Genomic DNA, 115,343 nt, shown 5'->3' on the forward strand with positions numbered 1-115,343 from the left:
CGCCACCCTGCAGCGCATGGGCGTGCTCGCCGTGGAAATGGAGGCCGCCGGCCTCTACGGCGTGGCGGCGGAACTCGGCAAGCAGGCGCTGACCCTGCTGACCGTCAGCGACCACATCCTCACCGGCGAGCGGCTGACCGCGCAGCAACGCCAGGAGGATTTCCACGACATGCTGCGCCTGGCCCTGGATGCCCTCTGCGTGCCTCACCAAGGAGATGGACGATGAAACGACTGAATTGGCTGGGCCATATGGCCCTGATCGGGACCCTCGCCTGGGCCGGCGAAGCCGCCGCCTGGGGAGAGCGCGGCACCGCGCTGGTCGGCGCCCTGGCGCAGCGCCAGCTGACCCCCGAGGCCGCCGCCGAGGCCAAGCGCCTGCTGGGGATGATCAAGCAGGACGATTTCGCGGTGGTCGCCAACTGGGCCGGCAATCTCGGGCAGAACCCGCAGACCCAGGCGCTGTGGGAAAAGACCAAGAACGAGCGACGGGTGATCTACAAGGGCGATGACTGCCAGTACCAGCCGCCGGAGGAGTGCCCCGATGGCGTCTGTACGGTGGCCGCCATCGAGCGCAACCGCGCCGCGCTGAGCGACCCCAAGGCACCCAACCAGGCTCGGGTCATGGCGTTGCTGTTCCTCATCCACCATGTCGCCGATGCCCACTCGCCGCTGAACAACAGCTTCAAGGACGACAAGGGCGGTTACGACTACAAGGTCACCGCTGGCGGCAAGACCTACAACCTGCGCCAGGTATGGGACGATTTCCTGCTCAGCGCCGCCCAGCTCGACACCCAGGCCTATGCCGACAAGCTGCAGAAGGGCCTGCCAGCGGCCGGCGACATGAGTCCGGTGTCCTGGTCCGAGGAGTCCTGCAGGATCGTCCGTGACGACGACATCTATCCGCGCGCCGTGGCTGCCCGCAAGATGCCGCGCAAGCCGTTCGACGATGACGACGACGGCGGCATCGACTATGCGGCCAAGGAGCTGGAGTACAACCGCAGCGGCTACACCTACAGCCGTGGCGACAAGCTGATGAACCAGGACAGCGGCGATCGCAACAGCATCAACGCCGCCTACATGAGCCACTTCGTGCCGCTTGCCGAGCAGCGCGTGCAACTGGCCTCCGTGCGTCTGGCCAAGCTGCTCGACGAGGCCCTGGTGGCCGGGCGGCCGGCCCAATGAAGCGCTCCCTGGCCCTGATCGCCCTGAGCCTGGCGGCCGCGCTCGCCGGCTGCAGCGGCAGCCACGCGGCGGACCCGGCGCAAACGCGCGTATCGCTGATGACCTGGAACGTCGAGAACCTCTTCGACACCACCCACGACGCCGGCAAGGAAGACATCGCCTACCTGCCGCTGGCGGAAAAGCGCGCGCATCCCGAGTACATGGCCGTGTGCGAGCGGATCCGCGTGGAGGCCTGGCGCCGCGAGTGCGAGGAGCTGGACTGGACACCGAAGCTGCTCGACGAGAAGCTCGAACGCCTGGCGGCGGTCATCGAGCAGATCGATAACGGCCGCGGCCCGGACGTGCTGATTCTCGAGGAAGTAGAGAACAAGGCGGTGCTCGAGCAGCTCAATGCGCGCCTGAGCAAGGCCGGCTACGGCACCCGCGTGCTGCTCGAAGGCTGGGACGAGCGGGGTATCGATACCGCCGTGCTCAGCCGTCTGCCGCAATGGGATGCGCCGATCCTGCACCGGGTGCCCTACCAGGCGCAGGGTGATCGCTCCCAGTCCGGCGTCGAGAAGACCCGAGGCATGCTGGAAGTGCGCCTGACCCTGCCGGGTGGGCAGAAGGCCTCGGTGTTCGCCGTGCATCTGCCCTCCGGCGGCTCGCCCGGCTACCTGCGCCAGCAGGCGGTCGCGCAACTGGCGACGCTGAAGGCGCAACTGCCGGCGGACGTGTTGCCGATCGTCGGGGGCGACTTCAACATCAACGCGGGCGAAGAGGCCAAGGCGCACTACATCGGCCATGACCTGGCCTCGACCTGGGTCGTTTCGCACCTGATCGGCTGCCAGGATTGCAAGGGCAGCTACTACTACCACAGCGCCCGCCAGTGGTCGTTCTTCGACATCCTGCTGTTTCCCAAGGAGCTCACCCGCGCAGCCGGCTTCGCAGGCTGGAAGCTGGACCCGGCGAGCATCCGCCTGGCCAATGACAGCCGCTACCAGACCAACCTCTGGGGAACGCCGTCGCGCTTCTCCATGGCGCAATACGACGACGGTGTCTCCGACCACTGGCCGATGTACGCCGAGATCTACCACAGTCCCGTGGAGGCCCAATGACCCTGAAACCCTTCGACCTGTTGCTGCTTCCCGAGTGGATCGTCCCGGTGGAACCCGCCGGGGTGGTGCTCGAAGGCCATGGCCTGGCGGTGCGCGACGGGCGCATCGCCGCCCTGGCGCCGCGCGATGAACTGCTCGCCCAGGGCGCTCTCGACGTTCGCGAGTTGCCCGGGCAGTTGCTCGCGCCCGGACTGGTGAACACCCACGGCCATGCGGCGATGAGCCTGTTCCGTGGCTTGGCCGACGACCTGCCGCTGATGGACTGGTTGCAGAACCACATCTGGCCGGCGGAAAAGCGCTGGGTCGACGCCGAGTTCGTCCGCGATGGCACCGCGTTGGCCGCCGCCGAGCAACTGAGCGGCGGCGTGACCTGCTTCTCCGACATGTACTTCTACCCCGAGGTCGCCGTCGAGGTCGTCGAGGCCTTCGGCATGCGCGCGCAGATCTGCATTCCGGTGCTGGACTTCCCGGTGCCCGGCGCGGTCGACGTGCATGCCGCGCTGGATGCGGGCCTGGCGCTCTATGAACGCCTCAGCGGGCACCCCAGGGTGAGCGTCGCCTTCGGCCCGCATGCGCCATACACCGTCGGCGACGATAGCCTGGGCAAGGTGCGCGAGCTGGCCGAGCGCTGCGCCGCGCGTATCCAGATGCATGTTCACGAGACCGCAGGCGAAGTCAGCGATGGCCTGGCCGCGACCGGAGAGCGCCCGCTGGCGCGGCTCGCGCGCCTGGGACTGCTGGGGCCGCATTTCCAGGCGGTGCACATGACGCAGATCGACGATGCCGACATCGCCGCGCTGAGTGCCAGCGGCGCCCACGTGCTGCATTGCCCGGAGTCCAACCTCAAGCTCGCCAGCGGCTTCTGCCCGGTGCAGAAACTGCTCGAAGCCGGCGTCAACGTGGCCCTGGGCACCGACGGCGCGGCCAGTAACAACGACCTGGACCTGCTCGGCGAAGCGCGTACCGCCGCGTTGCTGGCCAAGGCGGTGTCCGCCTCGGCGACCGCGCTGGATGCCCACGCGGCGCTGCGCATGGCAACCCTGGGCGGTGCCCGGGCGCTCGGCCTGGAGTCACGGATCGGTTCCCTGGAAGTGGGCAAGTGCGCCGACATGGTCGCCTTCGACCTCTCTGCGCTGGCCCAGCAGCCGGTTTATCACCCGGTCTCGCAGTTGATCTATTGCGCCGGCCGCGAGCGTGTCAGCCAGGTCTGGGTGGACGGCCAGGCGCGCGTGCGCGATGGTCGCCTGCTGGTCGGCGACGAGGACGCTCTGCTGGCGACGGCGCGGGCCTGGGGACAGCGTATCCGCCAGTCGGATGCGGCGGTCGCCACAGGCTCTGCGGTATGATGCAACAGCATTCGACAACCGCTGAGCATCGCGCTGTTGGCCGTGCAAGGGACGTACGACCACGAACTCGAGAAGGCCTGGAATGACCAACCACAAGATCGGTATTCGTCGAAAGAACGTCGAAAAGATCCTCCTCGCCGCCGAGCGGGTCTTCGCCGAGCAGGGCTACGCGGGCACCGCCATGGCGGACATCGCCAAGAGCGCCGGGCTGCCGCGCTCCAACCTGCATTACTACTTCACCACCAAGGAGGACCTGTACCGCGAGGTGCTGGTCAACCTGCTCGGGCTGTGGGAACAGGAGGGTGCCTGCTTCGAGTTCTTCGACGATCCCAAGGTGGTGCTGACCAGCTACATCCGCGAGAAGATGAGCCACTCGCGCAACCGCCCGCACGGTTCGCGACTGTGGGCCAACGAGATCATGCATGGCGCGCCCTTGCTGCGCGACAAGCTCGACGAGAACCTCGTCGCCGGCGCCAAGACCAAGGAAGCGAAGATCCGCCAGTGGGTGCAGGAGAAACGCATCCGCCCGGTGGAGCCCTCGGCGCTGCTCTACATGATCTGGGCCTCGACCCAGCACTACGCCGACTTCGAGCACCAGGTGAACGCCCTCAACGGCGACCAGCCGCTCTCCGATCAGCAATTCGAACAGGCCGTGCAGACCGTCACGGCGGTGATCCTGCGTGGCGTGGGACTGGAGACCTGAGGGCTCGTCTCCAGCGCGAGAGGTCTCGGGGGGCAACCACCGTCGTGATTGCAGGGTGGAAAGCGCGCTTAGCGATTTTTCATTCGTTGTTGGTCTGTGAGGGCGCGGCCGCAGCTGGATGCGTATGAGCGTGGCGCTTTCCTCGGGTGGGACTACAGGTTTCGCCTTGCACGGCGAGTCACTTTCTCTTGGGGTGGCCAAGAGAAAGTAACCAAAGAGAAGGCCACCCCAGCATCCGGGTCAGTTCGCTGTGCGAACGGACTTCCCTCGCTCCGGCATTGCTCCGGGGGCCGGCCCGTACGGTCCATCCCTGGACCGCACAGGCCTCTCGCCGCCGTCCTGGCGGCTCACTCCCCTGCGCAACACCTCCACTCGGCCTCCTGAAGGGGCCCCGGGTGCAAGCCGTGTCATCGGTGGCCGCCTTGTTTTGGCTCGGCCCCATCCTGCTACCCGAACTGGCAGACGGCGCCGAAGCGTCCCGTTGGTCCGGGTGAACGGAATCGTCGCGCAGGGGGGTGAGCGGCCAGGACGGCCGCGAAAGCCGCGAAGGGGCAGGACGCCCCTTGGCGGCGACCCCCGGAGCGGCGATGAAGTGAACGAACCCCGTCCGCGTCAGCGGGCGGGGCCGGATCGCCGAGGCAACGGTTTTGCGTCCTTTTGCCAAGACAAAAGGACGTCGCCCAGAAGGGCGAAACAGGGAGGTTCGGTTAATGGCCGAAAATCGTCTTTTGGCACCGAAGGCCTGGAGCACTGGAGACGCGGAGCGTCTCGGGAGGCGTGCCCACGCAGGAGCGTGGGCACGATCAATCCTGAGCTGCTGCTACCGGTACTGGTGTTTGCGGTTTTCTGCTTGGCTGCGGGAGCAGCCCGCGTGGTGGATCGGTGAAGCGTGATCCACCCTACGACTCGGCTGCTGCCGAGAGGATGCGGGTCCGGCTCAGTCCTGCATGTCGCGGTAGCGCTCGTCCTGCGGATACAACAGCGGCTGGGCAAAGCCCGGGACCTTGACCCCCTGGCGGTCGATCTCGATCTTGCTCTCGTCGATCAGGCCCTGGCCGAAGTTGTAGATCACCTCGTACTGGCCCTGGCCGGCGCGGACGTCGTAGGCGCTGGCGGCCGCGCGGGTGTCCTCGCGGCGTGCGTGCCAGGCGTCCACCGCGGCGGCACCATGGCGCTTGGCGAGCATGCGCTCGACGCGCTGCGGGGCGATGACGAAGGCGCTGGCGTTGTTGCCGCCGAAGCCCTTGGAGTTGATGAACGCCAGTTCGCGCTGGCCGGGTTCCTCGACGCGATCCGCGGTGAGGATGTCCAGGCGCTCGTGGTGGACGTCGTCGGCGACCTTGTCGATGGTCTTGATGCCCGGAACGATGCCGTAGCGGAAGCTGCCCAGGGCGGCGATCAACTGGTCGCCGCTGGCCGGTGCCAGGGAGTGGCCGACGTAGGCCTTGACCGCGGTGACCGGCCAGGACTCGATGCCGAAGGCGTCGGCGACGCGGTCGAGCAGCTCGGACTCGGTGACGCGGTTGGCCGGGGTGCTGGAGCCGTGGGCGTGCACGAAGCTGCGGTGGCGCACGGCATCCTCGCCGAGCAACTGGCAGGCGGCGGCGACGGCGCGGGCCATGGTCAGGTAGTTGCCCGGGCCGGGCGCGGAGATGGACTTCTTGAAGCCATCGGCGTTGATGAACACGTCGGTCACCGCGCCGTGGATGTCGGCGCCCAGTTGCAGCGCCAGTTCGTCGTCCATCAGCACCACGTACTGGCTGGACTCGGCGAGGGTGAAACCGCAGTTGTCACCGAACGGGCGGCTGGCGCGGCGGAAGTCGACGTGCTCGCAGCCGTCCAGGGTACGCAGGTTCTCTTCGCTGGCCAGCGCACCCATGGCGGCATAGCCCTCGATGCACTCGGGGAGGATCGGCGCCTCGCTGTTGCCGACCACCACCACGCGGGCACGGCCAGCGGCGATGGCGTCGACGCCCTTCTGCAGATTGTAGAGGAAGGTGGCGCAGGCGCCGGTGAGGGTGCCCGTCTCGCCGACGCTGCCGAGCACGTAGGCGTTGATGAAATCGGTGGGCATGCTGTTGAAGCCCAGCGGCAGTTGCTTGGCACTCACCCGATGACCTCGCAGGCGCGACTGCAGCAGGCCGCCGTTGCCGTATTCGTCCATCTGCGTCATCAGGCTGCCGGCGTAGACGGCGATCTGCTCGGGGGCGACGTGCTCGACGATGCGGGCCCAGTCGATGCCGGTGGAGTGCAGGGCATCGGCGACGCCGGCCATCGCCAGTTGCAGACCGCGCGGGTGGAAGCGCGAGTTGTACAGCTCGCCCGGGGCGAAGCCGGAGGGCAACTGGCCGGCGGACTTCACCGGCAGCGGACGGTAGCTGTCGACCTTGACCTCGAAGTTGCCGAGCAGAGTGACGCGCACCTGGCCATCGTCCAACGCCTCCACCTGCCAGCTCTGCGGCAGCGGTTCGGGCAGTTGCTTGGCCTGGGTGACGAATTGCATCGGGGCATCGCCGGTGCCGAGTTCGACGACCTTGTGCCAGTGGCTGGAGTCGACGTCCAGGTAGCTGTGCTCGATGCGGCGGATCAGCGTGCCCTGGCGGATCTCCTCGCCGAAGCGCGCTTCGATGCCCGCCACGTCGAGAATTTCCCCGGCAGTGTCCCGGTACTGACCGTCCAGCACCGTCACCCGCTTCATCATCACCGCCAGCCCGGCGAGGGTCTCCTGGCGCGCCTGGGCGGGCAGGGCGTCGAGCACCATGCGTCGGAAACCGTGGTGGAAGGAGCTGCGTCCGGCGGCGTTGTAGCCTCCGAAGCCGACGATGACGGGTAGGCGAGACATGACTCGAGAGACTCCTTACGCACGGATGGCGAAGGCCGCTGCCGCGGCGTTTTTCTGAGTTGCTGTGGGCGCCGCCAGGGCTGGCGCATACCACAGGCTATCGATTCGGGACGGACGGATGAAGGTTTCATGGCACAGCTATGCTGACGCGATGCCCGACCGTCAAGTCACGAAGCGACCTATACATTGATCCGAACGACTTGTTCTAGCGGGTGTTCTGGGGGCATCCTGCAACTGAAAAACCGCTCTGTAGTGGGCCTTGCGTGCCTGCCGCGGAGCCTGCATCGGATTCGAGGGTCCCCATGTCGTTGCCTTCCGCCAAGCTGCATATTTCCCGTCTGCCCCGCGCCGAATCGCCTGGTTTCGATGTCGTCCTCGGGTATCGCATCGAGCACGGTGGCGGCAGCGAACCGCGTGCCTGTTTCGAGTTGCGGGGACATGTCGACGAGCAGCCGCTGGATGAGCGTTTCGAGCTCGGCCGTGATCGCGCCGACAATTTTCTCCACTATGCCTCGCGCTGTCTGCACCAGCGCGGCGTGATCCCGCGGCACGCGGCCTTGTTTCGCCTGCATCCGCAGTACGACCAACTGTTCGAGGAAGTGCGTTCCGGGCTCGGTTGCAAACCCGGCGACCCGGTGGACCTGGGGCGCCTGCTGCGCGACGGCTAGCGGTTCTTCTGCAAATTCGCTCGACGCTCGCCATCCGGGCGGGGTTGACGCTGGGCGGGGGTGTAGATGCCGTCGTGTCCATGGGCGGGCATCGCGCGGTTGCTGCGCAGGGCGATCATCTGTTCGATGTCGATCCATTCCACGCCCTGCTCGGCGAGCTTCGGCAGGCGCCGCTCCAGTACCGCCAGGGTGCTGGGGTAGGGATGGCCGATGACCACCGCTGAGCCCTCCCGGCGCGCCAGTTCCAGGGCCTTGTCGAGCTGGCCGTCGATGGCCCGCTCGCTGGGGTCGTTGTCGAGGAACACGTCGCGCGACAGGCTCGCCAGGCCGATACGCTGCGCCTGGGCGGCACCCTGGGTGGCCGCGCTGGTTCGACTGTCGAGGAAGAACAGGCCGCGGCGCTGCAGATCCTCCATCAGCCAGGCCATGGCCTCGCCGTCCGCAGTCATTCGGCTGCCCATGTGGTTGTTCACGCCGCTGACATAGGGAACCGCCTCCAGGGCGGCCTGCAGGCGTTGTTCGAGGGTTTCCCGGGGCATCCCGGGGTGCCAGGCGAACGGGCCGGTGGCGGGGTCCATGGGCAGGTGCAGGAGCAGAGTGCGGCCCGCGCGATGGGCGGTGCGGGCCAGGCTCGCGGCGTGCGGTGTGTCCGGCATGATCGCCATGCCGATCGGTCCCGGCAGGGCCATCACCCGTGCATCCAGTGCCGTGTGCTGGCCGAGGTCGTCGATCACCACGGCCAGGCGCGCCGGCGTGGCGGCCTGGGTGGTCAGAGAAAGCAGCAGGCAGAACAGCAGGGCCGGTAACGTCGCCAGCCGCCGGCGCAGCGCGAGCGTCACCTTAACGCTCGCGGGTGATGCTCAGCCCCTTGAGCAGGTTAAGCGCCTGGTTCAGCTGGAAGTCGTCGTCCTGCGGGCGCGGCTGGCGTTCGCTGCGGCTGCCGCTGGGACGATCCGCACCACCGTTGCCATTGCCCAGGTGACCGGCCAAGTCGGCTTCGCGGAACACTTCGCCGTCGTCCTTCTCGCGGGTCACCTTGGCGCGTGCCACCTCGACGTCGGGGACGATGCCCTGGGCCTGGATGGAACGCCCGTTGGGCGTGTAGTACAGCGCGGTGGTGAGTTTCAGGGCGCGATCGTTGTTCAGCGGCAGCACGGTCTGCACCGAGCCCTTGCCGAAGCTCTCGGTGCCCATCAGCACGCCACGCTTCTGGTCCTGCAGGGCACCGGCGACGATCTCCGCCGCCGAGGCGCTGCCGCCGTTGATCAGCACCACCAGCGGTACGCCTTCGCTGGCGTCGTCCGGGTTGGCGCTGAAGCTGAGCTCGGAGTTGGGGATGCGCCCCTTGGTGTAGACGATGCGGCCGCTGGTGAGGAAGTGGTCGGCCGTCTCCACCGCGGCCTGCAGGACGCCGCCGGGGTTGTTGCGCAGGTCCAGCACCAGGCCGTCGAGCTTGCCGCCGTTCTCCTTGTGCAACTTGGCCAGCGCCTTGCCGACTTCCTCGCCGGTGTTGATCTGGAACTGGGTGATGCGCAGGTAGCCGTAGCCTTTCTCGAGCAACTGGCTCTTCACGCTCTGCACCTTGATCACCGCGCGTTCGAGCTTGACGTCGAACGGCTGGCCGCCCTCGCGCACCAGCGTCAGGACGATGGGGCTGCCGGGCTTGCCGCGCATCTTGTCCACCGCCTCGTTGATCGACAACCCTTTGGTGGGCTGGCCGTCGATCTTGACGATCAGGTCGCCGGCTTCGATCCCGGCCTTGGAGGCCGGGGTGTCGTCGATGGGCGAGACTACGCGGATGAAACCGTCCTCGATACCGACCTCGATGCCCAGGCCGCCGAATTCACCGCTGGTGCTCTCCTGCAGCTCGGCGAATTCCTGCGGGTCGAGGTAGGCCGAGTGGGGATCGAGGTTGCTGAGCATGCCCTTGATGGCATTCTCCAGCAGCGTCTTGTCGTCCACCGGCTCGACATAGGCGGCCTTGATGCGGTCGAGCACCTCGGCGAAGGTGCGCAATTCATCCAGCGGCAGGGGAGCCTTGCTGTTCTCCTGGGTGACCGGGATCGGCGCGAGCGAGGCGGGAGGCTGCTGCTGCGCCTGCACGGCATTGCCGGCCGCACCCAGCGCCAGGGCGAGGGCAAGCGAGGAGGGGCGAAGGAAGTGGCGCAGCTGCGGCATGTCGAACTCCGGTTCAGGTCGATTGAGTGCGCGCTAGCCTTGCGCGCGGCACCATTGTGAAGGGTCTGTGGGACGCCCTTGCTGACGAATCGCAAAATACAGCGCGGGGCTTTGCTGGCCGCCGCTGCGGCCGACGGTAGCTACGGTATCACCGGCCTTGACCAGTTCGCCGGCTTTCTTCAGCAGGCTCTGGTTATGGCCGTAGAGCGTCAGGTAACCGCCGCCGTGATCGATGATCACCAGCAGCCCGGCACCGCGCAACCAATCGGCGAACACCACGCGGCCGCCGTGGACGGCGTGGACTGCGGCGCCATCGCTGGCGCCGATCAGTACGCCGTCCCAGGTGCTGCGGCTGTCCTCGCCGCGCTGGGTGCCGAAGCGCGCGACGATGTGCCCGTTCACCGGCCAGGGCAGCTTGCCGCGGGCCTTGGCGAAGGGGCCTCCGAAACCGGTGGAGGCGCTGCTGACCAGGGCCTGGTCGGCGCCTCCGGAGCGAGGGGCCTCGCTGGAGCGGCGACGGGCTTCGGCCAGCGCGCGTGCGCGCGCTTCCTCGGCTTCGCGCGCCTGCCGGGCGAGCGTCTGCTCGATGGTGCGCAGCACCTCGGCGAGCTGCTCACGATCCTTCTCGCGGGCTTCGAGGCGGCGGTTGCGCGTGCTGTATTCGCGTTCCAGCTTGGCCAGGGCCTGCTGACGCTGTTCGCGGGCCTCGCCCAGCGCCTGGCGGCGTTCGTCGAGCGCGCTGCTGCGCTCGGCCAGCTGCGCCTGCTCGGCGTCGATGTCCCGTTGCACCGCAGCGAGCTGGCGCAGGGTCTCGTCGAACTGCTGCAACTGCCGGGTACGCGCCTGGCTCAGGTAGTCGTAGTAGGTCAGTACCCGGTCGAACTGCTCGGGGTTCTGCTGGTTGAGCAGTAGCTTCAGGTACTCCTGGCGGGCGCCGCTCTGGTAGGCGGCGCGTGCCTGGATGGCGATCAGTCGCTGTTGTTCGACACGGGCACCTTCGAGGGTGGTCTTTTCCTCGTCGAGCCGCTGCAGCTCCTTCTGGTTCTGCTCGATCTGCCGTTGCAGGCCGTCGATCTGCTTTTGCAGGTCGCCGATGTCCTTTTCCGTGCCGCGCAGCTGTTTCTCGACGCTGCCCTTTTCATCCTGCAGCTTGCCGAGCACCTGCTTGAGCTCGGCGATATCGCGGCGCGCGGCCTCCAGTTCCTTCTGGGTATTGGCCTTCTCGTCGGCCTGGGCACTGCCGAACAGGCAGGCCAGCAGCAGCACAGTGAGCACTCGACGCATCGGGGGGTAGCAACCTCGGCGGCTGGGGCGGTGGGCGAATTCGATGGCCTGGCGATTGCCAGGCCCATGTCGCGCGGCATGCGGCGCTCTAGTATGCCTAAAAAGCAGACGGGGCGCTCGACGCTGCGCTGGCGGTCAGTCGAACTCCACCAGCGACTTGCCGGTCATCTCGCCGGGAACCGGCAGGCCGAGCAGCGTCAGCATCGTCGGGGCCACATCGGCGAGCACGCCGCCCTCGCGAATCCGCAGCGTGCGCTGGCCGACATAGATGAAGGGCACCGGCTCGGTGGTGTGCGCGGTGTGCGCCTGGCCGGTGCTTTCGTCTTCCATCTGCTCGCAGTTGCCATGGTCGGCGGTGATCAGTGCCTCGCCGCCGACCTTCTCGAGGGCGTCGACGATGCGGCCGACGCAGGTGTCCAGGCATTCCACGGCTTTCACCGCCGCGTCGAAGACGCCGGTGTGGCCGACCATGTCGCCATTCGCGTAGTTGACCACGATGACGTCGAAGCGCTGCTGCTCGATGGCCTCGACGATGCGGTCGGTGACCTCGGGGGCGCTCATTTCCGGCTGCAGGTCGTAGGTGGCGACCTTGGGCGACGGGATGAGGATGCGCTGCTCGCCCTCGAAGGGTTCTTCGCGGCCACCGGAAAAGAAGAAAGTGACGTGGGCGTACTTCTCGGTCTCGGCGATGCGCAACTGGGTCTTGCCGTTGTTCGCCAGGTATTCGCCCAGCACGTTGTGCAGCTCGGAGGGCGGGAAGGCGCAGGGGGCGGGAATGCTCGCGGCATACTGGGTGAGCATGACGAAGCTCGCCAGCTGCGGGCAGCGCGCGCGCGCGAAGCCGTCGAAGTCTTTCTCGACGAAGCAGCGACTGAGCTCGCGGGCGCGGTCGGCGCGGAAGTTCATGAACACCACGGCGTCGCCATCCTCGACACGCACGCGCTCGCCGATGGCGGTGGCCTTGACGAATTCGTCGCTCTCACCGCGCTCGTAGGCGGCCTGCAGCCCGGCGACGGCGCTTTGCGCCTGATGCTCGGCCTTGCCATCGACGATCAGCTCGTAAGCCTGCTGCACGCGCTCCCAGCGGTTGTCGCGGTCCATCGCGAAGTAACGGCCGATCAGCGTGGCGGTACGCCCCTTGCCGAGGCGGGCGAAGGTCGCGTCGAGCAGCTCCAGCGATGCCTGGGCGCTCCTGGGCGGCGTGTCGCGGCCATCGAGGAAGGCGTGCAGGTAGATCTTCTCGGCGCCACGGCGGGCCGCCATTTCGCACATCGCCACCAGGTGCTCTTCGTGGCTGTGCACGCCGCCGGGGGACAGCAGGCCGAGTACGTGAACGGCCTTGCCGGCGCCCACGGCCTGGTCGACGGCCTTGCCGATCACCGGGTTCTCGAAGAACTCGCCGTCGCGGATCGCCTTGGTCACGCGGGTGAAGTCCTGGTACACCACGCGCCCGGCACCGAGGTTCATGTGGCCGACTTCGGAGTTGCCCATCTGCCCGTCGGGCAGGCCGACGTCCATCCCGCTACCGGAGATCAGGCCATGCGGCTGACGCGCGTAAAGCGCTTCAAGGCGCGGCGTGCGCGCCGCCATGACGGCGTTGTGTTCGGGGTGATCGCTGTGGCCGAAGCCGTCCAGGATGATCAGGACCAGGGGTTTGGGCGTGGGCGTCATGGGCGGCTCGCAAGGCTTCCGATGGTCGAAAAAAGGGGCGTCATTCTACCCCCAGGGGCACAGGCCGTCACCGCAACGGTCAGGGTTCAGCCGCTTGGGGACGCTGTGTATACTGGCCGGCATTTTACCGTGCCGGAACCCCAAGATGGTCGCCAAGCTGATTGAATTCGTCTCCACCCACTATTACCTGAGCGGCGTTTTCGTGGCGCTGCTGGCGCTGCTGGCGTTCAACGAACTGCGTCGCGGTGGGCGCAGCCTGAGCAACCGCGAGCTGACGTCGATGGTCAACAGCGGTGAGGCTGTGGTGTTGGACGTGCGGACGAAGAAGGAGTTCGATGGCGGTCGTATCGTCGATTCCGTGAACATTCCCCATGACAAACTGGTCAACCGCCTCTCCGAACTGGAGAAGCACAAGGCCAAGACGCTGATCGTGGTCGACGCCGCCGGCCAGCACGCGGGCACTTGCGTCCGTGAAATGGAAAAGGCCGGCTTCAAGGCTGCCCGACTGTCCGGCGGGATTTCCGGATGGCGCGGCGACAACCTCCCCGTGGTCAAGTGACGATGTCCAGAACCCTGATCTACACCACCGCCTGGTGCCCCTACTGCATCCGTGCCAAGCAACTGTTGGCCCGCAAGGGCGTCGATTTCGAGGAGGTTCCGGTCGACGGCAACCCCTCGCTGCGTGCCGAGATGGCGCGCAAGGCCGGGCGCCAGACGGTGCCGCAGATCTGGGTCGGCGAGACCCATGTCGGGGGTTGCGACGACCTCTTCGCCCTGGAGCGGGCCGGTCGCCTGGACGCCCTGCTCGCTGCCGGAAATTCCTAACCTCAAGCAAGTCAGTAAAAGGCCAACACCCATGAGCGAACAGAACGGTGCCGCCGAAGGCGCCCAGCAACCCCAGTTCTCCCTGCAACGCATCTACGTGCGTGACCTGTCCTTCGAGGCGCCGAAAAGCCCCGAGATCTTCCGTCAGGACTGGCAGCCCAGCGTTGGCCTGGACCTGAACACCCGGCAGAAGCCGCTCGAAGGCGACTTCCACGAAGTGGTGCTGACGCTCTCCGTGACCGTGAAGAATGGCGAGGAAATCGCCTTCATCGCCGAAGTCCAGCAGGCCGGCATCTTCCTCATCAAGGGCCTCGATGCCGCTTCGATGAGCCACACCCTCGGTGCGTTCTGCCCGAATATCCTGTTCCCCTATGCCCGTGAAGCGCTGGACAACCTAGTCACTCGTGGTTCGTTCCCGGCACTGATGCTCGCCCCGGTGAACTTCGACGCCCTCTACGCGCAGGAACTGCAGCGTCAGCAAGCGGGCGAGGCCAGCGAGAGCTGAGGCCGAGGGTCTGTTGCCGCGTCATTTACGGCTCGCGAAAGACGCTGCAACAGACCCTAAACGTCGGAACCTCCGGCGCGCTCCCCCGGTCCCATGCGGGTTGACCTCACCGCAAGGAGCAATCCGCATGGACCTCATCCGCATCATCTTCGCCATCCTCCTGCCTCCGCTGGGCGTATTCCTGCAAGTGGGCCTCGGTGGCGCCTTCTGGCTGAACATCCTGCTGACGCTGCTCGGCTACATCCCCGGCATCGTGCATGCCGTGTGGGTGATCGCGCGCCGCTGAGCGGCGCGGTCCGGTGCTCGCGGCCGCGTGTGCCACTGGTTTACCATCAACGGTCCCCGTGCCGGTCAGTCACGCTGACCGGCCCATCTCGGCACAGGACGCAGAGCAGCGATGACCCGAAACGACGCCATCGACCAGGGCAACTTCAACCGGATATTGAGGCGCAATGTCGCCATGCCGCTCGGCCTGGGCCTGCTCAGCTCCTTGTTCTTCGGCGTGGTCATCTACTACCTGCTGAGCATCGGCCAGCAGATCGAACGCTCCGACCAACTGATTGGCGAGACCAACGAGACGTTCAAGCTGGTGGTCGACATGGAGACCGGCCTGCGGGGTTATCTGGTCACCAACGAACGCCTGTTCCTGGAGCCCTACCTGCGCGCCGGTGAGCGCCTGCCCGGACAACTCGAACAGTTGCAGGAAGCGCTCGCCGACGACCCGGTCCAGCTGCAGCGCTTGTCGCGCATCGCCGCCGATCACACCGAGTGGCAGCGTTATGCGGAACAGTTGATGCAATCGCGGGAGGCCGATGACGGCCGCTACGTGGAGCTCATGCGCAACCTCTCCGGCAAGCGCATGATGGACAGCATTCGCGAGCGCTTCTCCGAGTTGATCGCCCGCGAGAACCAGTTACGCCGTGAGCGCAGCGAGGCGGCGGAATCCTTCACCCTCTTCGGCGTCGGCGGCTTCATCCTGCTGACCCTGCTGATCAGCGCCTTCCTTGCGGCCATGGGGCGTCGCGAGCTGACCCGTCTGTCCGCCACCTACGATGAGGTGCTGCGCCTGCAGGGCGAGCACACCGAGCGTCTGCAGCGTCAGTCCTGGCTGCGCGCCGGGCAGAGCCAACTGGCCGAGGAGGTCATCGGGCAACTGGCGCAGAAGGCGCTCGGCGAGAGCATCCTGGCGTTTCTCGCACGTTATCTGCGAATGGTCGCCGGCACGCTCTACAGCAATCAGGAAGGCCGTCTGCGGCTGATCTCCGACTACGGCCTGGATGCCGCGCAACGCAGCACGCGGAGCGACATGGGGCTGGACGAGGGGCTGCTCGGCCGCGCCGTGCAGCAGCGTCGGACCCAGCGGCTGGACAAGCTGCCGCCGGGCTACCTGCGGGTCTCCTCTTCGCTGGGCGACAGCCCGGTGCAGTCGGCGCTGATCGTGCCGGTCCACGACAATGGCGAACTCAAGGGCGTGATCGAACTGGGTTTCCTGCGCGAGCTGGGCGACGAGGACGTCGAACTGCTGGAACTGCTGGCGGGCAATATCGGCTCGGCACTGGCCGCCGCCGATTATCGCCAGCGCCTGCAGAACGCATTGTCCGAGGCCCAGGCGCTCAACGAGGAATTGCAGGTTCAGCAGGAAGAGCTGCGCAGTGCCAACGACGAGCTGGAGGCACAGTCCTCGGCGCTGCGCGACTCCCAGGCGACCCTTGAAGCGCAGCAGGCGGAGCTCGAGCAGACCAACGAGCAGTTGGCCCAGCAGGCCCAGGCCCTGGAGCAGCACCGCGATCAACTCGGCGAGCGCAACCGCGACCTGCAGCAGGCCCAGGCGATGCTGGAGACCCGTGCCGAAGAGCTGCAGCGCGCCAGCCGCTACAAGTCCGAGTTCCTCGCCAACATGTCCCACGAGCTGCGCACGCCGCTGAACAGCTCGCTGATCCTTGCCAAGCTGCTGGGCGACAACCCCCAGGGCAACCTCAGCGAAGAGCAGGTGAAGTTCGCCAACTCCATCTATTCCGCCGGCAACGATCTGCTCAGCCTGATCAACGACATCCTCGACCTGTCCAAGGTCGAGGCGGGCAAGATGGACGTGCATCCGGAGGACACCGGCCTGGCGCGTCTGGCCGAGAACCTGCGTTCGCTGTTCCAGCCGCTGGCTGAGCAGAAGGGCGTGGACTTTGTCGTGCAGCTCGCCAGCGACCTGCCGCCGAGTGTGCACACCGACAGCCAGCGTTTGCAGCAGATCCTCAAGAACCTGCTGTCGAACGCGCTGAAGTTCACCGATCAGGGGCGCGTCATCCTTGATGTCTCCCACGTCCCCGAGGGCGTGCTGTTCCGCGTGCAGGACACCGGCATCGGCATCGCCGCCGAACAGCAGGAAGTGATCTTCGAAGCGTTCCGCCAGGCCGACGGCACCACCAACCGGCGTCACGGCGGTACCGGCCTGGGTCTGTCGATTTCCCGCGAGCTGGCACGCATGCTCGGCGCGCGGATCAGCGTCAGCAGCGAGCCGGGCAAGGGCAGCTGCTTCTCCCTGCTGTTGCCGTTGCGCTATGACGCCGAGGCGGCCGCGCCGCAGCAGACCGCGCGCGTGGAGCCGCTGCCGCCGCCCGCCGTGGTCGCGCCGAAGCCCAAGCCTGAACCGGCAGCCGCCCCCGCCCCCGCGCTGCCGACGTTTCCCGATGACCGCGAGCAGCCCGCCAGCGGCGAACGCTGCGTGCTGGTCATCGAGGACGAGCGACAGTTCGCGCAGATTCTCTACGACCTGGCCCACGAGCTGGGCTATCGCTGCCTGGTGGCCCATGGCGCCGACGAAGGCTACGAGCTGGCCCGTGAGCAACGTCCCGACGCCATCCTGCTGGACATGCGCCTGCCCGACCACTCCGGCCTCACGGTGCTCGAGCGCCTCAAGGAAACGGCCTCCACCCGTCACATCCCGGTGCACATCGTCTCCGTGGAGGATCGCAAGGAGGCCGCGCTGCACATGGGGGCCGTCGGCTACGCGACGAAACCGGTGACCCGTGAGGAGATGAAGGACGTCTTCGCCGCGCTCGAGCAGCGCCTGGAGCAGAAGGTCAAACGCGTGCTGCTGGTGGAGGACGACGACTTGCAGCGCGAGAGCGTGACCCGTCTGATCGAAGACGACGACATCGAGATCACCGCGGTCGGCCATGGCGAGCAGGCGCTGGAACTGCTGCACCAGCGTCCCTTCGACTGCATGATCATCGACCTCAAGCTGCCTGACATCGACGGCAGCGAACTGCTCGCGCGCATGGCCAATGAAGCGATCCAGGCCTTCCCGCCGGTGATCGTCTACACCGGCCGCAGCCTCACCCGCGAGGAGGAGGCCGAGCTGCTGCGTTATTCGCGCTCGATCATCATCAAGGGCGCGCGCTCGCCGGAGCGCCTGCTGGACGAGGTGACGCTATTCCTGCACAAGGTCGAGGCGGACATGCCGCCGGAACGACAGAAGATGCTCAAGAGCGTGCGCAACCGTGACAAGGCCTTCGAGGGACGCAAGATCCTGCTGGTCGATGACGACGTGCGCAATATCTTCGCCCTGAGCAGCGCGCTGGAGCAAAAGGGCGCCCTGGTGGAGATCGCCCGCAACGGTCGCGAGGCGGTGGACAAGGTGTTCGAAGGCAACGAGATCGACCTGGTGCTGATGGACATCATGATGCCGGAGATGGACGGCTTCGAGGCCACCACCCTGATCCGCAAGGATCCACGCTTCGCTCGTCTGCCGATCATCGCCGTCACTGCCAAGGCCATGAAGGACGATCAGGATCGCTGTCTGCGCGCCGGGGCCAACGACTACCTGGCCAAGCCCGTCGACCTCGACCGGCTGTTCTCGCTGATCCGCGTCTGGTTGCCCAAGCTCGAGGTGCTGTAGATGCCCGACCGTACGCTGGAAATCGAGCTGCGCTTGCTGATCGAGGCGATCTACTTGCGCTACAGCTACGATTTTCGCAACTACGCGATGGCTTCGATGAAGCGTCGCGTGGTGCAGGCGCTACGCCACTTCGAGCTGGACAGCGTGTCCCAGCTGCAGGGTGCCATCCTGCGCGATGCGGCGGCCTTCCATCGCCTGTTGCAGTACCTCACCATCCCGGTCAGCGAGATGTTTCGCGATCCGGAGTACTTCCTCGCCCTGCGCCAGCAGGTGGTGCCGTTGCTGCGCACCTACCCCTCGCTGAAGATCTGGGTGGCCGGTTGCAGTACCGGTGAAGAGGTCTACTCGCTGGCCATCCTGTTGCGCGAGGAAGGCCTGCTCGAGCGCAGCCTGATCTACGCCACCGACATCAACCCGACGTCGCTGGAGAAAGCCCGCCAGGGCGTCTACTCGCTGGAAGAGATTCGCGCCTGGACCAGCAACTACCAGCAGGCGGGCGGGCGTTGCAGCTTTGCCGACTACTACACGGCCGCATACGATGCCGCGCTGATCGATACCTCGCTGCGTGACTACGTGACCTTCGCCGACCACAGTCTGGCGACCGACAGCGTGTTCGCCGAGACGCACCTGGTGTCCTGCCGCAACGTGCTGATCTACTTCAACAAGAACCTCCAGGATCGCGCCATCGGGTTGTTCCGCGACTCCCTCTGCCACCGCGGCTTCCTCGGCCTGGGCAGCAAGGAAAGCATCGAATTCACTGCCCACGCGCAGGCCTTCGAGCCCCAGGACAAACCGGCGCGGATCTTCCGCAAGCTATGAGCGTGCAACGCCGCGGCAGGGAGCCGATCGAGGCGCTGGTGATAGGCGCCTCCGCGGGTGGGCTGGATGCGCTGTTTCGCCTGCTCGGCAACCTGCCGGCGAGCTATCGACTGCCGATCATGGTGGTGCAGCACATGCCGCCGCGCGGCCCCAGCCGACTGGTGGAAATCTTCACTCAGCGCACGGCGCTGCAGGTCTCCGAAGCGCGGGAAAAGCTGCATCCGCAACCCGGTTCGCTGTATTTCGCGCCACCGGGATACCATCTGCTGGTGGAAGAGGACCTGAGCTTTTCCCTGAGCATGGACCCACGGGTGCATTATTCGCGGCCGTCGATCGACGTGCTCTTCGAGTCTGCCGCCGATGCCTGGGGCCCGCGCCTGGCCGGGGCATTGCTCACCGGCGCGAATGCCGACGGTGCCGCCGGCCTCGCCGCCATCGCCGAGGCGGGTGGCCTGACCTTCGTGCAGGACCCTGCCGAGGCGCAGGCCGCGAGCATGCCGCGGGCCGCGTTGGCGCGGATGACGCCGGACTATATGCTGCCGCTTGCCGGCATCCACGAACTGCTGCTCGAACTAGGCACATGACCACAATGCTAGAAGACGCCGAACCCGCGAAACTGCTGATCGTCGACGACCTCCCGGAGAATCTCCTGGCACTCGAGGCGCTGATTCGCAGCGAGGTTGCCCAGGTGTACACCGCCGGTTCCGCCGAGCAGGCGCTGGAACTGCTGCTGCGTCACGAGTTCGCGCTGGCCATCCTCGATGTGCAGATGCCCGGTCTCGACGGCTTCCAACTCGCCGAGATGATGCGTGGCGCCGAGCGTACCCGGCACATACCGATCGTCTTCGTCAGTGCCGCCGGGCATGAGGCCAACTATGCCTTCAAGGGCTACGAGAGTGGCGCGGTCGACTTCCTGCACAAGCCCTTGGACGCCCATGCGGTCCGTAGCAAGGTCGCGGTGTTCGTCGAGTTGTACCGCCAGCGCAAGGCGTTGCGCGTGCAGTTGGGCGCCTTGGAACGTGCCCGTCAGGAGCAGGAGCAATTGCTGTGCGAGCTGCGCCAGGCGCAGGGCGAGTTGCAGCGAGCGATCCGCATGCGCGACGACTTCATGTCGGTGGTTTCCCACGAGCTGAAGACCCCGCTGAATACCCTGATCCTGGAAGTGCAACTGCGCCGCCTCTACCTCGAACGCGACAACCTCAGCGCCTTCACGCCCGACAAGCTGGCAGGCATGGTGGAGAAGGACGAAACGCAGATCCGCAAGCTGATTCGCCTGATCGACGACATGCTCGACGTCAGTCGCATCCGCACCGGCCATCTGTCGATCCGCCCGGCGCCGATGGACCTCAGCGAACTGGTCGGGCGGGTGCTGGAGGCTTTTCATCCCCAGCTGACCCAGGCGGGCTACGTGTTGCACAGTGAGCTGTGCGGGCCATTACCGGGCGAGTGGGACGAATTCCGTATCGAGCAGGTGCTGGCCAACCTGCTGACCAATGCCATGCGCTATGGCGAGGGCAAACCGCTGAGCCTGAGCCTGCGTTGCGAGGCCGGCGAGGCGGTGCTGGCGTTGCGCGACCAGGGGCGCGGCATCTGTGAGCAGGACCAGGCGCGCATCTTCAGCCAGTTCGAACGGGTGGACAACGGCGAGCGCGTCGGTGGGCTCGGGCTGGGGTTGTTCATCGCACGGCAGATCGTCCACGCCCATGGCGGTAGCCTCAGCGTGCAGAGCCGCCTGGGCGAGGGGTCCCTGTTCGTCATGCGCTTGCCGTTGCGCCGGGTGTGAGGCGAACGTCGAGCGCCTCGCGCTGCCTAATGGGGACATCCCCAGGAGTGAATCCCATGCGCACGCCCACCCTCGCGTTGTTGATGCTCTTCGGCCTGGCCGGTTCGGCGCTCGCCGCCAATGGCGACCCCGAACCTTCGGTCGAACCCAGCCAATCGCCCGTCCACGATGCCATGCATCGGGATATGGCCAAGCCCGATGAGAGCCAAGGGCACCCGGCCGAAGGCGAGCCGGTACAGCAGCCCAATGAGCAACACAACAATCAGGCCAATGGCCCGACGTCAGGCGGTCAGCCTGACGGTGGGGTAACCCCCGAGCAGCCGTATCGCTCGCCCGGCACGCGCGAAGAGTAACGCTGCGCTGCCCCTCCCCGAGGCGTCCGGCGCCTCCCGTGCACCAACTCGGCAACCCGCGACGGCGCCAATGCCGTCGCGCGGCGCTGACCCGCCTTCGCATCTGCGATGCGGGTCTGTTTTACCTGGGCGAGCTGGCGAAAATGGACTGTTTCATGCTTAGGTTATTCAAGCGAAGAGTGACCTAGGCATCTGTTGACGTTTTGCACGCTGCGGCGGTGACTGAAACCTCGACAGCCCCTGCATTGACGTTTTCCCCCGTCCCGTTGTCCTTTGCAGAAGCCTGGTGGTGGAGAGCCGCCATTCGATCCTGTGATGCGCGAGGTAGCAGCATGAATCAGCAAGTGTCGGTCGTCGACGACAAGGTCTCCCAGTTCCGCGACAAGGTGCTTTACAAACTCACCTACGCGGTCGGCAAGGATCCGGACCACGCCTTCGACCACGACTGGTTCGAGGCCATAGCCTTGGCCACTCGCGACTGCGTGGTGGACCGCTGGATGGACCACACCCGGCGGATCTACCGTGAGGGCGAGAAGCGCGTCTATTACCTCTCCCTCGAATTCCTCATCGGCCGCCTGCTGCTCGATGGCCTGAGCAACCTGGGCATGCTCGAAGTCGCGCGCAGCGCCCTCGACGAGCTGGGCGTGGACATGGAGCGAATCCGTCGCCTGGAGCCCGATGCCGCCTTGGGTAACGGTGGCCTGGGGCGTCTGGCGGCCTGCTTCATGGAGAGCATGTCGACCCTTGGCGTGGCTGCCCACGGCTATGGCATTCGTTACGAGCATGGTCTGTTCCGCCAGGCCATCCACGACGGCTGGCAGCAGGAACAGACGGAAACCTGGCTGGATTTCGGCAACCCCTGGGAATTCGAGCGGCCCGAGGTCAGCTACCTGATCGGCTTCGGTGGCAGCGTCTCCGCCGACCCTGCCGGCAGCGCCGAGAAGCAGGTCTGGAAGCCCGCCGAAGCGGTCCGTGCGATTGCCTACGACACGCCCATCGTCGGCTGGCGCGGTGCCAGCGTGAACACCCTGCGCCTCTGGCGCGCGCGCGCGGAGAGCGAGTTGCACCTGGATCGCTTCAACGCGGGCGACCATATCGGCGCGGTCGCCGAGGAGGCCCGTGCGGAAAGCATCTCGCGGGTGCTCTATCCGGCCGACAGCACCGAGGCGGGGCAGGAACTGCGGCTGCGCCAGGAATACTTCTTCGTCGCCGCTTCGTTGGCCGACCTGATGCGGCGTCACCTCAAGCAGCGCGGCACCTTCCTCAACCTGCCGCAATACGCCTCCATCCAGCTCAACGACACCCACCCCGCCATTGCCGTGGCCGAGCTGATGCGCCTGTTGGTCGACGAGCACGACATCGCCTGGGAAAAGGCCTGGGAGCTGACCGTCGGCACGCTCTCCTACACCAACCACACGCTGCTGCCCGAAGCCCTGGAAACCTGGCCGGTGCACCTGATGGAGCGCCTGCTGCCGCGGCACATGCAGATCATCTACCTGATCAACGCCCAGCACATCGACGCCCTGCGTGCCAAGGACATGCACGACTTCGACCTGTTGCGCTCGGTCTCGCTGATCGAGGAGAACAATGGACGCCGGGTGCGCATGGGCAACCTGGCCTTCCTTGGCTCGCACAAGGTCAACGGCGTCTCGGCGCTGCACACCGACCTGATGCGCAGCACGGTGTTCGCCGACCTGCATCGCCTGTATCCCGATCGCATCAGCAACAAGACCAACGGCATCACCTTCCGCCGCTGGCTCTATCAGTCGAACCCCGAGCTCACCGCGCTGCTGGTGGACAACATCGGCGAGAAGCTGCTCGATGATCCGGAGACCCATCTCGCGCTGCTCGAGCCGCTGGCCGAAAAGAGCACCTTCCGCCGGCACTTCTCCGAGCAGCGCCTGGCCAACAAGCGCAAGCTGGCGGACCTGATCCAGCAGAACCTGGGCATCATCGTCGATCCCGGTGCGCTGTTCGACGTGCAGATCAAGCGCATCCACGAGTACAAGCGGCAACTGCTCAACCTGCTGCAGACGGTCGCGCTGTATCAGGCGATCCGCGCCGAGCCGCACACCGATTGGGTGCCACGGGTGAAGATCTTCGCCGGCAAGGCCGCTGCCAGCTATCACCAGGCCAAACTGATCATCAAACTGGCCAACGACATCGCCCGCACGGTGAATGCCGATCCCACCGTGCGGGGCCTGCTCAAGGTGGTGTTCCTGCCCAATTACAACGTCAGTCTGGCCGAGCGCATCATCCCGGCGGCCGACCTCTCCGAGCAGATATCCACAGCCGGGCTGGAGGCCTCGGGCACCAGCAACATGAAGTTCGCCCTCAACGGCGCGCTGACCATCGGTACGCTGGACGGCGCCAACGTGGAGATGTCCGAGCGCATCGGCCTGGACAACATGTTCATCTTCGGCCTCACCGCGGCCCAGGTCCAGGCACGCAAGCAGGCCGGGGAAATGGCCGGCGCCACGGCGGTGGCCGAATCCCCGCGGCTCTATGAGGTGCTGCAGGCGGTGCGTAACGGGGTGTTCTCACCGGATGACCCGAATCGCTATACCGCGCTGGTGGATGGCCTGCTGCAGCACGACACCTTCCTGGTCTGCGCCGACTTCGACGCCTACGTGGCCGCGCAGATGCGCGTGGCCGAGCAGTGGCGCGACCAGAAGGGCTGGTGGCGCAAGGCGGTGCTCAACACCGCGCGGGTCGGTTGGTTCTCCTCCGACCGCACCATCCGTGAGTACGCCCGGGAGATCTGGGAGGTGATGGACTAGGGCCTGTTCCCGTTTCATTCGCGAACCAAACGTCAGCAGGCCCGGCGCTTTTCCCCAATCGCTGTGCGCAGGCCTGTGGACAGGGTGTCGGCAGGCTGGCGCAGCCCAGCGCTGGCGCGGTTTACGCCGCATCGTGCAAAAAATCGCCAGGGGCGTCATGGGCTGGGTTTTCCCCAGGTTGGTGCGCCTCGCCAGCGCCTCCTGGGATTATCCCCGGGTGCTGTGCGCCAGCCTGTGGGTAAGGTGTCGGTAGCCGCCTGTAGCCCAGGATTTTCAGGCGCTGTAGCCGATTGGCTGGAAAATCGCCAATCCCCGCAAAGCCCGGTGAGTGGCTCATGAATAAGCCGAATCGGGTCCTCGAAGCGCTGCTGCGCAGCGCCGCAGTGGCGGTTATCCCCTTGGACTGTGCGTCGGACTGTGGAAAAGGTGTCGGTCAAGCGCTACAGGCCAGGAATCCTGTGGCCTGCAGCGCATTGATCGATAAATCGCCAGCCGTTCAGGCGGCGGGGTTGCTGCGCAGCGCCGGTTCGCTGGTCTCGCGTAGCGGCTGGCCGCGTACGGGCGCGCCGTTGGCCACGTAGTAGGGCGCCTGGCTCGGTGCCAGCGGCTGCTGGCCGCGAATGCGGTCGGCGATCTTCTCGGCGATCATCACCGTCGGTGCGTTGAGGTTGCCGGTGACGATCAGCGGCATGATCGAGGCATCCACCACGCGCAGGCCCTGCAGGCCGTGTACGCGGCCTTCAGCGTCCACCACCGCGTCCTGGCCGGTGCCCATGCGGCAGGAGCCACTGGGGTGGTAGGCGGTCTCGGCGTGCTCGCGGACGAAGGCGTCGAGTTGCGCATCGCTGCTCAGTTGCAAGCCCGGGGAGAGCTCTTCGCCGCGATAGGCGTCGAGGGCGGGCTGCGCCATGATCTCGCGGGTCAGGCGGATGGCCGCGCGGAATTCGCGCCAGTCCTGCTCGTGGGACATGTAGTTGAAGAGGATGCTCGGGTGCTCGCGCGGGTCCAGCGACTTGGCGTGCACGCGGCCACGGCTGGGCGAGCGCATGGAGCCGACGTGGGCCTGGAAGCCGTGCGCCTCGATGGCGTTGCTGCCGTTGTAGTTGATGGCGATCGGCAGGAAGTGATACTGCAGATTCGGCCACTCGAATTCGTCGCTGGAGCGGATGAAGCCGCCCGCTTCGAACTGGTTGCTGGCGCCCAGGCCCTTGCCCATGAACATCCAGCGCGCGCCGATCGGCGGCTGGTTCCACCATTTCAGCGCGGGGTACAGCGACACCGGCTGGCGGCAGGCGTACTGCAGGTACATCTCCAGGTGATCCTGCAGGTTGGCGCCGACGCCAGGCAGGTCGAGCACTGCTTTCACACCCAGCTCGCGCAGCAGTTCGCCGGGGCCGACGCCGGAGCGCTGGAGGATCTGCGGCGAGGCGATGGCGCCGGCACACAGCAGCACTTCGCGACGCGCGCGTACCTGGGTGGCTTCGCGGGCATCGCCCTTGAGGTAGGCGACGCCGACGGCGCGCTGGCCGTCGAAGAGAATCCGTTCGGTCAGGGCGTGGGTTACAATGCTCAGGTTGGCGCGCGGCTTGGCCAGGTCCAAATAACCTCGGGCGGTGCTGGAGCGGCGGCCGTCGCGGGTCACCGTGCGGTCCATCGGGCCGAAGCCTTCCTGTTGATAACCGTTGAGGTCGTCGGTGCGCGGGTAGCCGGCCTGCACGCCGGCCTCGACCATGGCGTGGAACAGCGGGTTGTTGCCGGGCTTGGGCGTGGTCACCTGCAGCGGACCGCTGTCGCCGTGGTAGTCGTTGGCGCCGATGTCGCGGCTTTCCGCCTTGCGGAAGTAGGGCAGGCAGTGGCGGTAGCTCCAGTCCTCCAGCCCCGGGTTCTGCGCCCAGCCGTCGTAGTCCATGGCGTTGCCGCGGATGTAGCACATGCCGTTGATCAGCGACGAGCCACCCAGGCCCTTGCCGCGACCGCACTCCATGCGCCGGTTGTTCATGTAGGGCTCGGGGTCGGTCTGGTAGGCCCAGTTGTAGCGCCGCCCTTGCAGTGGGTAGGCCAGGGCGGCAGGCATCTGCGTACGGAAGTCCAGGCGATGGTCGGGGCCGCCGGCTTCGAGCAGCAGGACCTTGACCTCGGGGTCTTCGGTCAGGCGGGTCGCCAGAACGTTGCCGGCGGAGCCGGCGCCGATGATGATGTAGTCGAATTCCATCGCTGTGTGCTCCGCGTTAGAAGACGCTGCCAAAGTCGCCCATTTCCACCTGGACGGACTTGATACGGGTATACGCCTGCAGGGTGACCAGGCCGTTCTCGCGGCCGACGCCGGACTGCTTGTAGCCGCCCACCGGCATTTCCGCCGGCGATTCGCCCCAGGTGTTGATCCAGCAGATGCCGGCTTCCAGGCGGTGGATCAGGCGGTGCGCGCGCGCCAGGTCACGGGTCGCGACGCCGGCGGCCAGGCCGTAGGGCGTGGCGTTGGCGCGGGCGATGGCTTCGTCCTCGTCGTCGTAGGCGAGCAGGCTCATCACCGGGCCGAAGATCTCGTCGGTGACGATCGACATGTCGTCGTGGCAGTCGCTGAAAATGGTCGGCTGCACGTAGGCGCCGTTGGCCAGTTCGCCGCCGGCCCGTTCGCCACCGCACAGCAGGCGCGCACCGGCGGCGCGGCCGGCGTCGATGTAGCCGAGCACCTTCTGCATGTGCGCCTGGCTCACCAGCGGGCCGAAGTTGGTGTCCTCGTCCAGGGGGTTGCCCATGCGCACGCGTGCCACGCGTTCGAGCAGCAGCGCTTCGAAGCGCTGCTGCAACGCGCGCGGGACGAACACCCGGGTGCCGTTGGTGCAGACCTGCCCGGTGCTGTAGAAGTTGGCCATCATGGCGATGTCCGCCGCGCGTTCCAGGTCGGCGTCGGCGCAGACGATCAGCGGCGACTTGCCGCCCAGCTCCATGGTCACGTCCTTGAGCGTCGAGCTCGACGCGCTGGCCATCACCTTGCGCCCGGTGGCGGTGCCGCCGGTGAAGGATATCTTCTCGATCCCCGGATGCTCGGTGAGTGCCTGGCCAACCGCCGGGCCGGCGCCGTTGAGGACGTTGAACACGCCATCCGGCAGCCCGGCCTCGGTGTAGATCTGCGCCAGCTTCAGCGCCGACAGCGGGGTGACCTCGCTGGGCTTGAAGATCATCGCGTTGCCGGCGGTCAGCGCCGGGGCGGATTTCCACAGGGCGATCTGTATCGGGTAGTTCCAGGCACCGATGCCGGCGACCACGCCGAGCGCCTCGCGGCGGGTGTAGACGAAGCTGGTCTCGCGCAGCGGGATCTGCGTGCCCTCCAGGGCGGGCGCGAGGCCGGCGTAGTACTCCAGCACGTCGGCGCCAGTGACGATGTCCACGCAGCGGGTCTCGGAGAGCGGCTTGCCGGTGTCCAGGGTCTCCAGTTCGGCCAGTTCGTCGTTGCGCTCGCGCAGGATTTCCACGGCGCGACGCAGGATGCGCGAGCGCTGCATGGCGGTCATCGCCGCCCACGCACGCTGGCCCTCGGTGGCGCTGGCGACCGCGGCGTCCACATCGGCGGCAGAGGCGCTATGCACCTGGGCGAGTACGTCGCCGGTGGCCGGGTCGATGCTCTCGAACAGCGGGCCCTGGCCATCCTGCAGGCGTCCGTGGATGTACAGCTGTTGCGGGGCGAAGCGGGGCATGGCGACCTCTCTCGTCGGTAGGCGGGCAAAACGCTGCCCTGGCGCGCCCTGGCGCACCGGTTGAAGGGGGAGCCGTCAGTGGCTGGTCGGCAGTTGCTGGTCCAGGTAGTCGCAGGCGATGCGCAGGGCCTGGGCGACGTCGAACTCGTCTCCCGAGAGCGCGCCGCGCAGCCACAGGCCGTCGATCAGCGCCGCCAGGCCGCGTGCCGCGCGCCGCGCCTGCTCGCCGGGCAGTACGCGGCGGAATTCCCCACACAGGTTCGAATACAGGCGCCGGTCGTTGATGCGTTGCAGGCGGCGCAACTGCGGCTGGTGCATGCTGCTGGCCCAGAACGCCAGCCAGGTCTTCATCGCCGGACCGTTGACCTGGGTGTCGTCGAAGTTGCCTTCGATGATCGCCCGCAGGTGCGCCCGCGGATCGTCCTCGCCGGTGCCGCGCAGCGCCGTGCGGCGCGCTTGCACCGCGGTGCGCAGGGCGTTCATCAGGTGCCGCATGGTGGCTTCGAGCAGGCCGTTCTTGTCCTGGAAGTAGTGGCTGATGATGCCGTTGGAGACGCCAGCCAGCCGCGCGATGTAGGCAATGCTGGCGTCGCCCATGCCCACCTGGTCCACCGCCTCTAGCGTGGCGTGGATCAATTGGGAACGACGGATCGGCTGCATTCCGACCTTGGGCATGCTGGGACTCCCGGGCTATTACGTATGCCGGTAAGTCTAGGGAGTGTTAATTGAACGATCAATCAATAAAAACGACAGCGCATGCCCCGCGGCGACAGTCGGCCGCAGGCCGGAGGCCGTGCCGTTGCGCTGAACTCCACGCATGGCGTGCGGGTCTGACGCAGCATTGTTCGTCCCGCCGCGCTAAACTGCGCCGGTTTTCCAGCCTTCGGAGCCCGTCCATGTCCCGCGTCACCCTTAGCCGCTACCTGATCGAAGAGACCCGCAGTCACAACACCCCGGCCGACCTGCGCTTCCTCATCGAGGTGGTGGCGCGTGCCTGCAAGGAAATCAGCCATGCCGTGGCCAAGGGCGCGCTCGGCGGCGTGCTCGGCAGCATGGAAACCGAGAACGTGCAGGGCGAGGTGCAGAAGAAGCTCGACGTGCTTTCCAACGAAATCCTGCTGGAGGCCAACGAGTGGGGTGGCACCCTGGCGGGCATGGCTTCCGAAGAGATGGACAAGGTCTATCAGATTCCCGGTCGCTACCCCAAGGGCGCTTACCTGCTGACGTTCGACCCGCTCGACGGCTCCTCCAACATCGACGTCAACGTCTCTGTCGGTACCATCTTCTCGGTGCTGCGTTGCCCCGGTAACTGTTTCAGCCAGAACGAGCCGCTGAGCGATGAAGCCTTCCTGCAGCCGGGTACCGAGCAGGTGGCTGCCGGCTACGCCATCTACGGCCCGCAGACCATGCTGGTGCTGACCCTGGGCGACGGCGTGAAAGGCTTCACCCTGGACCGCGAGATGGGCAGCTTCGTGCTCACCCACGACAACATCAGCGTGCCTGAAACCACCGCCGAGTTCGCCATCAACATGTCCAACCAGCGCCACTGGGAAGCCCCGGTGAAGCGCTACGTCGACGAGATGCTGGCCGGCAAGGAAGGCCCGCTGGGCAAGAACTACAACATGCGCTGGATCGCCTCGATGGTCGCAGACGTGCATCGCATCCTCACCCGCGGCGGCGTCTTCATGTACCCGCGCGATGCCCGCGAGCCGGAGAAACCCGGCAAGCTGCGCCTGATGTACGAGGCCAACCCGATGTCCATGCTCATCGAGCAGGCGGGCGGCGCCGCGACCAACGGCCACCAGCGCATCCTCGACATCAAGCCCGAAGCGCTGCACCAGCGGGTTGCGGTGTTCCTCGGCTCGAAAGAGGAAGTCCAGCGGGTCACCGGTTACCACAAGGCCTGACGCATGCCCGCGCCCTGGGACGGCCTGCTCGCCTGGTGGTTCGGTATCCCGCTGCAGCGCGATGCCGACGAACTGGCTCAGGCCCAGGGCGTTGCCGAGGCACGCGGTCGCCTGTGGTTCGGTTACCGCGCCGAACAGGACGAGCAGGCGCGCGAGTGCTTCGCCGCCCTCGCCGAGCAGGCCCTGGCCGGCGAGCTGGACGCCTGGTGTGCCTCGCCCCAGGGTTGGCTCGGGTTGTTGCTGTTACTCGACCAGTTGCCGCGAATGATCCACCGAGGCACGCCGGCGGCCTTCGCAGGCGATGCCCGTGCCCGCGTCGTGCTGGAGCACGGTCTGGCGGAGGGGCACGATGCGCATCTGCCGGCGATTGCCCGGGTGTTCGCCTATCTGGTGCTGGAGCACGCCGAGGACCTCGAGGCGCAGCGCCGCAGCGAGGCGGCCTTCGCCGCGCTGAGCCAGGCCATGGCGGACGCCGAGCCTTTCGCCGATTTTCTGGATTTCGCGCGGCGCCACCGCCAGGTGATCGAGCGCTTCGGACGTTTTCCCCACCGCAACGCGATACTCGGACGTCAGGACAGCGAGGCCGAGGCGGCCTTTCTGGCCGAGCCGGGTTCGCGTTTCTGAACACGAGGGCCCGCCCCCATGAAACTGCGTCCCTTCCTGTTGCTCGGCATGCTCTTGCTGGCGGCCTGCAGCAAGGTCACCCAGAGCAACTACGACAAGCTCTCCGCCGGCATGAGCAAGGCCGAAGTCGAGGCGCTGCTCGGCTCGCCGCGCGAGTGCTCCGGAGCGCTGGGCATGCTCAGTTGCCGATGGGGCGACGAGACTCGCTACATCAGCGTGCAGTACGCCGGTGAGCGGGTGATGCTGTTTTCCGGGCACAACCTGCCCTGATTTCCTGGAGGAACGATCATGCGCCTGCCTGCCATTCTTTGCCTTACGCTGTTGCTTGCCGGCTGTGCCGGTAGCGGCGGGCAACCGCCACAGACCCAGCAGGTGGACCTGCAGCGCTACGCGGGCACCTGGTACGAGCAGGCACGTCTGCCGATGTTCTTCCAGCGCCATTGCGTGAGCTCCCAGGCCCAGTACCGCCTTCGCGACGATGGGCGCATCGCGGTGACCAACCGCTGCCTGACCGATGAAGGGGAGTGGCAGCAAGCCACGGGTGTCGCCTGGCCACAGGTGGAAGGGCGGACCGACAAGCTCTGGGTGCGCTTCGACAACGTCTTCAGCCGTCTGCTGCCCAGCCTGGCCAAGGGCGACTACTGGGTGCTCTACGTCGATGACGACTATCAGCACGCCCTGGTCGGGCATCCGGATCGCAAATACCTGTGGCTGCTCAGTCGCGAGGAAAAGATCGATGCCGCTACCCGCCAGCGGCTGCTCGAGATCGCCCATGCGCGCGGCTACGACACCTCGGACCTGATCTGGCGGCGCTGACTGGCATCAGCATTCCCCGCTATGATGCGACAGTGACCGGCTTCCTGCCGCTTCTGCCGCCCACCGGAGTGCCCCATGCTCAGTCTGTACCCGGAGATCAAACCCTACGCCCGCCACAGCCTGGCGGTGGATGATACCCATAGCCTCTATGTGGACGAGAGCGGCAGCCCCGAAGGGCTCCCTGTGCTGTTCGTGCACGGAGGGCCGGGTGCGGGGTGCGATGCGTCCTCGCGGCGTTTCTTCGATCCGTCGCTGTATCGCATCGTCACCTTCGACCAGCGTGGCTGCGGCCGTTCCACGCCCCATGCGAGCCTGAAGGACAACAGTACCTGGGATCTGGTGGCGGACATGGAACGAATCCGCGAGAAGCTGGGCATCGACAAATGGGTGCTGTTCGGCGGCTCCTGGGGCTCGACCCTGTCGCTGGCCTATGCGCAGACGCATCCTGAGCGCGTGCATGCGCTGGTCCTGCGCGGCATCTTCCTCTGTCGCCCGCAGGAGATCCGCTGGTTCTACCAGGAGGGTGCCAGCCGACTGTTCCCCGATTACTGGCAGGACTACCTCGCGCCGATCCCCGCCGCCGAGCGGGATGATCTGGTGCCGGCCTTCTATCGTCGGCTCACCGGCAGCGACGAGATCGCGCAGATGGCGGCGGCGCGCGCCTGGGCTTGCTGGGAAGGGCGCACCCTGACCCTGCGGCCGAACCCGGCGACAGTGGAGCGCTTCCATGAGAACGCCCTGGCCGTGGCGCGCATCGAATGCCATTACTTCATGAACGATGCCTTCCTCGAACCCGATCAACTGCTGCGCGACATGCCGAAGATCGCCCACCTGCCCGGCGTCATCGTACATGGCCGTTACGACGTGGTGACGCCGCTCGAAAATGCCTGGCAACTGCACCAGGCCTGGCCGGGCAGCGAGCTGAACATCATCCGCGATGCCGGTCACGCGGCTACGGAGCCGGGTACCGTGGATGCACTGGTACGCGCCACCGGGCGCCTCGCCCGGCAGATCCTCGCGCTGCCTCCCGAAGAAGCGTGAGGGCGCTGATCCAGCGGGTCAGCCAGGCTCGCGTCGAAGTCGCCGATGAGGTGGTCGGGCGTATCGGGCATGGTCTGCTGGCGCTGGTCGGCGTGCAGCCGCAGGACGATCTCGCGGCGGTCGACAAGCTGCTGCAGCGCTTGCTCAACTACCGCGTCTTCGCCGATGGAGCGGGGCGCATGAACCGCTCGCTGCGGGATGTCGAGGGTGGCCTGCTGCTGGTCTCGCAGTTCACGCTGGTGGCCGATACCCGCAGTGGCCTGCGTCCGAGCTTTTCCAGCGCGGCCCCTCCCGCCTTGGGTGCCGAGCTGTTCGAGGCGCTGCTGCAGCGCGCCCGGGCTGCGCACCCGGAGGTGGCCTCTGGCCGTTTTGGTGCGGACATGCAGGTACACCTGGTCAACGACGGCCCGGTGACCTTCCTGCTGGAAAGTTGAGCGGCGGTAACGTCCGGGCTAGCGGCGCGAAAAGCGGCGATCCACGCGACCAAACGTCATCAACCTGCAAAGTTGGCTCGCCTTGTGCGGCGCTTGGCGTTAGCATGCGCGGCTTTGCGTCCGGGCATCGGGCGCGGCGCCCATTGCAATCCTCACTCACGGAGCAACCATGAAAAAGCTGTTCGCTTCCCTGCTGCTGTCCGTTTGCGCCCTCAGTGGCGTGGCCCAGGCCGGCATGATCGACGACGCCGTCCAGCGCGGCACCCTGCGCGTCGGCATGGACCCGACCTACATGCCGTTCGAGATGACCGACAAGCGCGGCGACATCATCGGTTTCGAAGTCGACCTGCTCAAGGCCATGGCCAAGGCCATGGGGGTCAAGCTGGAGCTCGTCTCCACCAGCTACGACGGCATCATCCCGGCTCTGCTCACCGACAAGTTCGACATGATCGGCTCCGGCATGACCCTGACCCAGGAGCGCAACCTGCGGGTCAACTTCGCCGATCCCTTCATCGTCGTCGGCCAGACCCTGCTGATCCGCAAGGAGCTGGCGGGCGAGGTCAAGTCGTACAAGGACCTCAACGACGCCAAGTACCGCATCACCTCGAAGATCGGCACCACCGGTGAGATGGTCGCCAAGAAGCTGATGTCCCAGGCCAAGTACTCCGGCTTCGACAACGAGCAGGAAGCGGTGATGGACGTGGTCAACGGCAAGGCCGACGCCTTCGTCTACGACGCGCCCTACAACGTGGTCGCGGTGGACAAGGCCGGTGCCGGCAAGCTGCTGTTCCTCGACGAGCCGTTCACCTACGAGCCGCTGGCCTTCGGCCTGAAGAAAGGCGACTACGACAGCCTCAACTGGATCAACAACTTCCTCGGCCAGATCCGTCACGACGGCACCTACGATCGCCTGTACGCCAAGTGGTTCAAGAGCACCGCCTGGCTCAAGGACATGGAATAACCCCGCCTGACACCTGCGCGGGCAGGGCGCTAGCGCCCACCCGCGCCTGCTCTGCCGGCCCGGAGTCTCGCCTGTGAGTCGAAACAAACGCCCCCAGTGGCCCTGGCACCTGCTCACCGTAGCCGTGCTGGTCGGCCTGATCGCCGCCCTTGGCTGGTCGACCTCGCGGATTTCCTACGAGTGGCGCTGGAACCGCATCCCCCAGTATTTCGTCTACCACGCCGAGGATGCCCAGCGGGCCGCCGACTACGGCCAGGTACGCGAGCTGCTCGATGCCGGCGAGCGGGTGCGGGTCAGCCTGGCGCTGGAAAACGGTGGCGAACAACAGGTCGAGGTGGCGCGCGACAGCCTGCGCGTCAGCGAGGGTGACGACGTCAGCGAGGGTGATGTGCTCGGCGTGACGCGCCACTGGGCCGCCGGTCCGCTGCTCTGGGGACTCTGGACCACGCTCTGGCTGTCCGTCTCCGCGGGTGCCCTGGGGCTGGCGATCGGCCTGGCCGCCGGGCTCTGCCGGCTGTCGCGCAACCCGACGCTGCGTGACCTGTCGACGGTCTACGTCGAGCTGGTGCGCGGCACGCCGCTGCTGGTGCAGATATTCATCTTCTATTTCTTCGTTGGCACCGTGCTGAACTTCTCCCGCGAGTTCGCCGGGGTCGCCGCGCTGGCGTTGTTCACCGGCGCCTACGTCGCCGAGATCATCCGTGCGGGCGTGCAGTCGATCGCCCGCGGGCAGAGCGAAGCGGCCCGCTCGCTAGGGCTCAACGGTGGCCAGGCGATGCGCTATGTGGTGCTGCCGCAGGCGTTCAAGCGCGTACTGCCGCCGCTGGCCGGGCAGTTCATCAGCCTGGTCAAGGACACCTCGTTGGTCTCCGTGATCGCCATCACCGAACTGACCAAGAGCGGCCGCGAGGCGATTACTACCTCGTTCTCGACCTTCGAGATCTGGTTCTGTGTCGCGGCGCTGTACCTGGTGATCAACCTGCCGCTGTCGCAGATCGCCAACCGCCTGGAACGGAGGCTTGCGCAAAGTGATTGAAGTCCGTGACCTGGTGAAGGTCTTCGATGCGCGTGGCCAGCAGGTGCGCGCGGTGGATGGGGTGACCACCCAGGTGGCGCGCGGCGAAGTCCTGGTCGTGGTCGGACCGTCCGGCTCCGGCAAGTCGACCTTCCTGCGCTGCCTGAATGGGCTGGAGGAGTTCGACGAGGGTTCGGTGGCGATCGACGGCGTCGACCTGGCCGATCCGCGCACCGACATCAACGCCTACCGCCGCGAAGTCGGCATGGTGTTCCAGCACTTCAACCTGTTCCCGCACATGAGCGTGCTGGAAAACCTCTGCCTGGCGCAGAAGGTCGTGCGCAAGCGTGGCCGTGCCGAGCGTGAAGCCAAGGCGCGGGCGTTGCTGGAAAAGGTCGGTATCGCGCAGAAGGCCGGCGAGTATCCGTCGCGGCTTTCCGGCGGCCAGCAGCAGCGCGTGGCCATCGCCCGCGCCCTGTGCATGGACCCGAAGGTGATGCTGTTCGACGAGCCGACCTCGGCGCTCGACCCGGAGATGGTCGGCGAGGTGCTGGAGGTGATGAAGACTCTCGCCGAAGAAGGCATGACCATGGTCTGCGTGACCCACGAGATGGGCTTCGCCCGCGAAGTTGCCGATCGCGTGTTGTTCTTCGATCACGGCAAGCTGCTCGAAGATGCGCCGCCGGCGGAGTTCTTCGCCCAACCCAGGGACCCGCGCGCCCAGACGTTCCTGCGCCAGGTGCTGTAGCTGGCCGGCCGCGTTCCCTCCGGGCTGCGCGCCTTGCCGTAGCGGCTCAGCGCGCTTCCAGGCCTTTTTCCAGACGCCGGCGAATGCCCTCCGGCACGCCGCGCCAGTCGCGGGGTGCTTCGCCCGGCTCCAGGCCCTGCTCGTGCAGCCAGGCCAGTGCGTACTCCTGCATCTGCTGACTTTCGTAGTCGCGCCAGGCTTCGCGGACCTCGGGGAATTGCTCCAGCTCATAGCTGAAGGTGCGCAGCGGTTTGCGCGTGCTCAGTGCCGCGGCGAGTACCGGGTGCGCATGGGGATGCTGCAGTTCGAAGAGAAAGGATTCGCGCATGGCGAGGCGTTCGGCACCTCCCAGCGGCTCTACGGGAAGATAGCGCTGGGGCAGGTCTTCCGCCTCGCCGTAGATGTGCTCATCGGGCGCATCGGCCTCGATGGCGATCAGGTGGCCGTTGCGCAGGTCCAGCAGGTAGTCGTGCAACGGATCGGCCATGGCCTGGGCCAGGCTGGGCATGTCGATGGTCAGCGTGCGCATCGGCTCTTCCCTCTCTGGCGAACGTGGGCCTGTTCCCGTGGAGCTGTCGTCCGGTGGGCGACAGTCCCAGTCTACCTACGACCACGGCGAAAGGAAGAATGCTTTGTGCTTCGTTCAGGCGATCGCAACGACCGACGCTAGAACAGCCGCGCCAGCAGGGCCGGCACCGCCGTTTCCACGCGCAGGATGCGTTCGCCCAACTGGACCGGAGAAAGCCCCGCCGCCTGCAGTTTCTCTACCTCGTAGGGAATCCAGCCGCCTTCGGGGCCGATCGCCAGGGTCACCGGGCCCCGCACGTCGCGCGGGCAGGGCGGATAGGCGCCGGGGTGGCCGACCAGGCCCTGGGTGCCGGCGACCAGGGCCGGTAGGCGGTCCTCGACGAAGGGCTTGAAGCGGGTCTCCAGGCTCACCTCGGGCAGCCGCGTGTCGCGCGCCTGCTCCAGTCCCAGGAGCAGTTGCTCGCGGATCGCCTCGGCTTCGAGAAAGGGCGTCTGCCAGTAGCTCTTTTCCACCCGGTAGCTGTTGACCAGCACCAGGCGCGGCACGCCCATCGCGGAGACCGTCTGCAGCACGCGGCGCAGCATCTTCGGCCGGGGCAGGGCGAGCAACAGGGTCAGCGGCAGCTTGGCCGGCGGCGGCTGGTCCAGCTCCAGGGCCAGTTCTGCTTCGTCAGACTGCAGGCGCAGCAGTCTGGCGCTGCCCATGGCTCCGCCCAGCAGGCCTACGCGCAGGCTGTCGCCGGCCTCGGCGCGATGGACTTCGTGGAGATGTCGCAGGCGGCGACCGCGCAACAGCGCGCGGTCTTCGGTCAGCAGGTCATCCTGCTCGAGCAGCAGCAGGTTCACGAACGCGGTGCGGGCGGCTGCGCATCGGAGCTGGCGGCGGGCTCTTCGTCCTTGCTGCGGCGGGAGATCAACGAGCCGAAGAACACCCCGGATTCGAAGAGAATCCACATCGGCACCGCCAGCAGGGTCTGCGAGAAGACATCCGGCGGGGTGAGCACCATGCCGACCAGGAAGCAGCCAACGATGACGTAGGGGCGGCTCTTGCGCAGTCCGGCGACGTCGACGATACCCACCCAGATCAGCAGGATGGTGGCGATGGGAATCTCGAAGGCCACGCCGAAGGCGAGGAACAGCGTGAGCACGAAGTCGAGGTACTGGCCGATGTCGGTCATCATCGCCACGCCTTCGGGCGTGACGCTGGCGAAGAAGCCGAACATCACCGGGAACACCACGAAGTACGCGAAGGCCATGCCGCCATAGAACAGCAGCACGCTGGATATCAACAGCGGGATGGCGAGGCGCTTCTCGTGCTTGTACAGGCCGGGGGCGATGAAGCCCCAGATCTGATGCAGCACCACCGGCATGGCGATGAACAGCGCCACCATCATGGTCAGCTTGAACGGCGTGAGGAACGGTGAGGCCACGCCGGTGGCGATCATGGTCGCGCCCGGCGGCAGGTAGTGGCGCAGCGGCGCCGCGACCAGGGCGTAGATGTCCTGGGAGAAGTAGAACAGGCCGCCGAAGATCAGCAGCACCGCCACCACGCAGCGCAGCAGGCGCGAGCGCAGCTCGGTCAGGTGGGCGACCAGCGGCATTTCCCGGTCGTCTTGCTGGGGTTTGCTCATGGTGTCGAAGGCTTGTCCTGACTGTCGCTGGCGACGGGGTGCGGCGGGGCGTCGGCCTGTGCTGGCGGTTGCGCCGCGGCGGGAGTGTCCGGGGGCGCGCTGTCGGCCGCCGACTTGGGCTTGGGTGGCTCCAGTACGTTGCGGTTCATTTCGCGCTCGAGGTCGAGGATGCGCTCGTTATGCAGCTGACGGCGTATCTCGTCGGCGCCGATCTCGCGCTCGACCTCGGTCTTGATCGTGTTGAAGCTGCGTTTGAGCCGACCGATCCACAGGCCGGCGGTACGCGCCGCGCCCGGCAGGCGCTCGGGACCGAGCACCAGCAGTGCGATCAAGCCGGTGAGCAGCAGCTCGGTAAAGCCCACGTCGAACATGCGTCACCCGTTGCTGGAAGATGGACGGATCAGTCCTTGCGCGCCGGTTCCTCGACCTTGTGCGCTTCACCCTGGTAGGTGTGATTCTGCGTCTTGTCTTCCACCGAGGATTTTTCCTCTTCGGTGTTCATCGACTTGCGAAAGCCCTTGATCGCGTCGCCCAGGTCCGACCCCAGTCCCTTCAGGCGCTTGGTGCCGAAGAGCATGACGACGATGAGCAGGATGATGAGAAGTTGCCAGATGCTGATGCCGCCGAGACCCATGGTGAGTCCTCCAGATAGATGGTGTTCAGGATTTCGGGCGCGCTGCCTTTTCCGCGTGCCCCGACAGGCCGAAGCGCCGGTCCAGTTCGTCCAGTACCGCCTGGGGGTGCTGGCCGAGGGCGGCGAGCATGACCAGGCTGTGGAACCACAGGTCGGCGGTTTCGTAGATCAGGTCCTTGCTGTCTCCGCTCACGGCGGCGTCCTTGGCGGCGATGATGGTTTCCACCGACTCTTCGCCAAGTTTCTCGAGGATCTTGTTCAGACCCTTGTGGTAGAGGCTGGCGACATAGGAGCTGTCCGGCGCCGCTTGCTTGCGGGCCTCCAGTACCTCGGCCAGTCGCTCGAGGGTATCACTCATGCTTGTGCTCGTAGATGGCTTGCGGGTCTTTCAGGACCGGATCGACAGTGTGCCAGGCACCATCGCGATAGACGCGATAGAAACAGCTCTGCCGGCCGGTGTGGCAGGCAATGCCGCCGATCTGTTCGACCAGCAGCACCACCACGTCGGCGTCGCAGTCCAGGCGCAGTTCGTGGAGCTTCTGCACATGGCCGGACTCCTCGCCCTTGCGCCACAGTTTGCCACGCGAACGTGACCAATAGATGGCGCGGCCTTCGGCAGCGGTCAGGGCCAGTGCCTCGCGGTTCATCCAGGCCATCATCAGGATGCGCCCGCTCGCGTGGTCCTGGGCGATGGCGGGTACCAGGCCATCGCTGTCCCACTTGATCTCTTGCAGCCAGTCGTTCATCACTACTTCTTGCCCCGAGGGCTCTTTCATCGGTCTGCGCCGGTGCGGCGCTTTGTCCAGTTTGCCAGTCGGCGGGCAAACTGGCTATCGGCGGATCACCAAGTAGAGTCCGCCCAGGGCTGCCGCCCATCCGCTCCAGGCCGCTGGCGCCAGTGGCTGTTCGAGGACCAGCAACTGGCTGGCCGCCGCAGCGAGCAGCACCAGGCCGATCAGGCGCAGCACGGCGCCGTCGCGATTGCTACGCCAGGGTGGCGGCGGATCGTTGCGGTGCGGCTGGGACAGGCGCTCCAGCAGATCGCGGGTCATGTTCGCCAGGTGCGGCATCTGCTCGACCTGGCTCTGCAGGTTGCCGAGCAGCTTGCGTGGCCCCATGCGCTCGCGCATCCAGCGCTCCAGGTAGGGGCGCGCGGTGCTCCACAGGTCGAGCTCCGGGTACAACTGGCGGCCAAGTCCTTCGATGTTCAGCAGGGTCTTCTGCAGCAGCACCAACTGCGGCTGGATCTCCATGTTGAAGCGCCGGGCGGTCTGGAACAGGCGCAGCAGCAGTTGGCCGAAGGAGATGTCCTTGAGTGGGCGCTCGAAGATCGGCTCGCAGACGGTACGGATGGCCGCCTCGAACTCGTTGACCTTGGTCTCCTTCGGCACCCAGCCGGAGTCGATGTGCAGTTGCGCGACCTTGCGGTAGTCACGCTTGAAGAAGGCGACCAGGTTGCGCGCGAGGTAGTCCTGGTCCTGCGGCGTGAGGCTGCCGACGATGCCACAGTCGATGGCGATGTACTGCGGATTCCACGGCTCGCGGGTGCTGACGAAGATGTTGCCCGGGTGCATGTCGGCGTGGAAGAAGCTATCGCGGAAGACCTGGGTGAAGAAGATCTCGACGCCGCGCTCGGCGAGCGCCTTGAGGTCGGTGCGCTGGTCGGCCAGGGCTGCCATGTCGGTTACCGGAATGCCGTAGATGCGTTCCATCACCAGCACGCGGGGGCGGCACAGATCCCAATGCACCTGGGGCACGTAAAGCAGTTGCGAGCCTTCGAAGTTGCGCTTGAGCTGACTGGAGTTTGCGGCTTCGCGGAGCAGGTCGAGCTCATCGTAGATGGTCCGTTCGTAATCGCGGACCACTTCCACCGGATGCAGTCGGCGCGCTTCGCTGGAGATGCGCTCCGCGCTGCGCGCGAGCAGTAGCAGCCAGGCGATGTCCTGGGCGATCACCGGCTTGAGGCCGGGGCGCACCACCTTGACCACCACTTCCTCACCGCTGTGCAACTGCGCGGCATGCACCTGGGCAACCGAGGCGGACGCCAGTGGACGTTGCTCGAAGCGTGCGAACAACTGGGCGATCGGCGCACCGAGCTGGGATTCGATCAAGGCCACCGCCTTTTCCGGCGGGAAGGGCGGTACCTTGTCCTGCAGGTGCGCAAGCTCCAGGGCGATGTCCTCGGGGAGCAGGTCGCGGCGAGTGGAGAGGATCTGCCCGAACTTGATGAAGACCGGGCCGAGGTGCTCCAGCGCCAGGCGCAGGCGCGTACCGCGGGAGAGCTTCGAGCGGCGCCGCGGCAGCCAGCGCCAAGGCAACAGGTAGCCGGTGGCGCGCAGCCACCAGGGCAGCGGCAGCTCCAGCACCAGGTCGTCGAGACGGTAATGGATCACCACGAAGAGAATGCGCAGCAGGCGGCGGAGCGCGGCGAACAGCTTCATTGCGTAGCCTTGTGGCGGATCAGTCGGTCGATGCGTGCTTCTAACCGGTCGAGCTCGAGACGCAGGGCGTCGAGCTGCGCGAACCGCGCCTCGGCTTCCTCCCGGCCGACGAGCAGGCGGGTTTCCTCGGCGAGATAGTCGGCGAGGTTCTGGCGCAGGCTCTCGCCACTCTGGGTGGCCCATTGGCCGCCCTGGCGCAGGCCGCTGCCGAGCAGGTGCGCGGCGACCGGGCCCAGGTGCAGGGAGAGTTCGTATTCCCAGTCCAGTTCGAGCTCGTCGAAGATCGCCGAGAGCTGATGCAGGACGCTGCTGTCGCCGAGCAGGGTGAGGTCCGCGCGGTGCAGTACGGCGCTTTTCTCGCGGCTGGCGAGCAGCCGCAGCAGCGTGCTCGCAGGCGCCTGCAGCACGCAGTCGGCGGGAGCCTCCCAGCGTGCGGCCAGGCGCAGGCCGTCGGCCTGGGGCAGCAGGAACAGGCGTAGGGCCGGTGCGCTGCAGTCCACCTCGATCACCTTGCCGGCCAGTCGTGCAAGGCGTGGCAGGGCCGTGGCATCCAGCTTCAGCGCCCGGTTGAGGCTCGCCTCGATGCCGGCGAGCAGCGCCTGGCCGAGCATCAGGGCTTGATCCCGCGGTGCAGGGCGACGATGCCGCCGGTCATGTTGTGGAAGGTGACGCGCTCGAAGCCGGCATCGATCATCATCGCCTTCAGGGTTTCCTGGTCCGGGTGCATGCGGATCGATTCGGCCAGGTAGCGATAGCTCTCGGCGTCCTGGGTGATCAGCTTGCCGGCCAGCGGCATGAAGTTGAACGAGTAGCTGTCGTAGAGCTTGCCCAGCAGCGGATTGCGCGGCTTGGAGAACTCCAGCACGAGCAGGCGTCCGCCCGGCTTGAGCACGCGCAGCATGGAACGTAGGGCGTCTTCCTTGTGGGTCACGTTGCGCAGGCCGAAGGCGATGGTGACGACGTCGAAGTGGTTGTCCGGGAAGGGCAGTTTCTCGGCGTCGGCCTGGACGAAGCGCACGTTGCCGGATACGCCCTTGTCGAGCAGGCGATCACGCCCGACGCGCAGCATGGATTCGTTGATGTCGGCCAGCACGACTTCACCGCTGGGGCCGACCAGGCGCGAGAACTGTCGAGCCAGATCGCCGGTGCCGCCAGCGATATCCAGTACCCGATTGCCGCTGCGCACCCCGGAAAGCTCGATGGTGAAGCGCTTCCACAACCGATGCATGCCGCCGGAGAGCACGTCGTTCATCAGGTCGTACTTGGCTGCGACCGAATGGAACACATCGGCCACCTTGCGCGCCTTCTCGCTCTCCGGCACGTTCTGGTAGCCGAAATGGGTGGTCGGTTCGCTGTCTGGGCCCTTGGGCATATCGGTCATCTGGCTTCACCGGCTGAAAAGTGTCGCGGCATTCTAAACCAGAACGGCCTGGCGTCTGCGTTCGTTTCGTTCGCCAGGGCGCCCGACTTTGGCTGGGCGGCAAGAGGTCGCAGCGCTGCTATAGTGCGCATCCCATCCTTGCCGCATAGGAAAGCTGCATGTCGCGCATCGTCGTCGAACGAGAACATTCGCTGGGCCTGGAGGCCGCCCGGGCCAAGGCGGAAATGATTGCCGAGAAGCTCTCCAGCGACTTCGGCGTTGCCTCTGAGTGGGAGGGTGACAGCCTCAAGCTCAACCACGCCGGCGCCAACGGGCAGATCCTGGTCGAGGCCGCGAAGGTTACCGTGGAGCTGAAGCTAGCGATGATGCTCACGCCGATGAAGGGCATGATCGAGCAGAAGATCGAGCGCAGCCTGGACAAGGCGCTGGCCTGAGTCTCGGAGGAACGCCGACAATCGTCCTTTGGCAGCGAAGGCCCGGCGTACTTGCTCTAATCCTGCGCCTCAGCCTCAGCCTCAGCCTCAGCCTCAGCCTCAGCCTCAGCCTCAGCCTCAGCCTCAGCCTCAGCCTCAGCCTCAGCCGCAGCCGCCGGTACTGGTGTTTGTGGTTTTTGGCTTGGGTGTGGGAGCGTGGCGCTTTCCTCGGATGGGGCTCCAGGTTTCGCCTTGCACGGCGAGTCACTTTCTCTTGGTCGCCAAGAGAAAGTAACCAAAGAGAAGGCGACCCCACCATCCGGCCCCAGCCGCTGCGCAGCTGGGGTTCCCTCACTCCGGCGCTGCTCCGGGGGCGCGCCTTGCTCGGCGTCCTGCCTCGCATCCCCCTGCGCAACACCTCCACTCGGCCTCCTGAAGGGGCCCCGGGTGCAAGCCGTGTTATCGGTGGCCGCGTTGCTCTGACTCGGCACTGGCCCCGTAGGATGGGTCGAGGAGCGTAGCGACGATACCCATCGTGGCCGCGTGATGGATATCGCTGTGCTCAACCCATCCTACTTATTGGCGGGCGACGCGGAAGCGCCCCGTTGGTCCGGGTGAACGGAGTCGTCGCGTAGCAGGTTGAGCCGCCTGGATGGCGGCGAAAGGCGCATCGGGCCAGGGATGGCCCGTATACGCCGGGCCTGTGGAGCGGCGATGGAGTGAACGAACCCCGTCCGCGAGAGCGGGCGGGGCCGGATCGCCGGGGACAGGGTTTTTGCCCACTTTTGCCCAGACAAAAGTGGGTCGCCCAGGAGGGCGAAACAGGGAGTTCCCGAGAAGCGCCGACAAGCGTCCTTTGGCACCGAAGGCCTGGTGCGTCTGCTCTAATCCGGAGTTGCGGCCGCCTGGGAATGCAGCCCCGGGCGCTCTGTGTTCGTTACCTCGGCGTCTTAGGAGGCGTACCACGCAGGAGCGTGGGAACGATCAGAAGCGATCAACGATCAGAGATTGATGGGTATCGCCATGCTCAACCCATCCTACGATGCTCTGGCCTCCTAAGGCCCGGCTAGCCTGCGCTCCGGCTCAAAGCATCAACTTCACCACCGTCTCATCCGGATCGCGCGAGCGACCGGCGGCGGCGAGTTGCATCAGGTAGTCGGCCCACAGCTCATCGTGGCGAGTGCACAGCTGGTAGAGGTAGTCCCAGCTGTACAGACCGCTGTCGTGGCCGTCGTCGAAGGTCAGCTTCACCGCATAATTGCCGGCGGGCTCGATGCCGGTCAGCGCGACCTTCTGCTTGCCGTACTGCAGCACCGGATTGCCATGCCCCTGCACTTCCGCCGAGGGCGAATGCACGCGTAGGAACTCGGCGCTGAGGACATGACGCTGTTCGCCATAGCCCAGCTCCAGCGTGCGCGAGGCCTTGTGCAGCTTGAGGGTGGTCGGGATGTGCATGGTGATCGTCGTCCGGGAGCAGGGCAGCGGCCCGTGGGCCGCTGCGGGGCGGTCAGAGGATGTAGCGGGACAGGTCTTCGTCCTGCGCCAGCTCGCCGAGGTGATGATTCACGTAGGCGGCGTCGATGCGCAACGTCTTGCTGTCTTCCTGGCCCGCCAGGTCGCCGGCGGCGAAGGAGACTTCCTCCAGCAGGCGTTCGAGCAGGGTGTGCAGGCGACGGGCACCGATGTTCTCGGTCTTCTCGTTGACCTGCCAGGCGATCTCGGCGATGCGCTTGATGCCGTCCTCGGCGAAGTCGATCTCCAGCCCCTCGGTCTTCAGCAGTTCGCAGTATTGCTCGGTGAGGCTGGCGTGAGGCTCGCTCAGGATGCGCTCGAAATCTTCGGGCGACAGCGCCTTGAGTTCGACGCGGATCGGCAGGCGGCCCTGCAGTTCCGGCACCAGGTCGCTGGGCTTGGACAGGTGGAAGGCACCGGAGGCGATGAACAGGATGTGGTCGGTCTTCACCATGCCGATCTTGGTGTTCACCGTGCTGCCCTCGATCAGCGGCAGCAGATCGCGCTGTACACCCTCGCGGGAGACGTCGGCACCACCGGCATTGGCGCGCTTGGCGACCTTGTCGATCTCGTCGATGAAGACGATGCCGTTCTGCTCCACCGCTTCCAGGGCGCGGGCCTTGAGTTCTTCTTCATTGACCAGGCGCGCGGCTTCCTCGTCGCGGATCGCCTTGAGCGCGTCCTTGACCTTGAGCTTGCGGCTTTTCTTCTTGCCCTTGCCCATGTTGGAGAAGAGGTTCTGCAACTGGCTGGTCATTTCCTCCATGCCGGGCGGGGCCATGATCTCGACGCCGGCGGGATTCTCGGCGACTTCGATATCGATTTCCTTGTCATCCAACTGCCCTTCGCGCAGGCGCTTGCGGAACAGTTGGCGGGTGTTGGAGTCGCTGGCGGGAACCGGGTCTTCGTTGAAGCCGGCACGCGCTGGCGGCAGCAGGGCATCGAGGATGCGTTCTTCGGCAGCGTCCTCGGCGCGGTGGCGCATCTTCTGCACCTCCTGCTCGCGGAGCATCTTCACCGCAGCATCCGCCAGGTCGCGAATGATCGACTCGACGTCACGGCCGACATAGCCGACTTCGGTGAACTTGGTCGCCTCGACCTTGAGGAAGGGCGCATTCGCCAGCTTGGCCAGGCGCCGCGCGATCTCGGTCTTGCCCACGCCGGTGGGGCCGATCATCAGGATGTTCTTCGGCGTCACTTCCTGGCGCAGCTCCGCCGGCAGTTGCATGCGCCGCCAGCGGTTGCGCAGGGCGATGGCCACGGCGCGCTTGGCGTCTTCCTGACCGATGATGTGGCGGTTGAGTTCGTGAACGATCTCGCGGGGCGTCATTGACATGAAAATCTCCAGAGGACGGACGGCGCTCAGGCGTCGCTGTCCTGTTCCTCGATGGTCAGGGTCTGGTTGGTGAACACGCAGATGCTGCCGGCGATGGTCAGTGCCGTTTCGGCAATCTCGCGGGCGGAAAGGTTCGCGTCCCCTTTCTCCAGCAGAGCCAGGGCCGCGGCCTGGGCGTAGCCGCCGCCGGAGCCCATGGCGATCAGCCCGTGTTCGGGCTCGACCACGTCGCCGTTGCCGGTGATGATCAGCGAGGCATCCTTGTTGGCGACCGCGAGCATGGCTTCGAGGCGGCTCAGCGAACGGTCGGTCCGCCAGTCCTTGGCCAGCTCCACGGCGGCGCGCACCAGATGCCCCTGGTGTTTCTCCAACTGGCCTTCGAAGCGCTCGAAGAGGGTGAAGGCATCGGCCGTGGCACCCGCGAACCCGGCCAGCACCTGGCCGTGGTAGAGGCGGCGCACCTTGCGCGCGTTGCTCTTCATGACGGTGTTGCCCAGCGAGACCTGGCCGTCGCCACCCATGACGACTTTGCCGTTACGGCGGACGGATACGATGGTGGTCAAGGCGATTCTCCGGCAGCGGAAATGACTGAATTCCCGATATGGGGATGCCGGCGTGCGGCTTCAAGGGAAACCGCCTGGGCCGGGCGCCTGGTTGGCGCCCGGCATGCTTCAGCGAACCTGGCGTTGTTGCAGCAGCAGGTTGCTGAAGCCGGCGCTGGCCAGTTGCTTCTGTGCGCCGGAAAGCTCGTCGCGGTTGGCGTAGGGGCCGACCAGTACGCGATACCAGGTCTCGTCGCGCACGGTACCGCTTTCCACGCGTACGTCCTGGCCGATGAGGATGATCTGCGCGCGCACGCGGTCGGCGTCATCGCGCTTGCGGAACGAGCCGGCCTGCAGGAAGTACTGAGTACTCAGCGGCGCCTGGGCGGGCTTGCTGTCGGTCTCCACCTTGGCCACCGGCGGCGGCGGTGCGGGCACCTCGCCGTTGAGCGCAGCCTGGGCGCGTTGGGTGTCGATGCGCGCGGCTTCCTCGGGGCTTACCGGTTTCTGCTCGGGCGTGGCCGTGGGCTTTTCGGGCAGCGCCTCGGGCGGCACGATCACTTCGGATTCGGGTAGCAGCGTGTAGAAGTCGTACTTCGGCTTGTTCGGTTCCAGGGTGGAACTGGCGACCGGCTTGCGCGGCTCGTCCTTGGTGCGCACGACCTCGTCACGTCCCGGCTCCAGGTTGAGCAGGAACATCACGAAGCCGCCGATGATCAGGCCGCAGGCCAGCCACAGCCAGCCTGGCACCGGCTTCTTGCTGGGTGCCTGGTAACGGCTGGCGCCGCGTTTCGGGGCAGGCTTCTTGCGCGCCATTTACATGCGCTCCAGCGGTTCCAGGCCGAGCAGCTCCAGGCCTTGGCGCAGGGTGCGACCGGCCAGTGCGGCCAGGCGCAGGCGGCTGGCGCGGGTGTCCTGGTCTTCGGCGGAGAGAATCGGGCAATGCTCGTAGAAGCTCGAGAACAGGCCGGCGAGGTCGTAGAGGTAGGCGCACAGCAGGTGCGGCGTACCTTTCTCGGCGATATTCGCCAGCACTTCGCCGAACTGCGCCAGGCGCGCGCCCAGTGCCAGTTCCTGGTCGGCTTGCAGGCGCAATTGGCCGTCGATTTCGTCGAAACCCTTGCCCAGCTTGCGGAACACGCTGGCGACACGGGTGTAGGCATACAGCAGGTAGGGTGCGGTGTTGCCCTCGAAGCTGAGCATCTGTTCGAAGTTGAAGCTGTAGTCGCTGGTGCGGTGCTTGGACAGGTCGGCGTATTTCACCGCGCCGATGCCCACCGCGCGGGCGATGCGCCGCAGTTCGGCTTCGTCCAGCTCGGGGTTCTTCTCGCTGACCAGCGCATAGGCGCGGTTCTCGGCTTCATCGAGCAGGTCGATGAGCTTCACCGTGCCGCCGTCGCGGGTCTTGAACGGACGGCCGTCCGGGCCGTTCATGGTGCCGAAGCCCATGTGCTCCATCTGCATCGCATCGCGCACGAAGCCGGCCTTGCGCGCCACGGCGAAGACCTGCTGGAAGTGCAGCGCCTGGCGCTGGTCGACGAAGTAGAGCACGCGGTCGGCGTGCAGCACGTCGCTGCGGTAGCGGGTCGCAGCGAGGTCGGTGGTGGCGTAGAGGTAACCACCGCCGGCCTTCTGCACGATCATCGGCAGCGGGTCGCCCTCGGAATTCTTGAACTCGTCGAGGAACACGCACTGGGCGCCGGCATCCTCGGTGAGCAAGCCCTTGGCGCGCAGTGCTTCGACGATTTTGGGCAGGTCTTCGTTGTAGGCGCTTTCGCCGCGTACGTCGCTGCGGGTCAGCTTCACTCCCAGGCGGTCGTAGACCTTCTGGCAATGCGACAGGGAAATCTCGTTGAAGCGCGTCCACAGGCGCAGGCAATCGGGCTCGCCGGCCTGCAGGGCGACGACCAGTTGGCGCGCGCGGTCGGCGAACTCGGGGGATTCGTCGAAACGCTGCTTGGCGGCGCGGTAGAAGCCTTCGAGGTCGGACAGCTCGGTTTCGGCGGCGGCCGGTTTTTCTTCCAGGTAGGCCAGCAGCATGCCGAACTGAGTGCCCCAGTCGCCGACGTGGTTCTGCCGGATCACCGTGTCGCCGAGGAACTCCAGCACGCGGCCGACGGCATCACCGATGATGGTCGAGCGCAAGTGGCCGACGTGCATCTCCTTGGCCAGGTTCGGTGCGGAGAGGTCGATCACCACGGTCTGCGCGGGAGCGCTGCGAGGCACGCCCAGGTGCGCGTCGGCCAGCGCCGTTTCCAGGCGTGCGGCGAGGGCATCGCTGTTCTGGAAGAAATTGAGGAAGCCGGGCCCGGCGATCTCGACCTTGCTGATGCTGGCGTCGGCCGGCAGCGCCGCGCGGAGCTTCTCGGCCAGATCCCGCGGTTTCAGGCTAGCGGGCTTGGCGAGCATCAGGGCGATGTTGCTGGCGAAGTCGCCGTGGGTCTTGTCCTTGGCGTTCTCCACCTGGATCGCCGGCGTCAGTCCGGCAGGCAGTACGCCTTCGCTTTCGAGGCGGACGAGGGCTTGCTGGATCAGTTGGCGAATCGTGTCTTTCATCGGTCGTGCTGCGCGGCTGGCTTGGGACCGCGCATTATCGGGGTGTGGGGCGACGTGCTGCAAGCCGCAGGGCCGTGACGCGGATTCAGAACAGGTCGATCGGGTCCACGTCCAGCGACCAACGCACCGCACGACTGCCCGGCAGTTGCTCCAGGGGCAGCAGCCAATGCGCCATCAGCTTGTGCAGTGCGCTGCGCTGGTTGCTCTGCAGCAGCAACTGCGCGCGGTGGCGCCCGGCGCGGCGTTCCATCGGCGCCGGCACCGGGCCGAGCAGTTCGACGTCGTCCGTGGCGAGGGTCTCGCGCAATTCCTCGGCCAGGCTGCAGGCCTCGTCCAGCCATTGCTCGGCCTGGCCGGGCTTGTGGGCTTCGGCGCGCAGCAGTGCCATGTGCGAAAACGGCGGTAGCCCGGCGGCGCGGCGCTCGGCCAGCGCCTGCTCGGCGAAGGCGAAATAGCCTTGCTCGGTGAGTTGCACCAGCAGCGGGTTGTCGGCCATGTGACTCTGCACGATCACCCGGCCCGGTTCCTCGGCGCGCCCCGCTCGCCCGGCGACCTGCACGATCAGTTGGGCCATGCGCTCGGCGGCGCGAAAGTCGGTGGAATAGAGCCCGCCGTCGGCGTCGAGGATGGCGACCAGGGTGACCCGAGGGAAGTGGTGCCCCTTGGCGAGCATCTGCGTGCCGACCAGGATGCAGGGCTCGCCGCGACCGATCTGCCCATAGAGACGATCCATGGCGCCCTTGCGCGACGTGCTGTCGCGGTCGACGCGCAGGACCGGATGCTCGGGGAACAGGATCTGCAGGCGTTCCTCGGCGCGTTCGGTGCCGGCGCCTACCGGGCGCAGGTCCAGGTGGTTGCACTTCGGGCAGGCGGCGGGCGGGCGTTCGACGTAGCCGCAGTGGTGGCAGCGCAGTTCGTTGTGCCGCTGGTGCAGGGTCATGCGCGCATCGCAGCGCGGGCACATCGACATCCAGCCGCAGTCGTGGCACAGCAGCACCGGTGCGAAGCCGCGGCGATTGATGAACACCAGCACCTGCTGGCCCGCCTCCAGGGTCTGGCGGATGGCCTGTTGCAAGGGGCCGCTGATGCCGGCATCCAGCGGCAGGCTCTTCACGTCCAGGCGCAGCATGCGGGGCGGTTGTGCATTGCCGGCGCGCTGGCTCAGGCGCAACAGTCCGTAGCGGCCCATCTGCGCGTTGTGCAGGCTTTCCAGCGAGGGCGTCGCCGAGCCCAGGACGATGGGCGTGTGCTCCAGGCGCGCGCGCGCCACGGCGAGGTCGCGGGCGTGGTAGCGCAGGCCTTCCTGCTGTTTATAGGAGGCGTCGTGTTCTTCGTCGACGATGATCAGCCCGGGGCGCTTGAGCGGGGTGAACAGCGCCGAGCGCGTGCCGATGACGATCTCCGCCTCGCCATCGCGTGCGGCGAGCCAGGCGTCCAGACGCTGGCGGTCGTTGAGGCCGGAATGCAGTAGCGCCACCCGCGCGTTGAAGCGCCGCGAAAAACGCTCGGCGGTCTGCGGGCCGAGGTTGATCTCGGGAATCAGCACCAGTGCCTGGCGGCCGGCGGCGAGGGTGCGATGAATCAGTTGCAGGTAGACCTCGGTCTTGCCGCTGCCGGTGACGCCGGCCAGCAGGAAGGAGGCGAAGTTGCCGGCGCTCGACTGCACCGCTTCGAAGGCGATGCGTTGCTCGGCGTTGAGGGTCAGCTCGGGTTGAGCCAGCCAGCCACCGCTGCGCGCCGGCGGACGCGCCTGGCGGACCTCCAGGCGCAGCAGGCCTTTCTGCCGCAGCAGCTCCAGGCTCTCGCGGTTCAGTCCGAGCTTGGGCAGCAGCGTCTGCGCGACTCCGTGGGCGTGCTGGGCGATGGCTTGCAACGCCTGGCGCTGACGCGGTGCGCGCGCCAGGCGCGGATCGTCCAGGCTGGCGCCCTCGGCGATGTGCCAATAACGTTCCTCGCGGGCCTGGGCCGGCTCACCCTGGCGCAACAGGACCGGTAGGGCCCAGGCGAGGGTGTCGCCCAGTGCATGCTGGTAGTACTGGGCGCTCCACAGGGCCAGGCGAAACAGTGGCTCGGGCAGGAGCGGTTCGTGGTCGAGCAGTTCGCTGGCGGGCTTGAGCTTTTCCGCCGGGACTTCGCTGTGTTCGGCGAGTTCGATCAGTACGCCGATCACCTGGCGGTTGCCGAAGGGCACGCGCAGGCGTACGCCGGGGCGCAGGGCGCCCGCTTCCACGCCGCGTGGCGGCAGGTAGTCGAACAGCCGGCGCAGCGGCGAAGCAAGGGCCAGGCGAAGAATCGGGGCGGGCACGGCGGCGCTCTGCTGGGATGAGCGGCCAGTGTACGGAGTGCCCGGCGCGAGGCAAGTCCGCTGCATGCGGCGCCTACCGTGGATCGGCTGGGCTTGCGTGACGCTTCGGGCGACCGTATGATCCGCACCCTGTTTTGCATGCGGTACCTGACATCGGGTCGGGTGGCGGCATGCCCGAGCGAGGAAAACCCCATGAAAGCCGATATCCATCCGAACTACGTCGAGATCGAAGCGACCTGCAGCTGCGGTAACGTGATCAAGACCCGCTCCACCATCGCCAAGAACATCTCCCTGGACGTCTGCTCCGAATGCCACCCGTTCTACACTGGCAAGCAGAAAGTCCTGGACACCGGCGGCCGTATCGACCGCTTCAAGCAGCGTTTCGGTGTCTTCGGCAGCAAGTAAGCCGAACCCCCAACGTTGTAGGAAAAGGCGCCTTAGGGCGCCTTTTTTATGGGCTGAAAACGTCGCTTACTTCGCTGAAAGTCGTAGATCTTCGCCCTTGACAGGCGTGACCGGGTGGTCTTGTCCGGCGCCTGGACATTGCGTATCCTCGACCGCCTGCCTGTCCCCACGAAAAAAAAGCGGAAAATCCAACATGTCCGATCTGAAAACAGCCGCTCTCGAATATCACGCGCAGCCCCGTCCCGGGAAACTGAGCGTCGAGCTGACCAAGCCCACTGCCACCGCACGCGACCTGTCCCTGGCCTACAGCCCCGGCGTCGCCGAGCCCGTGCGTGAAATCGGCCGCGATCCCGAGTTGGCCTACAGCTACACCGGCAAGGGCAACCTGGTCGCCGTGATTTCCGATGGTACCGCCATCCTCGGCCTGGGCAACCTCGGCCCGCTGGCCTCCAAGCCGGTCATGGAAGGCAAGGGCGTGCTGTTCAAGCGCTTCGCCGGTGTCGACGTGTTCGATATCGAGGTCGATGCCGAAAGCCCGCAGGCCTTCATCGACACCGTCAAGCGCATTTCCATCACCTTCGGTGGCATCAACCTCGAGGACATCAAGGCACCCGAGTGCTTCGAGATCGAGCGCGCGCTGATCGAACAGTGCGACATCCCGGTGTTCCACGATGACCAGCACGGCACCGCGATCGTCACCGCGGCCGGCATGCTCAACGCGCTGGAAATCGCCGGCAAGAACCTGGCCGAGGCGAAGATCGTCTGCCTGGGCGCCGGTGCCGCCGCCATCTCCTGCATGAAGCTGCTGGTGAGCATGGGCGCCAAGGTCGAGAACATCTACATGATCGACCGCCAGGGCGTGATTCATGCCGGGCGTACCGACCTGAACCAGTACAAGGCGGTGTTCGCCACCGAGACCGACAAGCGCACCCTGTCCGACGCCCTGCAGGGTGCCGACGTGTTCGTGGGTCTGTCCGGTGCCGATCTGCTCAAGGCCGAAGACCTGGCGTGCATGGCGCCGAACCCGATCGTCTTCGCCTGCTCGAACCCGGATCCGGAAATCAAGCCGGAGCTGGCGCACGCCATCCGCAACGACGTGATCATGGCCACCGGCCGTTCGGACTATCCGAACCAGGTCAACAACGTGCTGGGCTTCCCCTTCATCTTCCGCGGTGCCCTGGACGTTCGCGCCACCCGCATCAACGAGGAAATGAAGATCGCCGCCGCCAACGCACTGCGCGAACTGGCCAAGCTGCCGGTACCCCAGGAAGTCTGCGACGCCTACGGCGGCATCAGCCTGGAATTCGGTCGTGAGTACATCATTCCGAAGCCGATGGACCCGCGCCTGATTACGCTGGTGTCCGATGCAGTGGCCAAGGCCGCCATCGAAAGCGGTGTGGCGACCCTGCCCTATCCGGCGCACTACCCGCTGCAGAGCGTGGCCGACGTGTTCAAGCGCTGATCCCGTCGCCGCATGCAAAGAGCCCCGCCTAGGCGGGGCTCTTTCGTTTCTGGAGGGGGGGGGGCGTGCTTGCCGATCAGAAGATGTCCATGATCGGCGTGGCGTCGTCACTGGGCAGCGGGCTGCCGGGCGCGCGGGTGCCGGGCTCGAACTCGTTGTTGCTCGGCGGGGTGTCCTCGCTCTTGAACAGTTCGAAGTAGGCGCCGGGGGTGCCCGGAGAGGCCGCACGTCCGCTCTGTGGGTCGATGCGCAGGGTCACGATGCCGTCTGGCTCGGCCGGTGCGTGCTCCGGGCGTCCTTCGAGGGCGGCGCCCATGTAGCGCATCCAGATCGGTAGGGAGACGGTCCCGCCGTACTCGTTGCGGCCCAGGCTCTGCGGCTGGTCGAAGCCGGACCAGACGCTGGTCACCAGGTCGGCGTTGTAGCCGGAGAACCAGCTGTCCTTGGAATCGTTGGTGGTGCCCGTCTTGCCCGCCAGGTCGTTGCGTCCGAGGGCCAGGGCTCGGCGACCGGTCCCCCGCTTGATCACGTCCTGCAGCATGCTGGTGAGGATGTAGGTGGTGCGAGGATCGACCACCTGCTCGGCATGCCGTGGGCGCGGTTCGCCTTCGCCGGGCAGTGTCGCGGTGGCGGCGGGATCTTGCGCCGGCGCTGCGGGGCTAGGCGTAGGTGCCGGCGTCGTGGTCGCGGTCTGCGCGCCTTCGGGGGCGGGCTCCGCCAGCGTCGGGTTGGCTTCGTAGAGGACGTCTCCGTCGCGGCTCTCGATGCGCTGGATCACGTAGGGCTGAATCTTGTAGCCGCCGTTGGCGAAGGTGCTCCAACCCGTGGCGACTTCCATCGGAGTGAGCGAGGCGGTGCCCAGGGCCAGGGAGAGGTTGCGAGGCAGGTACTGGCGCTCGAAGCCGAACTTGGTCACGTAGTCCAGGGCATAGTCGATGCCGATGCTCTGCAATACGCGAATGGACACCAGGTTGCGGGAGCGGTACAGGGCCTCGCGCAGGCGAATCGGGCCGAGGAAGGTGTTGTTGTCGTTCTTCGGTCGCCATTCCTGGTCCATCGCTTCGTCGACGAAGACGATGGGGGCGTCGTTGACCAGAGTGGCGGCGGTGTAGCCGTCGTCCAGCGCGGCCGCATAGAGGAAGGGCTTGAAGCTCGATCCGGGCTGGCGGCGTGCCTGCACGGCGCGGTTGTACTTGCTCTGCTCGAAGGAGAAACCGCCGACCAGGGCGCGTACGGCGCCGTCGTGCGGATCGAGGGAGACCAGCGCGCTCTGCGCCTGCGGCACCTGGCTGAAGGCCAGCGTGCCGTCGTCGTTGCGGCTCACGCGGATCAGGTCGCCGGCCTTGGCCACGTCTGCGGGGCTGCCCGGACGCGGTCCCATGCTGTTGGTGGCGAGGAAGGGGCGCGCCCACTTCATGCTTTCCCAGGGCACCTGTGCCTGCTGGCCGTCGCGCAGGAGCACCTGCAGACCGTCCTTCTGCACCTGGGTGACGATGGCGGGCTCCAGTCCGCCGCGCAGACCCTGGCGTCGCAGCTCTTCGAGCCACTGCGCGGGCGTCTGCCCGGGGAATTGGGTCTCTGGGCCGCGGTAGCCGTGGCGCTGGTCGTACTCGATCAGGCCTGCGCGAACGGCGCGAGTCGCATCGTTCTGCAGCTCGCTGGGGACGCTGGTGTAGACCCGATAACCCTCGGTGTAAGCAGCGCTACCGTAGCGGCCGACCATTTCCGCGCGAACCATTTCGGCAATGTAGGGGGCTTCCAGCTCCGGCGGCTGCACATAGTGACGAGCATCGATCGGCGCAGCCAGCGCTTCTTCGTAGCGGGCCTTGTCGATCTTTCCGAGCTGGTACATGCGCCCGAGGATCCAGTCGCGGCGCTCCTTGCTGCGCTGAGGGTCAACCAGGGGGTTGTAGCGCGAAGGTGCCTTTGGCAGACCGGCGATCATCGCCATCTGCGCAAGGCTCAGGTCTCGAATCGATTTGCCGTAATAGACCTGTGCGGCCGCTTCGATGCCGTAGGCGCGGTTGCCGAGGTAGATCTTGTTGACGTACAGCTCCAGGATCTGTTCCTTGCTCAGCTCTCGTTCAATCTGCAAGGCCAGCAGGATTTCGGTGATCTTGCGGGAGAAGCTGCGCTCGCTGGTGAGGAAGTAGTTCTTCGCCACCTGCATGGTGATGGTGCTGCCGCCGCTTTGTATGTGTCCGCTCTTTAGTAACTGTGTGGCCGCACGCAGCAGGCCGCTGGGATCGACGCCATAATGGTTTTCGAAATTGTCGTCCTCGGCGGCCAGCAGGGCATTGATGAAGTCCTGCGGAATCTGCGCATATTCGATCGGCGAACGGCGCATTTCGCCAAACTCGGCGATGAGCTTGTCGTCGGCACTGTAGATTCGCAGCGGGATTTGCAATTGGGTATTGCGCAGTGCATCTACCGACGGAAGGCTGGGGCTGAGGTAGAGAAAGGCCCCGCTCAATGCCACGATCGGGGTGCAGACCAACGCGACGCACGACCAGAAGATGAATTTCAACAATCGGATCAAGCTGAAAATTCCAGATAAATGAATGACTTGTTTTGCGGTGGGAGAGGGGCTTGAACGCTGCCGGCATTATAAGGTGATCGGTTGCATAAGGCCATTTGCGCTACTGTCAAGACTGTTATTTAATGTCGAAATGCAAAAAACGTCTGTAACCTTCGGGCGTAAATAGGGAAATTCTCGTGCTAGGGCTCTTCACCAAAAAAGCGAATTCGCTGTTGGGGATCGACATCAGCTCGACGTCGGTCAAGCTTTTGGAGCTGAGCCGTTCCGGAAGCCGCTATAAGGTCGAGGCCTATGCGGTGGAGCCGCTTCCCGTCAATGCCGTTGTCGAAAAGAACGTCGCCGATTTGGAGGGCGTGGGCCAGGCATTGTTCCGTGTGGTCGCCAAAGCCAAGACGAATGCCAAGCAGGCCGCCGTGGCGGTCGCGGGCTCCGCGGTGATCACCAAGACCATCGAGATGGATGCCGGCCTCAACGACGAGGAGATGGAAAACCAGCTCAAGCTCGAGGCCGATCAGTACATTCCCTATCCGCTCGAGGAAGTGGCCATCGACTTCGAGGTGCAGGGCATTTCGGCGCGCAACGCCGAGCGTGTCGACGTGCTACTGGCTGCCTGTCGCAAGGAAAACGTCGAGGTTCGTGAAGCGGCCTTGGCCCTGGGCGGCCTGAGCGCGAAGGTGGTGGACGTGGAAGCCTATGCGCTGGAGCGAGCCTTCGGGCTGCTGTCTGGCCAGCTTTCCGGCCCCGCCGACGACATGACGGTGGCGGTGGTCGACGTAGGCGCGACCATGACCACCCTCAGCGTGTTGCACGGCGGACGTACCGTCTACACCCGCGAGCAGTTGTTCGGTGGCCGCCAGTTGACCGAGGAAATCCAGCGCCGCTACGGTCTGGCCGTCGAAGAGGCGGGCCTGGCGAAGAAGCAGGGCGGATTGCCGGACGACTACGAGAGCGAGGTGCTCATGCCTTTCAAGGAGGCGGTGCTGCAGCAGGTCTCGCGATCATTGCAGTTCTTCTTCGCGGCGGGGCAGTTCAACGACGTCGACTACATCATGCTGGCCGGGGGAACCGCCTCGATACCCGGCCTCGATCAGATGATTCAAGAAAAGACCGGGACGCCGACGCTGGTCGCCAATCCGTTCGCGGACATGGCGCTGGGGTCGAAGGTCAACGCCGGGGCGCTGGCCAGTGATGCGCCTGCGCTGATGATTGCCTGCGGGCTGGCGTTGAGGAGCTTCGACTGAGCATGGCACGCATCAACCTACTCCCCTGGCGTGAGCAACTCCGCGAAGAGCGCAAGAAGCGTTTCGTAGCCGTTCTCCTGCTGGTTCTGGTGGCTTCTGGCGGCATGATCCTGCTCGCCTCGCGCTACCTGGACTCTGCGATTGCCGCGCAGGTCGCGCGCAACGATCACCTGCGCGCCGAGATCGCCGTGCTCGATGCCCGCATCAAGGAAATCAGCGAGCTGCGTACCCGACGCCAGCAACTGCTCGAACGCATGAAGATCATCCAGGACCTGCAGGGCAACCGGCCCATCATCGCGCGGGTGTTCGACCAGTTGGTACGCACCCTGCCCGATGGTGTGTACTACACCAGCCTTAAAATGACCGGCAAGACGATAGCCATCACGGGAGCTGCGGAATCCAACAATCGGGTCTCCAACCTGATGCGCAACCTGGAGTCCTCGGAGTGGCTGCAGGCGCCGAGCCTGACCGAGGTGAAGGCGGTGACCGCGGGCGCGGTCGACCAGGCCAACGTGTTCCAGTTGAGCGTCCAGCAGACGCAGCCCAATGCGCAAGCCGAGCAAGGAGCTACCCCATGAGCCTCGCCGACTCGCTGGAAAGCCTGCGCAAGATCGACCTGGCGGACCTCGATCTGAACAACCTGGGCTCCTGGCCCGCGCCGGTCAAGGTCATCTGCGCGATCCTGCTCGCGGTGCTGGTCTTGGCGCTGGGCTACAACTTCCACCTCAAGGATCTCGAAACGCAGCTCGACCAGCGTGCCGCCGAGGAGCAGGCCCTCAAGGAGCAGTTCACCAGCAAGGCGTTTCAGGCCGCCAATCTGGAGGCCTACAAGGCGCAGATGCGGGAAATGGAGGAGTCCTTCGGCGTGCTGTTGCGGCAATTGCCCAGCGACACCGAAGTGCCGGGTTTGCTTGAGGACATCACCCGCACCGGTCTGGGGAGTGGCCTGGAGTTCGAAGAGATCAAACTGGCCCCTGAGGTGGCCCGTCAGTTCTACATCGAGCTGCCGATAAATATCTCGGTCATTGGCACCTACCATGACCTGGCGACCTTCGTCAGCGGCGTCTCCAGCCTGCCGCGCATCGTCACCCTGCACGACTTCCAGATCCAACCGGTCGATCCGGCGAACGCCAACCGGCTGCGCATGACCATCGTCGCCAAGACCTATCGCTACAATGACAAGGGGGCGCAGCAATGAGATCGCGACTGCTGCTCCTTGTGCTGCTGGCGGTAGTGTCCGGTTGTGGCCCCAGCCAGGATTTCTCTGACCTCGATGCCTTCATGGCGGAGGTGCGCGCGCGGCCCAAGGGCAAAGTCGAGCCGCTGCCGACCTTCCAGCCCTATGAACCTTTCACCTATGCGGCCTCGAACTTGCGCAACCCGTTCCAGCCGCCACTGAAGATCGACCTCAGCAAGCGCGAACGCGGTTCTCGGGACATCAAGCCCGACGAGAATCGCGTCAAGCAGTTCCTCGAAGGCTTCAATATCGAAACCTTCAAGATGGTCGGTACCCTCTCCAACAGCGCTGGCAAATACGCCCTGGTGCGTGGGGCGGGTGGCGTTCACCGGGTCAAGGTGGGTGACTATCTGGGGCGCAACGATGGCCGTATCACCGCCATCAGCGACGGCCAGATCGACGTGATGGAGATCGTGCCTGATGGTGAGGGTGGGTGGCTCGAGCGGCCACGTACCTTGCCGCTCAACGCGGCACCGCAGGCGCAGGGAGAGGGATAGCAAGATGAACGACCACCGCCAGCCAGCACAACGGAATTCGACGATGAACAGCAAAGTCTTGCGCGCGCTACCTCTCTTGTTCGCGCTGCTTGGCGCTCCCTGTGCCATGGCCGCGAACCTGCAGTCCCTGGACGTTGCGGCGCTTCCTGGCGACCGCGTCGAGCTCAAGCTGGGCTTCGACCAGCCGGTGGCGCAGCCGCGAGGCTACACCATCGAGCAACCGGCACGTATCGCCCTCGATCTTCCCGGAGTCTCCAGCCGCCTGGCCGAGAAGACCCGGGCGATCGACGTTGGCAGCGCACGCAGCCTGACGCTGGTCGAGGTCAAGGATCGCACCCGGCTGATCGTCAACCTGACGCAACTGGTGCCCTACGCCACTCGCGTGCAGGGTAATGATCTGTACATCGTGCTTGGCCAGGGCGCTCAGAGCCTGGTGGCGGCCGACCAGCCGGCGCCCGCTGCCGCGATTCCGACGCCACCTCCGGTCGCCAGCGCGCCCGCGCCTGTGGCGACGCCGGCACCTGCGCCCGTGCCGCTCGCCGTAGCACCTGCACCTGCGCCAGCGCCCGTGGTGGCCGAGCCGGCCGTTTCGCGTCCGATCAGTCCGGCGGCTATCAGCCTCGCACCGGGGGCCTCCAGTCGAGATCCGCAGTCGCGCCCCTGGGAAGCCAACGTGGCGGGGCATGCCATCCGCAATATCGACTTCCAGCGCGGCGAGCAGGGAGAGGGCAATGTGGTCATCGACCTCTCCGATGCGTCGATCAGCCCTAACGTCGAAGAGCAGGGCGGACGTATTCGCCTGGACTTCGGCGATGCGCAGTTGCCCGAGGCGCTGCGTGTTCGCCTGGACGTCAAGGACTTCGCCACTCCGGTCAACTTCGTCAGCGCCAGTGCCGAGGGCGGGCGTACGCTGATCAACATCGAACCCACCGGCTATTACGATTACCTGGTATTCCAGACCGATAATCGCTTGACCGTGAGCGTCAAGCCTTTGGCCCAGGGCGAGGTCGAGCAGCGCCGCAAGGAGCGCTTCGCCTACAGCGGTGAAAAGCTTTCGCTGAACTTCCAGGACATCGAGGTTCGCTCGGTCCTGCAGTTGATCGCCGACTTTACGAGCTTGAACCTGGTCGCCAGTGACACCGTGCAGGGCAGCATCACCTTGCGGCTGCAAAACGTACCCTGGGACCAGGCACTGGACTTGGTGCTCAAGACCAAGGGGCTAGACAAGCGCCAGGTGGGTAACGTGTTGCTGGTCGCGCCCGCAGAGGAAATTGCCGCCCGTGAGCGGCAGGAGCTCGAGTCGCAGAAGCAGATCGCAGAGCTGGCGCCGCTGCGTCGCGAGCTCATCCAGGTCAACTATGCCAAGGCGGCGGATATCGCCAAGCTGTTTCAGTCGGTCACTGCCGCCGACCCGAGTGCCGCTCAAACCGCGGAGCGTGGCTCGATCACGGTGGATGATCGGACCAACGCCATCATCGCTTACCAGACTCAGGATCGCCTCGACGAATTGCGGCGAATCGTTGCCCAGTTGGATATTCCGGTACGCCAGGTGATGATCGAGGCGCGTATCGTCGAGGCGAATGTGGATTACGACAAGAGCCTCGGGGTCCGCTGGGGGGGCGCCTTCACGTCGGGGAACTACGCCGGTTGGGGCGGGGACGGCAATATCGGTATCGATTCGGAGGGCGCTGGTAGCTGCGGTCCCTTCGCGGGGACGTGTACACTGCCCACTTCTACGACCACCGGGCAGGGCGCAACGGCCGAGAACGGTTCGCCAACGCCTTTCGTGGACCTCGGGGCGAACAGTGCCACCTCGGGCATCGGTATCGGCTTCGTTTCCAGTCACGCCATTCTCGACCTGCAGCTTTCCGCCATGGAGGCCACTGGCAACGGTGAGATCGTTTCCCAACCCAAGGTGGTCACCTCGGACAAGGAAACCGCGAAGATCCTCAAAGGCGCCGAGGTTCCCTATCAGGAGGCCTCTTCCAGTGGGGCGACCAGCACCTCTTTCAAGGAGGCGGCGCTGTCCCTGGAGGTGACTCCGCAGATCACGCCGGACAATCGCATCATCATGGAGGTGCGGGTCAACAAGGATGAGCCGGACTTCGCTAACGCCCTTAACGGCGTGCCGCCGATCAACAAGAACGAGGTCAATGCGAAGGTTCTGGTGAACGATGGCGAGACCATCGTCATCGGTGGCGTGTTCTCGAATACCCAGACCAAATCGGTTGAGAAGGTCCCGTTCCTGGGGGACCTGCCTTATCTCGGCCGGCTCTTCCGGCGAGATACCGTGACCGACTCCAAGTCCGAGCTGCTGGTCTTCCTGACCCCGCGGATCATGAACAACCAGGCCATTGCGGTGAGTCGTTGATCCTGTGCGCAACGTGATTCTGGTCGGCCCCATGGGGGCCGGCAAAAGTACCATCGGGCGTTTACTGGCCAGGGAGCTGCGGCTGGTTTTTAAGGACTCCGACCGGGAGATCGAGGAGCGCAGCGGCGCGAACATTCCCTGGATCTTCGATGTCGAGGGCGAGAGTGGTTTTCGCGATCGCGAGCAGGCGGTGATCGCCGACCTGTGCGAGCAGCAGGGGCTGGTGCTGGCTACCGGTGGCGGTGCGGTGATGCGTGCGGAGAATCGCGAAGCCCTGTCGCTTGGCGACGTGGTTTACCTGCATGCCTCGGTCGAGCAGCAGATCGAGCGAACCAGCAGAGACCGCAATCGGCCGTTGTTGCAGACGGCCGACCCCGCGGCCGTACTGCGTAACCTCCTGCAGTTGCGCGACCCGCTCTATCGAGAAATCGCCGACGTGATCATCGAGACCGACGAGCGCCCACCGCGTCTCGTCGCACAGGAGATCGTCTCGCGCTTGCGCGCGCTGCACGGTCATTAAAGCGGCGCTGCAAACGCGCTATCCTAGTCGCCCTTTCCAACGCAGGGGCCACCATGCGGATTCTCAATGTCGAGCTCGGCGAGCGCAGCTACCCCATCTACATCGGCGAGCGGCTGCTCGATCAGGGCGAGCTGCTGGCGCGACACATTCGCGGGCGCCAGGTCGCCATCATCAGCAACGAGACCGTAGCGCCGCTTTATCTCGAGCGCCTGCAGCGGGCGCTCGGTGAGCGTAAGGTCACCTCCGTGGTGCTGCCCGACGGCGAGCGTTTCAAGAACTGGGAGACGCTGCAGCTGATCTTCGACGATCTGCTTCGCACTCGACATGACCGGCGCACGACGCTGATCGCCTTGGGCGGAGGCGTGGTGGGGGACATGGCAGGCTTCGCGGCCGCCTGTTACCAGCGCGGTGTGGACTTCCTGCAGGTGCCGACCACCCTGTTGTCTCAGGTGGACTCTTCGGTAGGCGGTAAAACCGGTATCAATCATCCGCTGGGCAAGAACATGATCGGCGCCTTCTATCAGCCCCAGGCGGTGCTGATCGATATCGCCACGCTGGCCAGCCTGCCGCCGCGGGAACTGTCCGCGGGGCTTGCCGAGGTCATCAAGTATGGCCTGATCTGCGATGCGAGCTTTCTCGATTGGCTCGAGGCGAACATCGACGCCTTGCGCGACTTGCAGCCCGAGGCACTGGTCGAGGCCGTGGAGCGTTCGTGTGCTGCCAAGGCGAGGATGGTTGCCGCCGATGAGCGAGAGGGGGGCGTGCGCGCCACCTTGAACCTCGGACATACCTTCGGCCATGCCATCGAGACCCACATGGGTTATGGGGTCTGGCTGCACGGAGAGGCGGTCGCCACCGGCTGCGTGATGGCGATGGAGATGTCCTGCCGGTTGGGCTGGATTTCCGCCGCCGAGCGTGACCGGGGTATTCGATTGCTGCAGCGGGCCGGACTGCCGGTGGTGCCGCCGGCGCAAATGGCTCCCGCGGATTTCCTGACGCACATGGCGGTGGACAAGAAAGTACTCGACGGTCAGTTGCGCCTGGTGCTGCTACGCGGCATGGGCGACGCTGTGGTGACCGCCGATTATCCCAGTGAAGTGCTGCAAGCCACGCTTGCGGCGGATTACGCGGCGCTCGCCGCGAACAGCGGAGAGGCTCGATGAGCAGTCTGCACGCCGACGAGGCGTTTCTTTCCCATTACCACCTGGATCATGATCCCTTCGCCGCACGGGTCCCGGGCTTCAAGTTCTTCGCGCCGCAGCGCAAGCCGGTGCTGGGGCAGTTGCACCACCTGGCGCGCTACAGCCAGCTGATGCTGGTGGTGTCGGGCCCTGAAGGCAGTGGCAAGACGCTGGTGCGCCAGGCATTGGCCGCCAGTGCCAACAAGCAGACGGTGCTGACGGTAGCTGTGAGCGCACGCACGGCATCCAGTCGCGAGGCGCTTGTCGCGCAGTTCGCCCAGGGCCTGGGTGTGACCATCGTCGATCTTGCCGGGCTGCAGCGTGAGCTCGGGCAGTTGTCACTCAGCGGACGCGAGGCCTACCTGCTGGTGGACGATGCCGAAGCGCTGGGGGATGCTGCGCTGGACATGCTCATGGAGCTGGCGAGGGGAAGTCTCGAGTCGAAACCCCATGTGTTCCTCTTCGCACGTCCTGAATTGCTGCCACGGCTGGAAGCCCGTGGCGCGCAAGACAGCGCTTTTCACGTCGTCGACCTGCAGCCCTACAGCGAGGAGGAGACGCGCGATTACCTGGCCCAGCGCCTCGAGGGTGCCGGTCGTGATTTGTCGTTGTTCTCCGACGATCAGATCGCCGATATCCATGAACGCTCCGGTGGCTGGCCAGGAACCATCAACCAGGTCGCCCGGGACGAGTTGGTCAGTGGCATGCTTTCGCGCCGCAGTGCCCCTGCGGGTCAGGGTAAGCGTCGCAGTCTATCTCTGCCGAGCGTGGCGCTGAAGTTGCCGAAGAAGCACTTGATTGCGTTGGCCGTGGTCGGTGTCGGCGTGATTGCCGCCTGGCTGATGCAGGGCGAGACCGGCCGTCCGCCGGCCACTAGCGGTGACGTTGCGGATGCGACTCAGGCCGAGCGTGGCGGCAAGGATGAGCCGAATATCGAGTTCGCCGGCTCTTCCCAACCGCTGCCGCTGCCCCTGGTCGGGCAGTCGCAGCCGGTCATCCGCTCGCCGTTGGCTCAGGCCGCTGGCGACGAGGAAGCCGGTGAGGTCGCCGAGGAAGGCGCCCCGATCCCTGCGCCGGCGCCGGTGGCCCCGTCGTCTGGCGACGCTGCAGCGCTGCCGCTGCCGGCTCAGCCGGAGGTCACGTCCAAGCCGGCGACGCCGCCCGCGGCGCCTAGCCCGACGCCCCCGAAGAGTGAGCCCAAGGTTGTGCAGCAGCCCGCCGCTGCGCAACCCGCGTCGCCGTCGGCACCTGCCGCGCCAACGCCGCGCGCCAACGCCAGCCAGGCGACGGGCGGGGATTGGTACGCGTCGCAGCCGGCAGGTAACTTCACGCTGCAGATCCTGGGATCGCGTAGCGAGACCAGCGCGCGCAACTTCGTTCGCGAGCATGGTGATCAGTACCACTACTTCCGCAAGCAGCACCAAGGTCAGCCGCTCTACGTGGTGACCTACGGCAGCTTCGCCTCACGTAGCGCGGCACAGCAGGCGCTTGCCGCCTTGCCGGCAGCGGTACGCGCCGGCAAGCCGTGGCCGCGGAGTCTGGCGGACGTGCGCGCGGAGATCGTGCCGGCCCGCTGAGCACGGGCCGTTATCACGAGCCCTCTGTCGCTTCCTACAGCTTTGCGACATGCTGTGTCATTCTGGCGCCGTTTCGCATTTGTGAGCGTCGGATGAGCTATGTACAATAGCCTCCCTTTGCCTGCGTGAACCCGGCACGCGTCCGCGTGCGGGTTGGGTCGCCTGTTTTTAGCAATGAGCCTCGCCGTGAGGCTGTCCTGATGAGAGTTCCTATGAAAGCAGGTCTTTATCATCCTGATGAATTCAAGGATAACTGCGGCTTCGGCCTGATAGCCCATATGCAGGGCGAGGCGAGTCACCATCTGCTCGAGACCGCCATCGAAGCGTTGACCTGCATGACCCACCGTGGCGGCATCAATGCCGACGGCAAGACCGGCGACGGTTGTGGTCTGCTGATCCAGAAGCCGGACGCATTCCTGCGTGCCGTCGCCCAGGAAAACTTCTCCGTCGAACTGCCCGCGCAATACGCCGTGGGCATGGTGTTCTTCAATCAGGATCCGGCGCGCGCCGAGATCGCTCGGGAGAACATGAACCGCGAGATCGTCGCGGCGGGCCTGCAATTGATCGGCTGGCGCAAGGTGCCGGTCGACCCGTCCGTTCTGGGGCGTCTGGCCGCCGAGCGGCTGCCTGCCATCGAGCAGGTGTTCATCGGCGGTGGCGAGCTGTCCGACCAGGCCTTCGCGGTGAAGCTGTTCTCCGCACGGCGTCGCTCCTCGGTGGCCAACGCCGAGGACAGCGAGCACTACATCTGCAGTTTCTCGCACAAGACCATCATCTATAAGGGCCTGATGATGCCGGCGGATCTCGCCGCCTTCTACCCGGACCTGAGTGATCCGCGCCTGGAAACCGCCATCTGCGTGTTCCACCAGCGTTTCTCCACCAACACGTTGCCCAAGTGGCCGCTGGCCCAGCCGTTCCGCTTCCTGGCGCACAACGGCGAGATCAACACCATCACCGGCAACCGCAACTGGGCGCAGGCGCGCCGGGCCAAGTTCGCCAGTGAAGTGATTCCGGACCTCGACGAGCTCGGTCCGCTGGTCAATCGCGTCGGCTCCGATTCGTCGAGCATGGACAACATGCTCGAGCTGTTGGTCACCGGCGGCATCGACCTGTTCCGCGGCGTGCGCATGATCATCCCGCCGGCCTGGCAGAACGTCGAGACCATGGACGCCGATCTGCGCGCGTTCTACGAATACAACTCCATGCACATGGAGCCCTGGGACGGTCCGGCCGGCGTCGTGTTGACCGACGGCCGCCATGCCGTCTGCCTGCTCGACCGCAACGGTCTGCGTCCGGCGCGCTGGGTCACCACCAAGAACGGCTACATCACCCTCGCCTCGGAAATCGGCGTGTGGGACTACAAGCCCGAAGACGTCATCGCCAAGGGGCGTGTCGGTCCGGGGCAGATCCTCGCCGTGGACACCGAGACCGGCCAGGTACTGCACACCGACGACATCGACAGCCGCCTGAAGTCGCGCCACCCCTACAAGCAGTGGCTGCGCAAGAGCGCCCGGCGCATTCAGTCGACCCTGGACGACCATGACCACGGCTCGCCGTTCTACGACGCGGACGTGCTCAAGCAGTACATGAAGATGTTCCAAGTCACCTTCGAGGAGCGTGACCAGGTACTGCGCCCGCTCGCCGAGCAGGGTCAGGAAGCGGTTGGCTCGATGGGCGACGACACCCCTATGGCGGTGCTCTCCAAGCGCATTCGCTCGCCCTACGATTATTTCCGCCAGCAGTTCGCGCAGGTCACCAACCCGCCGATCGACCCGCTGCGCGAAGCCATCGTGATGTCCCTGGAGACCTGCCTGGGCGCCGAGCTGAACGTCTTCGACGAAAGCCCCGAGCACGCCCGCCGGGCCATCCTCACGTCGCCGGTGATCTCCCCGGCGAAGTGGCGCACCATCCTCAACCTGGACACCCCCGGCTTCGCCCATCAGGTCATCGACCTGAACTACGAAGAGAGCCTGGGACTGCAGGCCGCGGTGCAGAATATCGTCGAACAGGCCGAGGAAGCGGTACGCGCCGGCAAGACCCTGCTGGTGCTTTCCGACCGTGCCATCGCCCCCGGCCGTCTGCCGGTGCATGCCGCGCTGGCCACCGGCGCGGTTCACCACCACCTGGTCGAGCGCGGCCTGCGCTGCGACGCCAACATCCTGGTAGAGACCGCCACCGCTCGCGACCCGCATCACTTCGCGGTACTGATGGGCTTTGGCGCCACGGCGGTGTATCCGTTCCTCGCCTATGAGGTGCTGGGTGACCTGATCCGTACCGGCGAAGTGCTCGGCGACCTCTACGAGGTGTTCAAGTACTACCGCAAGGGCATCTCCAAGGGGCTGATGAAGATCCTCTCGAAGATGGGCATCTCGACCATGGCCTCCTACCGTGGTGCGCAGCTGTTCGAGGCGGTGGGCCTCTCCGACGAGGTCGTCGATCTGTGCTTCCGTGGCGTCGCCAGCCGCATCAAGGGAGCGCGTTTCGTGGACCTGGAGGCCGAGCAGAAGCTGCTCGCCGCCGAAGCCTGGAGCCCGCGCAAGTCGATCCAGCAGGGCGGTCTGCTGAAGTTCGTGCATGGCGGCGAATACCACGCCTACAACCCGGACGTGGTCGGTTTGCTGCAGCAGGCCGTGCAGCAGGGCAGCTACGAGAAATTCCGCGAATACACTGCGCTGGTCGACAGCCGTCCGGTGGCGATGCTGCGCGACCTGCTGAAGGTCACGCCGTCGCAGACCCCGCTGGAACTCGACGCCATCGAACCGCTGGAGTCGATTTTCAAGCGCTTCGATGCCGCGGGCATTTCCCTCGGCGCGCTGTCGCCCGAGGCCCATGAGGCGCTGGCCGAGGCGATGAACCGCCTGGGTGGTCGCTCCAACTCGGGCGAAGGCGGCGAAGACCCGGTGCGCTACGGCACCCTGAAGAGTTCCAAGATCAAGCAGGTGGCCACCGGCCGCTTCGGCGTGACGCCGGAGTACCTGGTCAACGCCGAAGTGCTGCAGATCAAGGTCGCCCAGGGCGCCAAGCCCGGCGAAGGCGGCCAGCTGCCCGGCGGCAAGGTCAATGGTCTGATCGCCCAACTGCGCTATGCGGTGCCTGGCGTGACGCTGATCTCTCCGCCGCCGCACCATGACATCTATTCCATCGAGGACCTCGCGCAGCTGATCTTCGACCTCAAGCAGGTCAACCCCGGCGCGCTGGTCTCGGTGAAGCTGGTGTCCGAGCCCGGCGTCGGTACGGTGGCGGCTGGCGTGGCCAAGGCCTACGCCGACCTCATCACTATCTCCGGCTACGACGGTGGTACCGGCGCCTCGCCGTTGACCTCCATTCGCTATGCCGGCAGCCCCTGGGAACTGGGCCTCTCCGAGGCGCACCAGACCCTGCGTGGCAACGACCTGCGCGGCAAGGTGCGGGTGCAGACCGACGGTGGACTGAAGACCGGCCTGGACGTGATCAAGGCGGCCATTCTCGGTGCCGAGAGCTTCGGCTTCGGTACCGCGCCGATGATCGCCATGGGCTGCAAGTACCTGCGCATCTGCCACCTGAACAACTGCGCCACCGGCGTGGCGACGCAGAACGAGCGCCTGCGCAAGGAACACTTCATCGGCACCGTGGAGATGGTCACCAACTTCTTCACCTACATCGCCATGGAAACCCGCGAGTGGTTGGCCAAGCTCGGCGTCGCCAGCCTGGCCGAGCTGATCGGGCGTACCGATCTGCTGGAAATCCTTCCGGGCGATACCGAGAAGCAGGGTCACCTGGACCTGACCCCGTTGCTGGGCAGCGACCTGGTGCCGGCCGACAAGCCGCAGTTCTGCCAAGTCGACCGCAACCCGCCGTTCGACCAGGGGCTGCTCGCCGAGGAAATGGTCAAGTTGGCCAAGCCGGTGATCGATGCCGCCAGCGGCGCCGAGTTCAGCCTCGACATCTGCAACTGCGACCGCTCCATCGGTGCGCGCGTATCCGGTGAAATCGCCCGGGTGCATGGCAACCAGGGGATGGCCAAGGCGCCGATCACCTTCCGCTTCAAGGGCACCGCGGGGCAGAGCTTCGGCGTCTGGAACGCCGGCGGCCTGAACCTGTACCTGGAAGGCGATGCCAACGATTACGTCGGCAAAGGTATGACTGGCGGCAAGCTGGTGGTCACGCCGCCGGCCGGCAGCGCCTTCCGCAGCCAGGACTCGGCGATCATCGGCAACACCTGCCTGTATGGCGCCACCGGTGGCAAGCTGTTCGCAGCCGGTACTGCGGGCGAGCGCTTCGGTGTGCGCAACTCCGGTGCCCACGCGGTCGTCGAGGGTGTCGGCGACCACTGCTGCGAGTACATGACCGGCGGCTTCATCTGCGTCCTCGGCAAGACCGGCTACAACTTCGGCTCGGGTATGACCGGCGGCTTCGCTTACGTGCTCGACCAGGACAATGGCTTCGTCGACCGGGTGAACCACGAGCTGGTGGAAATCCAGCGTATCAACAACGAGGCGATGGAAGCCCAGCGCAACCACCTGCAGGCGGTGCTCGACGAGTACGTGCGCGAGACCGGCAGCGAGTGGGGTCGTACCCTGGCCGAGAACCTGGACGACTACCTGCGCAAATTCTGGCTGGTGAAACCCAAGGCCGCGAACCTCAAGTCGCTGCTTTCCAGCACCCGGGCCAACCCGCAGTAATGCCTTGAACGACGAGCCGGATGCGCTGCGCGCCCGGCTCGTCGGCCACCGTGATTGTGTCTTGCGGCTTGAAGCATGGAGCTTGAGGCTGCGCAAAGAGGTTTGATATGAGCGAACGTCTCAACAACGATTTCCAGTTCATCGAGGTCGGGCGCAAGGATCCGAAGAAGAAACTGCTGCGCCAGCGCAAGAAGGAATTCGTCGAGATCCACGACCCGTTCAAGCCCCAGCAGGCTGCGGAGCAGGCGCATCGCTGCCTGGGCTGTGGCAACCCCTACTGCGAATGGAAGTGCCCTGTGCACAACTTCATTCCCAACTGGTTGAAGCTGGTCTCGGAGGGCAACATCCTCGCCGCCGCCGAACTCTCCCACCAGACCAACACCCTGCCGGAAGTCTGCGGGCGGGTCTGCCCGCAGGATCGACTCTGCGAGGGTGCCTGCACGCTCAATGATGGTTTCGGCGCGGTGACCATCGGTTCGGTGGAGAAGTACATCACCGATACCGCCTTCGCCATGGGCTGGCGTCCGGACATGTCCAAGGTGGTGCCCACCGGCAAGCGTGTCGCCATCATCGGTGCCGGTCCTGCGGGCCTGGGCTGCGCCGACGTGCTGGTGCGTAGCGGCGTCACTCCGGTGGTGTTCGATCGCAACCCCGAGATCGGTGGCTTGCTGACCTTCGGCATTCCCGAGTTCAAGCTGGAGAAGAGCGTCCTTTCGCGCCGCCGCGAAGTGTTCACCGGCATGGGCGTGGAGTTTCGCCTGAACACCGAGGTCGGCAAGGACGTCAGCGTGCAGCAATTGCTCGACGAGTACGACGCCGTGTTCATGGGCATGGGGACCTATACCTACATGAAGGGTGGGTTCCCCGGTGAGGATCTGCCCGGCGTGCATGACGCGCTCGACTTCCTCATCGGTAACGTCAAGCGCAACCTGGGCTTCGAGCAGCCCGAGGACGCCTTCGTCGATATGAGGGGCAAGCGCGTGGTGGTGCTGGGGGGGGGCGACACCGCCATGGACTGCAATCGCACCTCCATCCGCCAGGGCGCCAAGAGCGTGACCTGTGCCTACCGTCGTGATGCGGCGAACATGCCGGGTTCGCGCAAGGAAGTGAAGAACGCGAAGGAGGAGGGCGTGAAATTCCTCTTCAACCGCCAGCCCATCGCCATCGTTGGCGAGGACAAGGTGGAAGGCGTGAAGGTGGTCGAGACTCGCCTCGGCGAGCCGGATGCCCGTGGTCGTCGCAGCCCCGAGCCGATTCCCGGTTCCGAAGAAGTCCTTCCGGCCGACGCCGTGGTCATCGCCTTCGGCTTCCGTCCCAGTCCGGCGCCGTGGTTCGACGAGTTCGACATCGCCACCGACAGCCAGGGTCGCGTGGTCGCGCCCTTCGAGTCGCAGTACAAGCACCAGACCAGCAACCCGAAGATCTTCGCCGGTGGCGACATGGTGCGTGGCTCGGACCTGGTGGTCACCGCCATCTACGAAGGCCGCCAGGCTGCCGAAGGCATCCTCGACTACCTTGGCGTCTGATCTCCCCTGCATCCCGGCGCGACAACCCGTCGCGTCGGGATGATCTGGCGCAACACGCCTGTCTCGCACATCTCCTAGAGTCGACCTATCGACTGCAAGGAGACATCGCCATGCTCACTACCGCCATATTCCCTTCCCGCTACGTCCAGGGACGCAATGCGCTGGACCAGTTGGGGGATGAACTGCTGCGCTTTGGCGAGCGGGCCCTGGTGCTCTTCGACCCCTTCGCTGACGACCATCTCGGCGGTGCCGTCGAAATCGCCTGTGCCGGCAAGCTGGCGCTGACCCACGTGCGTTTCACCGGCGAGTGTTCGGACGAGGAAATCGAGCGACTGGTCGCCCTGGCGCGTCGTGATCAGCCGGCCTGCATCGCCGGCGTCGGCGGTGGCAAGACCCTGGATACCGCCAAGGCCCTGGCCCATGCCCTGAACCTCCCGGTGGCGGTAGTGCCGACGCTGGCCTCCACCGATGCGCCGTGCAGCGCGCTGTCGGTGATCTACACCGCCGAGGGGGCTTTCAAACGTTATCTGGTGCTGCCACGCAACCCGGACCTGGTGTTGGTGGACAGCCAGGTGATCGCGCAGGCACCGGCGCGCTTTCTGATCTCCGGCATGGGCGATGCGCTAGCCACCTGGTTCGAGGCCGAGGACTGCCGCCTGCGCGGCGCCGGCAACATGACCGGGCGTGTCGGCCCGCGCACGGCCTATGCCCTGGCGCGGCTGTGCTACGACACCCTGCTCGAATACGGTCCGCTGGCTCTGCAGGCCTGTCGTCAGCAGGTGGTGACGCCGGCGCTGGAGCACATCATCGAAGCCAACACGCTGCTGTCCGGCCTCGGCTTCGAGAGTGGTGGCCTGGCCGCAGCGCACGCTATCCACAACGGTTTCACCGCGCTGCACGCGACCCACGACTACTGGCATGGGGAGAAGGTGGCGTTCGGCACCCTGGCGATGCTCATGTTGCGCGACAGCGCGCCGGCGCTCATCGACGAGGTCTACGTGTTCTGCCTGGCGATCGGCCTGCCGGTATGCCTGGCGGATATCGGTCTGCCGGATGCGTCCGACGCCGACCTGCTGCGCGTTGCGGAACTGGCTTGCGCCGAGGGCGAAAGCATCCACAACGAGCCTTTTCCGGTCGACCCGCAGAGCGTACTCGCCGCCCTGCGCGCGGCCGACGCCGAGGGCCGCCGGCGCAAGGCGCTGTGTGGCTGAAGGCAGTTCCCTCCGCCGGAAGGCACGGCATTCGCCGTGCCTTTTCTCATCCGCTTTGCGAAAATGCCCGCACTCCCGATCTGGACGAGCCCATGACCGCCCTGAAGAACGACCGTTTCCTCCGCGCCCTGCTCAAGCAACCTGTCGACGTCACCCCCGTGTGGATGATGCGTCAGGCAGGCCGCTACCTTCCCGAGTACCGCGCCACGCGCGCCCAGGCCGGGGACTTCATGAGTCTGTGCCGCAACGCCGAGCTGGCCTGCGAGGTCACTCTGCAACCGCTGGAACGCTACCCGCTGGATGCGGCGATTCTGTTCTCCGACATCCTCACTGTGCCCGATGCCATGGGCCTGGGGCTGTACTTCGAGACCGGTGAAGGCCCGCGCTTTCGCAAGTCGGTGAAGACCCGTGCGGACATCGATGCGCTGCCGGTGCCCGATCCGGAGGCCGACCTGGGCTACGTGATGGACGCGGTGCGTACCATCCGCCGCGAGCTGAACGGCCGTGTGCCGCTGATCGGCTTTTCCGGCAGTCCCTGGACCCTGGCCACCTATATGGTCGAGGGCGGTTCGTCGAAGGACTTCCGCCAGTCCAAGGCGCTGCTCTACAGCGATCCCGCCGCCATGCATGCACTGCTCGACAAGCTCGCCAGCGCGGTGACGGCCTACCTCAACGGGCAGATTCGCGCCGGTGCGCAGGCGGTGCAGATCTTCGACTCCTGGGGCGGCAGCCTGTCGGATGCGGCCTATCGGGAATTCTCCCTGGCCTATATGCAGAAGATCGTCGATGGCCTGATCCGCGAACACGATGGACGCCGCGTGCCGGTGATCCTCTTCACCAAGGGCGGCGGGCTGTGGCTGGAAAGCATGGCCCAGGTCGGCGCCGAGGCGCTGGGCCTGGACTGGACCTGCGACATTGGCCAGGCGCGCGCCCGCGTGGGTGCCCAGGTCGCTCTGCAGGGCAACATGGACCCCTCGGTGCTCTACGCCAGCCCGCAGGCCATCCGCGCCGAGGTGGGACGTATCCTCGCTGCCTATGGCCCGGGCAGCGGCCACGTGTTCAACCTCGGCCATGGCATCACCCCGGAGGTCGATCCTGCCCATGCCGGTGCCTTCATCGAGGCCGTGCACGAACTGTCCGCCGCTTATCACGGCTAACCGCTGCTGAAAAAGAGACGCCCGGCGATTGCCGGGCGTTTTCGTTTTCATCGGGGCGCGCTGTTTCTACACCGCCAACGCCTCCCGAGGCGTCACGCCAGCCTGGCGTCGTTTCGATCAGGCTGCTGCAAGGCTACTCACCGGCAGCGGCGCCAGGCGCGCCAGGTGGACCGCCACGGCAAGGGCGATGAGCAACAGTGCGCCGATGAACAGGCCGACACCGTTCCAGCCGGCCAGGTGCCAGAACACCCCGCCTATCGTCCCCGCCAGGCTGGAGCCCATGTAGTAGGCGAGCAGGTACAGCGAGGAGGCCTGGCTGCGACCACTGCGCGCCCTCCGTCCGATCCAGCTGCTGGCGACCGAGTGGGCGCCGAAGAAGCCGAAGGTGAACATCAGCATCCCGGCGAGGATCGCCCCCAGCGGGGCGAACAGCGTCAGGGTCAGGCCGCAGAGCATCAGGCCGATGGTCGCCCAGAACACCCGGCGGCGTCCGAGACGATCGGCCAGGGCGCCGACCTGCGCGGAGGAATAGATGCCCGACAGGTACACCACCGAAAGCAGCCCAACCAGCGCCTGGCTCAGGTGGTAGGGCTCGGCCAGCAGCCGATAGCCGATGTAGTTGAACAGGGTGACGAAGGCGCCCATCAGCAGGAAGCCCTCGAGAAACAGCCAGGGCAGACCGGCATCGCGGAAATGCACGGTAAAGCCGCGCAGCAGACTACCTGCGCGCAGGCGCCGCGGGCGGAAGTTGCGCGACTCGGGAAGAATCCTGGCGAACAGCAGGGCGATCGCGAAGGTCAGGCCGCCGATGCACAGCAGGGCGGTCTTCCAACTGACGAAGTCGATCATCACGCCGGCGATCAGGCGCCCAGACATGCCGCCGATGGCATTCCCGCCGATGTACAGGCCCATCGCCAGGCCCAGGTGCTGCGGGTCGATCTCCTCGGAGAGGTAGGTCATGGCGACCGCCGCCAGGCCGCTGAGGCACAGGCCGACCAGCGCGCGGGTCACCAGTACGGCGTGCCAGCTGGGCATCAACGCGCCGAGCAGGGTGAACAGGGCCGCCCCGAGCAGCGCTGCGACCATCACCGGTTTGCGCCCCAGGGCATCGGACAACGGCCCGGTGAGCAACAGCCCGATGGCCAGGCTGGCGGTGGAGATGGAGAGCGCCAGGCTGCTCTGCGCCGCGCTGATGGCGAAGGTGTGCGAGAGCACCGGCATCATCGGTTGCACGCAATAGAGCAGCGCGAAGGTGGCGAAGCCGCCGGAGACCAGGGCCAGCACGGTGCGCAGGAACTGAGTGGAATTCTTGGAAATGTATTGCGGAGCGGGTGACGCGAGAGCAGCAGGATCGGGTGCAGCGACAGCGGGTTTCACGACAAGCCTCGGTGCGCGGTGGGCGCCAGAAGAACACGGGAGAAATATATAGCTGCCTAACAGTGTCGTCTAATATATTGTTCTCTATTATTGATATCTAAAAAAGATCATTCCCATGGAGCTTCGTCATCTGCGTTATTTCGTGGCCGTCGCGCAAGAGCTGCACTTCGGCCGCGCCGCGCAATTGCTCGGCATTTCCCAGCCGCCCTTGAGTCAGCAGATCCAGGCGCTCGAGGAGGAGGTGGGGGCGCGCCTGTTCATCCGCACCAACCGCCGCGTGGCGCTGAGCGAAGCCGGTAGATTGTTCCTCGACGAGGCACGCCAGGTACTCGCCCAGGTCGAGCGCGCGAGCGACGTGGCCCGTCGCGCGCAGCTCGGCGAACTGGGCGAGTTGAAGATCGGCTTCACCTCATCGGCACCCTTCACCCGGCGCATTCCTCGCGCCATCCATGCCTTTCGCCAGGCGCATCCGGAGGTCCATCTGGATCTGCGCGAGATGAGCAGCCGGCGGGTCGCCGAGTCACTGCAGGAGGGCGCCATCGACCTGGGCTTCATGCGTCCGCTGGCGCTGGATGATTCGCTGCACAAGGTGGAGTTGTTTCGCGAGCCGTTGGTGGCCGTGCTGTCGAGCACCCATCCGCTGGCGGTGGAGGGCGAGCAGGGCCTTTCACTCGCCGCGCTGGCCGCCGAGCCGTTCGTGTACTTCCCACGGAATTACGGCAGTGGGCTCTATGCTCAGCTCTTCGGGCTGGCCAGCCGGGCGGGCTTCAGTCCGCGTGTCGCCCAGGAGGCGGCGGAGCCGATGACGATCATCGGACTGGTCTCCGCAGGGCTTGGCGTTTCCGTGTTGCCGGCCTCGTTCCGTCGCATTCGCATCGATGGCGTGGCCTATCGCACGCTGCTCGACGAGGATGCGCAAACCGCCGTCTGGCTGGTGCAGCGTGCCGGCGACGCGCCGGCGAGCGCCCTGGCTTTCGTCGAGCTGCTGACGCGACAGGCCCAGGAGGGCGCTTCACACCCCCTGTGAGGCGAGCCAGGCTTGCAGTTGAGGCAGGGCCAGTGCGCCGCTCTGGCGCGCGATCTCCCGGCCGTTGCGGAACAGGATGAGGGTCGGGATGGAGCGGATGCCCCACTGCCCGGCCAATTGGGGGTTCGCCTCGCTGTCCAGCTTGGCCAGGCGGCAGCGTCCGCGCAGTTGGGCGGCGGACTGCTGGAACACTGGGGCGAACGCCCTGCAGGGGCCGCACCAGCTGGCCCAGACGTCCACCAGCAGCGGCAGATCGCCCTTGAGTTGTCGTGCGTGGTTGGCCTGGTCGAGGGTGAACGGTGCCTCGGGCAGTAGCGCCCCCTTGCACTGGCCGCATTGGGCCGCTTCCTGCAGGCGCGCGCGGGGTACGCGGTTGAGGGCTGCGCAGTGGGGGCAGGGGATTATCAGGGCGTCCGTCATCTCGGCTCTCCGCATGGGCTCGCAGCACAAGATGGTGGCGCCGCGCTGAGGATCAAGTCCCGCCGCTCAGGCCAATGGCCAGAACAGCGGTATCACCAGGCTGGCGACCAGCCACAGCAGCAGGTTCAGCGGAATGCCCACCTTGAGAAAGTCGGCGAAACGGTAGCCGCCGGCATTGTAGACGAAGGTGTTGGTCTGGTAGCCGATGGGGGTGGCGAAGCTGGCGCTGGCGGCGAACATCACGGCCACCACGAAGGCGCGTGGATCCACGCCCAGGTGTTGCGCCACGCCGATGGCGATCGGCGTCACCAGTACCGCCACGGCGTTGTTGGAGAGCATCTCGGTGAGCAGCGAGGTGAACAGGTAGATGAACGACAGCATCAGCCAGGGGCTGGCCCAGGGCAGCGCGCCCATCACCTGGCTGACCACCAGCTGCACCAGACCGACCTTGTCCATGGCGATGCTGATCGCCAGCATGCCGAAGATCAGCGCGAGGATTTTCCAATCCACCGCCTTGTAGGCGTCTTCGACGTCGAGACAGCGGGTCGCCAGCACCAGCACGGCACCGATCATCGCCAGCCCCTCGATGGGCATCACGCCGAAGGCTGCCAGCAGCATAACCGCCAGCGTGGTGGCGATGGCGATGGGCGCCTTGTCGCGGCGGAAGGCGCGCTCGTTGACCGCGTGCAGGCTGATCAACTCGCCGTTGTCGGCAAAGCGCTTGATTTGCGCCGGCGTACCCTCGACCAGCATGACGTCGCCGAACTGCAGTTGGAAGTCGTCGAGGTTGGCGGAGACGTTCTCGTCCTGGCGATGCACCGCGAGCACGGCGATGCCGTAGCGCGCGGTGAGGTCGAGGTCGCGCATCGGCCGGTGGCTGTAGCGCGAGTTGCGCCCGACGATGGCCTCGGCGAGCACGGTGTCGTGGTCGCTGATCGTCTCGAAGGCGCCGTCGTTGCGATTGAAGACCAGCTTGCCGCTCTCGCGCAGTTCGACCACGTCCTGCACCTGGCCGTGGATCACCAGCAGATCGCCAGCCTGCAGACGGGTGTCGTTGGCCGGTGTGCGCAGTTCCGCGTCGTCGCGGAACAGGCTCAGCACCTGCAGGCCGCTGCCGCCGTTGAGCTGCGCCTCGGCGAGGCTGCGGCCGATCACTGGCGAGCGTTGCGGCACCAGCAGTTCGCTGATGAAGTTACGGTCCAGTTGCGGGCGCAACTGGCGCGAGAGGGTTTCGCGGGAAGGCAGCAGGCGGTGGCCGATGGTCAGCAGGTAGAGCATGCCGACGCTCGCCAGGATCAGCCCGGCGCCGGTGATCTCGAAGATGCCGAACGGCGCCAGGCCGGCCTTGCGCGCCACGCCATCGACGAGGATGTTGGTCGACGTACCGATCATCGTCAGCGTTCCACCGAGAATGGTGGCGTAGGACAGCGGGATCAACAGTTTCGAGGGCTGGCTGCCGGCGCGGCGAGCGAGGGCGATAGCCACCGGCGTGAGGATCGCCACCACCGGGGTGTTGTTCAACGCCGCGGAAATCACCAGGGCCGTCAACGTCAGGCCGCCGAGCACCTTCAGCGGGTCCTGCCCGACCAGGTTACCCAGCCAGTTGCCGAGCGCATCGATGCAACCGGTGCGCTCCAGCGCCGCGGAGATGACGAACATGCAGGCGATGGTCACGGGTGCCGGGTTGGAGAGCACACCGAGCACCTCGCCGGGGGTCAGCAGTCCGCCTACCAGCAAGGCCGCCACGGCGATCGCGGCGACCAGGTCAGGCGACCACTTTTCGCGGACGAAGGCGTAGAGGACCCAGAGCAACAGCAACGAAACGAACAGCAGGGGGAACGCGTCCCAGCTCATGGTGGGTCCTTGGCGAATCTCGTGTGAGGTATCTGCGGCGCGGGCCGCGACGCAAGGTTGAGGTCTGCTGCTTATGAAGTCCAAGAACGTTTTGTTGTTTTCTTATGCTCTAGATGATGGTTGGGTGGGGCGTTGTGGGGTATTTTCTAAGATTTCTTGAACGAGTGCCGTTGCCGCGGTTCGCGGTTTTGGGCTTGGGTTTAGGAGCGTCGCACTTCCTCTGTTGGGACTACAGGTTTCGCCCTCCACGGCGAGTTACTTTCTCTTGTCTGGCCAAGAGAAAGTAACCAAAGAGAAGGCCACCCCAGCATCCGGGTCCGTTCGCTGTGCGAACGGACTTCCCTCGCTCCGGCGCCGCTCCGGGGGCACGCCGCGAAGGGGCGTCCTGCCCCTTCGCGCCTTGCTCGGCGTCCTGCCTCGCATCCCCCTGCGCAACGCCTGCACTCAGCCTCCTGAAGGGGCCCCGGGTGCAAGCTGCACCGTCGGTGGTCGCGTTGCTCTGGCTCGGCCCCATCCTACGTCTACTCGGACTTGCAGACGGCGCCGAAGCGCCCCGTTGGTCCGGGTGAACGGAATCGTCGCGTAGCAGGTTGAGCCGCCTGGACGGCGGCGAAAGGCGTATCGGGCCAAGGATGGCCCGTATACGCCGGGCCTGTGGAGCGGCGATGGACTGAACGAACCCCGTCCGCGCCAGCGGGCGGGGCCGGATCGTCGGGGCAATGGTTTTGCCCTCTTTTGCCGCAGCCGGCGAGGTGCAACAAAAGAGGGTCGCCCAGGAGGGCGAAACAGGGAGGTTCGGCTGATAGCCGACAATAGGCCTTTGGCGCCAAAGCCCCGGAGCACATGCTCTAATCCAGCGCCCTGCGAAAAGCGAAGCGCTAAGGCACCCTCAGGACGAACAACTGATCTCCAGATGCTTACCCCAGTCCGGCGGCCGCTGTGCGTAGCGCTCCTGCCCGGGCTGCTCGTCGAAGGGCCGGCTGAGGACCGCGTGCAACTGATGCAGCGGTGCATAGTCGCCTCGCTCGGCGGCGGCGATGGCCTCCTGCGCGAGGTAGTTGCGCAGCACATAGCGCGGGTTCACCCCATGCATGCGCTGGCGCCGTTGCGCTTCGTCGGCCGCTTCGCCGGCACGCGTCAGGTAGTCCTGTGCCCAGGCATCGAAGCCGTTGCGGTCGACGAAGTCATCGCGCAGCGCGGCCAGAGCCTGGGCGGCGGGTTGCTCGCCGAGGCGGCGGAAGAACAGGTTGTAATCCACCGCGCTGTCCTGCATCAGTTGCAGCAGACGCTGCAGCAGCGCCTCGTCGCCGTCTTCCGCGCCAGGCAGGCCCAGGCGTTCGCGCATCTTCGCCAGGTAGTGCGCCTGGTACTGCGGCAGGAAGGTGCCGAGGGCGGCGAGCAACGGTTCCTTGCCCACCAGCGGCAGCAGCGCCTGGCCCAGTGCCGAGAGGTTCCAGTGGGCGATGGGTACCTGGTTGCTGTAGGAGTAGCGCCCCTCGTGATCGGAGTGGTTGCAGACGAAGCGGCTGTCGAAGTCGTCGAGGAAGGCGTAGGGGCCGTAGTCGAACGTCAGGCCGAGGATCGACATGTTGTCGGTGTTCATCACTCCGTGGCAGAAGCCATAGGCCTGCCAGAGGGCGATGCTGCGCGCGGTGCGTGCGAGCACTTCCTCGAACAGTGCGGCGAACGGCTCGGGCTGTTCCAGCAGGTGCGGAAAATGCGCCTGCAGCACGTGCTCGGCCAGGCGCCGCAGGGCGTCGTGCTGCTGGGTGTAGTAGAAGTACTCGAAATGACCGAAGCGCACATGGCTCGGCGCCAGGCGCAGGAGCATCGAGGCGCGTTCCTCGGTCTCGCGGTAGACCGGAGTGTCCGAAGTGGTCACGCAGAGCGCGCGTGAGGTCGGAATGCCGAGCGCGTGCAGGTACTCGCTGGCGAGGAATTCGCGGATCGAGCTGCGCAGCACGGCGCGACCGTCGCCCATGCGTGAGTAGGGCGTCAGCCCGGCGCCCTTGAGGTGCAGGTCCCAGGACTCGCCACGACTGTTGCGCACCTCGCCCAGCAGCAGGCCGCGGCCGTCGCCCAGGCGGGGCGTGTAGCCTCCGAATTGATGGCCTGAGTAGACCATCGCCCGGGGCTCGGCGTCGGCCCACAGCTTGTGTCCGCTGAACAGTGCGACGAAGTCCTCGCGCTCGGCTTCCTGGGCGGGCAGGTCGAGCAGCGCCATGGCGGATGGCGAGGCGATCACCAGGCGCGGCGCGGCGATCGGGTCCGGCAGGACTTCGGTGGAGAAGTCATCGCCGAGGCGGGCGAAGCGGTTGTCGAAGACGAGCTCGTCGAGGGTGCGCATGGCGGGCTCCAGGTCGTTGGCTTGCCGCCCGCGGGCGGCAAGAGGTACATGGACGTGCGCCGATAATCCTCAGACAGCGGGCGGCGGCACGGGTTTGCTGGCGTCAGCGGCGGCGCCTGCGGCACCCAGCAGAATGCCCTGCTGCAGCGGTTGCTCCTGGCCGTTGTCGAGGTTCTTGACGAAGACGTCGACCTGGCGGAAGGCGATCTCGATACCGTTCTCATTGAACAACTCGAAGATCCGTCGGTTCACCTCGTCGGTGGCGCGGCCACGGTCGCCGAGTTCGCGCACGTGGATGATCAGGTCGTGGTCCAGGGTACTTTCGCCGAATACCTGGAACAGCACCAGCGGTTCCGGGTCGGCCATTACCCGGGCGTTCTCGCGCGCCGCCTGGTAGAGCAGCTCGCGCACACGGGTGAGGTCCGAGCCGTAGCCCACGCCGACTTTCAGCACCAGGCGGGTGATGGTGTCGGTGAGCGTCCAGTTGATCAACTGGCTGGTGACGAAGGTCTTGTTCGGCACGATCACCATTTTCTTGTCGGGATCGATGATGTGCGTGGCGCGGATACGGATGCGGTTCACCGTACCGGTGACACCACCGACGGTCACCAGGTCGCCGATGCGTACCGGGCGTTCGAAGAGGATGATCAGGCCGGAAATGAAGTTGGCGAAGATCTCCTGCATACCGAAGCCCAGGCCCACCGACAGCGCGGCGACCAGCCACTGCAGCTTGTCCCAACTGACCCCCAGCGAGGACAGTGTGGCGACGAAGCCGATGCCGAACAGCACGTAGGAGAGCAGGGTGGTGGTCGCATAGGCGCTGCCCTGGGCCAGTTGCATGCGCGAGAGCACCAGCACCTCGAGCAGACCCGGCAGGTTGCGCGTGAGCATCAGGGTGATGCCGACCATGAAGGCGGCGGCGAACAGGTCGAGCAGGGTGATGGCGCTCTGGCTGCCGTCGGCGCTGCCGTAGGTGTAGAGCACCACGTTGCCCAGGTAGTTGCTGACGGTGATCACATCGGCCCAGACCCAGTAGAGCGCCGCGGCCAGCAGGCCGTAGAGCGCCAGGCGGATCAGCCGCAGCGACTGCTGGTTGACCTGCTCCAGGTCGAGCGTCGGCTCCTCGACGATTTCCACGCCATCCGGGGTCTCGGCCTTTTCCGTCTCGCGGCGGGCGATGGCGCGCTGGTAGGCCAGGCGCCGTGCGGCGACCGCCAGGCCGCGTACCAGGGTCGCTTCGATGACCACCCAGAAGATCAGCACGTAGAGCGTGTCCACCAGACGGTCGCTGAGCTTGAGCGCGGTGTAGTAGTAGCCGAAGCCGACGGCGATCATCAGCGCCAGCGGCAGCAGGGCGAAGAGCACGCCGATCAGCATGCGGCTGAACGGCGCGTTCTCGCTGGACGGGCCGCGCAGCAGCAGCTTGAACAGCAGGGCACTCATCACCGCGTAGCCGAGCATCACGACGAGGATGCCCAACACGTCCTCGGAGAGCGATGCCGGCTGGTATTCGGCGAAGCTGAATACACCGACCAGCGCGACCACCACGAGGCCCAGCCAGCGCACCTGCCGATGCAGGAAGACGACCTGCGCGCCGGCCCAGCCGAAATGCGTCTGCGCCACGCCCTGGCGTGCCAGCACCCGATAGGTCGCGTAGAGCACCAGCCAGGCCTTGGCCATTTCCAGCAAGGCGGCGCCGAGGAAGGCGTTCTGTCCGCGAGCGTCGCTGAGCAGTGCGTAGCCGCACAGGGCCAGCAGCAGGGAGCCGGGAACCGCCAGCAGCAGGTTGAGCAACAATGCCACTGGCGTATGCCACTGGCTATCGCGCTGGTAGTGGGAGATGTCGTGGCTGATCTGCGTGAGCTTGGCGAGGATCGAAACGCGTCGCCAGAGCAGCACGCCGATCAGCAACAGTGGCAGGAAGACCCAGGGACGGCCGAACAGGCCGGCGAATAGCTCCTGGGCGACCTCGCGCCAGGGGAGCGTGGAAACCTGTTCGGCCAGCCGCCCCGGTGCCGTGCGCAACCACTCCAGGTTCAACGGCCGGTTGCTGGGAATCCAGAACAGCTGCTCGTCCAGCGTGGTACGCAGTTGCTCGCTGGTACTCTGCAGTTGTTGCTGGTTGAGCTGCAGACTGATGGACTCGTTGAGCAGGGCGTTGAGTTCTCCACCCAGGCGCTCGAACAGTTGCGCGCGGGTCTGTGCCAACTCCAGCAGGGCGCTGCGCGTCTTCTCGTCCACCGCCTCGTTTTGCGTATCGATCACCTTCTGCACGTAGGCGCTGGCACTGCCGAAGGCCTCGCGGCGCTTGTTCAGCTCGAACTGGTAGAGACGGATGTCGGCGATCTCGTCGGCGGGGATGGCCTCCGTAGCCACCCGGCGCAGCGAGCGCCGCTGTTCGAAGAGGATGTTGGCCAGCAGCGGGCTGCCACGCAGGACGTCGATCTGTTCTTCCAGCGCCTGGCTACTCTGCTGCAGGGCATCGAGCTGCTGCTTGGTGCGGAGGTTGCGTTGAGAGACCAGGTTGAGGCGGTCCGTGGTCTTGAGCAGGTAGTTGGAAAACTCCAGGTTGATGGCGCTTTCCTGGGACAGCAGGCCGCTGCCGCCGGAGGCCTGGGCTTCCTGGGCGAGTTGCTGGTAAGTGGTTTCCGACAGGTTCAGGCGGCGTCGGTTGAGCAACTCCTGGAGGCCCTGGGTCTCCTTGTCCAGGCGCGTGCTGCGGGCTTCCTGGAGTTCGCGGTTGGCGTTGCCGAGCTCCAGAAGCAGGCTGTTGCCGGCCAGTTCCTGGCGCCGCAGCGCATTCCGGGCTTCCAGTGCGGCCCGTTCCGCACGCAACTGATCGCGGCGCTCGTCGCTCAGCGCCTTACCGGCTTCGCGGCCGCTCTTGAGCAGGGCGTCGATCTGTGCGGTGCGGGCCTGGTTGCTCGCCAGCTCGGTCTGGGCGCGCTCCGGACGGGTCTGCGAGGCGACCACCAGATTGCTGGCTTCGCTCAGCGCCTTCTGCGCCGCGCTGAGTTCTTCACTGCGTTTGGCCAGGCGGGCCTCGAGTTCGTCGAGCGGAGTGTCCGCGGGTGGCAGACTGGGTTCGCCACCGCTCTGGATGAGCTGCTGCAGCTCCTTCTGTGCCTGGGCAATGGCCTGCGGAGCGCCGGCCAGTTGCTCCTGCAGGCTCTTCAGGTCGGCCTGTGCTTCGTCGCGACGCTGCAGTTGTTCGAGCGTCTGCTCCAGGGTTTGGCGCAGCGCCTGGCGGTCGGGCTCGGCGAGATTGCGATCGGCCAGGCCATCGAGGCTCGCTTGGACTTGCGCCGGGTCCGGCAGCGCCGGCGTCTGGGCGAGCGCGGGCAATACCAGCAGGCCAAGGAGCAGGGTGCAGCAGACACGGGCGAAGCGGGGCATGGCAAGCAGCCTGGCGACAAAACGCGGATTCTAGCAGCCCCGCAGAGCCTCGCGGAGTCGACTCAGAGGAACAGTCCTGCGTCCGGACGCTTGCCTTCGGGGAAGCGCACGCCGACCTTGCTCACCCGTTTGCCATCGAGTTCGGCCACGGTCCAGGTCAGACCGTGCCACTCCACCTGGTCGCCGACGACGGGTTGCCCGCCGATCTCCGTCGCCATGAAGTGGCCGAGTGACTCGCTGGCCTGCTTCGGTTCGACGCTGAAGCCATAGAGGGCGGCGATGGCATTCAACTCGGCATCGCCCTCGAGGACGAAGTCGCCGAAGAAACGCAGGTCCTGGCCTCGCTGGGGGGCCTGGCTGAACAGCTTGCCGAGTGCCGGTAGATCGCGCTCGTGGCCGATCACGCAGAGGATGTCTCCGGCCTGCAGGCGCGTGCTGCCGGAGGGGTGTAGCAGTTCACGGCCTCGGAACAGCGCGGCGATACGCGTACCCGGCGGCATGCGCAGCTCGCGCAGCGCGGCGCCGATGCACCATTTCTCCGCGCCCAGGCGGTAGATGAACAGCTCCCACTGGCTGGTGGCGTGGATCTCCAGGCCGGCACGGGAGATCGGTGAGGGCTCCGGCGGTACGGTGACGCGCATCAGGCGCGCCGCCAGCGGCAAGCTGGTGCCCTGCAGCAGCAGCGACACCAGCACGATGAAGAAGGCCACGTTGAAGAACAACTGGGCATGCGGCAATCCGGCCATCAGCGGGAATACCGCGAGGATGATCGGTACGGCGCCGCGCAGGCCGACCCAGGAAATGAACAGCTTTTCACGGTCATGGAAGGCGCGGAACGGCAGCAGGCCGAGGAATACCGAAAGCGGGCGGGCGAAGAGGATCATCCACAGCGCCAGCAGCAGCGCGGGCAGCGCCACCATCATCAACTCGCGCGGGGTGACCAGGAGCCCGAGAATCAGGAACATGCCGATCTGTGCCAGCCAGGCCAGGCCATCGAGCATGTGCAGGATGCCGTGGCGGCTGCGTATCGGCCGATTGCCCAGCAGCAGGCCGCAGAGATAGATGGCGAGGATGCCGCTCCCTCCCATGGCGTTGGCCACGGCGAAGATGATCAATCCGCCGCTGACGGTGAGCAAGGGATACAGCCCGTTGGCCAGCGACAGTCGGTTCACCAGCTTGAGCAGCAGCCAGCCGCCGCCGAGGCCGAGCAGCATGCCCAGGCCGAACTGTTGCAGCAGTTGCAGCAACAGGTAGCGCCAGTCCGCCGTGCCTTCGTTGCCTGGTGCGAGCATGCTGATGAGCGTGACGGTGAGGAACACCGCCATCGGGTCGTTGCTGCCGGATTCGATTTCCAGGGTCGAGTTGACGCGTTCGTTGAGTCCGCGACCGCCCAGCAGGCTGAAAACCGCGGCAGCGTCGGTGGAGCCGACGATGGCGCCGATCAGCAGGCCTTCCATCAGGCTGATATCGAACAGCCAGGCGGCCAGCAGGCCGGTGAGTCCGGCGGTGATCACCACCCCCAGGGTGGCTAGCGACAGGGACGGCCAGAGCGCTACGCGAAAGCTCGCCACGCGGGTGCGCATGCCGCCATCGAGCAAGATGATCGCCAACGCCAGGTTGCCCACCAGATAGGCGAGCGAGTAGTCCTCGAAGACGATGCCGACGGGGCCGTTGACGCCGGCGAGCATGCCGACGCCGAGAAAAATCACCAGGATCGGGATGCCGAAGCGGGAGCCGAAGGCGCTGACCAGGATGCTCACAGCCACCAGCAACGCACCGATCAGGAACAGGCTGTTGATGGTCGTGGCATCCAAGGCGAAACACTCCTGAGCGGGACAGCGTGCAGATATGCAGGCCGCGTGCCAGGGATTCTAACCTGTGGCTTTGGCGGGCTGTCAAAAAAGCCTCCGCATCGACGGCCCTGCCCGTCTGCGCTTGGCGCCGCTAGAATGCCTGCTCACTGGGAGCTCTCGATGAATTACCGTCACGCCTTCCACGCCGGCAACCATGCCGACGTGCTCAAGCACCTCGTCCTCAGTCGCCTGTTGGCGCTGCTGGCACGCAAGGATGCGCCCTATGCCTACCTCGACAGTCATGCGGGCGTCGGCCTCTACGATCTTGCCGGAGAGCAGGCCGGGCGCACCGGCGAGTGGCTCGAGGGCGTCGCCCGGCTGTGGGGGCGGCAGGATCTGCCGCCGGCCCTGGCGGACTACCTGGGCGTGCTCGAAGCGATGAATCCGGATGGCCAACTGCGTTTCTATCCCGGCTCGCCGGAGCTGGCGCGGCGCCTCTCGCGTGATCAGGATCGCCTGCAGTTCAACGAGAAACACCCGGATGATGGTCAGGCGCTGCGCCAGAACATGGCAGGCGATCGTCGTGTCGCGGTGCATCTGGGCGAAGGCTGGCACGTGCCCCGGGCGCTACTGCCGCCGCGGGAGAAGCGGGCCGTGCTGCTGATCGATCCACCCTTCGAGCAGGCCGACGAATTGCAACGCTGCGCAACCGCGTTGGCCGAGGCCCATGCCCGCATGCGCCAGGCGATCGTGGGTATCTGGTACCCGATCAAGGAGCTGCGCCAGCTCAAGCGCTTCTACCAGGACCTGGGCAAGAGCGGCGCGCCGAAACTGCTGCGGGTGGAGCTCTACGTGCAGGCCCCCGATGATGCGCAGCGCCTGAATGGTTCGGGGCTGGCGATCAGCAATCCGCCCTGGGGGCTTGAGGACGAGCTGCGCGCGCTACTGCCGTGGCTGGCCGAGAATCTCGCCCAGGGTGAGGCTGGATGGCGCCTGGACTGGCTGATCGCCGAGTGAGTGGCACGCCCCCGCCGCTCAGGCGGGCTTGCCCGGCTCGATGTGGTAGCTCAGGTTGCGCCGCGGGCTGAGGTATTCCAGTACGTCCCGCGGCACCGCACTCGGCCGCAGGCTACGGGCAATGCTCATCGTCGGTTCTTCCACCAGGTCCACGATCAGCGCTTCCTGCTTGGGAATCTCGGCGTCGTAGAGGATCAGCGTCGGCTTGAGCGACTGGCTCGGGTTCATCCCCAACACCAGTGCGTAGCGCTCGTCATCCAGTTGCACCAGGCTGCCGGGCGGATATACGCCCATGGTGCGAACGAAGGCCTTGAGCGCGACATCGTCGAAGTGCTGGCGCTGCTGCTTGAACATCACGGCCAATGCCTCGTGGGGACTCAGTGCCTGGCGCGGGTCGAGCGGGTTGCAGAGCCCGTCGAAGCGGTTGGTGATGGCGACGAGACGACTCAGGCGGCCGATGTCAGCTTCGCTCAGGTGGCGCGGGTAGCCGCTGCCATCGCAGTGCTCGTGGTGCTCGTGGATGATGCGCAGCACCTCGTCATCGAGCATCAGCGCCTGCCCCATGCGCAGGCCGAACTCGGTGTGCATCTCCAGTAGTTGCTGCTCGGGCCGGGTCAGCGGTGGCGGTTTGAGCAGTACTTTGCTGGGAACCTCGAGCTTACCGATATCGTGCATCAGCGCGCCGAGCCCAAGGCTGTGGCAGGCTTCGCTGTCCAGGCCAAGCTGGCGACCCAGCAACAAGGACAGCACGGTGACGTTGAGGGCATGGAAATAGCTGTCTTCGGCGGCCTTGCCGGTGATGCCGTGCAGCACCACGCCAGAGGCGCCCAGCAGTGTCTCGACCATTTCCTTGACGATGGTGCCGGCGAGCTGAATGGCATCTTCCGGTCGGCTGCGCAGCGTCTGATTGAGCTGCTTGATGCGCTGGCTCGCCTGTATGAAGCGTCGGTCGACATCCTCGACGCGCTGCCTCAGTTGGCTCAGCTTGCGCGCCCGAACCTGGCGGGCCTCGGTCTCCGGATCGACCGGTGCCGCGCTGACGGCGGGGGCGGCCTGGGCGTCCGCATCGAGCGGCAGGGGCGCGCAGTCACTGCGCTCGGGATCGTAGCGCAGCCTCTTGAGGCCGAGCTCGCGAAGGGCCTGCAGTTGGTTTTCATCCTTGATCTTGAAGCTGTTGAAGGCGAAGTCGTGCTTCCACCAGCTCACGTCGAGTTGTACGTAGAGACCGACGCACAGTTGCTCTGGCTTGATATAGGGCGTGTTCGAGGGCATGCCTTACTCTCGGACAATGGCTAATTGCCCGCAGTTTAGTCTGGCCGGCCCTCTCCTGGGGCTTATTCTTCCGGCGGTCGACTTCAAACCATCACGTCGATGTTGCTGCCCAGTTGCGGCGAACTGCTCGGGGCACTGACAGGAGTGCTTTGCAAGAGCTGGGCGGGCAAGTTGGCGGCCTGCAGTTCGAAGGTCTTCTTCAGGAGCGCCAGCGACAGCTGCGAGGCGATCTGCGCCGAGGCCTGGTTGGCGATGTTCATTGAGTCCATCGTCGATGCCTCCTAGGACAGCGCGGTCTCCGGCGGCATGCAGACACCGGTGCCGCCCAGACCGCAGTAGCCGTTGGGGTTCTTCGCCAGGTACTGCTGATGGTAGGCCTCGGCGTAATAGAAGTCCGCTGCCTCGGCGATCTCGGTAGTGATCTCCCCGTAGCCGGCACGATGCAGGCCGGCGGCGAAGCGCTCGCGGCTGGCCTGGGCCTGGCGCAGTTGCTCGTCGTCCAGGCAGAAGATCGCCGACCGATACTGGGTGCCGATGTCGTTGCCCTGGCGCATGCCCTGGGTCGGATCGTGGGCTTCCCAGAAGGTCGTGAGCAGGGCTTCGTAGGACGTCACCTGCGGGTCGAACACCACCAGCACCGCCTCTGTATGACCGGTCAGGCCGGAGCAGACTTCCTCGTAGGTGGGGTTCGGGGTGTGCCCGCCCGCGTAGCCGACCGCGCTGCTGTAGACCCCAGGCTGTTGCCAGAAACGCCGTTCCGCCCCCCAGAAGCAGCCCAGGGCGAAGATCGCCTGCTGCATGCCGGCGGGGAAGGGCGGTTTCAGCGGATGGCCGTTGACGTGGTGCGCGCTGGGCACGGGCAAGGGTGTGGAGCGGCCGGGCAACGCCTGGGTGGCATTGGGTAGGGCCTGTTTATGGACGAGAATTTCCGAGCGCAGGACCATGGGCGTGTCTCCGTCATTGGGGCGAGCGGGCGAGCCGTGGCTCAGGTTCGTTTGCGGCTGTATCGACTGTAGCCCGAGCGGTGCCGGGTTATCCAGCCGAAGCGGCGACTCAGCGACGAGGGGGGTAGCGACGCAGGCTCTGTGCCAGGTCGTTACCGGGTATCGGTCGGTCGAAAAGATAGCCCTGGCCGATGTCGCAGTGCTGGCGGCGCAGGAAGGTCAGTTGCTCGGCGGTCTCGATGCCTTCGGCGACCACGATCAGGCGCAGGTTGTGGGCCATGGCGATGACTGCGGAGGTGATCTCCATGTCGTCCTGACTGGCCGGGATGTCCTTGATGAAGCTGCGGTCGATCTTGAGGACGTCGATGGGGAATTTCTTCAGGTAGCTCAGCGATGAGTAGCCGGTACCGAAGTCGTCCATGGCGAGCGTCAGCCCCAGAGCCTTGAGCTGATTGAGCTGTTCGCGGGTACTCTCGGTGGCCTCCAGCAGCAGCCCCTCGGTCAATTCGAGCTCGAGGCGTGAGGCCGGCAGGCGTTCCTCGGAGAGGATACTGGCGATGGAGCCGACCAGATCCGGATCGGAGAACTGCTTGGGTGACAGGTTGATGGCGATCTTCAGTGCCCCCAGGCCCAGTGCCTCCAGCTCCAGGCTGGCGCGGCAGGCCTGGCGTACCAGCCATTTGCCGATGGGGATGATCAGGCCGGTCTCTTCGGCCACGCTGATGAAACGGTCCGGACGGATCATGCCCCGCTCGGGGTGGTTCCAGCGCAGCAGCGCCTCCATGCCGACCAGGGTGCCCCGTCGCAGGTCGAGCTTGGGCTGGTAGAACACCTCCAGCTCGTTCTGGGTCAGTGCGCGGCGCAGGTTGTTCTCGACGAAGAGCTTGTAGGCCGCCTCGGCGTTCATCGCCTCGGTGAATACCTGCAACTGGTGGCGACCGTTGGCCTTGGCCTTGTGCAGTGCAAGGCCCGCATGCTTCATCAGGGTTTCCGGGTCGCTGCCATGGTCCGGTGCGCAGGCCAGGCCGACCGAGCCGGTCACGTTGATCAACTGGTTGTCGACGAACAGCGGCTTCTCGAGCATGTACATCAGTTGCTCGGCCATATGGAAACCGGCCTGTGGCGTGATGTTCTCCAGCAGTACGGCGAACTCGTTGCTGGCGAAGCGCGCGGTGGTGCTGGTCGGAGGCAGGCTATTGCGCAGGCGTCGGGCGAGGCTGATCAGCAGCTTGTCGCCGGTCTGGTGTCCCAGGCTGTCGTTGATGCGCTTGAAGTTGTCGATGTCGACCAGCAGTAGCCCCAGGGCCGTCTGCCCTTGGGCGAAGCGCTCTTCCAGGGTGCGGATGAAGTGCGGTCGATTGCCCAGGCCGGTCAGGCTGTCGGTGAACGCCAGGCGCTCGATGCGCTGTTGCGCCAGCTTGTTCTGGGTGACGTCCTCGTAGATGCCGACGTAGTGCGACAGCTCGCCATTGCTGGCATAGACCCGCGATAGCGACAGGTAGCCCCAGTAGTTTTCCTGGTTCTTGCGTTTGCTGCGCAGTTCGCCCTGCCAGCTGTTGTGGCGGCTCAGCGACGACTTTGCATCGAAAAGCAGGTCGCTCAGCCCTTCCAGTGCCGGCAGCTCGGAGAGCAGGTGCCCCTGGACCTCATCGGCCGTGTACTGGGTGATCGCGGTGAAGCTGTGGTTGACGTATTCCACGCGCCCGTCGCGATCGAGCAGCAGGAAGGCGCTGACGCTTTGTTCGACCGCGCGCTGGAACAGGTGCAGGGTATTGGTCGCCTGGTTGCGCTGTTGGCTGCTCATGACCTGGGCGAATTGATCCGCCAGCTCGCCGGCGAAGGCGATCTCGTCGGCCTGCCAGATGCGTGGACTACCGGCGTGTTCCAGGCAGAGGACGCCGGCCAGCTCGCCGTCGAGGTAGACCCCGGCGTCGAGCACCGCGGTGATGTTCGCCGGCAGCAGGCGATCGGCCAGTTCGCGGGTGCGCGGATCCTGGCGTATATCGCAAGCGTCGATGGCCCGGCCGCTGTGCAGTGCTTCGAAATACACCGGATAGTGTTGCGGCTCGATCGGGGACGGCAGCGCATCGCTGGCCAGTTCCCGATGGTATTGGGCGACCGGTTGCAGCAACTCCTCGCGCAGGCACCAGAGGCTGGCCCGGACCACCTCGAAGGTCTCGCAGGCGGACTGGGTGATCATCCGCGCCGCTTCGCCGATGGCATCGTTGGAGCGGTAGCGATGCCGCGCCAGGCTGATGATCAGGCTCTGCTGCGCCTTGGAACGCACCAGGTGCTGCAGGTGTTCTTCTTCGGTGCGCTGGTAGTTTCCCAGGCTGACGCGCAGGTTTTCATTCTCCAGCGCCAGCGCCGTATCCAGTGCAGGTGAGGTTTCGCCGAGCAGTAGCAGGTAACCGCGCAGTAGGTTCCGACGGTGCAGGACGAAGGCTTCGCCGACTTCCACTACTTGCTGGGTGCCCCGCGGCGCGTGCAGGAGGTAGCGCACCAGGTAGCGAGAATTTTCCTGCAACTGCTGCTGGATCTCGTCGTGCAAGCGGTAGCGCGCCTGGGGTTCCATCAGGCTGGCGTAAGGGGATTCGATCAGTCCGCAGAGGTCGCTGGCGGAGATGCCGATGCGAGTCTCGCAGGAGGGGTCGAGGAAGAGTAGGGACCAGCTCGGCTCGTTTACACGCTCGAAGCGCAGCATACCGAGGCGCCCCGGCACCGGTAATTGAGTCACGATATCAGCCGTCGGTCTAGCCGCGGTCGTTTCGGCTGGGCTCTTCATTCGCGCGTCGCGCTTCCACTTTGGATCTCCCGGGTACAGCGAACGCCCTTGCGAGCCGTGGTCCCGACAGGGTGCATCATCAAGGGCTAGGCTGGCAAGCGGCCACGTCGTCCCGCTGGTTATTTTCTCATCCTACTTAAGCTTCGACTCATAAGCCTATGGTTTAACAGGGAAAAGTAGGGGCTTGTGGTGACCGTAGGTTCATTGGGTGGACGTTTTGGGCGGCCTCGGTCGCAGTTTGCTGCGGGTGGCTGGTTTGCGGATCGTCCGATTTTTCGCCCTGAGTGTTTCCCGAATATGTCAGCCGTACCGCCCAGTGAAAAATGTAGCTCGAATCGAGACAGTAGAGCGGCTGGCGCTGTTGCGCTGGCCAGCGCAACGGCTCGTCCAGGGCATAAAAAAACCCCGCCAATCGGCGGGGTCGAGGTACGAGCGTGGCATGCTCGAACGGTTGCGAGGTCGCCCGAGGGCGACCAACGAATCACAGCAGCAGGGTGCGGATGTCCGCCAGCAGCTCCGACAGGCGCTTGGTGAAGCGCGCCGCGGCGGCACCGTTGATCACTCGGTGATCGTAGGACAGCGACAGCGGCAGCATCAGGCGCGGCTGGAAAGCCTTGCCGTCCCAGACCGGCTGCATGCTGGCCTTGCTGACACCGAGGATCGCCACTTCCGGCGCGTTGACGATCGGCGTGAAGCCGGTACCGCCAATGTGCCCGAGGCTGGAGATGGTGAAGCAGGCGCCCTGCATGTCGTCGCCAGTGAGCTTTTTCTTGCGGGCCTTGTCGGCCAGCTCGGCGGCTTCGCCAGCCAGCTGCAGCAGGCTCTTCTGGTCGACGTTCTTGATCACCGGGACCAACAGGCCGTCCGGGGTGTCCACCGCGAAGCCGATGTGCACGTACTTCTTGCGGATCACCGCCTTGCCGCTGGGCGCCAGCGAAGCGTTGAACTCCGGCAGCTCCTTGAGCAGGTGGGCACAGGCCTTGAGCAACAGCGGTAGGACGGTCAGCTTGACGCCGGCCTTCTCCGCCGCGGCCTTCTGCGAAACGCGGAAAGCTTCCAGTTCGGTGATGTCCGAGGACTCGAACTGGGTCACGTGCGGCACGTTCAGCCAGCTGCGATGCAGGTTGGCGGCGCCCACCTGCATCAGGCGGGTCATCGGGACTTCCTCGACCTCGCCGAACTTGCTGAAGTCCACTTCCGGGATCGGCGGGATGCCGGCACCGCCGGTGGCACCCGCGGCGGGGGCCTGCTTGGCCTTCTGCATCATCGTCTTGACGTAGGCCTGCACGTCTTCCTTGAGCACGCGACCACGCGGGCCGGTGGCGGCCACGTCAGCCAGTTCCACGCCGAACTCGCGGGCGAGCATGCGTACGGCCGGACCGGCATGCACCTTCTTGCCGTCACGGCTGGGCGCGGCGGCGACCGGTGCCGCTTGCGGAGCAGCGGCGGGCGCGCCCTGTTTGTTCGGCGCGGCCTGCTGCTGCGGTGCCTGAGTCGGCGCGGGCGCTGCGGCAGCCTTGGGTGCGGCCTTGCCAGCCACCTTGAGGGTGAGGATCAGGTCGCCGGTCGTGGCCTGGTCGCCGACCTTGATCGACACGCTCTCCACTACGCCAGCCTTGGGCGCGGGGATTTCCATGCTGGCCTTGTCGGATTCCAGGGTGATCAGCGACTGGTCGGCCTCGACGCTATCGCCGGCCTTGACCATCACTTCGATGACATTGGCGGCGCCGCTGGAACCGATGTCCGGGATGCGTACTTCCTCGACGCTCTCGCCGGCGGGCTCTTCAGCCTCGGAGGAGACCGGTGCTTCAGCCGTGGGGGCTGCGGCCGGAGCCGGTGCGCTGGCGGCCGCCTGCGGCTTGGCGGAGGCCTCGCCCTTGAGGACCAGGATCAGATCGCCGGTGCCGACTTCGTCGCCGACCTTCACCGAAACGCTCTCCACCACGCCGGCGGCGGGGGAGGGGATTTCCATGCTGGCCTTGTCGGATTCCAGGGTGATCAGCGATTGCTCGGCCTCGATGCGGTCGCCCGGCTTGACCGAGACTTCGATGACGCTGGCCTTGCCGGTCGAGCCGATGTCCGGAACCTTGACGTCCTGGGCTTCGCCCGCAGCCGCCGGCTCTGCGGCGGGCGCAGCTTGCGGCGCTTCGGCGGCGGGCTCGGCAGCGGCCGGCTCGGGAGCCGGTGCTTCGGCCGGAGCGGCATCGCTGCCGCCCTCGAATTCGAGGTCGGCGAGCAGGTCGCCGGTCTTCAGGCTGTCACCCAGCTTGACGTGCAGCGCCGTGATCTTGCCGGCCTTGGGCGCGGGGATTTCCATGCTGGCCTTGTCGGACTCCAGGGCCACCAGGCTCTGTTCCGCTTCGACGACGTCACCGACCTTCACGAGGATCTCGATGACTTCGCCTTCTCCGCTGCCGATATCGGGTACGCGAATGGTTTCACTCACAATAGGTTCTCCTGTTCGCTCGCGTTATCAGCAATCCAGCGGATTGCGTTTCTCGGGGTCGATGCCGAACTTGGCGATGGCCTCGGCCAGCACCTTGCGTTCCAGCACGCCGCGATCGGCGAGCGCCTGCAATGCCGCCAGGGCGACCCAGCGACGGTCGACTTCGAAGAAGTCGCGCAGTTTCTTGCGGCTGTCGCTGCGGCCGAAGCCGTCGGTGCCGAGCACCTGGTATTCGCGGGATGGGACCCACTGACGAATCTGATCGGCAAACAGCTTCATGTAGTCGGTCGAGGCGACCACCGGGCCGGTACGGCCTTCCAGGCATTGCTCGACGTAGGACTTCTTCGGCTCCTCGGCCGGGTGCAGGCGGTTCCAGCGGTCGATCGCCAGGCCGTCGCGGCGCAGTTCGTTGAAGCTGGTGACGCTCCAGACGTCGGCGCCGACGCCGAACTCGGCGAGCAGTTCCACCGCGGCGCGGACTTCACGCAGGATGGTGCCGCAACCCAGCAGTTGCACGCGGTGCGCGAAGTCGCCCTCGGCTTCCTCGAGCAGGTACATGCCCTTGATGATGCCGTCCTCGACGCCCTCGGGCATCGCCGGCTGCTGGTAGTTCTCGTTCATTACCGTGATGTAGTAATAAACGCTCTCCTGCTTCTCCATCATCTGATGGGTGCCGTGCTGCATGATCACCGCCAGCTCGTAGGCGTAGGTCGGATCGTAGCTGCGCACGTTGGGGATGGTGCTGGCGAGGATGTGGCTGTGACCGTCCTCGTGCTGCAGACCTTCGCCGTTGAGCGTGGTGCGCCCGGAGGTGCCACCGAGCAGGAAGCCGCGTGCCTGTGCGTCGCCGGCCGCCCAGGCCAGGTCGCCGATACGCTGGAAGCCGAACATCGAGTAGAAGATGTAGACCGGCAGCATCGGCACGTTGTAGTTGCTGTAGGCGGTGCCCGCAGCGATGAACGAGGAGAACGCGCCTGCCTCGTTGAGGCCTTCCTGAAGAATCTGGCCGTCTTTCTCTTCGCGGTAGTACATCACCTGGTCACGGTCGACCGGCTCGTACAACTGCCCCACCGGAGAGTAGATACCCAGTTGGCGGAACATGCCTTCCATGCCGAAGGTGCGCGCCTCGTCGGCGAGGATCGGCACGATGCGCTTGCCCAGCTCCTTGTCCTTGACCATCGAGGCCAGGATGCGGCCGAACGCCATGGTGGTGGAAATCTCGCGATCACCGGAACCGTCGAGCACCGCCTTGAGGGTTTCCAGCGGCGGTGTGGGGATGCTCACGCTGGTGTTGCGGCGCTGCGGCAGCGAGCCGCCGAGCTTCTCGCGGCACTTGCGCAGGTACTTCATCTCGGCGCTGTCTTCGGCCGGACGATAGAACGGCAGGTCTTCGAGCTGCGAGTCGTTGAGCGGAATGTCGAAGCGATCGCGGAATTTCTTCAGCGACTCGATATCGACCTTCTTGGTGTTGTGTGCGGTGTTCTTCGCTTCGCCCGCGCCGGTACCGTAGCCCTTGATGGTCTTGGCCAGGATGACGGTAGGCTGGCCCTTGTGGTTGACCGCCTGGTGGTAGGCCGCATAGACCTTGAACGGATCGTGGCCGCCACGGTTGAGCTTCCAGATCTCGTCGTCGGAGAGGTGCTCGACACGCTTGAGCAGCTCCGGATCGGCGCCGAAGAAGTGTTGGCGCACGTACGCGCCGTCTTTGGCCTTGTAGTTCTGGTATTCGCCGTCGATGGCGGCGTCCATGCGACGCTGCATGCGACCGTCGTCGTCCTCGGCGAACAGCGGGTCCCACATGCGACCCCAGATGACCTTGTTGACGTTCCAGTTGGCACCTTTGAAGACGCCTTCCAGCTCCTGGATGATCTTGCCGTTACCGCGTACCGGGCCGTCGAGGCGCTGCAGGTTGCAGTTGATGACGAAGATCAGGTTGTCCAGGTTCTCGCGGCCGGCCAGGGAGATGGCGCCGAGGGTTTCCGGCTCGTCGCACTCGCCGTCGCCGATGAAGCACCAGACCTTCTGCTTGCCGGCCGGGATGAAGCCGCGGTTCTCCAGGTACTTCATGAAGCGTGCCTGGTAGATCGCGGTGATCGGGCCCAGGCCCATGGAAACGGTGGGGAACTGCCAGAAGTCCGGCATCAGGTGCGGGTGCGGATAGGACGAAAGGCCTTCGCCGTCCACTTCCTGGCGGAAGTTGTTCATCTGGCCTTCGGAAAGGCGGCCTTCGAGGAACGCGCGGGCGTAGATGCCGGGGGAGGCATGGCCCTGATAGTAGATGAGGTCGCCGCCGTGTTCTTCGGTCGGGGCCTGGAAGAAGTAGTTGAAGCCGATGTCGTACAGGGTGGCGCTGGAGGCGAAGGTGGAAATGTGGCCACCCAGGTCCGGGTCCTGCTTGTTCGCGCGCATCACCATGGCCAGGGCGTTCCAGCGCACCAGCGAACGGATGCGGCGCTCCATGAACAGGTCACCGGGCATGCGTGCCTCGCGGGTGACCGGAATGGTGTTGCGGTAGGGCGTGGTGATGCCATAGGGCAGCGGGGTGCCGCTGCGGGTGGCCAGCTCACCCAGGCGGGTCAGCAGATAATGGGCGCGCTCTTCGCCCTCCTTGTCGAGAACGGACTCCAGGGCGTCCAGCCATTCCTGGGTTTCGACGGGATCGAGATCTTGCATGGCTTGCTCCAGGGCGGAAAGGCTTCCAGAATCGGTCGCCTAGGGCACCTCCGCCTCGTGGGCGTCGGCGTCTTCATTCTTGGATGTACCGGTAGGGGCCGGCCTTGTAGTTTTACTACATTCCGGCTGCCATTTCACCTCCCGCGATGCATTCGGGAGATGCGAAATCACTGATGCGACGATGATTTGGCTAAGCGCGCCGCATCTCCGGGACCGTCCGGTCACAGGATGGCCCGGCAGAGAAGGATAGACCATGAGCCTGCCGCAACGCCCCCCTTTGCCCGATCCGCTGCGCCCATTCGTCGAGCGTTTGCGGGAACGTTTACAGGCTGCTCTGGACCCCTTGGGCGATGCGCCCCGGGCGGCCTTGCAGGCCTGGCCTGCCGAGCGCTGGCAGGCGCTGGAGGCGCTCGCCGTGGCCAGCGACTTCGCTGCCGCACAGGTGGTGCGTGACCCAGTGTCGCTGCTCGAAATGGCATCGCAAGGCTTGCTCGAGCGCAGCCTGGAACCGGGAGAGATGCGCCGCCAGTTGCAGACGCAACTGGCCGAGTGCGTGGACGAAGATGCGCTGGCGCGGAGCCTGCGGGCGTTCCGCAATCGGCAGCAGATGCGCGTCATCTGGCGCGATGTGAATCGCCTGGCGCCGCTGGAGGAAACCTGTGCGGATCTCTCGGCGCTGGCCGATGCCTGCATCGATGTCGCGCTCGACTGGCTGCACCCGCGCCTCTGTGCCCAGTTCGGCGAGCCGCGTGGGCGACGCAGCGGGGAGGCCCAGCGACTGGTCGTGCTGGGCATGGGCAAGCTCGGCGCCGGCGAGTTGAACCTGTCCTCGGACATCGACCTGATCTTCGCCTATGGCGAAGGCGGTGAGACCGTCGGCGTGCGGCGTCCGCTGGACAACCAGGAGTTCTTCATCCGTCTCGGGCAGCGGCTGATCAAGGCGCTCGATGCGGTCACCGTGGACGGCTTCGTGTTCCGCGTCGACATGCGCCTGCGTCCCTACGGCGCCAGCGGTGCGCTGGTGCTCAGCTTCAGCGCTCTGGAGCAGTACTACCAGGACCAGGGGCGCGACTGGGAGCGCTACGCGATGATCAAGGCGCGGGTCGTCGCTGGTGATCGCGAAGCGGGTGAGCGCCTGCTGGAGATGCTGCGTCCCTTCGTCTATCGGCGTTACCTGGATTTCTCCGCCATCGAAGCGTTGCGCACGCTCAAGCAGTTGATCCAGCAAGAGGTGCGGCGCAAGGGGCGTGAGGACAACATCAAGCTCGGCGCCGGCGGTATCCGAGAGGTCGAATTCATCGCCCAGGTGTTCCAGCTGATTCATGGCGGGCGCGACCTGGCGCTGCAGCAACGGCCGCTGCTCAAGGTATTGCAGGTGCTGGAAGGGCAGGGCTACCTGCCGTTGCCGGCGGTTGCCGAGCTGCGCGATGGCTATCGCTTCCTGCGTCACGTGGAGCATGCGTTGCAGGCGCTCGACGACCGCCAGACCCAGATGCTGCCGGAAGACCCCGAGGCCCGTGCGCGGATCGCCTGGAGCCTGGGCTTTGCCGACTGGGGTGCGTTGCGCGAGCAACTGGATCACTGGCGCGCGCGCGTCGAGTGGCATTTCCACCAGGTCATTGCCGATCCCGAGACGCCGGAAGCCGTGGACGACGATGCCAGCGGCGAGTGGCTGTCGCTATGGAGTGGCCTGCTCGACGACGAGAGCGCGCAGCGGCAGCTCGGTGAGGCGGGTTTCGCCGAGCCCGGCGATGCGCTGAAGCGGCTCGTCGACCTGCGCCAGGGCGGCCAGGTGCGCGCCATGCAGCGCCTGGGGCGGGAGCGCCTGGATGCCTTCATGCCGAGTCTGCTGGCGCTGGCCGCCGGGCATGCCCAGCCGGATCTCGCATTGCAGCGAACGCTGCCGCTGGTGGCCGCCGTGGCGCGCCGTTCGGCCTACCTGGTGCTGCTTTCCGAGAACCCGGAGGCGTTGTCGCTGCTCGTCGAGTTGTGCGCCGCGAGCCCGTTTATCGCCAGCGAGATCGCCCGCTATCCGATCTTGCTCGATGAGCTACTGGATGCGCGTCGGCTGTTCAATCCGCCGAAGGCGGCGGAGCTCGCGGCGGAACTGCGCGAGCGGCTGGTACGCATTCCCGAGGACGATCTCGAACAGCAGATGGAGGCCTTGCGGCACTTCAAACTCGCCCATGGGCTGCGGGTCGCCGCCTCGGAGATCAGCGGCAGCCTGCCGCTGATGAAGGTCAGTGACTACCTCACCTGGCTGGCCGAAGCGATCCTCGACCAGGTCCTGGCGCTGGCCTGGCGTCATAGCCAGGCGCGGCACGGTACGCCACGGCGTGCCGATGGCAGCCTCTGCGAGAAGGATTTCATCATCGTCGGCTACGGCAAGGTCGGCGGTATCGAACTGGGCCATGGCTCCGACCTGGATCTGGTGTTCATCCACGATGGCGATCCCCAGGCCGAGACCGACGGCCCGCGGCCGATCGATGGTGCCCAGTTCTTCACTCGCCTGGGCCAGCGCATCATTCATATGCTCACCGCGCAGACCGCATCCGGGCAGCTCTACGAGGTCGACATGCGCCTGCGTCCATCCGGCGCGGCGGGCCTGCTGGTCAGCTCGGTACGCGCCTTCGAGCGCTACCAGCGCGACGAGGCCTGGACCTGGGAGCACCAGGCACTGGTGCGTGCGCGCACGCTGGTCGGCTGCGCGCGGGTCGGTACGGCCTTCGACGCCGTGCGTGAAAACATACTGGGACGCGAGCGCGACCTGCAGCGCTTGCGCGATGAGGTGAGCGAGATGCGCGGCAAGATGCGCGACAACCTCGGCACCCGCGCGACCGCTGCAGGCACCGCCCCGGGGGCCTTCGAGGCGGGGGCCGTGTTCGACCTCAAGCAGGATGCCGGAGGTATCGTCGATATCGAATTTATGGTGCAATACGCCGTTCTGGCGTGGTCGCACACGCATCCGCAGCTGCTGCGCTTCACCGACAATATCCGCATTCTCGAGGCCTTGGCCGAGGCCGGATTGCTGTCCGAGGAAACGGCGCGACTGCTGCAGGAAGCCTACAAGGCCTACCGCTCGGCCTCCCATCGGCTGGCGCTGCAGCAGCAGCCGGGTCGCGTGGATGGCGCGAGTTTCCATGCCGAGCGCCACGCTGTCATGCGTATCTGGCGCGAGCTGGGGTTGGTCCTGGCCACGCGACCGAATTCCTGAGGAGCCGGCAATGCAGGCGCTGGCTGCGCCCCCGGGCAAGGTGCCTGGCCGTGGTCCGTGGTTGGAGCTTGAGACTGCCTTTCTATGAATATCCTGATCATCGGCCCCAGCTGGGTGGGCGACATGGTGATGGCGCAGACGCTGTTCGTCTGCCTGCAACGCCAGTACCCCGGATGTGCCATCGACGTGCTCGCGCCGGACTGGAGCCGGCCGATCCTTGAGCGCATGCCCGAGGTGCGCCAGGCCATCGGCTTTCCCATCGGCCATGGCGCCCTCGAGTTGCGCACCCGTCGACGTATCGCCGGTGAGCTGCGTGGGCGTTATGACCAGGCGATCGTCCTGCCCAATTCGCTGAAGTCGGCGCTGGTGCCGTTCTTCGCGCGCATTCCACGGCGTACCGGTTGGCGCGGCGAGATGCGCCTGGGCCTGCTCAATGACATCCGCAAGCTGGACAAAGACCGTTACCCGCTGATGATCGAGCGCTTCATGGCGTTGGCCTATGCGCCGGGGGCCGAACTGCCGCAGCCGTATCCGCGTCCGCGCCTGGTCATCGAACCGGTCGCCCGCGAGGCGGCGCTGGCTCGCTTTGCCCTGCAACTCGATCGTCCGCTGCTGGCGCTGTGCCCTGGCGCGGAATTCGGCGAGGCCAAGCGTTGGCCCGCCGAGCATTACGCGGCGGTGGCCGAGGCGAAGATTCGTGAAGGCTGGCAGGTCTGGCTGTTCGGTTCGAAGAGCGACCATCCGGTGGGCGAGCAGATTCGCGCGCGACTGATTCCAGGGCTGCGCGAGGAGGTGAGCAACCTCGCGGGCGAGACCTCGCTGGCCGAGGCTATCGACCTGCTCTCCTGCGCCGATGCGGTGGTTTCCAACGACTCCGGGTTGATGCATGTCGCGGCCGCGCTGGAGCGTCCGTTGGTGGCGGTCTACGGTTCCACCTCGCCGGGCTTCACCCCGCCGCTGGCCGAACGTGTCGAGGTCGTGCGCCTGGGGCTGGAGTGCAGTCCGTGCTTCGATCGCACCTGTCGCTTCGGTCACTACAATTGCCTGCGTGAACTGCCGCCCGAGCAGGTGCTCGCCGCGCTGTTGCGCCTGCTCGGGCAGCCCGTCGAGCTGCGAGAGGCCGACTGAGTGCGGGTTCTGTTGATCAAGACTTCGTCGCTGGGCGACGTCATTCATACCCTGCCGGCGCTCACCGATGCCGCGCGGGCGATTCCCGGCATCCGTTTCGACTGGGTGGTGGAAGAGGGTTTCGCGGAGATCCCGGCCTGGCACCCGGCCGTCGAACAGGTGATTCCCGTCGCCATCCGGCGCTGGCGCAAGCATCCGCTGACGGCCTGGCGCAGCGGTGAGTGGGCCGCCTGCAAGCGGCGTCTGCGTGCGCCCGGCTACGATCTGGTAATCGATGCCCAGGGGCTGCTCAAGAGCGCCTGGCTGACGCGTTATACGCAGGCGCCGGTCGCCGGTCTGGATCGTGATTCCGCCCGTGAGCCGCTGGCCGCGCGCTTCTACGACCGCCGTTACAACGTGCCGCGCGAGGGCCATGCCCTGCAGCGCACGCGGCGTCTGTTCGCCCAGGCGCTGGGTTATGCGCTGGTGGACGAGATCGGCGACTACGGCCTTGACCGCCAGGCGTTGGCCAGCGCTAGCGACACGCCCTACCTGATGTTCCTGCACGGCACCACCTGGCCGAGCAAGCACTGGCCGGAGGCGCAATGGCGCCTGCTCGCCGAGCACGTCAGCGCGCGCGGCCTGGCACTGCGCCTGCCATGGGGCAATGCCGAGGAAAAGGCACGCGCCGAGCGCCTGGTCGCCGGGCTGCCGGGTGCCGAGGTCTTGCCGCGCCTCAACCTCGCTGGCGTGGCCGGCGTCATCGCCGGCGCGCGTGCCTGCGTCGCGGTGGATACCGGCCTGGGACATCTGGCCGCAGCCCTCGACGTGCCGAGCATTTCCCTCTACGGTCCGACTCGCCCGGAGCGCGTCGGCGCCTACGGTCGCGGCCAGGTACACCTGTGCTCGACCGCCCCCGGCGCCGGTGCGGGCGATCGGCAAACCCCTTGCTTCGACGGTCTTGACGCCACCCGCGTCGCGGCCGAACTGGACGCGCTGCTGGCGCGGGAGACCTGCTGAATGCGCTTGGCGTTCGCCCTCTACAAGTACTTTCCCTTTGGCGGCCTGCAACGCGACTTCCTGCGCATCGCCCAGGAGTGCCAGCGCCGTGGGCACCAGATTCGCGTGTACACGCCGATCTGGGACGGTGAGGTTCCTGCCGGTTTCGATGTGCGCGTGGCGCCGGTCAAGGCGCTGTTCAATCATCGGCGTAACGAGAAGTTCAGCGCCTGGATGGCTGCCGACCTCGCGCGCGATCCGGTGGACCGGCTGATCGGCTTCAACAAGATGCCCGACCTGGACGTCTACTACGCCGCCGACAGTTGCTTCGAGGAAAAGGCGCAGACCCTGCGCAATCCGCTGTACAAGCGCTGGAGTCGCTACCGGCACTTCGCCGAGTACGAGCGCGCGGTGTTCGCCCCCGAGTCGAAGACCCAGATCCTGATGATCTCCGAGGTCCAGCAGCCGTTGTTCGTCAAGCACTACGCGACCCCGGCCGAGCGCTTCCACCTGCTACCGCCGGGCATCGCCGCCGATCGCCGGGCGCCGGCGAATGCCGCCGAGATCCGCGCCGACTTCCGCCGTGAGTTCAAGCTGGGCGAGCAGGACCTGCTGCTGGTGCAGATCGGCTCCGGCTTCAAGACCAAGGGCCTGGACCGTAGCCTCAAGGCGCTGGCCGCACTGCCGGCGGCGCTCAAGGCGCGCACCCGGCTGATCGCCATCGGCCAGGACGATCCGCGTGCCTTTCGTCTGCAGGCCAAGACCCTGGGCATTGCCGAGCGGGTGGACATCCTCAAGGGTCGCAGCGACATTCCGCGCTTCCTGCTGGGCGCCGATCTGCTGATCCATCCGGCCTACAACGAGAACACCGGCACGGTCCTGCTCGAGGCGCTGGTGTCCGGCTTGCCGGTGCTGGTCACCGAGGTCTGCGGCTACGCCCACTACATCGCCGAGGCCGACGCCGGGCGCGTAGTGCCTGCGCCGTTCGAACAGGCCTCGCTCAATCGCCTGCTGGTGCAGATGCTCGAGGACGACGCCCAGCGCGCGGCCTGGAGTCGCAATGCGCTGGCCTTCGCCGACTCGGCGGACCTGTACTCCATGCCGCAGAAGGCCGCGGACGTGATCCTCGGAGAGACGGCATGAAGTCGGTCGCCTGCCTTTCTTGCGGTCCGCAGCATGGCCGTCGCCCCCTCTCCCCAACCCCTCTCCCGCGAGGGGAGAGGGGCTTGTACGGGAGTGATCTGCTCCCCTCTGCCCTCGCGGGAGAAGGGCTGGGGGAGGGTGACTTGTACGGGAGTGATCTGCTGCCCTCTGCCCTCGCGGGAGAAGGGCTGGGGGAGAGGGGCTTGTGCGGGAGTGATCCGCTCCCCTCTCCCCTCGTGGGAGAGGGGTTGGGGGAGAGGGGGAACCCATGCGCCTGAACCTCTGCGAACCCTTCAAGAGTCTCTGGCAAGGCAAGGACCCGTTCGTCGAGGTCGAGCGCCTGCAGGGCGTGGTCTATCGCGAACTGGAGGCGCGCCGGACCCTGCGTACCGAGGTCGACGGGCGCGGCTATTTCGTCAAGATTCACCGCGGTGTCGGCTGGCGGGAGATCCTCAAGAACCTGGTCAGCGGCAAGCGCCCGGTGCTCGGTGCCGGCCAGGAGTGGACGGCCATCCGCCGCCTGCACGAGGCCGGTGTGCCGACCATGACCGCCGTGGCCTTCGGTGAGCGCGGCAGCGATCCGGCTCGGCAGCATTCCTTCATCGTCACCGAGGAGCTGGCGCCGACGCTGGACCTGGAGCAATTGGCCGCCGGCTGGCGCGAACAGCCGCCGACGCCGAGCTTCAAGCGTGCGTTGGTCAATGAGGTGGCACGCCTGGCGCGTGAGATGCACCGTGCTGGCGTCAACCATCGAGACTGCTACATCTGCCATTTCATGTTGCATACCGATGCGCCGCTGGAGTCGCCGCGGCTGTCGATCATCGACCTGCACCGGGCGCAGACGCGCGACCGTGTGCCGCGCCGCTGGCGTGACAAGGACCTGGCCGGGTTGTATTTCTCCAGCCTGGAGATCGGCCTGACGGCGCGAGATCGGCTGCGCTTCCTGCAGGTCTATTTCGACGCGCCGCTGCGCCAGGTGCTGCGCCAGCAGGCGCCGCTGATCGGTTGGCTGGCTCGCCGTGGCGAGCGCCTGATGGCGCGCTACCGGCGCAAGTACGCACCCGGGAGCGATGCATGACCGCCTGGTACCTGGCCGCCGACGCCAGCGCCGCGGAGCGTGAATGGTTTGCCAGCCTCGATCGCGTCTTCGCCCTGGAGGGCGAGCGGGTCGCGGCCGATGGCGAGTCCGAGGTGATTCGCCTGCAACGCGCGGGGGCCTGCTACTACGTCAAGCGCTACAGCGCCGCCAAGGGCTTGCGCCGCTGGCTCGGACGTCCACGCATCCACAGCGAATGGCTCAACCTCGAGCGCTTCGCCGCCTGGGGGGTGCCCAGCGTGCCGGTGCTGGCGCGGGGGCTGGAGCGTCGTGGGTTGAGTTTCGCCCGCGGCGCCATGATTACCCGCGAGGTGCCCGATACCCGCGACCTGGCCGACCTGGCGCGCAAGGCGGACCCGCGTCTGCAGGATGCCGCCTGGGTTGCCGCCATCAGTACGCAACTGGCGCAGGCCACCCGCACCCTGCACGCCCATCACTTCGCCCATAACGATCTGAAGTGGCGCAACCTGCTGGTCGACGAGCGGGCGCGGCTGTACCTGATCGACTGCCCGACCGGGGGCTTCTGGTTCGGCCCGCTGCTGCGCCGGCGCATCGTCAAGGACCTGGCGTGCCTGGACAAGGTCGCCAAGTATCAATTGTCGCGCACCCAGCGCCTGCGCTTCTTCCTCGACTATCGCGGGCATACGCGCCTGAATGAGGGCGACAAGCGTCAGGTCCGACAGATCCTGGATTACTTCGAGGGACGCGAATGAGCGACTTCATCGCCAGCGCCGATCGCGAACGCCTGGCGCGCGCCGGCCTGGAGAGCTTCGAGGCACTGTGGACGCTGCCGTTGGAAGCCGTGGACGCACCCAACACCGACCGCGGGGGCTGGAGCGCGGTCTTCCGCCTGGAGCTCGACGGCGCCGCCTATTACCTCAAGCGGCAGCGCGACCATCTGATTCGCAGCCTGCGGCATCCTTTCGGCGAGCCCACCCTGGCGCACGAGTGGTTCAACATCCAGCGCTACCAGGCGGCTGGGGTTCCGGCACTGGAGGCAGCCTACTTCGGCATGCGCCGGGTGCAGGGCGAGCAACGCGCGATCCTGCTTACCCGCGCCCTGGATGGCTGGCAGGACCTGGCCGCCTGGCAGGCGTGCTGGCCTCAGTTGCCCGAGCCCCAGCGGCAGGCCATCGTCAGTGCCTGCGGACGCCTGATGGCGCACCTGCATGACGCCGGTTTGCGCCACGCCAGCGCCTATCCCAAGCACCTGTTCCTGCGGCCGCAGGGCGAAGGTTTCGACGCGCGCTTCATCGATCTGGAAAAGAGTCGCCGGCTGTGGGGTCGCCGCGGCCGTCTGCGTGACCTGGAGCCGCTGCTGCGCCGCTCGCCGGCCTGGGGGCGTGGCGAGGTGCTGGCGTTCCTCGCGGCCTACCTCGGCGAGGGCGTCGATCCCGAGCCCTGGTTCGTGGCGCTCAAGCTGCGCCGGCTCGAACAGGGGGGCGTGGCATGACCCTCACCGAACTGGCGCGTGCCGGCCGTTCCCCCGGGCTGCCCTGCGAACTGCAACTGGCGGGGCAGCGGGTGACCCTGCTGACCTGGCTGCGGGTGCTGCCGGGGCAGCGCTATGTCGCGCGCGGCGAATGCGACGGACGTCCAGTGCTGGCCAAGCTGATGGTCGGTGGCCGCGCCGAGCGGCACTTCCAGCGCGAGCGCGAGGGCGTGCGGCACCTGCTCGACCAAGCGTTGCCGACCCCGGCGCTGGTGGCGGAAGGTTTCCAGGAGGGGCAGGGCGGCTGGCTGTTGTTCGATTACCTGGAAGGTGCCCGAAGCCTGTGGGACGAGTGGCAGCCGCTGGCTGCGCAGCCGCCGCTGAGCGAGGCGCAGCAGCAGTTGCTCGGCGAGGCCCTCGGGCTGATCGCGGCGCTGCACGCGCGTGGGCTCTGGCAGGGCGATCTGCACCTGGACAACCTGCTGCGTCAGGCCGGACAGCTATGGTTGGTGGACGGTGGCGGTGTACGCGCCGAGCAGCCAGGACGGCCGCTGTCTCGGCAGCGGGTGCTGGAGAACCTTGGCCTGTTCTTCGCCCAACTGCCGTCGCGTTTCGACGCCTACATCGAAGAATCGCTGGTGTTCTACCTGCTCGCCAACAGCGAGCACGCACTGCCGCTCGAAGCGTTGCTGCGCGAAGTGCGCAAGGCACGCGGCGGGCGCCTGCAGGCCTTTCTCGGCAAGCTGGGGCGTGATTGCACGGCCTTCGCCGTGCCTGCCGATCCGCGAGGGTTGCAGGTGGTACGGCGTGAGGAGCGCGAGGCGCTGGCGCCGTTGCTGGCCGATCCGGAGCGCTTCATGGACGCGGGCGAATGGCTCAAGCGTGGCGGGAGTGCCAGCGTCTGCCGGGTCGAGGTCGAGGGTCGCCCCCTGGTGGTCAAGCGCTACAACATCAAGGGCGTGGGGCATTTCCTGCGTCGCTGCCTGCGTCCGAGCCGGGCCTGGCACAGCTGGTTGCAGGGCAATCGCCTGGCGTTTCTCGACATCGCCACACCGCAACCGCTGGCGGTGCTGGAGCGCCGCACGCTTGGTCTGCGGCATGGCGGCTACCTGGTTACCGAATACCTGCCTGGCGAGGATATAATCTCGCGTTTCGCGTCCCACGCGCCGCAGTTGCCTCCGGAGACGGAGGTGCAGGCGCTGGTGACGCTGTTCGATGACCTGCATCGTGAGGGCATCGTGCATGGCGATCTCAAGGGGACCAACCTGCTCTGGCGGGACGGCCGCTGGGCGCTGATCGATCTGGACGCGCTGCGTCGCTGTGCCCCGGGAGCCGCCTTCGAGCAGGCCCACGCCCGGGATCGCCAGCGCCTGCTGCGCAACTGGCCGGTCGACTCGCCGCTGTATCGCCTGCTGGATGAGCGTCTACCCAAGGGCAGTCTCGAGCCGAGTGCTTGAGCCTGCGATAACGAGCCCCTCGACGGGGCGCTGTGCAGGCCTGTCGGCGTCCCTGGCGTCGCGCTGCTTTGAAGAGGTTTCGATCCGTGTCCCTGACCATCCTCGGCCTGTCCGGCTCGCTGAGCCATGACCCCTCCGCCGCCCTGTACATCGACGGCAAACTGATCGCCGCCGTGGAGGAGGAGCGCTTCGTGCGCGACAAGCATGCGAAGAACCGCATGCCCTACGAGTCCGCGAAGTTCTGCCTGGAGCAGGCCGGCATCACGCCCGACCAGGTCGACGTGGTGGCGATTCCCTACGCCCCGATCAGCATCCTCGGCCCGGCGCGCTGGCACTACGCCAAGCGCTACTGGTATGCGCCCGACCGCGCACTGGATGCGATCTTTGCCGGCAACCGGCGTTTCCATCGCTACAAGAAGCGCATCCAGTGGTGCCTGCAGCAGCTCGGCTTCGACCTGAAGAAGGTCAAGCTCGAACCGGTCGAGCACCACCTGGCGCACGCCTCCAGTGCCTACCACTGCTCGGGGTTCCAGGAGAAGACCGCGATCCTCGGCATCGACGGCAAGGGCGAGTACGCCACGACCTTCTTCGGCTACGGCGAGAACGGCAAGATCCACAAGATCAAGGAGTTCTTCGACCCGGACTCCCTCGGCGGCCTCTATGGCGCGATCACCGAGTACCTGGGCTTCGAGATGCTCGACGGCGAGTTCAAGGTGATGGGCATGGCGCCCTACGGCGACGCCGCCAAGTACGATTTCTCGCGCCTGGCCAAGTTCGAGAACGGCGAACTGGTGATCAACACCGACTACGCCAACGTCATCGGCTTCCGCCGCTACAAGGAAAAGGGCAAGGGCTACTACTTCTCGCCCAAGCTGATCGAGTGGCTGGGGCCCAAGCGTGAAGGCGACATCGCCGACGATCCCTACATCCACTATGCCGCGAGCATGCAGGCGCTGTTCGAGAAACTGGCGCTGCAGATGATGGACTACTACCTGGGTGACATCATCCGCGAGACCGGCAAGATCGCCTTCGCCGGCGGCTGCGCGCTGAACGTCAAGCTCAACCAGAAGATCATTGCCCGCCCCGAGGTCAAGGAGCTGTTCGTGCAACCGGCCTCCGGCGATGCCGGCACCGCGGTCGGCGCGGCAGCCTATGTGTCCCACGCCCGTGGCGTGCCGGTGGAGAAGATGGAGCACGTCTACCTCGGCCCGGCCTACTCCAACGAGGATGTCATCGCCGCCTGCGCCCGCCATCCGAACCAGCCGCAATGGCAGAAAATCGACGACGTGCCCGAGCGCATCGCCCAGATCATGGTCGATGGCAACCCGGTGGCCTGGTTCCAGGGTCGCATGGAATTCGGCCCGCGCGCCCTCGGCGGTCGCTCGATCATCGGTTGCCCGAGCGTGCCGGGCGTGGCCGATCGCATCAACGCGCAGATCAAGTTCCGCGAACGCTGGAGACCCTTCTGTCCGTCGATGCTCGATACGGTCGCCGCGCAGATGCTCAAGGTCGACCACCCCAGCCCGTTCATGACCTTCACCTTCGAGGTCAACGACGAGTGGAAGAACCGCGTCGGCGAAGTCGTCCACGAGGACGGCACCTCCCGCGCCCAGGTGCTGGAGCGGCGCTTCAACCCGCGCTGGTACGACCTGATGCTCGAACTGGAAAAGCTCACCGGCAACGGCGTCTCGCTGAACACCTCGCTCAACCGTCGCGGCGAGCCGATGATCTGCTCGCCGACCGATGCGCTGAACATGTTCTACGGCTCGGACCTGCAGTATCTGATCATGGAAGACATTTTGGTGACCAAGGTTGGTGTGGCCCCCAATGCGCAGCCCTGAGCCCTGGGTATTGCAGATTTGCCATGGTTACGACGGGCCTTTCTTGGATTGTGCTCGGCAATACGCGCGTCTCTTCGCCGGTACCCGTTACAAGGTGCTGACGATTTATCTGACGGGCGTCCGGGATGCCGAAGTCGAGACCGGTTCTGCCTCCGATGAGGTGATTTTTTTGCAGTACGACTCGCGTGATCTGCGGGGCCTGAAGCTGCGCGCTATTCATGAGATTTCTCGCCTCGCCCGAAGTCGAGCGTTTGCGCTGTGTATTGCTCACCGCTTCAAGCCGACCTACATCGCGTGCATCGCAACTCGTTTGCCAGTCATCGGAGTCAATCATGCCTTTGGAGTCTACCGCCGTCGTTTTCGGCAATGGTTTGCCAACGCCGCGCGCAAACGCCTGATGCTGCTGGGGGTGTCCGATGCGGTGCGTGACGACCTGCGTGCGAGCTTGCCGAGGTGGCCAGACTCGCGTATCGAAACCTTGTACAACCGAATCGATGTCGCTGCTTTGCAGGCTCGTCAGGTCACTCGCGAACAAGCCCGAGGACATCTAGGCTTGCCTGACGACGCCTGGATTGTCGGCAACGTAGGTCGCCTGCATCCGGACAAGGACCAGGCTACTCTTATTCGCGGCTTTGCCAGGGCGCTGCCGGAGTTGCCGGCAGGAGGCCTGCTGGTCATCGCTGGACAAGGTCGTCTAGAGGGCGAGCTGAAAAGCCTTGCGCAGGAGCTAGGCGTCGAAAATTCCGTGTGCTTTCTAGGGCAAATTGCTAACGCGAAATACTACTTCAAAGCATTCGATGTCTTCGCATTAAGCTCCGATCACGAACCGTTCGGTATGGTTTTACTGGAAGCGATGGTCGCAGGCGTCCCTGTCCTTTGCTCCGATTGTGGTGGCGGACGAGAGGTGGTGGCGGGAGTTGGAACGCTGTTTCCCTTGGGGAATACGGAGGTACTTTCTGCCGAACTCACTGCCGCAGCCCGCCGCACACCGGAGTCGCTCGAACACTGCCGCTCTGCAATGCGGGCGCGTTTGACCGAGGTGTTTTCCGATACCGCCGTTTCTGGGCGTTTCTGGGCGTTACCTGCTTTGTCTGCGTTCCACTGATAACCCAGGATCTTATTGATGACGATGTTTCCAGCCCTGAAGGACGGGTTGCCGCGTATACGCTTTGTGATTCCTTATTTCGGTGAATGGCCATTCTGGTTTGATTTTTTTCTAGAGAGCTGCCGACGTAATCCAAGCATCGACTGGCTGTTGTTCACTGATTGTGGCGCACCCGATGACGCCCCGGCGAACGTACGCTTCGTTCCTATCAGCTTCGCTGATTACTGTTCGCATGTTTCGGAGCGATTGAACATCGATTTCCGTCCAAGCAATGCCTACAAACTATGCGATATCAAGCCAGCGTTGGGCGCAATACATCAGGACGTACTGGAAGGCTATGATTTCTGGGCGTTCGGCGACATTGATGTAGTGTACGGCGATCTACGGCAATACTTCACCGTTGATCGGCTCGCCGCCAAGGATCTCTTCTCCACCCATTCGCGCAGAGTCTCTGGCCATCTCTGCCTTATTCGTAACAATGCGGTCATGCGCAATGCGTTCCGGCGTATTCCTGACTGGCAGGTTCGTTATGAGTGCGAAGAGCATCAAGCGCTCGACGAAGGCGCATTCAGCCGCTTGTTCGTGCGCTACAAGAATTGGCCAGAGCCTATGCGCCGGCTGGCATCATTGCTGAATCCATGGAGTCGACGCAGCGAGTTCATCGAGGCGCACAGCACCTATACACTCCACGATGATGGACGCCGCATCGTGGCTGATGCATGGGTTTATAGGGACGGGTGTCTTACCAACACCGAAATGGGAAGTCGTACGCTGCCTTACCTTCATTTCATGGTTTGGAAGAATACACACTGGAAGGAGCGCCCCGTGGAGAGCTTATTGGGACCCGAGGGATTGCATCGCTCAGACGCCTGGCGGGTCGATCACGAAGGCTGGCGCCCTTGCTCTGAAGGGCTTGCCCCATGAGCCGGGTGGAAATGCCGCTCATCTCCGTGATCGTGCCTTGTTACAACTATGCCGCCTACGTGGGCGAAGCTCTGTGTAGTGTCCTGTCGCAAGATTATGAGAACTTCGAGCTCATCGTGGTCGACGATGGCTCCAGCGATGACAGCGTACAGGTCATTGAGCGTACGCTGGAGGCTGCCAGCCCTTCCAGCGTCGTAACGCGCGTCACATTCGTACGCCAGGAAAACCAGGGGGTCAGTGCTGCCTTGAATACGGGGTTGGCATTGGCCCGAGGGGATTTCGTGGCGACTTTCGATGCCGACGATATCATGCCCACCGGTCGGCTTAGTGTCCAGGCGGCTTACATGGCCGAGCACCCAGAGGTAGGCTGCTTAGGGGGCGTGGCCTGGCGGATAGACCAGCAAGGCGAGCTGCTGCCCAAGAAGGACAAGAAACGTCGTGTGCGCCGATATGACTTCCCTCAGGCGCTGGCTATGGCGCTGGTTGTTGGCGGCAATATCGCTGTGTATCGGCGTGATGCGATGCTTGCGGTCGGCGGTTATGACTCAACCATTAAGGTGCAAGATTTCCAGATGACCTTGAAGGTGGCTCATGCGGGGTATTTTGTGGACGTGCTGCCCGATGTCGTGACGCTTTATCGCAAGCATCCCTACAGCCTGTCGAAGAACTACAAGTCCGAGTACGACTATGGCTTGCAAGTCATCGACGCCTATCGTACTCATCCTGCCTATTCTTCAGCCAAGGCGCGGCTTATCACCAAAGCATTGCGCCTAGCGGTTACCGATGACAAAACTTATGCTTGGTGGCTGCTGCGACAAGTCCCCCTTAAACAATGGGACCGTCAGTTGATAAAGCGTGTCCGGCACCTATTAATCAAGCGCCGCCATATGAGAGAGAACGATGCCTAATCTTGTGCCGCCGGAAGAAAATAACGCTTCGCGATTAGGGTCTGTGCACATTGATGTGGTGATATTGAGTTTCGCAAAAAATGAAACTCTGCGTCAGATGACTGAGCATTGTTTGCGAACTCTGTTGGCGTCCGAGGATCCACAGAAAATTCGTTTTAACGTTATCGTCATAGAATCTAACCATGGCGCTCCGGCTTACGCCTTCGAAGACGTAGAAACGCTCTATCTACCGCCACCGTTCAATTACCATCGCTACATGAATCAGGGAATAGTTAGAGGCGATAGTCCATTCGTGGCCATCTGCAATAACGACCTCGATTTCCATGTCGGCTGGGCGAGCAGCCTGCTGCGGGCATTCTCTTTGGATGAGCGTCTTTACAGCGTGAGCCCGGCGTGCTCACTGCACCATCCGCGCAATGGCTTTCCTATCGATAGTGGCATTCATTACGGTTATGGCGTACTGCGTGAAATAGCTGGCTGGTGCCTGGTTTTCAGGCGCGAAATGCTCGACATTACGGGCCTGCTCGATGAGCGATTCTATTTCTGGTATGCCGATGATGACTACGCGCGAACCTTAGAGCAGCATGGTCTGCTGCATGGTTTGGTGACGGATGCGGTGGTCGACCATCTGGATAGCCAAACACTGTTGACTCAGCCCACGTTTCAGCAGTTGATGATTACCAGAAAGGCAAAGTTCATCTTCGATGAGAAGTGGTCTACCTACAGTCGCTTCAAGCTTTTGAGGAAAAAGTTTAAGTTCTACCTGCGTATGCCGCTCTATTTTCTGGGTTTCAAGAAGGTTCTCAAAAAATAGATGGGCTGCGTGGTATGTCTTAGCAAACCTGCGAATCGTGCGGTAAAGCTATCTCGTCTTCGCAGGTTGCGGGAGGATAAAGTCTACGTCAAGTGAGTGTCTATGCGTTTTGCAATCTCGCTGTTGTCATCTCGTTTCTCTGGTTTCAGCAATTCCTGACGGACCTGCGCCATGATTGCTGAGGGGGGCATATTGGCCGCCGTTCGCCCAGGAGCAATCATCTGGATTGCATTGTCATACCCTGGTCCCCATACGAAGTTATGCTCGAACCCCTCCTTTTCCTCACTGCTGTAGACGCAGATGAGCCTCTTGTCTAGTGCCTTTGCAAGGTGGACTATGGATGTGTCCACAGAGATCAAGAGTGTCGCCAGGTCGATAAAAGGAACGAGTTCGATAATCTCCGATGTTTCGACCTTGATGACGTTCTTGGTTGGGATGAGAGCCGCCAGCTTGCTTTTTTCTCCGGTGATTAAGGTGAGGCAGTTCTCAATCTGGCTTAGTTCGAGGATTAGCCGTTCTGTCTGCTCCTGAGTTAGGCTCCTGACTTGGGTTGACGCAAAAGGACAAAATACAATGAGCTTTTCATAGGTGTATTCCGCCAGGATTTGGCGGGTTTTTATTTTTTGTTGTTCAAGTTGGAATATGTCATAGCTCAGGTCTTGGTATGGTATTTTTAGTTTCTCTAGGAGTGCGGAGAACTTTTCGGTGACGTGGGATTGATACTTTTTGTAGGTTATTGATGTATCATATATTCTGAGCGTCTTGCTTTTGTTGAAGCTGATGCAGTGTTTGTGTTTTATCGAGTTTATAGTTGTTATTGTTTTTTCGAGGCGTCTTGTATGGTTTTCCCAGAATGGGTCTATCAATAGGTCTATGGTGGTGGGGATGGGGGAGGCTGTATGGTTATCTTTGTTGATGGTGACCAGTTGTTTTATATTGGGGTTTCCTTTAAGGATGCTTAAATTCTCTTCTGTGGAAAATACATAGACCTCATGTCCGTAGGCCTTTAGTTCTCGGATGAAGCCTGTGGCGACTATGAGATCTCCTATGCCTGCGGGGTAGTTCAGGATTCCGATATTTGCCGCCTCGGAAGGCGGTGGGATTGGGGTCCGCTTGAATTTGAATGCCTTTAGACATAGAAGCAGCGACCGCTGAAGCGTCTTTCTTCGTCGGTTCGCGGCCCTTAGTTTTTCACGGAAGGTTCGTTTATTCATCTTATTCATTGTTCAGGTTCGAATTGAAGGTGGCGGGTCGATTCGAAAACTCCCGCCACGCGGGTAACGGCTGCATCGGATTCCACCAGCATCGCCGATAGGCATACTAGAATATATGACTCCGTTTGGGATGGAAATTCACATGCCACAATCTGCAGGGAAGGCCACCCCGCTCTCTAGCTTCGTATCCGATCCACGAAGTACACCCTTCTGCAACTGTGGCTCAACTGTCAGGATGCAGGCGTCGGATAACAGTTCAAGGGTAACAGCGCCTCGTAGTCTTCGACGCAGTTGGCGGTTTGTAGGTGTTCGAGCACATGGCGTAGCCAGGCGTAAGGCTCTTGTCCGTTGGCCTTGGCGGTCTCGATCAGGCTGTAGATCTGCGCGTTTGCCGTGCCGAAGCCGATTCGCCTGCTGTCCGAGGTCAGTTCCACGATCAGAAGGGCTTGGCGGGGGGCAAGAGTATCTTCGAGCAATTGGACGAAACCCCGGGGCCCGACTCGGGGGGGGGGGGCGGCGATTCAACAATACCGAGCGAATGTTCGTAATAACTATTACATTACGAGGAGGTACGCTACATAAAACCGCAGGAGATTGAGCTATACCGACAGTTAACAGATCACCTGGCAAGCGGGAAACGCTGAACATCCGCATCAAGCCCGAGGATCGGAGCCTGATCGACCGTGCAGCCAAGGCACGCGGCAAGAATCGCACCGATTTTGTAATGGACGCCGCGCGATCCACGGCCGAGGAGCACTACTGGATCAGGCCATTATTTCCGCTGGTCCGGAAGCCTACGCGGCCTTTCTGGCGAGTTGGACATGCCACCGCAGCCGAACGAACGGCTGCGCAAGACAATGCAGACGCCCGCACCGTGGGAAAAAGGCATGACGGTATCAGCGCTGGAACCTCTGGCAGCGCACCACAATATTGAAGCTTTCGACTCTGGTATGGACGGCCTGGATCAGTGGTTAAAGCGCCGTGCCCTGAAGAACCAGGCTACCGGTGCATCGCGAACCGTTGTCGCCTGTGACGATGGGCGCGTGGTAGCCTAATATGCGCTGGCCTCGAGCGCGATAGCGGTGGACGCTTCCCCAGGCCACTTCCGACGCAATATTCCGGACCCGCTCCCGGTGATAGTTCTTGACAGGCTCGCCGTCGACCAAGTATCCGCAGGGCCGAGGTATCGGGCGCGCTCTGGTGAAACATGCCAGGTTGCGTATCCTTCAAGCGGCCGACGGCATCGGGATTCGCGGGGTTGTCGTGCATGCACTTTCGACTAGCGCCAAGACGTTTTTATGAGCAGATCTTTGAACCATCCTCGCTCGACCCGATGACGCTACTGGACACACTGGCCGACTTGAAAGCCAGCCTTTGACCCGGTGCGGGGCAAGCCTCATGCTGTTCCACCTCCCGTTTGGCCGTCTGTGGGCTTGTGCAGGGGGAGCGTAGGTGGCGGGGCTTTTCTGCTGGCCCCCTGTTCCCGATGTTGCGAAGCTTTAGAGGAATACCTGATTCTGCAGGGAGGAATTCCATTTCGTCTCAGAAGGGAGGCCGGTTGCCGCCGCCGGGTCTTTCAGGGCCGCGCTTCAAGCAGCCCTGACAGCACCACCTCCGACACCTTGCTCCAATCCTTCTCGTAGCGCAGCAGATGATGATAGTTGCGTCGGCGCATGCTCTTGGGCAGGGGACGGTTCAGGCAGCGCAGGTCGGCGATGTCGATCAGGCCCAGTTGGCCGTCCGGGCAGAGGACGATGTTGCCCAGGTGCAGCGAGCGGAAATAGATGCCCAGATCATGCAGTCGCTCGATGAACGCCGGCAGCCGCTGCAGTTCTTCGTTGGCTCGTTGCGGATCGCCGTCCAGCAATTGGCGTAGCGTCAGGCCTTCCAGCGGCAGGTAGCGGACCGCCGTACGATAAGGCTGCTTGAGCTTGTAGAGCGCGAGGATCCGCGGGCAGGGAATGCCCAGTCGGGTGAGTTCCTCGGCGTTGCGCGCGAAGCGCTTGGCTGGCGGCAGGAAGGTGTTCTTTGAGAACCAGGTCTTGCGGCGGAACAGTTTGACGAAGCTGCCGTCTGTAAGGCGGAGGACCTTCTCGCCGTACCTGTCCTGTTCCACCAGGTCGGCACCCTGTCTAAGCGTTTCGAACTGGTTCCAGGTGAGGGTCTGCATTGCATGGCCGGGACGACGTTGGGGCGCATAGTCTAGAGGGCGAATTCGGCGGTTGACTACAGTCTTGTCGCCGCGACCCTCGGCAGGCGCGTCGGTTGGGGCGCTCCGGGGGGCGATGGTACACTCCGCGCTTCCCGTTCAGGCTAGCAGTGCCCATGTCCGAATCTACCAGCAGCGCATCCACGTCCAGTCTCAAGGTGTACCTGCGCCTGCTGAAATACGTCCTGCCGTACTGGGGCATGTTCGCGGTCAGTATCCTCGGCTTCCTGATCTTCGCTTCGACCCAGCCGATGCTCGGCTACATGCTCAAGTTCTTCGTCGACGGCCTGAGCAACCCGGACGCCAACCTGTTCGCCGAAGTGCCTTACCTGCAGGATATGCGCTGGCTGGCCGAGCTCAAGTTGCTGCAGGCGGTGCCGCTGCTCATCGTGCTCATCGCTGTTTGGCAGGGCGTCGGCTCGTTCCTTGGCAACTTCTACTTGGCGCGCGTCTCGATGGGATTGGTGCAGGACCTGCGCAATGCGCTGTTCGAGAA

At 65.3% G+C, this 115,343-nt stretch carries 97 protein-coding genes and 2 pseudogenes (2 of these 99 only partly in view); 59 read left to right on the top strand and 40 right to left on the bottom strand.

The window, feature by feature from the left end; all coding sequences use genetic code 11:
• The 5 genes from deoD to ACYRGX_RS06095 form a co-directional block, all read left to right on the top strand.
• On the top strand, positions 1–226 hold the 3' portion of the coding sequence (gene deoD / locus ACYRGX_RS06075) for a purine-nucleoside phosphorylase (RefSeq protein ID WP_473055711.1). It extends 503 nt beyond the left edge of the window; the window shows 226 of its 729 coding nt (coding positions 504–729); the start codon falls outside the window, past its left edge; the stop codon is at positions 224–226.
• Complete coding sequence (locus tag ACYRGX_RS06080; protein ID WP_473055712.1) at positions 223–1,182, top strand: S1/P1 nuclease; 960 nt, start codon at positions 223–225, stop codon at positions 1,180–1,182. The genes deoD and ACYRGX_RS06080 overlap by 4 nt, the downstream gene beginning before the upstream one ends.
• Positions 1,179–2,279 carry an endonuclease/exonuclease/phosphatase family protein gene (locus tag ACYRGX_RS06085; RefSeq protein WP_473055713.1) on the top strand — a complete coding sequence of 367 codons (1,101 nt, stop codon included), beginning with the start codon at positions 1,179–1,181 and terminating at the stop codon, positions 2,277–2,279. The genes ACYRGX_RS06080 and ACYRGX_RS06085 overlap by 4 nt, the downstream gene beginning before the upstream one ends.
• Positions 2,276–3,625, top strand: coding sequence for a TRZ/ATZ family hydrolase (locus ACYRGX_RS06090; RefSeq protein ID WP_473055714.1), 1,350 nt, complete (start codon positions 2,276–2,278; stop codon positions 3,623–3,625). The genes ACYRGX_RS06085 and ACYRGX_RS06090 overlap by 4 nt, the downstream gene beginning before the upstream one ends.
• A gap of 82 nt (positions 3,626–3,707) precedes the next feature.
• Complete coding sequence (locus ACYRGX_RS06095; RefSeq protein WP_473055715.1) at positions 3,708–4,328, top strand: TetR family transcriptional regulator C-terminal domain-containing protein; 621 nt, start codon at positions 3,708–3,710, stop codon at positions 4,326–4,328.
• A 937-nt stretch (positions 4,329–5,265) separates the two neighbouring features.
• Here the strand turns inward: ACYRGX_RS06095 and ACYRGX_RS06100 are convergent.
• Positions 5,266–7,170, bottom strand: a complete 1,905-nt coding sequence (locus ACYRGX_RS06100) for a beta-ketoacyl synthase (protein WP_473055716.1) — start codon at positions 7,168–7,170, stop codon at positions 5,266–5,268.
• Between the two features lie 302 nt (positions 7,171–7,472).
• Here ACYRGX_RS06100 and ACYRGX_RS06105 point away from each other — a divergent pair, with 302 nt between their 5' ends.
• Positions 7,473–7,838, top strand: a complete 366-nt coding sequence (locus ACYRGX_RS06105) for a DUF5064 family protein (protein ID WP_473055717.1) — start codon at positions 7,473–7,475, stop codon at positions 7,836–7,838.
• Here the strand turns inward: ACYRGX_RS06105 and ACYRGX_RS06110 are convergent.
• The 4 genes from ACYRGX_RS06110 to gpmI form a co-directional block, all read right to left on the bottom strand.
• The gene (locus ACYRGX_RS06110) at positions 7,835–8,677 is read right to left on the bottom strand and encodes a divergent polysaccharide deacetylase family protein (RefSeq protein WP_473055718.1); all 843 of its coding nucleotides are present in this window, start codon (positions 8,675–8,677) and stop codon (positions 7,835–7,837) included. The genes ACYRGX_RS06105 and ACYRGX_RS06110 overlap by 4 nt on opposite strands.
• A 1-nt stretch (position 8,678) precedes the next feature.
• Positions 8,679–10,007, bottom strand: a complete 1,329-nt coding sequence (locus ACYRGX_RS06115; protein WP_473056640.1) for a S41 family peptidase — start codon at positions 10,005–10,007, stop codon at positions 8,679–8,681.
• A 42-nt stretch (positions 10,008–10,049) separates the two neighbouring features.
• A complete protein-coding gene (locus tag ACYRGX_RS06120) occupies positions 10,050–11,300 on the bottom strand; it encodes a murein hydrolase activator EnvC family protein (protein ID WP_473055719.1) in 1,251 nt (416 codons plus the stop codon).
• 135 nt (positions 11,301–11,435) lie between these two features.
• Positions 11,436–12,971 (bottom strand): 2,3-bisphosphoglycerate-independent phosphoglycerate mutase, encoded by a 1,536-nt coding sequence (gene gpmI, locus ACYRGX_RS06125; RefSeq protein WP_473055720.1) that lies wholly within the window; start codon positions 12,969–12,971, stop codon positions 11,436–11,438.
• Between the two features lie 145 nt (positions 12,972–13,116).
• Between gpmI and ACYRGX_RS06130 the strand changes: the two genes are divergently transcribed.
• The 10 genes from ACYRGX_RS06130 to ACYRGX_RS06175 all read left to right on the top strand — a co-directional run bounded on the left by ACYRGX_RS06130 (position 13,117) and on the right by ACYRGX_RS06175 (position 23,928).
• Positions 13,117–13,530, top strand: coding sequence for a rhodanese-like domain-containing protein (locus ACYRGX_RS06130; protein WP_473055721.1), 414 nt, complete (start codon positions 13,117–13,119; stop codon positions 13,528–13,530).
• 2 nt (positions 13,531–13,532) lie between these two features.
• A complete protein-coding gene (grxC, locus tag ACYRGX_RS06135; RefSeq protein ID WP_473055722.1) occupies positions 13,533–13,796 on the top strand; it encodes a glutaredoxin 3 in 264 nt (87 codons plus the stop codon).
• Between the two features lie 31 nt (positions 13,797–13,827).
• The gene (gene secB / locus ACYRGX_RS06140; RefSeq protein WP_473055723.1) at positions 13,828–14,301 is read left to right on the top strand and encodes a protein-export chaperone SecB; all 474 of its coding nucleotides are present in this window, start codon (positions 13,828–13,830) and stop codon (positions 14,299–14,301) included.
• A 127-nt stretch (positions 14,302–14,428) separates the two neighbouring features.
• On the top strand, positions 14,429–14,587 hold the full coding sequence (locus ACYRGX_RS06145) for a YqaE/Pmp3 family membrane protein (RefSeq protein WP_473055724.1): 159 nt from the start codon (positions 14,429–14,431) through the stop codon (positions 14,585–14,587).
• Positions 14,588–14,698: 111 nt separating this feature from the next.
• A complete protein-coding gene (locus ACYRGX_RS06150; protein WP_473055725.1) occupies positions 14,699–18,193 on the top strand; it encodes a response regulator in 3,495 nt (1,164 codons plus the stop codon).
• Positions 18,194–19,012 (top strand): CheR family methyltransferase, encoded by an 819-nt coding sequence (locus ACYRGX_RS06155; protein ID WP_473055726.1) that lies wholly within the window; start codon positions 18,194–18,196, stop codon positions 19,010–19,012.
• Positions 19,009–19,596 (top strand): chemotaxis protein CheB, encoded by a 588-nt coding sequence (locus ACYRGX_RS06160; protein WP_473055727.1) that lies wholly within the window; start codon positions 19,009–19,011, stop codon positions 19,594–19,596. Before ACYRGX_RS06155 ends, ACYRGX_RS06160 begins: the two co-directional genes overlap by 4 nt.
• Positions 19,597–19,601: 5 nt before the next feature.
• Complete coding sequence (locus ACYRGX_RS06165) at positions 19,602–20,795, top strand: hybrid sensor histidine kinase/response regulator (RefSeq protein ID WP_473056641.1); 1,194 nt, start codon at positions 19,602–19,604, stop codon at positions 20,793–20,795.
• Positions 20,796–20,851: 56 nt separating this feature from the next.
• Complete coding sequence (locus tag ACYRGX_RS06170) at positions 20,852–21,148, top strand: hypothetical protein (protein ID WP_473055728.1); 297 nt, start codon at positions 20,852–20,854, stop codon at positions 21,146–21,148.
• Positions 21,149–21,480: 332 nt separating this feature from the next.
• Positions 21,481–23,928 carry a glycogen/starch/alpha-glucan phosphorylase gene (locus tag ACYRGX_RS06175; protein WP_473055729.1) on the top strand — a complete coding sequence of 816 codons (2,448 nt, stop codon included), beginning with the start codon at positions 21,481–21,483 and terminating at the stop codon, positions 23,926–23,928.
• A gap of 496 nt (positions 23,929–24,424) precedes the next feature.
• Here ACYRGX_RS06175 and betA read toward each other — a convergent pair whose 3' ends face one another.
• From betA to betI, 3 genes are all read right to left on the bottom strand, one after another.
• Positions 24,425–26,140: a choline dehydrogenase gene (gene betA, locus ACYRGX_RS06180; RefSeq protein ID WP_473055730.1), complete on the bottom strand. Its 1,716-nt coding sequence runs from the start codon at positions 26,138–26,140 to the stop codon at positions 24,425–24,427.
• Between the two features lie 16 nt (positions 26,141–26,156).
• Positions 26,157–27,623, bottom strand: a complete 1,467-nt coding sequence (gene betB / locus ACYRGX_RS06185; RefSeq protein WP_473055731.1) for a betaine-aldehyde dehydrogenase — start codon at positions 27,621–27,623, stop codon at positions 26,157–26,159.
• Positions 27,624–27,698: 75 nt separating this feature from the next.
• Positions 27,699–28,298 carry a transcriptional regulator BetI gene (gene betI / locus ACYRGX_RS06190; protein ID WP_473055732.1) on the bottom strand — a complete coding sequence of 200 codons (600 nt, stop codon included), beginning with the start codon at positions 28,296–28,298 and terminating at the stop codon, positions 27,699–27,701.
• Between the two features lie 221 nt (positions 28,299–28,519).
• Here betI and ACYRGX_RS06195 point away from each other — a divergent pair, with 221 nt between their 5' ends.
• The 9 genes from ACYRGX_RS06195 to ACYRGX_RS06235 all read left to right on the top strand — a co-directional run bounded on the left by ACYRGX_RS06195 (position 28,520) and on the right by ACYRGX_RS06235 (position 35,169).
• Complete coding sequence (locus ACYRGX_RS06195; protein WP_473055733.1) at positions 28,520–29,530, top strand: class 1 fructose-bisphosphatase; 1,011 nt, start codon at positions 28,520–28,522, stop codon at positions 29,528–29,530.
• Positions 29,531–29,533: 3 nt separating this feature from the next.
• The gene (locus ACYRGX_RS06200) at positions 29,534–30,154 is read left to right on the top strand and encodes a DUF924 family protein (protein WP_473055734.1); all 621 of its coding nucleotides are present in this window, start codon (positions 29,534–29,536) and stop codon (positions 30,152–30,154) included.
• Between the two features lie 18 nt (positions 30,155–30,172).
• The gene (bamE, locus tag ACYRGX_RS06205; protein ID WP_473055735.1) at positions 30,173–30,424 is read left to right on the top strand and encodes an outer membrane protein assembly factor BamE domain-containing protein; all 252 of its coding nucleotides are present in this window, start codon (positions 30,173–30,175) and stop codon (positions 30,422–30,424) included.
• Between the two features lie 18 nt (positions 30,425–30,442).
• Complete coding sequence (locus ACYRGX_RS06210; protein ID WP_473055736.1) at positions 30,443–30,970, top strand: lipocalin family protein; 528 nt, start codon at positions 30,443–30,445, stop codon at positions 30,968–30,970.
• A gap of 75 nt (positions 30,971–31,045) precedes the next feature.
• Positions 31,046–32,011: a prolyl aminopeptidase gene (gene pip, locus ACYRGX_RS06215; RefSeq protein ID WP_473055737.1), complete on the top strand. Its 966-nt coding sequence runs from the start codon at positions 31,046–31,048 to the stop codon at positions 32,009–32,011.
• The gene (dtd, locus tag ACYRGX_RS06220) at positions 32,008–32,445 is read left to right on the top strand and encodes a D-aminoacyl-tRNA deacylase (RefSeq protein ID WP_473055738.1); all 438 of its coding nucleotides are present in this window, start codon (positions 32,008–32,010) and stop codon (positions 32,443–32,445) included. Before pip ends, dtd begins: the two co-directional genes overlap by 4 nt.
• Positions 32,446–32,614: 169 nt before the next feature.
• On the top strand, positions 32,615–33,406 hold the full coding sequence (locus ACYRGX_RS06225) for a transporter substrate-binding domain-containing protein (RefSeq protein ID WP_473055739.1): 792 nt from the start codon (positions 32,615–32,617) through the stop codon (positions 33,404–33,406).
• Between the two features lie 73 nt (positions 33,407–33,479).
• Positions 33,480–34,442, top strand: a complete 963-nt coding sequence (locus ACYRGX_RS06230; protein WP_473055740.1) for an amino acid ABC transporter permease — start codon at positions 33,480–33,482, stop codon at positions 34,440–34,442.
• Complete coding sequence (locus ACYRGX_RS06235; RefSeq protein WP_473056642.1) at positions 34,435–35,169, top strand: amino acid ABC transporter ATP-binding protein; 735 nt, start codon at positions 34,435–34,437, stop codon at positions 35,167–35,169. Before ACYRGX_RS06230 ends, ACYRGX_RS06235 begins: the two co-directional genes overlap by 8 nt.
• 46 nt (positions 35,170–35,215) lie before the next feature.
• Here the strand turns inward: ACYRGX_RS06235 and ACYRGX_RS06240 are convergent, their stop codons facing one another.
• The 10 genes from ACYRGX_RS06240 to ubiE all read right to left on the bottom strand — a co-directional run bounded on the left by ACYRGX_RS06240 (position 35,216) and on the right by ubiE (position 41,784).
• Positions 35,216–35,698 carry a UPF0158 family protein gene (locus ACYRGX_RS06240; RefSeq protein WP_473055741.1) on the bottom strand — a complete coding sequence of 161 codons (483 nt, stop codon included), beginning with the start codon at positions 35,696–35,698 and terminating at the stop codon, positions 35,216–35,218.
• Between the two features lie 137 nt (positions 35,699–35,835).
• Positions 35,836–36,543, bottom strand: a complete 708-nt coding sequence (locus tag ACYRGX_RS06245) for a 16S rRNA (uracil(1498)-N(3))-methyltransferase (protein WP_473055742.1) — start codon at positions 36,541–36,543, stop codon at positions 35,836–35,838.
• Positions 36,540–37,328, bottom strand: coding sequence for a twin-arginine translocase subunit TatC (tatC, locus tag ACYRGX_RS06250; RefSeq protein WP_473055743.1), 789 nt, complete (start codon positions 37,326–37,328; stop codon positions 36,540–36,542). Before tatC ends, ACYRGX_RS06245 begins: the two co-directional genes overlap by 4 nt.
• Positions 37,325–37,699: a Sec-independent protein translocase protein TatB gene (tatB, locus tag ACYRGX_RS06255; RefSeq protein WP_473055744.1), complete on the bottom strand. Its 375-nt coding sequence runs from the start codon at positions 37,697–37,699 to the stop codon at positions 37,325–37,327. The genes tatC and tatB overlap by 4 nt, the downstream gene beginning before the upstream one ends.
• Positions 37,700–37,728: 29 nt before the next feature.
• Positions 37,729–37,962 carry a twin-arginine translocase TatA/TatE family subunit gene (gene tatA, locus ACYRGX_RS06260; RefSeq protein WP_473055745.1) on the bottom strand — a complete coding sequence of 78 codons (234 nt, stop codon included), beginning with the start codon at positions 37,960–37,962 and terminating at the stop codon, positions 37,729–37,731.
• A 25-nt stretch (positions 37,963–37,987) separates the two neighbouring features.
• Positions 37,988–38,320, bottom strand: a complete 333-nt coding sequence (locus tag ACYRGX_RS06265; protein ID WP_473055746.1) for a phosphoribosyl-ATP diphosphatase — start codon at positions 38,318–38,320, stop codon at positions 37,988–37,990.
• On the bottom strand, positions 38,313–38,708 hold the full coding sequence (hisI, locus tag ACYRGX_RS06270) for a phosphoribosyl-AMP cyclohydrolase (protein WP_473055747.1): 396 nt from the start codon (positions 38,706–38,708) through the stop codon (positions 38,313–38,315). The genes ACYRGX_RS06265 and hisI overlap by 8 nt, the downstream gene beginning before the upstream one ends.
• Positions 38,709–38,792: 84 nt before the next feature.
• On the bottom strand, positions 38,793–40,403 hold the full coding sequence (gene ubiB / locus ACYRGX_RS06275; protein ID WP_473055748.1) for a ubiquinone biosynthesis regulatory protein kinase UbiB: 1,611 nt from the start codon (positions 40,401–40,403) through the stop codon (positions 38,793–38,795).
• Positions 40,400–41,014 (bottom strand): ubiquinone biosynthesis accessory factor UbiJ, encoded by a 615-nt coding sequence (locus ACYRGX_RS06280; RefSeq protein ID WP_473055749.1) that lies wholly within the window; start codon positions 41,012–41,014, stop codon positions 40,400–40,402. Before ACYRGX_RS06280 ends, ubiB begins: the two co-directional genes overlap by 4 nt.
• The gene (gene ubiE, locus ACYRGX_RS06285) at positions 41,014–41,784 is read right to left on the bottom strand and encodes a bifunctional demethylmenaquinone methyltransferase/2-methoxy-6-polyprenyl-1,4-benzoquinol methylase UbiE (protein ID WP_473055750.1); all 771 of its coding nucleotides are present in this window, start codon (positions 41,782–41,784) and stop codon (positions 41,014–41,016) included. The genes ACYRGX_RS06280 and ubiE overlap by 1 nt, the downstream gene beginning before the upstream one ends.
• A gap of 158 nt (positions 41,785–41,942) precedes the next feature.
• Between ubiE and ACYRGX_RS06290 the strand changes: the two genes are divergently transcribed.
• On the top strand, positions 41,943–42,218 hold the full coding sequence (locus ACYRGX_RS06290) for a polyhydroxyalkanoic acid system family protein (RefSeq protein WP_473055751.1): 276 nt from the start codon (positions 41,943–41,945) through the stop codon (positions 42,216–42,218).
• A gap of 1,062 nt (positions 42,219–43,280) precedes the next feature.
• Here the strand turns inward: ACYRGX_RS06290 and ACYRGX_RS06295 are convergent.
• The 6 genes from ACYRGX_RS06295 to ACYRGX_RS06320 all read right to left on the bottom strand — a co-directional run bounded on the left by ACYRGX_RS06295 (position 43,281) and on the right by ACYRGX_RS06320 (position 50,448).
• The gene (locus ACYRGX_RS06295) at positions 43,281–43,652 is read right to left on the bottom strand and encodes a gamma-butyrobetaine hydroxylase family protein (RefSeq protein WP_473055752.1); all 372 of its coding nucleotides are present in this window, start codon (positions 43,650–43,652) and stop codon (positions 43,281–43,283) included.
• Between the two features lie 52 nt (positions 43,653–43,704).
• A complete protein-coding gene (gene hslU, locus ACYRGX_RS06300; RefSeq protein WP_473055753.1) occupies positions 43,705–45,045 on the bottom strand; it encodes an ATP-dependent protease ATPase subunit HslU in 1,341 nt (446 codons plus the stop codon).
• Between the two features lie 26 nt (positions 45,046–45,071).
• Positions 45,072–45,608, bottom strand: coding sequence for an ATP-dependent protease subunit HslV (hslV, locus tag ACYRGX_RS06305; protein WP_473055754.1), 537 nt, complete (start codon positions 45,606–45,608; stop codon positions 45,072–45,074).
• A gap of 108 nt (positions 45,609–45,716) precedes the next feature.
• Positions 45,717–46,403, bottom strand: a complete 687-nt coding sequence (locus ACYRGX_RS06310) for an SPOR domain-containing protein (RefSeq protein WP_473055755.1) — start codon at positions 46,401–46,403, stop codon at positions 45,717–45,719.
• On the bottom strand, positions 46,404–48,143 hold the full coding sequence (argS, locus tag ACYRGX_RS06315; RefSeq protein WP_473055756.1) for an arginine--tRNA ligase: 1,740 nt from the start codon (positions 48,141–48,143) through the stop codon (positions 46,404–46,406). It lies immediately after the preceding gene.
• 85 nt (positions 48,144–48,228) lie between these two features.
• A complete protein-coding gene (locus ACYRGX_RS06320) occupies positions 48,229–50,448 on the bottom strand; it encodes a primosomal protein N' (RefSeq protein WP_473055757.1) in 2,220 nt (739 codons plus the stop codon).
• A 192-nt stretch (positions 50,449–50,640) separates the two neighbouring features.
• Between ACYRGX_RS06320 and rpmE the strand changes: the two genes are divergently transcribed.
• Positions 50,641–50,853, top strand: a complete 213-nt coding sequence (rpmE, locus tag ACYRGX_RS06325) for a 50S ribosomal protein L31 (protein WP_473055758.1) — start codon at positions 50,641–50,643, stop codon at positions 50,851–50,853.
• Between the two features lie 193 nt (positions 50,854–51,046).
• On the top strand, positions 51,047–52,315 hold the full coding sequence (locus ACYRGX_RS06330) for a malic enzyme-like NAD(P)-binding protein (RefSeq protein ID WP_473055759.1): 1,269 nt from the start codon (positions 51,047–51,049) through the stop codon (positions 52,313–52,315).
• A 76-nt stretch (positions 52,316–52,391) separates the two neighbouring features.
• Here the strand turns inward: ACYRGX_RS06330 and ACYRGX_RS06335 are convergent, their stop codons facing one another.
• Positions 52,392–54,854, bottom strand: a complete 2,463-nt coding sequence (locus ACYRGX_RS06335; RefSeq protein ID WP_473055760.1) for a penicillin-binding protein 1A — start codon at positions 54,852–54,854, stop codon at positions 52,392–52,394.
• 176 nt (positions 54,855–55,030) lie between these two features.
• Here ACYRGX_RS06335 and ACYRGX_RS06340 point away from each other — a divergent pair, with 176 nt between their 5' ends.
• From ACYRGX_RS06340 to hemE, 12 genes are all read left to right on the top strand, one after another.
• On the top strand, positions 55,031–56,095 hold the full coding sequence (locus ACYRGX_RS06340) for a pilus assembly protein PilM (protein WP_473055761.1): 1,065 nt from the start codon (positions 55,031–55,033) through the stop codon (positions 56,093–56,095).
• A 2-nt stretch (positions 56,096–56,097) separates the two neighbouring features.
• Complete coding sequence (locus ACYRGX_RS06345) at positions 56,098–56,673, top strand: PilN domain-containing protein (protein WP_473055762.1); 576 nt, start codon at positions 56,098–56,100, stop codon at positions 56,671–56,673.
• Entirely contained in the window at positions 56,670–57,293 is a 624-nt protein-coding gene (pilO, locus tag ACYRGX_RS06350; RefSeq protein WP_473055763.1) for a type 4a pilus biogenesis protein PilO, read from the top strand. The genes ACYRGX_RS06345 and pilO overlap by 4 nt, the downstream gene beginning before the upstream one ends.
• Positions 57,290–57,829 (top strand): type 4a pilus biogenesis lipoprotein PilP, encoded by a 540-nt coding sequence (pilP, locus tag ACYRGX_RS06355; protein ID WP_473055764.1) that lies wholly within the window; start codon positions 57,290–57,292, stop codon positions 57,827–57,829. The genes pilO and pilP overlap by 4 nt, the downstream gene beginning before the upstream one ends.
• A gap of 43 nt (positions 57,830–57,872) precedes the next feature.
• A complete protein-coding gene (locus ACYRGX_RS06360; protein ID WP_473055765.1) occupies positions 57,873–60,200 on the top strand; it encodes a type IV pilus secretin PilQ in 2,328 nt (775 codons plus the stop codon).
• A 4-nt stretch (positions 60,201–60,204) separates the two neighbouring features.
• Positions 60,205–60,720 carry a shikimate kinase AroK gene (gene aroK / locus ACYRGX_RS06365; RefSeq protein ID WP_473055766.1) on the top strand — a complete coding sequence of 172 codons (516 nt, stop codon included), beginning with the start codon at positions 60,205–60,207 and terminating at the stop codon, positions 60,718–60,720.
• A gap of 53 nt (positions 60,721–60,773) precedes the next feature.
• Positions 60,774–61,883, top strand: coding sequence for a 3-dehydroquinate synthase (gene aroB / locus ACYRGX_RS06370; RefSeq protein ID WP_473055767.1), 1,110 nt, complete (start codon positions 60,774–60,776; stop codon positions 61,881–61,883).
• On the top strand, positions 61,880–63,478 hold the full coding sequence (locus tag ACYRGX_RS06375; RefSeq protein WP_473055768.1) for an AAA family ATPase: 1,599 nt from the start codon (positions 61,880–61,882) through the stop codon (positions 63,476–63,478). Before aroB ends, ACYRGX_RS06375 begins: the two co-directional genes overlap by 4 nt.
• A gap of 212 nt (positions 63,479–63,690) precedes the next feature.
• On the top strand, positions 63,691–68,139 hold the full coding sequence (gene gltB, locus ACYRGX_RS06380) for a glutamate synthase large subunit (protein ID WP_473055769.1): 4,449 nt from the start codon (positions 63,691–63,693) through the stop codon (positions 68,137–68,139).
• Positions 68,140–68,246: 107 nt separating this feature from the next.
• On the top strand, positions 68,247–69,665 hold the full coding sequence (locus tag ACYRGX_RS06385; RefSeq protein WP_473055770.1) for an FAD-dependent oxidoreductase: 1,419 nt from the start codon (positions 68,247–68,249) through the stop codon (positions 69,663–69,665).
• Positions 69,666–69,775: 110 nt separating this feature from the next.
• Positions 69,776–70,876, top strand: a complete 1,101-nt coding sequence (locus ACYRGX_RS06390; protein WP_473055771.1) for a glycerol dehydrogenase — start codon at positions 69,776–69,778, stop codon at positions 70,874–70,876.
• Positions 70,877–70,968: 92 nt separating this feature from the next.
• Positions 70,969–72,033, top strand: a complete 1,065-nt coding sequence (gene hemE, locus ACYRGX_RS06395) for a uroporphyrinogen decarboxylase (RefSeq protein ID WP_473055772.1) — start codon at positions 70,969–70,971, stop codon at positions 72,031–72,033.
• 117 nt (positions 72,034–72,150) lie between these two features.
• Here hemE and ACYRGX_RS06400 read toward each other — a convergent pair whose 3' ends face one another.
• Positions 72,151–73,410: an MFS transporter gene (locus ACYRGX_RS06400; protein WP_473055773.1), complete on the bottom strand. Its 1,260-nt coding sequence runs from the start codon at positions 73,408–73,410 to the stop codon at positions 72,151–72,153.
• A 115-nt stretch (positions 73,411–73,525) separates the two neighbouring features.
• Between ACYRGX_RS06400 and ACYRGX_RS06405 the strand changes: the two genes are divergently transcribed.
• The gene (locus tag ACYRGX_RS06405; RefSeq protein WP_473055774.1) at positions 73,526–74,437 is read left to right on the top strand and encodes a LysR family transcriptional regulator; all 912 of its coding nucleotides are present in this window, start codon (positions 73,526–73,528) and stop codon (positions 74,435–74,437) included.
• Here the strand turns inward: ACYRGX_RS06405 and trxC are convergent.
• The 5 genes from trxC to ACYRGX_RS06430 all read right to left on the bottom strand — a co-directional run bounded on the left by trxC (position 74,423) and on the right by ACYRGX_RS06430 (position 84,268).
• Positions 74,423–74,857 (bottom strand): thioredoxin TrxC, encoded by a 435-nt coding sequence (trxC, locus tag ACYRGX_RS06410; protein ID WP_473055775.1) that lies wholly within the window; start codon positions 74,855–74,857, stop codon positions 74,423–74,425. The two genes, ACYRGX_RS06405 and trxC, sit on opposite strands and share 15 nt — an antisense overlap.
• Before the next feature lie 66 nt (positions 74,858–74,923).
• The gene (locus tag ACYRGX_RS06415) at positions 74,924–76,711 is read right to left on the bottom strand and encodes an SLC13 family permease (protein WP_473055776.1); all 1,788 of its coding nucleotides are present in this window, start codon (positions 76,709–76,711) and stop codon (positions 74,924–74,926) included.
• 889 nt (positions 76,712–77,600) lie between these two features.
• Positions 77,601–79,058 (bottom strand): protein adenylyltransferase SelO, encoded by a 1,458-nt coding sequence (gene selO / locus ACYRGX_RS06420; protein ID WP_473055777.1) that lies wholly within the window; start codon positions 79,056–79,058, stop codon positions 77,601–77,603.
• A 69-nt stretch (positions 79,059–79,127) separates the two neighbouring features.
• On the bottom strand, positions 79,128–82,454 hold the full coding sequence (mscK, locus tag ACYRGX_RS06425) for a mechanosensitive channel MscK (protein WP_473055778.1): 3,327 nt from the start codon (positions 82,452–82,454) through the stop codon (positions 79,128–79,130).
• Between the two features lie 62 nt (positions 82,455–82,516).
• Positions 82,517–84,268 carry a potassium/proton antiporter gene (locus ACYRGX_RS06430; protein WP_473055779.1) on the bottom strand — a complete coding sequence of 584 codons (1,752 nt, stop codon included), beginning with the start codon at positions 84,266–84,268 and terminating at the stop codon, positions 82,517–82,519.
• 159 nt (positions 84,269–84,427) lie between these two features.
• Between ACYRGX_RS06430 and ACYRGX_RS06435 the strand changes: the two genes are divergently transcribed.
• Positions 84,428–85,264, top strand: a complete 837-nt coding sequence (locus ACYRGX_RS06435; protein WP_473055780.1) for a 23S rRNA (adenine(2030)-N(6))-methyltransferase RlmJ — start codon at positions 84,428–84,430, stop codon at positions 85,262–85,264.
• An 18-nt stretch (positions 85,265–85,282) separates the two neighbouring features.
• On the opposite strand, the gene ACYRGX_RS06440 is transcribed toward ACYRGX_RS06435, so the two are convergent.
• The 6 genes from ACYRGX_RS06440 to aceE form a co-directional block, all read right to left on the bottom strand.
• Positions 85,283–86,536, bottom strand: a complete 1,254-nt coding sequence (locus ACYRGX_RS06440) for an HD-GYP domain-containing protein (protein ID WP_473055781.1) — start codon at positions 86,534–86,536, stop codon at positions 85,283–85,285.
• Positions 86,537–86,619: 83 nt separating this feature from the next.
• Positions 86,620–86,805 (bottom strand): putative motility protein, encoded by a 186-nt coding sequence (locus tag ACYRGX_RS06445; protein WP_473055782.1) that lies wholly within the window; start codon positions 86,803–86,805, stop codon positions 86,620–86,622.
• Between the two features lie 12 nt (positions 86,806–86,817).
• Positions 86,818–87,480: a peptide-methionine (S)-S-oxide reductase MsrA gene (msrA, locus tag ACYRGX_RS06450; protein ID WP_473055783.1), complete on the bottom strand. Its 663-nt coding sequence runs from the start codon at positions 87,478–87,480 to the stop codon at positions 86,818–86,820.
• 109 nt (positions 87,481–87,589) lie between these two features.
• Positions 87,590–90,265 carry a putative bifunctional diguanylate cyclase/phosphodiesterase gene (locus ACYRGX_RS06455; protein WP_473055784.1) on the bottom strand — a complete coding sequence of 892 codons (2,676 nt, stop codon included), beginning with the start codon at positions 90,263–90,265 and terminating at the stop codon, positions 87,590–87,592.
• Between the two features lie 481 nt (positions 90,266–90,746).
• Positions 90,747–92,711: a dihydrolipoyllysine-residue acetyltransferase gene (gene aceF / locus ACYRGX_RS06460; RefSeq protein ID WP_473055785.1), complete on the bottom strand. Its 1,965-nt coding sequence runs from the start codon at positions 92,709–92,711 to the stop codon at positions 90,747–90,749.
• 27 nt (positions 92,712–92,738) lie between these two features.
• On the bottom strand, positions 92,739–95,384 hold the full coding sequence (gene aceE / locus ACYRGX_RS06465; protein WP_473055786.1) for a pyruvate dehydrogenase (acetyl-transferring), homodimeric type: 2,646 nt from the start codon (positions 95,382–95,384) through the stop codon (positions 92,739–92,741).
• 253 nt (positions 95,385–95,637) lie between these two features.
• Here aceE and glnE point away from each other — a divergent pair, with 253 nt between their 5' ends.
• The 13 genes from glnE (at position 95,638) to ACYRGX_RS06530 (ending at position 111,424) form a co-directional block, all read left to right on the top strand.
• On the top strand, positions 95,638–98,598 hold the full coding sequence (gene glnE / locus ACYRGX_RS06470) for a bifunctional [glutamate--ammonia ligase]-adenylyl-L-tyrosine phosphorylase/[glutamate--ammonia-ligase] adenylyltransferase (RefSeq protein WP_473055787.1): 2,961 nt from the start codon (positions 95,638–95,640) through the stop codon (positions 98,596–98,598).
• Between the two features lie 84 nt (positions 98,599–98,682).
• Positions 98,683–99,726, top strand: coding sequence for a lipopolysaccharide heptosyltransferase II (gene waaF / locus ACYRGX_RS06475; RefSeq protein WP_473055788.1), 1,044 nt, complete (start codon positions 98,683–98,685; stop codon positions 99,724–99,726).
• Positions 99,727–100,725, top strand: a complete 999-nt coding sequence (gene waaC / locus ACYRGX_RS06480) for a lipopolysaccharide heptosyltransferase I (protein ID WP_473055789.1) — start codon at positions 99,727–99,729, stop codon at positions 100,723–100,725. It begins immediately after the preceding gene.
• Positions 100,726–101,847, top strand: a complete 1,122-nt coding sequence (locus tag ACYRGX_RS06485; RefSeq protein WP_473055790.1) for a glycosyltransferase family 4 protein — start codon at positions 100,726–100,728, stop codon at positions 101,845–101,847.
• Between the two features lie 268 nt (positions 101,848–102,115).
• Entirely contained in the window at positions 102,116–102,925 is an 810-nt protein-coding gene (gene rfaP / locus ACYRGX_RS06490; RefSeq protein ID WP_473055791.1) for a lipopolysaccharide core heptose(I) kinase RfaP, read from the top strand.
• The gene (locus ACYRGX_RS06495) at positions 102,922–103,656 is read left to right on the top strand and encodes a lipopolysaccharide kinase InaA family protein (RefSeq protein ID WP_473055792.1); all 735 of its coding nucleotides are present in this window, start codon (positions 102,922–102,924) and stop codon (positions 103,654–103,656) included. The genes rfaP and ACYRGX_RS06495 overlap by 4 nt, the downstream gene beginning before the upstream one ends.
• On the top strand, positions 103,653–104,396 hold the full coding sequence (locus ACYRGX_RS06500) for a lipopolysaccharide kinase InaA family protein (protein WP_473055793.1): 744 nt from the start codon (positions 103,653–103,655) through the stop codon (positions 104,394–104,396). The genes ACYRGX_RS06495 and ACYRGX_RS06500 overlap by 4 nt, the downstream gene beginning before the upstream one ends.
• Positions 104,393–105,832, top strand: coding sequence for a lipopolysaccharide kinase InaA family protein (locus ACYRGX_RS06505; RefSeq protein WP_473055794.1), 1,440 nt, complete (start codon positions 104,393–104,395; stop codon positions 105,830–105,832). Before ACYRGX_RS06500 ends, ACYRGX_RS06505 begins: the two co-directional genes overlap by 4 nt.
• An 86-nt stretch (positions 105,833–105,918) precedes the next feature.
• On the top strand, positions 105,919–107,673 hold the full coding sequence (locus ACYRGX_RS06510; protein ID WP_473055795.1) for a carbamoyltransferase family protein: 1,755 nt from the start codon (positions 105,919–105,921) through the stop codon (positions 107,671–107,673).
• Complete coding sequence (locus tag ACYRGX_RS06515) at positions 107,660–108,778, top strand: glycosyltransferase (protein ID WP_473055796.1); 1,119 nt, start codon at positions 107,660–107,662, stop codon at positions 108,776–108,778. The genes ACYRGX_RS06510 and ACYRGX_RS06515 overlap by 14 nt, the downstream gene beginning before the upstream one ends.
• An 18-nt stretch (positions 108,779–108,796) precedes the next feature.
• Positions 108,797–109,702, top strand: coding sequence for a DUF6625 family protein (locus tag ACYRGX_RS06520; RefSeq protein WP_473055797.1), 906 nt, complete (start codon positions 108,797–108,799; stop codon positions 109,700–109,702).
• Positions 109,699–110,610 (top strand): glycosyltransferase family 2 protein, encoded by a 912-nt coding sequence (locus tag ACYRGX_RS06525; protein ID WP_473055798.1) that lies wholly within the window; start codon positions 109,699–109,701, stop codon positions 110,608–110,610. The genes ACYRGX_RS06520 and ACYRGX_RS06525 overlap by 4 nt, the downstream gene beginning before the upstream one ends.
• Complete coding sequence (locus ACYRGX_RS06530; protein ID WP_473055799.1) at positions 110,603–111,424, top strand: glycosyltransferase family 2 protein; 822 nt, start codon at positions 110,603–110,605, stop codon at positions 111,422–111,424. Before ACYRGX_RS06525 ends, ACYRGX_RS06530 begins: the two co-directional genes overlap by 8 nt.
• A gap of 83 nt (positions 111,425–111,507) precedes the next feature.
• On the opposite strand, the gene ACYRGX_RS06535 is transcribed toward ACYRGX_RS06530, so the two are convergent.
• Both ACYRGX_RS06535 and ACYRGX_RS06540 read right to left on the bottom strand, forming a co-directional pair.
• Positions 111,508–112,647: a glycosyltransferase family 9 protein gene (locus tag ACYRGX_RS06535; RefSeq protein ID WP_473055800.1), complete on the bottom strand. Its 1,140-nt coding sequence runs from the start codon at positions 112,645–112,647 to the stop codon at positions 111,508–111,510.
• 221 nt (positions 112,648–112,868) lie between these two features.
• A pseudogene (locus ACYRGX_RS06540) lies at positions 112,869–113,033 on the bottom strand (transposase domain-containing protein); the annotation flags it as partial.
• On the opposite strand from ACYRGX_RS06540, the pseudogene ACYRGX_RS06545 reads away from it, so the two are divergent.
• From ACYRGX_RS06545 to ACYRGX_RS06555, 3 genes and pseudogenes are all read left to right on the top strand, one after another.
• A pseudogene (locus ACYRGX_RS06545) lies at positions 113,032–113,144 on the top strand (hypothetical protein); the annotation flags it as partial. The pseudogenes ACYRGX_RS06540 and ACYRGX_RS06545 overlap by 2 nt on opposite strands.
• Before the next feature lie 170 nt (positions 113,145–113,314).
• Positions 113,315–113,572 carry a type II toxin -antitoxin system TacA 1-like antitoxin gene (locus tag ACYRGX_RS06550; RefSeq protein WP_473056643.1) on the top strand — a complete coding sequence of 86 codons (258 nt, stop codon included), beginning with the start codon at positions 113,315–113,317 and terminating at the stop codon, positions 113,570–113,572.
• On the top strand, positions 113,460–113,693 hold the full coding sequence (locus ACYRGX_RS06555; protein ID WP_473055801.1) for a hypothetical protein: 234 nt from the start codon (positions 113,460–113,462) through the stop codon (positions 113,691–113,693). The genes ACYRGX_RS06550 and ACYRGX_RS06555 overlap by 113 nt, the downstream gene beginning before the upstream one ends.
• A gap of 521 nt (positions 113,694–114,214) precedes the next feature.
• Here ACYRGX_RS06555 and ACYRGX_RS06560 read toward each other — a convergent pair.
• Positions 114,215–114,808: a BUD32 family EKC/KEOPS complex subunit gene (locus ACYRGX_RS06560; RefSeq protein ID WP_473055802.1), complete on the bottom strand. Its 594-nt coding sequence runs from the start codon at positions 114,806–114,808 to the stop codon at positions 114,215–114,217.
• Between the two features lie 155 nt (positions 114,809–114,963).
• Between ACYRGX_RS06560 and msbA the strand changes: the two genes are divergently transcribed.
• A protein-coding gene (gene msbA / locus ACYRGX_RS06565) for a lipid A export permease/ATP-binding protein MsbA (RefSeq protein WP_473055803.1) crosses the window boundary here: on the top strand, positions 114,964–115,343 show its beginning. Its footprint extends 1,444 nt past the window's final position; the window shows 380 of its 1,824 coding nt (coding positions 1–380); the start codon lies at positions 114,964–114,966; its stop codon lies beyond the right edge, outside the window.

It is taken from the genome of Pseudomonas sp. R4-15, from assembly GCF_055768815.1.

Coding starts and splice junctions, on each gene's coding strand:
- ACYRGX_RS06555 (WP_473055801.1), top strand. CDS start 113,460: ATGCCACCGCAGCCGAACGAACGGCTGCGCAAGACAATGCAGACGCCC.
- ACYRGX_RS06120 (WP_473055719.1), bottom strand. CDS start 11,300: ATGCGTCGAGTGCTCACTGTGCTGCTGCTGGCCTGCCTGTTCGGCAGT.
- glnE (WP_473055787.1), top strand. CDS start 95,638: ATGAGCCTGCCGCAACGCCCCCCTTTGCCCGATCCGCTGCGCCCATTC.
- grxC (WP_473055722.1), top strand. CDS start 13,533: ATGTCCAGAACCCTGATCTACACCACCGCCTGGTGCCCCTACTGCATC.
- ACYRGX_RS06095 (WP_473055715.1), top strand. CDS start 3,708: ATGACCAACCACAAGATCGGTATTCGTCGAAAGAACGTCGAAAAGATC.
- aceE (WP_473055786.1), bottom strand. CDS start 95,384: ATGCAAGATCTCGATCCCGTCGAAACCCAGGAATGGCTGGACGCCCTG.
- hslU (WP_473055753.1), bottom strand. CDS start 45,045: ATGTCAATGACGCCCCGCGAGATCGTTCACGAACTCAACCGCCACATC.
- ACYRGX_RS06280 (WP_473055749.1), bottom strand. CDS start 41,014: ATGCTCGGCCAGGCGCTGCTCGCCGGCATCGAGGCGAGCCTCAACCGG.
- ACYRGX_RS06375 (WP_473055768.1), top strand. CDS start 61,880: ATGAGCAGTCTGCACGCCGACGAGGCGTTTCTTTCCCATTACCACCTG.
- betB (WP_473055731.1), bottom strand. CDS start 27,623: ATGCCCCGCTTCGCCCCGCAACAGCTGTACATCCACGGACGCCTGCAG.
- ACYRGX_RS06520 (WP_473055797.1), top strand. CDS start 108,797: ATGACGATGTTTCCAGCCCTGAAGGACGGGTTGCCGCGTATACGCTTT.
- ACYRGX_RS06295 (WP_473055752.1), bottom strand. CDS start 43,652: ATGCACATCCCGACCACCCTCAAGCTGCACAAGGCCTCGCGCACGCTG.
- ACYRGX_RS06145 (WP_473055724.1), top strand. CDS start 14,429: ATGGACCTCATCCGCATCATCTTCGCCATCCTCCTGCCTCCGCTGGGC.
- ACYRGX_RS06210 (WP_473055736.1), top strand. CDS start 30,443: ATGCGCCTGCCTGCCATTCTTTGCCTTACGCTGTTGCTTGCCGGCTGT.
- ACYRGX_RS06175 (WP_473055729.1), top strand. CDS start 21,481: ATGAATCAGCAAGTGTCGGTCGTCGACGACAAGGTCTCCCAGTTCCGC.
- ACYRGX_RS06160 (WP_473055727.1), top strand. CDS start 19,009: ATGAGCGTGCAACGCCGCGGCAGGGAGCCGATCGAGGCGCTGGTGATA.
- ACYRGX_RS06225 (WP_473055739.1), top strand. CDS start 32,615: ATGAAAAAGCTGTTCGCTTCCCTGCTGCTGTCCGTTTGCGCCCTCAGT.
- aroB (WP_473055767.1), top strand. CDS start 60,774: ATGCGGATTCTCAATGTCGAGCTCGGCGAGCGCAGCTACCCCATCTAC.
- ACYRGX_RS06560 (WP_473055802.1), bottom strand. CDS start 114,808: ATGCAGACCCTCACCTGGAACCAGTTCGAAACGCTTAGACAGGGTGCC.
- gpmI (WP_473055720.1), bottom strand. CDS start 12,971: ATGACGCCCACGCCCAAACCCCTGGTCCTGATCATCCTGGACGGCTTC.
- argS (WP_473055756.1), bottom strand. CDS start 48,143: ATGAAAGACACGATTCGCCAACTGATCCAGCAAGCCCTCGTCCGCCTC.
- ubiE (WP_473055750.1), bottom strand. CDS start 41,784: ATGACCGATATGCCCAAGGGCCCAGACAGCGAACCGACCACCCATTTC.
- mscK (WP_473055778.1), bottom strand. CDS start 82,454: ATGCCCCGCTTCGCCCGTGTCTGCTGCACCCTGCTCCTTGGCCTGCTG.
- ACYRGX_RS06155 (WP_473055726.1), top strand. CDS start 18,194: ATGCCCGACCGTACGCTGGAAATCGAGCTGCGCTTGCTGATCGAGGCG.
- tatB (WP_473055744.1), bottom strand. CDS start 37,699: ATGTTCGACGTGGGCTTTACCGAGCTGCTGCTCACCGGCTTGATCGCA.
- ACYRGX_RS06505 (WP_473055794.1), top strand. CDS start 104,393: ATGACCCTCACCGAACTGGCGCGTGCCGGCCGTTCCCCCGGGCTGCCC.
- ACYRGX_RS06200 (WP_473055734.1), top strand. CDS start 29,534: ATGCCCGCGCCCTGGGACGGCCTGCTCGCCTGGTGGTTCGGTATCCCG.
- ACYRGX_RS06165 (WP_473056641.1), top strand. CDS start 19,602: ATGCTAGAAGACGCCGAACCCGCGAAACTGCTGATCGTCGACGACCTC.
- ACYRGX_RS06435 (WP_473055780.1), top strand. CDS start 84,428: ATGAATTACCGTCACGCCTTCCACGCCGGCAACCATGCCGACGTGCTC.
- gltB (WP_473055769.1), top strand. CDS start 63,691: ATGAAAGCAGGTCTTTATCATCCTGATGAATTCAAGGATAACTGCGGC.
- ACYRGX_RS06485 (WP_473055790.1), top strand. CDS start 100,726: ATGCGCTTGGCGTTCGCCCTCTACAAGTACTTTCCCTTTGGCGGCCTG.
- ACYRGX_RS06170 (WP_473055728.1), top strand. CDS start 20,852: ATGCGCACGCCCACCCTCGCGTTGTTGATGCTCTTCGGCCTGGCCGGT.
- ACYRGX_RS06090 (WP_473055714.1), top strand. CDS start 2,276: ATGACCCTGAAACCCTTCGACCTGTTGCTGCTTCCCGAGTGGATCGTC.
- ACYRGX_RS06515 (WP_473055796.1), top strand. CDS start 107,660: ATGCGCAGCCCTGAGCCCTGGGTATTGCAGATTTGCCATGGTTACGAC.
- betI (WP_473055732.1), bottom strand. CDS start 28,298: ATGCCCAAGGTCGGAATGCAGCCGATCCGTCGTTCCCAATTGATCCAC.
- bamE (WP_473055735.1), top strand. CDS start 30,173: ATGAAACTGCGTCCCTTCCTGTTGCTCGGCATGCTCTTGCTGGCGGCC.
- ACYRGX_RS06500 (WP_473055793.1), top strand. CDS start 103,653: ATGAGCGACTTCATCGCCAGCGCCGATCGCGAACGCCTGGCGCGCGCC.
- ACYRGX_RS06525 (WP_473055798.1), top strand. CDS start 109,699: ATGAGCCGGGTGGAAATGCCGCTCATCTCCGTGATCGTGCCTTGTTAC.
- ACYRGX_RS06445 (WP_473055782.1), bottom strand. CDS start 86,805: ATGGACTCAATGAACATCGCCAACCAGGCCTCGGCGCAGATCGCCTCG.
- ACYRGX_RS06310 (WP_473055755.1), bottom strand. CDS start 46,403: ATGGCGCGCAAGAAGCCTGCCCCGAAACGCGGCGCCAGCCGTTACCAG.
- secB (WP_473055723.1), top strand. CDS start 13,828: ATGAGCGAACAGAACGGTGCCGCCGAAGGCGCCCAGCAACCCCAGTTC.
- trxC (WP_473055775.1), bottom strand. CDS start 74,857: ATGACGGACGCCCTGATAATCCCCTGCCCCCACTGCGCAGCCCTCAAC.
- pilO (WP_473055763.1), top strand. CDS start 56,670: ATGAGCCTCGCCGACTCGCTGGAAAGCCTGCGCAAGATCGACCTGGCG.
- ACYRGX_RS06100 (WP_473055716.1), bottom strand. CDS start 7,170: ATGTCTCGCCTACCCGTCATCGTCGGCTTCGGAGGCTACAACGCCGCC.
- ACYRGX_RS06405 (WP_473055774.1), top strand. CDS start 73,526: ATGGAGCTTCGTCATCTGCGTTATTTCGTGGCCGTCGCGCAAGAGCTG.
- ACYRGX_RS06240 (WP_473055741.1), bottom strand. CDS start 35,698: ATGCGCACGCTGACCATCGACATGCCCAGCCTGGCCCAGGCCATGGCC.
- ACYRGX_RS06415 (WP_473055776.1), bottom strand. CDS start 76,711: ATGAGCTGGGACGCGTTCCCCCTGCTGTTCGTTTCGTTGCTGTTGCTC.
- ACYRGX_RS06085 (WP_473055713.1), top strand. CDS start 1,179: ATGAAGCGCTCCCTGGCCCTGATCGCCCTGAGCCTGGCGGCCGCGCTC.
- tatC (WP_473055743.1), bottom strand. CDS start 37,328: ATGAGCAAACCCCAGCAAGACGACCGGGAAATGCCGCTGGTCGCCCAC.
- ACYRGX_RS06290 (WP_473055751.1), top strand. CDS start 41,943: ATGTCGCGCATCGTCGTCGAACGAGAACATTCGCTGGGCCTGGAGGCC.
- ubiB (WP_473055748.1), bottom strand. CDS start 40,403: ATGAAGCTGTTCGCCGCGCTCCGCCGCCTGCTGCGCATTCTCTTCGTG.
- ACYRGX_RS06385 (WP_473055770.1), top strand. CDS start 68,247: ATGAGCGAACGTCTCAACAACGATTTCCAGTTCATCGAGGTCGGGCGC.
- hemE (WP_473055772.1), top strand. CDS start 70,969: ATGACCGCCCTGAAGAACGACCGTTTCCTCCGCGCCCTGCTCAAGCAA.
- ACYRGX_RS06265 (WP_473055746.1), bottom strand. CDS start 38,320: ATGAGTGATACCCTCGAGCGACTGGCCGAGGTACTGGAGGCCCGCAAG.
- ACYRGX_RS06390 (WP_473055771.1), top strand. CDS start 69,776: ATGCTCACTACCGCCATATTCCCTTCCCGCTACGTCCAGGGACGCAAT.
- ACYRGX_RS06530 (WP_473055799.1), top strand. CDS start 110,603: ATGCCTAATCTTGTGCCGCCGGAAGAAAATAACGCTTCGCGATTAGGG.
- ACYRGX_RS06345 (WP_473055762.1), top strand. CDS start 56,098: ATGGCACGCATCAACCTACTCCCCTGGCGTGAGCAACTCCGCGAAGAG.
- pilP (WP_473055764.1), top strand. CDS start 57,290: ATGAGATCGCGACTGCTGCTCCTTGTGCTGCTGGCGGTAGTGTCCGGT.
- ACYRGX_RS06130 (WP_473055721.1), top strand. CDS start 13,117: ATGGTCGCCAAGCTGATTGAATTCGTCTCCACCCACTATTACCTGAGC.
- tatA (WP_473055745.1), bottom strand. CDS start 37,962: ATGGGTCTCGGCGGCATCAGCATCTGGCAACTTCTCATCATCCTGCTC.
- ACYRGX_RS06495 (WP_473055792.1), top strand. CDS start 102,922: ATGACCGCCTGGTACCTGGCCGCCGACGCCAGCGCCGCGGAGCGTGAA.
- selO (WP_473055777.1), bottom strand. CDS start 79,058: ATGCGCACCCTCGACGAGCTCGTCTTCGACAACCGCTTCGCCCGCCTC.
- hisI (WP_473055747.1), bottom strand. CDS start 38,708: ATGAACGACTGGCTGCAAGAGATCAAGTGGGACAGCGATGGCCTGGTA.
- ACYRGX_RS06330 (WP_473055759.1), top strand. CDS start 51,047: ATGTCCGATCTGAAAACAGCCGCTCTCGAATATCACGCGCAGCCCCGT.
- pip (WP_473055737.1), top strand. CDS start 31,046: ATGCTCAGTCTGTACCCGGAGATCAAACCCTACGCCCGCCACAGCCTG.
- rfaP (WP_473055791.1), top strand. CDS start 102,116: ATGCGCCTGAACCTCTGCGAACCCTTCAAGAGTCTCTGGCAAGGCAAG.
- ACYRGX_RS06360 (WP_473055765.1), top strand. CDS start 57,873: ATGAACAGCAAAGTCTTGCGCGCGCTACCTCTCTTGTTCGCGCTGCTT.
- ACYRGX_RS06455 (WP_473055784.1), bottom strand. CDS start 90,265: ATGAAGAGCCCAGCCGAAACGACCGCGGCTAGACCGACGGCTGATATC.
- rpmE (WP_473055758.1), top strand. CDS start 50,641: ATGAAAGCCGATATCCATCCGAACTACGTCGAGATCGAAGCGACCTGC.
- ACYRGX_RS06440 (WP_473055781.1), bottom strand. CDS start 86,536: ATGCCCTCGAACACGCCCTATATCAAGCCAGAGCAACTGTGCGTCGGT.
- ACYRGX_RS06105 (WP_473055717.1), top strand. CDS start 7,473: ATGTCGTTGCCTTCCGCCAAGCTGCATATTTCCCGTCTGCCCCGCGCC.
- ACYRGX_RS06195 (WP_473055733.1), top strand. CDS start 28,520: ATGTCCCGCGTCACCCTTAGCCGCTACCTGATCGAAGAGACCCGCAGT.
- waaF (WP_473055788.1), top strand. CDS start 98,683: ATGAATATCCTGATCATCGGCCCCAGCTGGGTGGGCGACATGGTGATG.
- ACYRGX_RS06080 (WP_473055712.1), top strand. CDS start 223: ATGAAACGACTGAATTGGCTGGGCCATATGGCCCTGATCGGGACCCTC.
- ACYRGX_RS06150 (WP_473055725.1), top strand. CDS start 14,699: ATGACCCGAAACGACGCCATCGACCAGGGCAACTTCAACCGGATATTG.
- msrA (WP_473055783.1), bottom strand. CDS start 87,480: ATGGTCCTGCGCTCGGAAATTCTCGTCCATAAACAGGCCCTACCCAAT.
- ACYRGX_RS06535 (WP_473055800.1), bottom strand. CDS start 112,647: ATGAATAAGATGAATAAACGAACCTTCCGTGAAAAACTAAGGGCCGCG.
- betA (WP_473055730.1), bottom strand. CDS start 26,140: ATGGAATTCGACTACATCATCATCGGCGCCGGCTCCGCCGGCAACGTT.